Genomic DNA, 114,706 nt, shown 5'->3' on the forward strand with positions numbered 1-114,706 from the left:
TCTGGCAATCATCGAGAACGCGATGAACCTGAAGAACATCGACACGTTCTACCAGTATGTGATTCGCGGTTCGATCCTGTTGCTGGCGGTGATAATCGACCGGATGAAACAGCGCTGACTCAGTCATAATACCGCTGGTTTTCGTCACTCCCTATAGGCCCGATATGCAGGAAAACGCCCACCCTCCCGTCAAAGATGCTGCCCCCACCGGCACGCAGACCTTGCTTCGTGGTCTCGGCGTGGTGCAGGCCGTGGCAGCCGGCGCGCGGGATCTCAAGGAAATTGCCCGGCGCATCGGTACCACCCGCAGCACCACCCACCGCCTGGCCAGTTGCCTGGTGGACGAACGCTACCTGCGCGTGGTGCCGCAGGTCGGCTACCTGTTGGGGCCGAAGCTGATCGAGCTGGGCTTCCAGGCACGCGAAGAGCTGCCGCTGGTGACGCTGGCGATACCGTATCTGGACGAGCTGTCCGCGCTGACCGGTGACACCATCCACCTGGCGGTCCGCGAATACGACGACGTGCTGTATCTGCACAAGAACCCCGGCCGCAATGGTCCGGAAATGCGTTCGCGGGTCGGCCATCGCATGCCGCTGGCGCGTACCGGTATCGGTAAGGCCTTGCTGCTGGATGACTCGCAAGAGGAATGGCAGCGCTTGTATCAAGTGAGCCTGCCGGAGGGCGGGAAAAACCTGCAATGGCCGCAGCACCCGGAACAATCCTGGGCGCAATTCGAGCAGCGCATGCGCGACTACGTGACGGGCGGTTATGCATTCGACCTGGAGGACAACGAACCGTCGATCCGCTGTGTCGCGGCCCCGGTACGCGATGCCAGCCGGCGCATTGTCGCCGGCATCAGCATCGCCAGTACCGTGCCCTATATGCCGCTGGAAAAAATGGCCGAGCTGATACCTGTGATCAAACAGGTCGCGGCAAGGCTGTCAGCGGAATTGGGCGCGAAGGCCTGATCAGGCCTTCAGGGTCGCCATGTCGATCACGAAGCGGTACTTCACATCGCCAGCGATCATGCGGGCGTAGGCTGCGTTGATCTGGCGGATGTCGAGCATTTCGATGTCGCAGGTAATCCCGTGCTCGGCGCAGAAATCCAGGACCTCCTGGGTTTCGGCAATGCCGCCGATCAACGAGCCGGCCAGCACCTTGCGGCCCAGTACCAGCTTGGCCGCGTGGACGGGCGGGTCCACCGGTTCAATCAAGCCCACCAGAATATGCACGCCGTCAAAGCGCAGAGTATCGAGGTAGGGATTGAGGTCGTGTTGTACCGGAATGGTATCCAGCAGGAAGTCGAAATGTCCGGCGGCGGCCTTCATTTGTTCGGCATCGGTGGATACGATCACGTGATCGGCGCCCTGGCGACGACCTTCTTCAGCCTTGCTGGCGGAGCGGGTGAACAGCGTCACTTGCGCGCCCATGGCCTTGGCGAACTTGATGCCCATATGGCCCAGGCCGCCCATACCGAGAACCCCGACCTTGTCGCCGGCCTTGACGCCGTAGTGCTTGAGCGGCGAGTAGGTAGTGATACCGGCACAGAGAATCGGCGCCGCGCTGGCCGGGTCGAGCTTGGCCGGGATCTTCACCACAAAGTGCTCGCTGACCACGATGCTGTCGGAGTAACCGCCCATGGTGTTGCTACCGTCGACCCGGTCCGGGGTGGCGTAGGTCATGGTCGGGCCTTCGAGGCAATATTGCTCAAGGTCGGATTTGCAGGCTTCACAGTGACGGCATGAATCAACCATGCAACCGACACCCACCAGATCGCCGACTTTATGCGCACTGACGCTGGCGCCGACGGCAGTCACCTTGCCGACAATCTCGTGACCCGGCATCAGCGGGTACACCGCGATGCCCCATTCGTTACGGGCCTGATGGATATCAGAGTGACAGACGCCACAGTATAGAATCTCAATCGCCACATCATCGGCGCGCGGGCTGCGACGCTCGAAGGACATAGGGGCGAGGGGAGTGGTGGCCGACTGGGCGGCATAACCGATGGCGGTGTACATGCAGAAACCTCGCAAAAGGAATGACTAGGGAGGCGGCGAATTCTCCGCGTCAGGCCAGGCCACGGCCATGGCGATTGCTCCGAGTCTTATGCCTATTCGTCCGGGACTGCCCCTTGTTCAGCGTTATCGGGCCCCAGACCTGCGATGATGTTCTCATCCCTTTTTTACGAAGTTTTTTGCCATGTTGTTGACCCGTCATCTCGACGCTAACGCTGCGCTGGTTGCACTGATCGAAGCGCTGACACCCCGCGATGGTTTCTCCCCCACGAACCTGCCCGGCGTGCAGGTATTGCGGGCCAGCTGCGATGTGGCGCGCGGACCGCAGATCTACGAGCCGAGCCTGATGATTGTCGCCCAAGGCAGCAAAGTCGCGTACCTGGGCCCGCGAACCCTGGAATATGGCGCCGGGCACTACCTGATCCAGGCGATGCCCGTGCCCTTTGAATGCGAGACTTTTGCCTTGCCCAACGCGCCGTTGTTGGGGGTGACGGTGGGGATTGATCGAGTGATGCTGGGGGAGTTGGTAATGGCCATGGGCATCAGGCCGGGACCTGCGCCGGCCGCGCAGACGTTGGAGTCGATGAGTTCGGTGGTACTGGATGATGCGATGCGCGGCTGTGTCGAGCGATTGCTGCAGTGCCTGCACGATCCGCTGGAGAGCCGGATCTTGGGCCCGGCCCGGGTACGCGAGTTACTGTTCACCGCTTTGCGCGGACCCCAGGCGGATGTGTTGCGGGCGCTGGTCGAGCAGCAGGGGCAGTTCTCGCGGATCGCCACGTCCTTGAATCACCTGCACGCCCATTACGCCGAGCCACTCAATATCGGGACCCTGGCGGGGTACGCCAACATGAGCGCGTCCACCTTTCACGAGCATTTCAAGCGTTGCACGCTGTTGTCGCCGGTGCAGTACCTCAAGCGTCTGCGGCTGCTCAAGGCCCAGCAGTTGCTGCTGGTGGACGGCATGGGCGTGGCCCAGGCTGCGCACAACGTGGGTTACCAGAGTACCTCGCAGTTCAGTCGCGAATACAAACGCTACTTTCTGCGTAACCCGGGAGAGGAGCGAGCGGCCTAGTTATCCCAGGCAAAACACACATCCAGTTGTGGGAGCGGGCTTGCTCGCGAATGCGGTGGGTCAGATAAAACATTCATCAACTGACAGACCGTATTCGCGAGCAAGCCCGCTCCCACATTTGATCTGTGTCGGCCACAAAAAAGGCCCTGATTCGGGCCTTTTTAAGCAGATTTACATATTCGGGTAAGTCGGCCCACCCGTACCCTCGGGTGTCACCCAGGTGATGTTCTGCGAAGGGTCCTTGATGTCACAGGTCTTGCAGTGCACGCAGTTCTGGGCGTTGATCTGGAAGCGTTTCTCGCCGTCTTCCTTCGTGATCACTTCATACACGCCAGCCGGGCAGTAGCGCTGCGCCGGTTCATCGTAGAGCGGCAGGTTGGTGCCGATCGGGATGCTTGGGTCCTTGAGCTTCAAGTGGCACGGTTGTTCTTCTTCATGGTTGGTACCGGAGATGAACACCGAGCTCAGCTTGTCGAAGCTCAGCTTGCCGTCGGGTTTCGGGTAGTCGATTTTCTCGCTGTCCTTGGCCAGCTTGAGGCAGGCGTAGTCCGGCTTGGTGTCGTGCAGGGTAAACGGCATTTTGCCGCCGAGAATGTTCTGGTCGAACCAATTGAAACCGGCACCGACGATCGGACCGAACTTGTGCATCGCCGGGCCGAAGTTACGGGTGGCGAACAGTTCTTCGTAGAGCCAGCTGGCTTTGAAACTGTCGACGTAGGCGGTCAGTTCATCACCCCCTTCAGACTCGGCGAACAGACGATCAGCCACGGCCTCGGCGGCGAGCATGCCGGACTTCATCGCAGTGTGGCTGCCTTTGATCTTGGCGAAGTTCAGGGTGCCGAGGTCGCAACCGATCAGCGCGCCGCCCTTGAAGACCATCTTCGGCAGCGAGTTCAGGCCGCCTTTGCAAATGGCGCGCGCGCCGTAGCTGATGCGCTTGCCACCTTCCAGGTATTGCTTGAGCACCGGGTGATGCTTGAGGCGCTGGAACTCATCGAACGGTGACAGGAAGGTATTGCTGTAGGACAGATCGACGATCAGGCCGACGACCACTTGATTGTTTTCCAGGTGATAAAGGAACGAGCCCCCGGTGTTCTCGCTGCGCATGATGTCCAGCGGCCAGCCGGCGGTGTGGACCACCAGGCCTGGCTGATGTTTGGCTGGATCGATTTCCCAGATTTCCTTGAGGCCGATGCCGTAGTGCTGGGCATCAGCGTCGCTGTCCAGGTTGAAACGCTGGATCAGTTGCTTGCCGATGTGGCCACGGCATCCTTCGGCGAACAACGTGTACTTGCCACGCAGTTCCATGCCTGGGGTGTAGAGGCCTTCTTTAGGCTGGCCTTCACGGTCGACGCCGAGATCGCCGGTGATGATCCCGCGGACCACGCCATTTTCGTCAAACAAGGCTTCCTGGGCGGCGAAGCCCGGGTAGATCTCCACGCCCAGGTTCTCGGCCTGCTGGGCCAGCCAGCGGCACAAGTTGCCCAGGGAGATGATGTAGTTGCCTTCGTTGTGCATTGTCTTGGGCACAAAGAAGTCCGGGACCTTGGTGGACGCTTCTGCGCTGCGCAGCACATAAATGTCATCGCGCACCACCGGGGTGTTGAGCGGAGCGCCGAGCGCTTTCCAGTCCGGGAACAACTCGTTCAGGGCCCGTGGTTCAAACACGGCGCCGGAGAGGATGTGAGCGCCGACTTCGGAGCCTTTTTCGACCACGCAGACGCTGATTTCCTTACCGGCTTCGGCGGCCTTCTGCTTCAGGCGGCAGGCGGCAGACAGTCCCGCCGGGCCAGCGCCGACGATGACCACGTCGAATTCCATGTATTCGCGTTCCACAGGCTATCTCCTACTCAAGGCTCTACAGTTTTTTTTCTAATGGGTGGAGGTTCGGTGTTTCACCCATCATTGCCCGCATGAATTTCATGCAATAGCGCGGGATGGGACACCTTTCTCTCTAGGTGGCGCATTATATCTACACCACTCTCAGCGTCCAATACAAACGTTTGTTTGAATTGCTCGCAAGCTAGGTAAATCAAAGCAGCGCGGCTTATGACTGGCCATTTTGGCGTATTGACCGGAATAGGCGTTCCGGTCAATATACGGTCGGTTTTGCGCTTCCCGTAGGCGGACAGCCGGTTTCAAGGCCACCTCCAAAGGCAAGGCAACGGCCAGCAGAGTGATGCGTACGTCATTGCGGCACGCAGTTTACACGCAGCGAGAATGAATGACTTGTCGGTCACCCCTGACGAACGGTCTTTATTATTGAGTACGTGCAACGTTAGCTGTCATGACTGCCTGCGTTTTTAGAGGTGCCCTTGTGCGCCGTTGAGCATCTACCGCCAGGTTTATCCGGGCGGCTTCCTTTTCACCGGAGAGTAACGAGGAATCCATGAAGGTTCTTGTAGCTGTCAAACGCGTTGTCGATTACAACGTGAAAGTTCGCGTCAAGGCGGACAATTCCGGCGTCGACCTCGCTAACGTCAAGATGTCGATGAACCCGTTCTGCGAAATCGCCGTGGAAGAAGCCGTACGCCTGAAAGAGAAAGGCGTTGCGACTGAAATCGTCGTCGTTTCCATCGGTCCGACCACTGCCCAGGAACAGTTGCGTACCGCCCTGGCGCTGGGTGCCGATCGCGCCGTTCTGGTCGAATCCGCTGAAGAGCTGACCTCGCTGGCGGTTGCCAAGCTATTGAAAGCCGTTGTCGACAAGGAACAGCCTCAGCTGGTGATCCTCGGCAAGCAGGCCATCGATAGCGACAACAATCAGACGGGCCAGATGTTGGCCGCACTGACCGGTTACGGTCAGGGCACCTTCGCTTCCAAAGTGGAAGTCAGCGGCGACAGTGTTGCCGTGACCCGCGAAATCGACGGCGGTGCGCAGACGGTTGCCTTGAAGCTGCCGGCCATCGTCACCACCGACCTGCGTTTGAACGAGCCGCGCTACGCGTCCCTGCCAAACATCATGAAAGCCAAGAAGAAGCCTCTCGAAGTGCTGACTCCGGACGCTTTGGGCGTTTCCACCGCCTCCACCAACAAGACCGTCAAAGTCGAAGCGCCGGCAGCACGCAGCGCGGGTATCAAGGTCAAGTCGGTGGCTGAACTGGTCGAGAAACTGAAAAACGAAGCGAAGGTGATCTGATCATGACTATCCTCGTAATCGCCGAACACGATAACAAGGTGCTGGCCCCGGCCACCCTGAATACCGTGGCTGCTGCCGCCAAAATCGGTGGCGACATCCACGTGCTGGTTGCAGGCCAGGGCGCGGGCGCCGTGGCTGAAGCCGCTGCAAAAGTCGCTGGCGTGAGCAAAGTACTGCTGGCCGACAACGCCGCTTACGCTCACCAGTTGCCGGAAAATGTCGCGCCACTGGTTGCAGAACTTGGCGCTGGCTACAGCCACATCCTGGCTGCCGCGACCTCCAACGGCAAAAACATCCTGCCGCGCGTTGCTGCGCAGTTGGACGTTGATCAGATCTCCGAGATCGTTTCGGTCGAAAGCGCCGACACCTTCAAGCGTCCGATCTATGCCGGTAACGCTATCGCTACCGTCCAGTCCAACGCCTCGGTCAAAGTCATCACCGTGCGTGCCACCGGTTTCGACCCGGTTGCGACTGAAGGGGGTTCGGCTGCCGTTGAAGCGGTCGCGGCTGCCCACGACGCGGGTACTTCCAGCTTCGTTGGCGAAGAGCTGGCCAAGTCCGATCGCCCTGAGCTGACCGCGGCGAAGATCGTCGTTTCCGGCGGCCGTGGGATGCAGAACGGTGACAACTTCAAACACCTGTACGCCCTGGCCGACAAGCTGGGCGCCGCGGTCGGTGCTTCCCGCGCTGCCGTCGACGCAGGTTTCGTACCCAACGACATGCAGGTCGGCCAGACCGGCAAGATCGTTGCTCCACAGCTGTACATTGCCGTCGGTATCTCCGGTGCGATCCAGCATTTGGCTGGCATGAAAGACTCCAAAGTGATCGTTGCGATCAACAAGGATGAAGAAGCGCCGATCTTCCAGGTCGCCGATTACGGCCTGGTGGCGGACTTGTTCGAAGCCGTACCTGAGCTGGAGAAGCTGGTCTAATCCAGCCGCTTCACTTATAAAGAGCCCGGTCCTTGACCGGGCTTTTTTTGTGCGCCCTTTTTTGATTGGAGAACCCTGCCATGCAACTGCGCGCCTGGACTGTACTGCTTGGCCTGACGCTGCTACCGACCTTGTCCGTGGCCGCCGGCAAATGTGAGCGCCTGATCGTGACCGGCAGCCCGGACGCGCCGCCCTATTTGTGGCGCGATCCCCAGGATCCTACCCATTTGATTGGCGCCAATGCCGATGTGCTGCAGCAAGTGGCCAAGGAACTGGGGCTGAAAATCGATCTGCTGTACGGTGGCAAGCGCTCACTGGCCCTGGACGAAGTGCGCAGCGGGCGCATGGACCTGCTGGCGGATGCGCCGCTGAGTCTCAACGAGCTGGAAACCCTGGACTATGTCTATCCGGCGCTGATGCACGCGGATTATCGAGTGTGGACCCGCATGGATTCGCCGCTGGTCTACAACGGAGCCGCTGACTTGCATGGCTACAAGGGCGCTGTATCGGAAAAGGCGCGCCTGGGACGGAATTTTGAAGCATTCGCCGGGGAGCATTTGACCCTGCAGCGCATGCCCACCCTGACCCCGGCCTTTCAAAAGTTATTGTTGGGTGAAGTGGACTACGTACTTGCCGAGCATTATTCCGGCATCGCCCTGGCCCAGACCCTGGGCATGAGCAACGATCTGATGGCGCGCGAACTGCCTATCGACCGACCGGGCCTGCACCTCGCCATTTCCCATGACTCGGCCTGCAATGATCCGTGGTTGCGCGGACAGCTCGCAAAAAAGATGACAGAATTGTCTGCGTCCGGCCTGACGGAAACTGCGCTGCAACGCAACCTGGAGCGCTGGAAACTGCAATTGCAGCAACCCGTCAGTGCCCCAACAAAGTAGGGATTTTTAGTGATTATTCGACCTCTTTTCGCGGCCCTCGCCGTTGTGACGCTGGCGGGCTGTGCCGCAGATCCTGCGCCGAATGAACAAATGCGCCTGACCCGACAGGCGCTGGAGCAAGCCACGGCGGTCGGCGCCGTCGCTGATGACGTACCGGAGCTGAAACTGGCCGAGGGTAAATTCGCCCGGGCCAAGGCCGATATGGCTGATGAGTCTTACAAGGATGCCCGCATGCAGGCTGAGCAAGCCGAGCTGGATGCCCGTCTGGCCGAGGCGCGGGTACTGACGCAGAAGAGCCAGGAACAGCTGAACGTACTCGACACCCGCATCACCCGTTTGCGCAAACAGTTGGGAGACGCCCAATGAGCCCGCTGACTCGAGGGTTGAGCGGTGCGGTATTGCTGGCCAGCGCGGCGCTGGGCGGTTGCGCCAGTCATTCCGATAGCGCTATTGCGCTGCAGCAGGCGGGCAATGACTTCCAGAACGTCAAGAAAGACTCCAATGTGTTGCGTATCGCTCCCAAGGATGTCATTCGGGCCGGTGAATCCCTGGCCCGCGCCGACCGTCTTTCCAGCTATTGGGGCAGCGGTGCGGACGTGGTGCACTACGCCTACCTGAGCCAGCGCTACAGCGCGATCGCTCGGGAACATACCAATCTGGCACTCAACGAGGAGCGCGGCGCCAAGCTCGAACTGGAGCGCCAGCGCCTGCAATTGGCCTTGCGTGAAGCCAAGCTGCTGAGCGTGCAGCAACAGGGCAAGTGGCTCGAAGAACAGATTGCCAGCCTGACCACCCAGACGGATCGTGGCCTGGTGATGACCTTGGGTGACGTGTTGTTCGATACCGGCGAGGCCGAATTGAAAAACTCCGCCAACCGCACGGTCTTGAAGATTGTCCAGTTTCTGCAACTGAACCCCAAGCGCGTGGTGCGCATCGAGGGTTACACCGACAGTACCGGCGGCGAGCAGGAAAACCTCAAACTGTCCCGGGACCGTGCCCAGGCGGTAGCGGATATGCTGGTGGACCTGGGGATTAATGAGCAACGCATCCAGGTGGAAGGCTACGGCGATCAATATCCGGTGGAAGTGAACGCCTCGGAACGAGGGCGCGCGCAGAATCGCCGGGTCGAAATCGTGTTTTCCGACGACAAAGGCCGCCTGGGCGCTACCCGCGAATAAAAGCTGATCGCCTGTGCAGACGCACGTGCCCGCGGCTACAGGACACCTTGCAGCCTATAACCCGATCCATGATCGGGTTTTTAATGCCTGCAATACAGTTCTCAACCCCCACAGTTTTTTCTATCACTGTCGCTCATCCTCGACTATTGTGACGACTGTCCCCGTACACTTCTCAACTGTGCCGGTGTGTTTCACACAAAAATAAAATACCCGTGAAATCGAGTGCTGCGTCATGACCAATCTTTTGCTGTACCAACGGATCGCCCAGCAACTGGCTGAGGATATCCGACGTGGTGTCTACCAACCGGGTGAGCGCGTGCCGTCGGTGCGCAAGATGAGCTCCCAGCTTAATGTCAGCCACGCGACGGTATTGCAGGCCTACGCCAACCTTGAGGACCAAGGGTTGATTCGCGCACGGCCCCAGTCCGGGTACTACGTCCACCAGACCCCGGCCCTGACCGCACCGACGCCGGATATCGCGCGGGTCGAACGTCCGGGCCTGGTAACCCGCAGCAGTATTATCCAACAGGTATTGGTGGAGTCTCGCCGCGAAGGCGTGTTCCCGCTGGGCGCTGCCGTGCCGAGTGTCGACTACCTGCCCGTCAGGGCGCTGCACCAGCAATTGGCCAAGGTCACGCGCTTCCAGAGTCCCCGGGCTTTCAGCTATATGTTCAGCCCCGGTTTTGAGCCGTTGCGTCGCCAAGTGGCGATCCGCATGCGGGATGCCGGCGTGGTGGTCGACCCTTCCGAAGTGGTCATCACCCACGGGTGTGTCGATGCATTGCAGATGTCGCTGCGGGTGCTGACCCGCCCGGGTGACCTGATCGCGGCTGAGTCACCGACCTATTATGGTTTGTTGCAACTGGCCGATTTACTGGGACTCAAGGTTATCGAGATTCCCAGCGACCCGGTCACGGGCATGAGCCTGGAGGCGCTGCAACTGGCGGCCAACCAATGGTCGATCAAGGCGTTGGTACTGACCACGCGCCTGAGCAATCCCCTGGGCGGCACCATGCCCGAAGAACGGCAGAAACAGCTGCTGCGCCTGGCTTCGGATTTCGATATCCAGATCGTTGAAGACGATATCTACGGCGAACTGATGTTTGAGCTGGGCCGGACCAAGGCGCTGAAAGCCTATGACCGGCTGGACCGCGTGATCTATTGCTCGAGCTTTTCCAAAACCCTGTCGCCGGGCGTTCGTATCGGCTGGATGATTGCCGGCAAGTACCAGCAGGAAATCCAGCGACTGCAAATGTTCAGTACGCATTCGGCGTGCAGCGTCACCCAGATGGGCGTGGCGGCGTATCTGGAGAATGGCGGTTACGACCGGCACCTGCGTTACATCCGGCAGGAATACCGCAAGAACCTCAGCGCCTTTCAACTGGCCGTGCAGCAGTATTTTCCTGAAGGTACCCAGATGAGCCGTCCGACCGGCGGGTTTATCCTGTGGGTCAGTCTGCCGGGGCGGGTCAATGCCCAGGAACTGCATGTGCGTGCTTTGCAGCAAGGTATCAGCATCGCACCGGGACTGATTTTCAGTAATACGGAACAGTTCAACCACTGTGTTCGCCTCAATTGCGGTACACCGTGGAATCGCGAGGCCGAGCGGGCGTTGATGACCCTGGGAATGCTGGCGAGCCAGTTATGTCAGGAGGCAGCGGGCGGTTTTTGAGCCTTCAACAAGCGGCGAAAGTGATACCAAGGCACTCACCGCGCTTGTCATGCAGGGCTCAACAAGCGAGCATATGGCCTTCTGCCGTTAATGTCGTTGGCGATATGACCTCTACTCTTTCTGCCGCGCTGTTGATCTGTCTGGTAAGCCTGTGCAATGTCACCCCGGCGTCGGGGGCACCTGCGGCGCAGCTTTTACTGGCGGCGAATGCCGAGCAAAAGTCAGCACCCGCGAAGAAAACGGTTCAGTCGAAAAAGAAAGCGCCGGTCAAAAAGAAAGCTGCAGTAAAAAAGCGACCACCCATCGCCAGCAAATCCAAGTCGGCCCGTGAAGTGGCCCGGACCAAGCTTGCACCCGTACAGTTGGACCTCAGCCTGCCTCAAGAAATGGTCAGGCATTTGCAGCCCCTCGGCACGATGCCGCCACCTAAGAACACGCCGTTGTTGCCACCGATGTTCAGTGAGAAACCGCTGGATAACAGCGCCTTCGAGATCAATGGACGTCTGCTCAGCAATGAAATGCAGTTGCAAATGCGCAACGACGAGCGCCGGGATGTCGAGGGCGCGGCGCTGGATTTTGAATTCCGGAACTAATTTTCCTGTTCAAGTGACGCGAGCCGTCGGCCATCTGTCGCAGACTGGTCGGTCACTTTTGTTTTATGCGAAAAACCCCTGTTGGACCAATTTTAAACAGATGTTTAAGGGCGTACTCTAGCCTGGCCATCAATACTTTGTCGTCGAGGACCTGCTGGTCATGAAATGCCGTGAAGGCTGTGGCGCATGCTGCATTGCCCCCTCCATCAGCTCGCCGTTGCCGGGTATGCCCAATGGCAAACCAGCGGGCGAACGCTGCCTGCATCTGTCTGTCGAACAGCTGTGCCAACTGTTTGGCCGGCCGGAGCGGCCTGCGGTGTGTGGAGCTTTCGCGGCGGATCTCGAGGTCTGTGGCCACAGCCAGGAAGAAGCGATCAGATTGATCGGCTGGTGGGAGCAGATGACGGCGGCTTAGAGGGCTTTAAGCTCAGAACTTCAACAATAAAGGAAGACAACAATGGGTTCGCTGAAACGAATGGCTGTGTTGTGCGGTTTTACTGTTTTGTTTACGGCCGCGGCGCAGGCTGAAGAGTGGCAAGTTGCCAAGGATGAAGACGGTATCAAGGTTTCGTTGAGTGAAGTAGCGGGTTCCAAATACAAGGCTTATCGCGGCGTGACGTTGATCAAGGCGCCATTGGCCAAGATCCAGGCCTTGCAGGAAGACGTCTCGGGTGCTTGCGCCTGGATCCATGAATGCAAAGCTCAGACACTGGTCGATCATAAGGGCGGCGAGAGTTGGACCTACACCCAATTCAATGCACCGTTCCCGGTAACCGATCGTGACTCCTACATACATGTCACGACCACCAAGGGCGCCGATGGCAGCCTGACCCGTCAGTTGGAAGGGGTGCCCAGCTATAAGCCGCAAGAAAAAGGTTATGTGCGTGTGGCCCAGGTCGAAGGCTTCTGGAAACTGGTGCCTAAAGGCGCCGACCAGACCGAAGTGATCTATCAGGTTCACACCGAACCAGGCGGCAGCGTGCCATCCTGGTTGGCCAACAAGTTCGTGGTCGAGGCGCCTTTCAATACGTTGAAAGCCCTTAAGGAACGCGCCGAAAAGTAAGCCCGGCCGGTCCGGTGCCTCCAACCCTGAGTGGAACGATTTCCCATCCCTCAGGGTCAAGATATCGGTAAGCCCATCCATGGGTTTTATCGAGGAGGCACTGAATGCAAAAGTGGCAAGTTACCTTCGTTGATGATCACGGCGATCAGTCCGTGGAGCAGTTCACCTGCGAACAACAGCCCAGCCTCGAAGAAGCTGCGCAGATGATTCGGGCCAAATTGCTGCCGATCGCCGCCCAGTTGGACCTCAATGACCTTGAAGGCCGTACCGACGAGCCCACGGTCAAGAACCTGAAAAATCAAAACAGCATTCAAATTCTCGACATCACGCCTGTCTCCTGAACATTCCCTGTACGTCTTCAACACGCCTCTGGTGGAGGTGATAGCTTCGCGCTACTCTGCAAGAGAGATCAGCGAATGAATCGCTAAGGTCTGGTCTTGTCAGCTACATGCTTGTTTTCCTGCGGCGATCTCATTGCCGTTATTCCGCGCCGTTCACGTGCGGGTCCTGGGAAGCACGGAAAGTCTATCCATCGGTTTTAGGAGGACGTTTCATGAGCACAGCCTATCAAGAAGACATCAGCACCAACGTGTTGCGCCGCATGAAAGAGGGCGGCTTTGATTTCTCACGTTTCCACCCCATCGAGTTCTACGCTATTTTTCCGGATGAGGAACGGGCGCGCAGGGCGGCGGGTCGATTTCGTGGGGAATCACTCAATGCCCAGGTCAGCGCGCGGGATGATGGCGCCTGGTACCTGGAGTTGAGCAAAGTGATGTTCGCGACCTACGACGGCATAGGAGACTTTGAGCAAGACTTTGAGGCGGTGGTCGAGCCTTTGGGCGGGATCCTTGAGGGATGGGGCGTGAAGCAGGAGGTGCGTGGCTTGCCCATGTAATCGTGCAGTGAAAAACACAGCGTATCGGCTGACCTTCGGGTTGGCCGTTTTTGTTTCTGGCATCCGAAAATGCGCAATACCGATAACTCCAGGTGAAAAATCCCGCATAAAAAAAGGCCACCCGAACAGGGTGGCCCAAAGGGAAGGAGGGAGGTAGTCAGTACAACGCTACTAAGCTACCGACAGATCAATCAGTTTGGCTGTAGGACGAATCCTATTCAGCGGATAGGAAGAATTATCCGCGATTGCTGGAGGGCAGTGAAATCAACTCTGGCTATACCGGTGATAGACACAGTCTGCGACTGTTTGAAGCTTGGGCGGCGGCGTTGAAACGTTTGTTGCACCAGAGCGGTGCGTCGGCATTACTGGCTAACGCTAACTGATTGATATCTGGTCATATATCCCGCTGGCACGGGCCTTGCGATGGCCGTCAGGCACAGACCCTTGTGACAAGGAGTACGTATGACCCGCGCTTATTACGATGAAATGTACGACGAGGCGGGTGAGGTTCGCCCCCATTATCGCGAGTTTGCCCGTTGGTTGGCCCAAACCCCTGCCGAACTGCTGGCTCAGCGCCGGCGCGAAGCCGATTTGCTGTTCCGCCGCGCCGGTATCACCTTCACCCTGTGCGGTGACGAGCAGGACACGGAGCCGGTGATTTTGGTGCAGCAGCAATAGTGAGAAGCGCCCCGCACACGCGCAAGTGCAGCATCTACCAAATTCTCGGACCCGGAATCCACGCGCGCAGGCTTTCAGGGTTGTTTGCGGCCCGCCATATGCTTCAAGTATCCCAGCAGCAACTCCAGATCGGCATCTGGCAACACACTGGCCGCAAAGGCTGGCATCTTGGCCTGCGGCCAATGCCTCAGGCTTTGCGGATCGCGAATATACCGCTTGAGGAAATCGCCGCCGAAATATTCGGTTGGACTGTAGGGAATGTTCAGGTCCGGCCCCATCTGAGCATCACCCGCGCCGTTCAGCCGATGGCAGGCCAGGCAGTTCTTCTGAAACAGCGCAAACCCCAGGTTGACCGGGTCATCGGCTGCCAGCGTCGGGTCCGGCAATAACGCTGGGAACCGCTCGGCAACGGTCTGCAACTGCTTGATTGTCGACAACTGGAACGGCCATTGCTCGGGGCTGATATGACCCGCTTGCGGATCGGTCCAGACCAGGTAGAAGGGGCCCGCGCTGTGCTGGCCATTCCCCAGCAGCGGCCACGGGTGGGCCGGATCTTCTACCGCGAGCCAGGCACGGGCGCCGTTTTTCTGCAGCAGCGGCGCGGCTGCCAGCTCGGCGGCAAAGCCATCGAGCGCGACCGCCTGCAGGTGATTTTGCGCAGTGATGCCCGGCAATAGTTCCGCCAGAGGAACCGCGCGATACTTCATCGCACGTTTGTAGGACACATCATCAGCGATGCGCACGGTTTGCGCGCTCGGGTGTTTCAGCAACTCGGCTGTTTGCCAGGTTTTCCGGGTGTGGTCCAGCTCGATGGTCAACTGCGCGGCACCGGCTGGCAGGGCCAGAATCAACGTCACGAGCGCTATGATCGATTTCAAGGGTAAGCCCATGTCAAAGGGGGAGGCGGCTTAACCATACCGGAAAGCCATGCACAAACGGCACGCAAAAAGACAGCGCCTGCGACGGGAGTGCTCTAGGCCATATCCCGGCAGGTGCTGCCAAAGGCTGCAAGGCTGATGCGGCAGGCGCACCGGCACAGAATGGATGAGTTACCCGATGATCTTGGTCAGATTGGGCAAAATCAGAATCAGGGTGGTGGCGAAGAGAATGAGCCCCGCCTGGCGTACTTTCGATTGTTTGAACATGGCTGACTGCCTTTTGTTGTTATTCCTGAGCGTCAAATGCGCCGGTGCGTCTCCATCAAGTAGCCACGTTAGAGTGAATACATGGCACTTTTCTTACAGCTGCTCCAGCAAGACCCGGCAGCAGCCTCTTACGGCTCTTACAAACTCAACCTTAGAGTCCTTGTGCTTCGTGGCTTAGATCCCTTTCATATCAACCAAGATTGAAATCTTCTTAAAACGGAATGAGGCACATAGCCATCTCGGCGGCAGCCCCTTGGCTAGACAGCTAAAACGTTTAATCAGCGGTTTCCGATAGGGACCTACCGTTCGTCTGAGCGTGGTCGTCAAGGGCAATGAGCGCTTCGGTCATTGAATCTGGCCTTCGGGCGCTTAAGGTAAGAGCACGGTCGGCTCTCCTCTCGAGGGCTCCATTGCACAGTGGTTCGAGGACGTCATGACCCAAGCTTTGATCTTTGATGCGGTACGCACGCCCAGGGGCAAAGGCAAGGCCGATGGTGCCTTGCATAGCGTCAAGCCGGTGAATCTGGTGGCTGGCTTGCTGAACGCGCTGCAACAGCGCAGTGGCCTGGACACCCGGCAGGTGGATGACATTGTGCTTGGCTGCGTCACGCCAGTCGGGGACCAGGGCGCCGATATCGCCAAGACAGCTGCGTTGGTGGCCGATTGGGACGTCAGCGTCGCCGGTGTGCAAATCAACCGCTTCTGCGCCTCGGGCCTGGAGGCGGTCAATCTCGGGGCAATGAAAGTGCGCTCCGGTTTTGAAGAACTGGTGGTGGTCGGCGGCGTCGAGTCCATGTCTCGTGTCCCCATGGGCAGCGACGGCGGCGCCTGGGTGCTGGACCCGCAAACCAATATGCACAGTCACTTCACGCCCCAAGGTATCGGCGCCGACTTGATCGCCACCCTCGAAGGTTTCACGCGTGAGGATGTTGATGCCTTTGCCCTGCACTCACAGCAGAAAGCGGCGAGGGCAAGATCGGACGGTTCCTTCAATAAATCGCTGATCCCAGTGCAGGATCAGAACGCTATCGTGCTGCTGGCTCAAGACGAGTTCATTCGTGGCGATTCCACCCTCGAAGGCCTGGGCAAGCTCAAGCCCAGCTTCGAAATGATCGGCCAGATGGGCTTTGATGCGACGGCGCTACGCGTCTACAGCCATGTCGAGCGCATCCACCATGTCCATACACCGGGCAACAGTTCCGGGATTGTCGATGGTGCGGCACTCATGTTGATTGGCTCCGAGGCCAAGGGCCGGGAGCTGGGCCTGCAGCCACGGGCGCGGATCGTCGCCACGGCGGTGACCAGCACCGATCCGACCATCATGCTCACCGGTCCGGCACCCGCCACCCGCAAAGCCCTGGCCAAGGCGGGTTTGCGGGTCGAGGACATCGATTTGTTCGAAGTCAACGAAGCCTTTGCCTCGGTGGTGCTCAAGTTCATCAAGGACATGGGCATCGACGCTGCCAGGGTCAACGTCAACGGTGGCTCGATTGCGCTGGGCCATCCCCTGGGAGCAACGGGGTGCGCGATCCTTGGCACCCTGCTCGACGAACTGGAGGCACGCCGTCAGCGTTACGGCCTGGCCACCTTGTGCGTGGGCGGTGGCATGGGCATCGCTACGATTATCGAACGTCTCTGAGCCTAAGGAATTTGTCATGAGCGACGCCATTCGTTACGAAAAAGGCCAGGACCAGATTGTGGTGCTGACCCTCGACATGCCCGGCCAGAGCGCCAACACCATGAACGCGGTGTACCGCGCCGCGATGGCGGCCACCATCGCCCGCCTGGAGGCGGAAAACGACTCGATTGCCGGGGTTATCATCACGTCGGCGAAAAAGACTTTCTTCGCCGGTGGCGACCTGAATGAACTGATCAGCGTCGACAAACCTCACGCCAAGGCCTTCCACGACATGGTTCTGGGCCTGAAGGCGCAGTTGCGCAGCCTGGAAACTCTTGGCAAACCCGTGGTGGCGGCCATCAATGGCGCGGCCCTGGGCGGGGGCTGGGAAATATGCCTGGCGTGCCAGCACCGGGTGGCACTGGACCACGCATCCGTCCAGATCGGCTTGCCGGAAGTCACTCTCGGCCTGTTGCCGGGCGGCGGCGGAGTGGTGCGGATGGTGCGTCTGCTGGGCCTGGAGAAGGCCTTGCCCTATTTGCTCGAAGGTAAGAAAGTCTCGGCGCAAAAGGCCTTGCAAGCGGGCTTGGTCGACGAATTGGCGGGGGATCGCGATGAACTGCTGGCCAAGTCCCGGGCCTGGATCCTGGCCAATCCAACGGCCCAGCAACCGTGGGATGTCAAAGGCTATCAGATCCCTGGCGGCACGCCGTCGAGCCCTAAAGTGGCACAGATGCTCGCCATCGCACCGTCAATCCTGCGGGCGAAAACCCACGGCTGTTTTCCGGCCCCGGAGAAAATCCTGTGTGCCGCGGTGGAAGGCGCACAGGTGGATTTCGACACCGCGCACCTGATCGAAACCCGCTACTTCACCGAACTGACCACCGGCCAGGTCGCGAAGAACATGATCGGCACCTTCTGGTTTCAGCTCAATGAAATCAACGCAGGGGGTTCACGTCCCCAAGGTTTTGCGCCGTATGTGACCCGCAAGGTGGGCATTCTCGGCGCCGGGATGATGGGCGCGGGGATTGCCTACGCCAGTGCGGCGGCGGGCATTGATGTGGTGCTCAAGGACATCACGTTGGCGGCGGCTGAGAAGGGCAAGGTGCATTCGGCGGGATTATTGGAGAAGAAGGTCGGTCGTGGGCAATTGACTGCCGAGCAGCGGGACAGCATCCTGGCGCGGATTCATCCGACAGACGCCGACGCTGAGCTGGCCGGTTGCGATTTGATTATCGAGGCAGTGTTCGAAGACCGTGAACTCAAGGCTCGGGTCTCGGCGGCCGCGCAAGGCGCGGTGGGCGCTGACGCGGTGATCGCCTCCAATACCTCGACCTTGCCCATCAGCGGCCTGGCCACTGCCGTGCCTGACCCGGGCAAATTCATCGGCCTGCATTTCTTCAGTCCGGTGGACAAAATGCCGCTGGTGGAAATCATCAAGGGCGCCCGCACCAGTGACGAAACCCTGGCTCGGGGTTTTGATTTCGTACTGCAAATCAAGAAAACCCCGATTGTGGTGAATGACAGTCGAGGTTTTTTTACCTCACGAGTGTTCGGTACGTTCACCCATGAAGGCATCGCGATGCTGGGCGAAGGCGTAGCGGCTCCGATGATCGAGACCGAAGCGCGCAAGGCGGGCATGCCTGTAGGCCCACTGGCGGTTTCCGACGAAGTGTCGCTCAGCTTGATGAGTCATATCCGTCAACAGACTGCCAAGGATCTGCAGGCGGAGGGTAAGCCATCGCCCGAGCATCCGGCGTTTGCGGTGATCGAGTTGTTGCTCAATGAATATAAGCGCCCGGGCAAGGCCGCGGGTGGCGGTTTCTACGAGTACCCAGTCGGCGCGCAGAAATACTTGTGGCCGCAGCTCAAAAATCGATTTGAAAAACCCGATCAACGCATTTCGCCACAGGATGTGCGCGACCGTCTGTTGTTTATTCAGGCCATTGAAACCGTGCGCTGCGTGGAAGAGGGTGTATTGATGTCCACCGCCGACGCCAACGTCGGGTCGATTTTCGGTATCGGTTTCGCGGCGTGGAGCGGCGGGGCCCTGCAATTTATCAATCAATACGGCCTGAACGACTTTGTTGCCCGGGCGCGCTATCTGGCCGAGCAGTACGGTGAGCGCTTCACCCCACCGGCCTTGTTGTTGGAGAAAGCTGCGCAGAACGCGACCTTCTGACGTTATTGGACATGTGCGGGGCTTGCCTTGTAGGGGTATTTCAAGGCAGGCTCTGGGGTGTTCATTATTCCCATCGCCGTGTCAGGTATTTTTTATGTCGCTACGCGTCTGCATTCTGGAAACCGATATCCTGCGTCCCGGCCTGATCGATCAGTATCAGGGTTACGGGCAGATGTTCAAGCAGCTGTTCTCCAAGCAGCCGATTGCGGCCGAGTTCGTCGTCTACAACGTGGTGCAGGGTGAATATCCGTCAGACGACGAAGTGTTCGACGCGTATCTGGTGACGGGCAGCAAGGCCGATTCCTTCGGCGCCGATCCGTGGATCCAGACCCTCAAGACCTTCCTGCTGCAGCGCTACGAGCGCGGCGATAAATTGCTTGGCATCTGTTTCGGACACCAGTTGTTGGCACTGCTGCTGGGCGGCAAGGCCGAGCGCGCAAGCAAGGGCTGGGGCATCGGCATCCATGACTACAAACTCAATGCCAAGGCGCCGTGGATGAGCCCCGTCGTGGAAGAGCTGACGTTGTTGATCAGCCACCAGGACCAGGTCACCCGCTTGCCGGAAAATGCCACGGTGATTGCTTCCAGCGATTTTTGTCCGTTCGCTGCGTACCACATCGAAGATCAGGTGCTGTGCTTCCAGGGCCATCCAGAGTTTATCCACGATTATTCCCGTGAGCTGCTGGAGATTCTTCAGACAAACCTGGGCGAAAAGGTTTACACCAACGGTGTCGCCAGCCTGGAGCGTGAACACCACGGCGCTACCGTGGCGGAGTGGATGATGCGTTTTGTGGCGAACAAGCCTGGGCAGGCCTGATCCGCCCCGACGGGGGTGGACTTATAGCCACCCCGAACGCTTGAAGCTGACCCACAGTCCCGTACACCCCGTGGCAATAAACCCCAGCACCGCAAAATAACCGTAATGCCATTGCAGTTCAGGCATGTTCTGGAAGTTCATCCCGTAGATCCCGGCCACCGCCGTGGGAAACGCCAGGATTGCCGCCCAGGCCGCAAACTTGCGCTGCACTACGCTCTGGCGCGAGGCTTCCAGCAACACACCAATCTCTATGGTCTGGCTGGCGATGTCGCGCAGGGTGGAGAGGTCTTCCATCTGCCGCGTGACATGGATCTCCACATCGCGAAAGTACGGGCGCATCTTCTTATCGATAAACGGAAACTTCAGTTTCTGCAACTCTTCGCTGATCTCTACCATCGGTGCCACATGACGCCGCAACCGCAGCACGTCGCGTCGCAGGCTGTGAAGGTGGTGGACGTCACGTTCATTCAGGGAATTGCACAGCACATTGCGCTCCAGTGCGTCGATCTCGGCATGAATCGCCTCGCTCACCGGCTGATAGTTCTCGGTGACGAAATCCAGCAGCGCATAGAGCACGAAGTCTTCGCCGTGCTCCAGCAGCAGTGGCCGCGCCTCACAACGCTGGCGGACATAGCCGTAGGAAGCCGAGTGACCGTTGCGCGCCGTGATGACGTAGCCATTGCCGGCGAAGATATGGGTCTCGATAAACTCCAGCTTGCCTTCGTCTCGAACCGGCGAATAGGTCACGATAAACAACGCGTCACCAAACGTTTCGAGCTTCGGTCTGCTGTGTTTTTCCAGAGCATCTTCGATGGCCAGTTCATGCAGGTTGAACTGGCGTTGCAGGTCGGCCAGTTCCTCGGCATCCGGCTCTTCAAGGCCGATCCACACAAAATGGCCGGGTTTGGCCGCCCAGGCGGCGCCTTCCTCGAGGGTGATATCAGTGATTTTTTTTCCGGCGCTGTAGACGGCTGCCGCAACAACTCTACCCATAATGCTGATCGCTTCTTTTTTGAATGACGGATGACCGTGGCAGGTGGCTTAGCCTGCTCTGGATTATCAGAGTCAGCAATGTCTACGAGGGTTCACCGACAATAAAAAGCCCGCGCTGTGCGCGGGCTCCGATCAGCGGGTTTGCAGTTGCCGATCCATATCCTCAATGCACACGATCATCTGCTCGCGGCAGGTTTCCATCAGCCGAGGCATGTCATCCAGCGTCAATCCGGCCGTAGGAATCGCCGGCAGTGAACGAATCAGAATGTCGCCGCTGTTCCAGCGGTTGAGCTTCATCTGCTTCACGTAAGTGCTGACGCATACCGGCACAATCGGTACCCCGGCGGCGATCGCCATCTGGAACGCACCCTTCTTGAAGGGCAACAAGGTCTTGCCCAAATTGCGCGTCCCCTCCGGGAACACCCAGATTGACGTGTCTTCGTGTTGCAAGGTGTGAGTGGTGGTCAGCATCGAGCGCCGCGCTTTCTGCGCATTACCGCGGTCGATCAGTACATTACCCGCCAACCAGAACAACTGCCCGAACAACGGCACCCATCTCAGACTCTTCTTGCCGATACAGACCGTGCGGTAGGGCACCACGGTGCCAAACACAAACAAATCATAATTGGACTGGTGATTGGCAATGATTACGCAACTGCTGGGTTTGTCCCGCAACGAGTCCACCTGTGGCTTCACCCGCAAGCGCAGTATCCACATGGCTGGCAGGGCGTAGAGCCGTGCGCAGAGACGGCTATTGTCCGGGTTGAACGGTCGGCAGATTCCCAGCAGCACGCCGAGTCCGCCCGCCACTAGAAAATGCAGACTCATCAATAACATGCGTAAACAGTAGAGCATCGACACAGTCCATCGGGACAAAAGGTGGCGCAGTGTACGGATGTGCACTATTTTCGGCAATTACCCCGGTAGAAGTAGGAGATGGCCGGTGTTTAAGCGCATGTTTCCACATAGGTCGATAAGTGCGATCTAGCGGGGCTGTAAGAGGTTCGGCAGGGAGGGTAGGAAAAAGCTCGACATCAGCGTCCACAGTGGCCGATTGCTCCTGTGGCGAGGGACAGGCCCTGACGCCGTTCTGTTAAGGCTTTTGTAGGAGCGAGCTTGCTCGCGAAAAACCTCAACGATAACGCGTGTTTCCTGAATACACGCGACGCCTATGAGTTCTTCGCGAGCAAGCTCGCGCCTACAATAATCGCTATTTGCTTAACTGAACGGCGTTAGGGCCTGTCCCTCGCCACAGGAGGTGGTTCAGCCGGCTAAATCAGCCCAAGTGTTCCTGATCCAGGATGATCGCGTTATCCAGCAGTTCCAGCAGTGCTTTACGCACCTTCAATTTAGTGTGCTTGTGGGCGTTCATATTGATCTTCTTCAACTGCCGCGCCGCTTCCAGAGCAGCTGCCTGCAGCTCCTGCGGTGCCACCACCTTGTCGAGGAAACCTGCATTCACGGCGTCTTGCGGGTTAAACATCTCGGCATTGATCACTGAACGATGAAACGCCGACTTACGCAGGCGATCCCGCGCCAGCTCGATCCCGGCGTGGTGCATGGTCATGCCAATCATCACCTCATTCAGGCCAATGCTGAACGGTCCGTCGACACCGATGCGGTAATCCGCCGACAACAACAGGAAAGCGCCTTTCGCCACTGCGTGGCCAGGGCACGCAACGATCACCGGAAACGGGTGCGACAATAAGCGTCGCGCCAGGGTGGAGCCGGACGTCACCAGGCTGACCGCTTCTTTTGGGCCGGCCGTCATCACCTTCAAATCATAGCCACCCGACAAAATCCCTGGCTGGCCGGTAATGATCACCACCGCGCGATCTTTCTCGGCCTGATCCAGCGCCTCATTAAACGCACTGACCACCGCAGGGGAAATGGCATTGACCTTGCCGTTGTTCAAGGTCAGGGTCGCAATACCGTCTTCGAGGTGGTAGGCAATCAACTCACTCATGACGCGATTCCTTGTAATAAGTGTAATAGAGGTGCAGGCAACAGACGTTACCCAGCCTGCCCGGCCTGGTAAAGCGCCATGACTGACTGCCCAGTCAGGATTTTGCCCTTGCATCCTGCCCGGAACAGGCCATGGCGGGGCAAATCAGCCGCAATAGACGCCTAGCTCCGGGCCTTGAGAATGGCAGAATCGCCGTCCTTCCTGGCGCGCCACAAGCGTTGCGCCCGTGATAGCGGTCTAAGCGCATGAAAATTCTGAAAAAAACCTTTGCCATCAGAAAAGCTTTCGACTACATTAGCGCGCCTCGACAGACTGAATCAGTTTGACGAGATACGGTGAAGTGTCCGAGTGGCTTAAGGAGCACGCCTGGAAAGTGTGTATACAGGAAACTGTATCGAGAGTTCGAATCTCTCCTTCACCGCCACATTCTACAAACACAAACCCCTGGTTTTCCTAGAGAAAGCCGGGGGTTTGTGGTTTTTGGTGTTTAAAAAAAGGGCCATATGGGACAGGTGCTCTATTTCGGTGCGTAAAAATAGAGCCTGGCGAATGAGCGTGAAAGGCCATTTTCAGCTGGCCGCCGATGACTTGGCCTGTGTGTGGCTAACTTCGGCCAAAAACAGCCGCTCAAAAGTGTCTAGGAAAGCCGGGGCGATTCACATTGCGGCCAGCGGAACTCAAATTTCTCGCGGGTTGCGGTATCGGACGGGGTGTCGCAGACGTACTGGATCACCGACGGGTCGGTGTGCAACGCGAGGAAAAAAACGCCCAGTCGCCGGCTTCCAGTGGCCGCAGGTAAAGCCGCTGGGTGTATAGCTCCATTATTTGACGCTCCTTGCTGATCCTGGCTCAAGCGATTAAACAAATCGGGTATCTTTAGCCGCCTCAGCCGCCAGTCTGCGTCAGACTCAGCGCATGATCGATTGTTGAGGGAAGAATGGAATGACACTCAGGGTGATGGTGGTCGGTGGCTACGGCAATTTTGGCAGCATCGTTTGTCGGCATCTGGTGGTGGCGCCGGGCATTGAACTGGTGATCTCGGGCCGCGACTCACACAAGTTGCAGGGCAAAGTGGATGAGCTGAAAAGCCAGTCGGGCACCGTCTGCGAAGGCTGGTGCGGCGATGCTATGGGCGCCGGGTTCGCGTCCGTTTTGCGGTCGATGAACATCAAGTTGGTGATCCACACCGGCGGCCCGTTCCAAGGGCAATCCTATGCCGTCGCCCAGAGTTGCATCGACGCGGGCGTGAACTACTGCGACCTGTCCGACTGCCGCACCTTCGTCAACGGCGTGAGGATGCTGGATGCACAAGCCCGGCAGGCAGGCGTGGCGGTCCTCAGTGGTTGCAGCTCCGTGCCGACGCTGTCGTCCGCCATCATCGATCAGTACCGTTACCGCTTCACCCGCATCGACTCGATCGAGCACGGCATTTCCTCCTCGGCCAAGATGCCGGGCCTGTCCACTGTCGAAGGCGTGCTGGCTTACGCGGGCAAACCGATCAAGCAGCTCAGGCATGGCCAGGTGCATGAAGTGCTGGGCTGGCAGGACCTGACGCTGCGCAAAATGCCTGAGCTTGGCACGCGGGTGTTGGCGAATGTGGACGTGCCCGACATGGACATCTTTGCCAGCCGTTATGGTGCCCACACCCTGAGCTTCAAGGCTGGCGCGGGGCTCAAGCTTGGCGGTGTCGCCAACTACCTGCTGGCCCAGGCGCTGCGGTGGGGCGTCGTGCGTGACCATGTCGCCTGGGCGGCGCGACTGCATCGGCTGGGCACCTGGTTCGAGCGCTTTGGCGATGGCAAAAGCGCGATGTACATCGACGTGCAAGGCCTCGGTACAGCAGGGCAACCGCTGTCCCTGGCGGTGCAACTGACGGCCCTGAATGACAAAGGCCCGGAAATCCCCAGCTGCGCCGCCGTTGCTCTGGCCCTCAAAATCGCCCAAGGCTACGTACCCGAACCCGGTGCGCGGCCATGCGTTGGCGAAATCACCGTCGACGAATACATGGCCGCTATCAACGACCCGACAAACCTCAGCCTGGCCGTGCATTTCTCTGACGGGCAGGGCTGACCCATGCTCTATCTGGGCCTGAAGTACATCCACATCATCGCGGCGATTTTCCTGTTCGGCTTCGGCATGGGCTCGTATCTGTATCTGATCGCCGCGAGCCGTACGGCCAACCCGCAGGTGATCGCCCATGTGGCGCGGATGGTGGTGCAGTTTGATACCTGGATTACTACGCCGGCGGGCTTCATTCAGATCATCACCGGCTTTCTGCTGATCAAGCTTGCCGGGCTTCCGTTGACCACCGAATGGGTGCTGACTTCGCTGATCATCTTCCTGTGCGTGGGGGCGCTTTGGCTGCCGGTGCTGGTGCTGCAGAAGCGTTTGCAGCAGATGGCGCTCAGTGCGGTTGAGACGGGCAGGGCGCTCGATGATGGTTACCGCAGCGTCTACAGGAAATGGTTCTGGATGGGCGTTTTCGGGTTTTCGGGGATGTTTGTGATCGTGCTGATCATGGTGACGAAGATGACGCCATGGCAGTTGAATGAGCTGTTTCTGTGTTGCTGATACAAGGATTGCCAATGAGTGAAACAGACATCCAATCCATCTCGCCAGATGATCACTACCGGGTTGAGGTGACGCCCTGGGAAGCGCGGAATACGCAGTGGGTGTATTCACTGCGCATTGTGGATACGTGGCAGGGGAGCTGTGTTTTTCAGTTTGAGGATGCTCGTTGGTCGGCGGATCAATCGGTCTGGCTGAACCCGACCACTGTGGAGCTCAAACTGCGCAAATTTCCGGGAGATACGACGGGGCTGGGTGTGCGCGTTGTGGTTGATTGTGCGAGGCTTGTGGCGCGTTTGGGCGATGGCCGCGAGGTTGAGTTATCCGCGCTGGAAGCTGCGCTTGATGCGATCGAGCTGAAATAAATGCCCGCTCAGGGCTTGGTATTCCAAGCCACCGCACACAACGCCAACCCCGCCACATTTAGCGACACAGGATTAAACGCTTCCCTGAGCATCGCCGGGCTGAACACTGCCACATCCACCAGCAGCGCCGCCAGCGCAGTCGCAGCCACTGCAATCGGCCAGGCACTGCGTGGCGAAAGCAGTATCCATACCGCCAGGACAATCTCCCCAACCCCCGCCAGCGTGGCGAACACCTGCACTTGCTCGATCCCATGCGCCTGGATCATCGCCCGCTCACCCTGGCTTAGCCACAGCAGCTTCGGCACCAGCCCATGGTAGGTGAACATGAACGCCAGGCCGCCTCGGGCGATCCAGTTGATGCGCACCAAGGTATTCATGGTTGTTCCTTCAAAAAGCGCTGTTCATGTTCCGGGTCCGGCAACAGGCAGGTGTCGTACTTCCCGAAGAGCCGATAGCGATTGCGCGCGATGCGGTCGTAAGCCCAATCCCGAAGAAAGCGCGGGATGCCGCGCAGGAGCAGCAATGGGCGCCAGCGGGCAGGCAGTTGCGCAATGATTTCGAATACCGCTGCCGAACGCTCCCAATAGTACCGGTCGCGGATCACTGCGAGGGTGTCGAACTGATCCAGCGGCAGCCCCGCCCACGCCAGCAGCGCCTGGCCCTCGGGCGACTGAACGGTGGCTAATCGCAAGCGCCGTTGGTGGTCGTGGCGGATCAGGAACCTTGCCCCACCGTTGCACAGCTTGCACACACCGTCGAACAACACCACGGTTTCGCCGGGCTTGAGGAGTGGCGCGGGGGTAGGGCGGGTTTCGCAGGTGGGCATGTGTGTGGGTCCAGTCGGGCCGGTTTAGCCTGGATCATACCCGCCTTCGCATCCATCGCACCTCCTGAGCTATCGTGCAATCGCCGCCAGGTCATCGTCGTTCATGGACGGTGGCTGAGTGGCGAGGCGCTCAAGGAGAGACTCCTACCATGCGTCAGACACAAAACTTAAAGTCGAAAGGTTGCAGCCCAAGTTTGCTGCAGGGGCAGTCTCAGGGCGATTAACCACAAACCCCTGGTTTTCCTAAGGAAAGCCGGGGGTTTGTGGTTTTTGGTGTCTGAAAAAAAGCCATAGGGACCAAGGCGCTTTTTTTGTCCCACTACCGTTGGGCAGTTTGCCAGCACGCTGTCCGGATCTCGTCTAGCCTTCGCTCAGAATGAGGTAGAGCAATGAAACAGTAGCGCGTCAGCACTTTCAACAGGGAGATGAAAGATATGTCATGGACTTTTTATCTGACAATTACCAATGGTACGGACCGCACGCTCGAAGTGGCCAGTGAGTCGATCGAGTGGGGCACTTGGTATCGCGACTCCGAGGACAACAACGGCCCGTGTAGCATCCCACCCAATGTCACCCTTCAAGCGCTCGGCATCCGCGCAGCACGAGGTACGTGGACCGGTTATGAATGTCACGCGCAATGGAAAGATCAGGTGCCGCCGGGCGAAAAGGGCTACGGTGCGATCACCCTGATGGTTGACGTACCTTTCTCTGCCTCCAATGCCTCGAGCCTGACCACCGGCGGGGCCCTGTCAACCTACGGCTGGCAAGACCTGCCTTCGGGTGGGCATGACTTCAACCGTTCGATCACCATCCGCGCCGGACGTGACAAGAAACTGATGCTGGTGGAGGACGCCACGGATCCGGTCGAGGCAGAGTATCGCGAATACCTGCTGGAGCTTGCAGCGAAAAACCCCGATGTGCGCGATTGGGATCAGGTCAAGAATGACCTGCAGGCAGTCGACGACTTCAACCCGTTGCAGTACATCCCCGAAGGCCCGACCCTGACCCGTCGCCTGCTGGCTCGGTCCGAGCCATTGGTGATCGCGCCTGACCGGTGGGATGGCATTGGCGACGTGGACTATCCGACGCCCTATGCCCAAGACCTGTTCCTCGACGAGTACTTCGCCGTGGCGATCTACAGCGTCGGCACCGACCCGCGAAGCTTCATCAACATCCCGGCGGGCTCTTCGCGCAAGACCAGCGAGAGGATCACGGTGACCTCCGCCATCAAGAACGTGCTGACCCTCAACTGGTCGCTCAAGACATCACTGTCGGAGAAGGCTGTTGACCCGCTGTCGGGCTCGGAAGTCGCGTCCACCCTGGACATGGAGTTCGGTGTGACCGACGTGCTGGAGGTGAGCCGGGAGTCGGTCACCGAATCGATCGTCGAGCAGGAGTTCAAGGCCCCGGAAGACAGCGATGTGCTGATCGTACCGTGGGTGTTCAGCACTGCGGTGATCATTTACCGGCGCACGAAAAAGGGCAAGGTCAGCCTGGTGGCCGTGTCCGAATGGGCGCAAATGCAGTTCTTCAAAAGTTATCGGGTGCATACCCAACTCGAACGTTCTTGAACAGGAGTATCACCATGAAAACATTCAAAATCATCTTGCTGACTATTATCTGCGCCTGGCAAGGCATGGCTTTTGCCGATACGCAGAAGTCCAACACCGAAACCTTGTTGGCCAACGACAAACCGCCGCTGATACAGGCAGCATCGGAGCAGACGCAGGACAACACCGAGGCGGACCGCAATCAATGCTGGTCGGCCAAGAACTGCGCTGGAAAGATCCTGAACAACAAGGATGCACACAACTGCAAGTTGTCCGGTGGCAAGTCATGGCGCAGCAAGACCACGGGTCAGTGCACCAACCTGTAAAGCTGTCGGGAGTAAAGAGGGTAGGGGAATGAGGGGCAGGCCACGGTTTTCATAAGCAGCTTGTGCCCCGCGGCATGTACACGTGGTCTGCCCCCAACACTCCAGCGCGAGTGCGGCGTACCTTTTTCGAGCCCCTCCGATAGCGCTTGCCAGTGGGCAGGCGCTGGCTAATACAGTGATGAGACATTCGGGCGGTCGCTGGGACAGCGTGCCTGAGCAACCCATGCGCGTCGCGCTTGCTGGCGTTGATGCGCAGTTTACCGAGCTTTTCCCGGCGGGGTGGGAAGCGTTCGAGCGGAGCATGAGCTGCAGCTCCATGTTGACGGCGAACGGACGTATGAAACCTTCACGCGCCCGGACGGAGGGCGCGTGATTGCTGAGTGTGTGCGTGTTCGATAGTGGGGATGGGGCTGCGTTTACGCTTGCGGGGCGATGCCAGGCGATGTAACGACAAGAACCGCCAGCCAACAAACATCGGCTTGCTCACGTGTGTTCCTGCTCGTTCATCAGCGCGATAGCATCCGCGCCGGCGGCGATGCGCATGGGCGAAGCCGGATCAGTTGCCGCATGCCATACCGCTTCGGCGACGTCCAACGTTTCAGTCACTACGGTTGATTGCGACCATTCGCTAAAGACCTGCTGCGCCAGATCGCCGTAGGCGGCTGGAAGGCTATCTTGCATGCGGGGCTGCGCATTTTTTCCGAAGTCGGTCCCGGGAGCACGGCCCGGCAGCACCAACCTGACTCGCACATTGAACGGCATAAGTTCCAGGGCCAGCGACTCGGTAAAGGCATTCACCGCCGCCTTGCTAGCGGTATATACGCTTAGCAGAGGGAGTGACTTTATCGTTACGCTGGAGGTGACATTGACCACAACCCCGGTCTTACGCTGCCGGAATTGCGGCACCACAGCCTGGGTCATGGCCAAGGTGCCCAATGTGTTGGTGTCAAATATGTCACGGATCACTTGCATCGTGCTGCCTTCAAGGGCACCCAGCAAACCGATACCGGCGTTGTTGACCAGCACATCGATCGGTCCTGCGGCCTCTACCGCCCGCTGGATACTGTTCGGGTCGGTCACATCCAGGGCCAGTACACGCAGGTTTTCGGACGTAGCCAAAATGCGGTCGTCGGGGCTGCGCATCGTCGCGATCACCTTCCAGTTTCGTTCAAGAAAATACTCGGCGATGGCCAGACCGAAGCCTGAAGAGCAGCCAGTAATCAGTACTGTTTTCATAGTCAGTTCTCATTGAAGAAGACGTTGGACAGGCTCGTAAAACAGACGGGTCTTCCTTGACCGGCAGTGCTCCGTGCATTCCACCTCAGACCGACAATGCGAGCTGAGCAGCGACGTCTCGATAAGTGTGCAGCCCACGCCCCAGGATTGTGGTCAGGCGCTCTACGTCGCCGGTCTCGGGAATCATCCCGTCGCTGACATAGCGCTCGGCCATAAGGCGCATTTCATAGGCCATCCATTTCGGCATGAAGTTGGCCACGTTCTGTTCGAAACCACTGGGATCATCGCCGCCATAGACGACCGGGCGGCGCAGCACATCAGTCCAGATGGCGGCAACATCTGGACCCGTCAGCGTATCGGGCCCCACCAGGTTGAGGGTTTCGATCGGCAGTTTGCCCGTGGCCTGGTCCCGGCGGATCAGCTCGATAGCGGCGACTTCGGCAATGTCGCGGGCGTCGACCATGGCGATACCCTTGCTGCCAATCGGCATCGGGTAGACCCCATGGTTAAAGATGACGTCCTTGACCATGACTTCGTTGTCGATGAAATAAGCCGGACGCAGGATCGTGGCGCTGAAGCCCATCTGCTCGATCATCCGTTCGGCGCCGGACTTGACCGCGAAGTGCGGCACGTTGACGAAGCGATCGGCGTGGAGTACCGAGAGATAGACGACCCGCTCGACGCCGGCCTCACGAGCGATATTGAGCGCAAGCAGCGCTTGGGTGAATTCGTCCGGTGCCACGGCATTTAGCAGAAAGAACGTGGAAGCGCCGGTGAATGCGCGTCGCAGCGAGTCGATGTCGAGCATCTCGCCTTGCACAACATCAACCTGCGCTGGAAAGTCAGCGTTCGAGGGATCGCGGACGAGGACGCGCACGTCAGCGCCACGCTTGAGAAGTTGTTCAACGACTTGGCTGCCGACTCTGCCGGTTGCGCCTGTTACGAGGATGGTCATGAGGGTGCTCCGTAGGGATTTGAATGACAGGGCCAATATCGTCGTTTCTTGAGTGGTTCGATAGCCCAATAAATTGGACAGGTTGTTCCATGTGTGGGACGGTTGGCGAATGATCATAATCCTGTCGAAATGAAGTGAGTGCCTAGAAGGTTCGTGCACGCGCCGTCGTAATTATTTCGCCACCACTTAGGGGAACCTCATGGATTTGCTCGCCCTTGCCGATTTCAATCTCGTTGCTCGACACGGAGGATTCGGCCGTGCCGCGCGTGCCACCGGCCGGCCGAAAGCGACACTGTCGCGTCGGGTGGCGGACTTGGAACGCAGTCTTGAACTGCGTCTGTTCGAGCGTGGGATGCGAACGTTGAAGCTCACCGAGGAAGGACGGGCGCTGTTCGAACGGACGGGCGCACTGCTTACCGAACTTGACGAGACAGTGGCCGCCATCGCTACGGGAGGGGAACGGCCGCGCGGCACACTGCGCATCAGTGCACCGCTCTTTTTCGCCCAGGCGGCGATGGGCAAACTTGCAGCCGGCTTCCTGCTTAAATATCCGCAGGTAAGGCTTGAGGTCACCACGGAAGACCGCATCGTCGACATGATTGAAGAAGGTTATGACCTGATCATTCGCGTCAATCCGGCCCCCAACGAAAGCCTGGTCGGACGTATCCTCCTGCGTGATCGGCTGGTGATCGTCGCGAGTCCAGCGTTGGGTCGCCCCATCGACAATGTTGCTGTTCCGGTAGTGGTGCGAGGGGCCGGCGATCGAGGCCCAGTGTGGAGTATCACCTCGCCAACCGGCAGAAAAGACCTGACGGTGGATCCGGTCCTGAGCCTGTCTTCGCTGCTTATGGTCCGCGATGCCGTCCGAGTCGGGGTCGGTGCTGGGCGCCTTCCCGTTTCATTGGTAGCGGGTGATCTGCGCGACGGGACGTTGGTGCATTGGGGCGATGTCGACGGGCCGGAAGTCGCGCTCTGGACGCTCTATCCATCGAGGCGCCTGTTGAGCGCCCGTGTGTCTGTATTTCTCGACTACTTGAAAGAAGCGTTTCCCACCGGTACGTCCGAGGAACTGACAGCTTTTATCTCGCCATAGACGCTCACTCGCCCAGCGCACTCGAGGAGTGGTGTGCGAGGGGCATCGAAAAAACGGCGGGTGTCAGTGCTTCTCTCCAGGTTCACTGATGAAACCTCTTGCCCAACGCATCCAGGCGCACCGCTATCGGCGGCAACCGCTCGCTGCTGCGCGCCAGCATTTCCACATCCTCCGCCGTGCTCTGTGCAATGCTCTGCACCGATTGCAACCGCCCGACAATCTCCAGGTTCGCCGCGCTCTGCTCCCGGGTCGTCGTCACAATCCGCCCATTCAACTGGTCGATCTGCGAGATGTCGTTGCCCACGGCCTTGAGCATTTCGACTGCCAGTTGACTGTCTTCCACACAGCGCTCCACGCCCTGGCGGCTGTCGTGCATGGCTTCAACGGCTTCGCGGCTGCCTTGTTGCAGGCCTTCGATGATGGTTTTGATTTCCTGGGTGGAGGCGGCGGTGCGTTGGGCCAGGCTGCGGACTTCGTCGGCGACCACCGCGAAGCCGCGGCCTTGTTCGCCGGCGCGGGCGGCTTCGATGGCGGCGTTGAGGGCCAGCAGGTTGGTCTGGTTGGCAATGCTGCTGATCACTTCCAGCACGGAGCCGATCTGTTCGGCTTGCACTGCCAGGCCTTGGACGGTCTGGTTGGTGCCTTTGAGCCGTGAGGCCAGCTGGGTGATTTCGTGCTGGGCACGGCCGACGCTTTCCTGGCCGCGCAGGATTTGCTGGGTAGCTTGGCCGGCATGTTCGACGGCGTGTTCGACGTGCACGGTGATGTGCCCCATGGCATCTTCCATGCGCTGCATGGAGTCGGTCATCTGGGTAATTTCGGCCAGTTGGTGGCGGGCGCCTTTTTCCAGGGTGCCGCTGGCGCTGGCCAGTTCCTGACCCAGTTGGCCGAGGCCGTGAGAGTCGCGCGCGACGCCCTGGATCAGGCCGGTGATCTGCTGCAGAAAGTGATCGAAACGCTGCGCAAGGGACACATGCAGCGGGCTCTGATTACCCTTGGCGGTCTCGACCGTGAGTTGCGTGGTAACGGCGAGCATTTTCTCGAGTATTTCCTGGCTTTCAACCGCCTCGCTCTGGGCATGTACCGCAAGGTAGAGCAGGGCGATGGTCTCCATCACCACGTAGAAGGCGTGCACGAATATCATGCCCCAACCGCCGTGATGCTGCATCACGAATACCGGAAAACCTTGATGTTGCAGTGCGTGAAACACCACGTGGTGCACCGCGATCGTCAGCGCCGCCACCAGGATCGGTAGCCAGTCGCGATAAAACGTCAGTACCGCCAGCAGCGCAAAAATGCCGAAGTGCGCTTCGATCACGCCCTGCGCCTGGTTGATATGCAAGGCTGCCATGATCATCAGGCCAACGCCCAGGGCGCAGCGCATCGGACGGGTGCCGCCGATGGCGCGGTACAACAGGGTTAGCACTACGCTGGTGCTGCCGCCGACGAGCGCGGACTGAATAAAGGTGTCGTGCCAGAAAGCCAGGCCGAAGGAGAACAGGAACATCAGCCAGACCAGCGCCAGCATGATGCGGTCGGCCTTGCGGTAGTGCTCGAAAAAACGCGTACGGGTGACCATTCACACTTACTCCATGTGGTCGAGCTGGACTCTAGCGAAGGGGGCAGGGTGGAGCGAATCGGTTGTTCTTGGTTTTTATTGGATTCAGTGACGCAAAGCGGTTATCGGCATCCCCGGAAGAGACTTTAGAGACAGCTATTGGAGTGGGTAGACGATTTCCAGTAGCCCGCTTATCTGATCAGAAATAATCGGCTACTGTTGCCGCTCCCAGGATCACCAACGCGGCCTGTACGACGATCTTCCGGATCGGCACATGGGCCTGAACAAGGAAGATACAGACATTGAAAACCACTCTGCGCGCACTGCTGTTGATCTGCCTGAGCGCGAACGCGTTCGCTGAAACCAGCCCCGTTGGCTTCCAGGCTTCATCATTGAGCGATCTGCACAATGAACGTCCTCTGGAGATGGTCGTCTGGTACCCGGCTGCAACCACTGCCGCGGCGCAGGTGATTGCCGATAATCCAGTGTTTGTCAGTGCCTCGGCCGTGAGCCACGCACCACCGGCTGCCGGCGAGCATCCACTGGTGGTGCTGTCCCACGGTTTTGGGGGGAACTGGAGTAATCAGACGTGGCTGGCCAGCGCGTTGGCTCGCAATGGTTATATTGTCGCGGCGGTGAACCATCCCGGCACGACAAGCCGCGATCGTCGTCCTGAAGCCGCCGCACAGTTGTGGCAACGGCCCGCGGATCTGCGCCGGGCCATTGACGCGGTCATGGCTCAGCCGAAGCAATTTGGCATGGTCGCGAAGCACCGGGTTGCCGTGGTCGGGCATTCACTGGGTGGCTGGACTGCCCTGGAAATCGCCGGCGCACGTTTCGATCCCGAACGTTTTGCCCAGGATTGCAGCGCTCACCCGCAATTGAGCAGTTGCACGGTTTACCAGCAAATCAATCCCGCGGGCACATCGGCATCGAAGGCCCGGTTGGCTGCGGATTTAAGCGATAAACGCGTCACCGCCATTGTTTCATTGGATTTGGGGCTGTCTCGCGGGTTTACCGATGAAAGTCTTGCGGCAATACCCGTACCGATATTGGTGATTGCTGCAGGTGCGCCATCCGTAGAGCTGCCTGCTGAGTTGGAGTCTGGCAATTTGACCAAACGCTTGCCCCGGGCATCGACGCGCTACGTCGAGATCGGCGATGCCAGCCACTTCAGCTTTATGTCGGTGTGCAAACCTGGCGGGCAGGCGCTGATCGAAGACAGCTCGCCGGGCGACGGCATGATTTGCCGGGATGGCGACGCCGCTCGTCCACGTGAGTTGATCCAGCAGCAGGTCGTGTCGTTGATTGATGAGTTTCTGCGCGCTCAGGAGATATCGATCTGATACCGAAACCCCTCACCCGCGGCGCGGGAGATTCGGTATTCCAGGGGGCTTCGGTCATACCCGGACGCGGTGCGTTCAATGGTCACGACCGGGGAACCTTCGGCAATCGACAGCATGTGCGCGATGGCGGGGTCGGCTTCGCCAACCGTGAGGGTCTCGCTCGCCGAGGCGATGCATTGGCCGCACTGCGTTTCATATAAGGGGTAGAGCAGGGCGCCGAAATGCTCGGAGTCGAGGTCCAGCAGTGCGCTGAAGCGTGTGGCCGAAAGCCAGATTTCTTCATAAAACAGCGTGCGCCCCTCGACCATCCGCAGGCGCTCCATACGCAACACCTGCTCACCGTCCTCCAGCCTTAAGGCGCCAGCCACCGTTGGCGACGGGGTGTGCAGCGTCTTGCTGAGGATGCGGCTGGTGGGTATTTCACGCCCGCCGCTGGTATTGACCTGTCGAAAAAAACGCGCCAACGAGGCATCGAAATTGGGCCGGCGAACAAAGGTGCCGCGGCCCTGACTGCGCAACAACAAGCCTTCATTCACCAGGGTATCCACCGCCTTGCGCACCGTGCCGATTGCCACGCCGTATAACTTGGTCAGCTCGGCTTCCGTGGGAATGGGCGCGCCGGGGGACCATTCGCCGGCGGCAATCTTGGCAAGCATTTCTTCCCGTAGGCGCTGATAGAGCGGCAGTCGCTCGTCGTATCCAAGTGTCGCGGTATTCATTACAGAGGCAATCCGTTCAGGCAGGCGGGATCACTTTATCACCAACAACGGGTTTGACAGATATCCATCGCTGGATATATGGTCATAAATTCATATATATGACTAAATGTCTGTACAAAAAAGTGGCAACACGTCGTCGCAACGTCTTTCGGGACGGGTTGCGAATGCAACACGTTGTCAGCCACCACAACAATCGACCCAGGTTATCTGTTCATGACCCGTATTGACTCGCTCAGCCCCCGCGGCGTGGATACGCACGCGCACATCTTCCGCCAGGACCTGCCGATGGTTGCCAGCCGTCGCTACAGCCCGCATTACGATGCCTTGGTGGAGCACTACCTGGATCATCTTGATCGCAACGGCCTGTCGCACGGCGTGCTGATCCAGCCGAGTTTTCTCGGGACCGACAATCATTTCATGCTGGATGCGTTACGCCGTTATCCCCAGCGCCTGCGTGCCGTGGCAGTTGTCGATGTCGATGTCAGCGAGGCGCAGTTGGACGAATTGGCCGAGGCCGGTGTGGTGGGGATCCGCCTGAACCTTATCGGTAAGACGCTGATGGATTACAGCAGTCCGGCCTGGCTCGCGTTGTTCAAGCGCCTGGCGGTGCGAGGCTGGCAGGTCGAGATTCAGCGCGGTATCGATGACGTAGCGCTGATTGTGCCGGCCATCAAGGCGTGTGGCGTCAGCGTGGTGATCGATCACTTCGGCCTGCCGAGTGGCGGCATTGATAGCGAAAAACCCACCCATAAGGCCTTTCTGCAATTGCTCGCAGACGAGCGCGTCTGGCTCAAACTGTCCGCGGCCTACCGCAGCCAGTGCGATCTTGCCCAGGCAGCCGGGGTGCTGGCACAGATCCGTGAAGCGAGCGGCGGCATCCAGCGGCTGCTTTGGGGCAGCGATTGGCCTAACACCCAATTTGAACAGCAGACGGACTATGTCCGGCAAGTCGCTTTCATCAAGGAACTGCTGCCGGATGCGGCTGAGCGCGACCAAGTACTGATGGATAACCCGGCGAAGCTGTTCGGCTTCGACGTTTCCCGCTAAACAATCAATAACAACAATAGGACTTCCATCATGATGAGCCTGCTCGTCGTCACGGCAATCGTTGTCGCCGTCGCCCTGGGTTACAAGACCAAAATCAACATTGGTCTGTTCGCCATCGCTTTTTCCTACCTGATCGGTTGTTTCGGCATGGGCCTCAGCCCCTCCGAGGTCATTGGCATGTGGCCGCTGAAGATCTTTTTTATCATCTTCTCGGTCTGCCTGTTTTACAGCTTCGCCACGGTCAACGGCACGCTCGAGAAACTGGCCGAGCATTTGATCTATCGCTGCCGCACCATGCCACAGCTGTTGCCATTCGCCGTGTTTTTCACCGCGACAGCCATTTCGGCGATGGGGGCGGGTTACTACACGGTACTGGCCTTTATGGCGCCTATCACGTTGCTCCTCTGTGAGCGCACCGGCATGAGCTTGATCGTGGGTGGGATGGCGGCGAACTATGGCGCGTTGAGCGGGGCCAACTTTGTTTCCAGCCAGAGCGGCATTATTTTCCGTGGATTAATGGTCAACGCTGGCGTTAGCGAAAACGACGCTTTTCTCTACGCTGCAGGGATCTTCGTCAGTACGCTGGTGATTCCGTTGCTGGTGATTGGCGCCCTGGTCTTCCTGACCGGACATGGCAAGGCGATGAAAGCCTCTGCCTATGTGGTGAGCGAACCTGAGCCGCTGAACCGTGAGCAGAGAATGACCCTGTGGCTGACATTGGCGATGATGGTCATCGTACTGGCGGCGCCGGTCACTCAACTTATCTTTCCGGGCAACGCGACGGTGAGTTTCATCAATTCGAAGATGGACATCGGCCTGGTCGCCAGCCTGTTTTCGGTGATCGCATTGCTGCTTAAACTCGGTGACGAGCGCAAGGCCATGGCGTCGGTGCCGTGGGGCACGCTGATCATGATCTGCGGCGTGGGCATGCTTATTTCGGTGGCGATCAAGGCGGGCACCATTGGCTTGCTGGCGTCGTGGATGGGCAATAGCATCCCGACGATCATGGTGCCAATCGTCTTCGGTGTGGTGGCGGCGTTCATGTCACTGTTCTCCAGCACGCTGGGGGTGGTGACGCCGGCGCTGTTCCCGATGGTGCTGCCGATCGCTTCGGCGCTGGGGCTTGAACCGATGGTCCTGTTCATCGCCATCGTGGTGGGCGCCCAGGCCACTTCGATTTCGCCGTTCTCCTCAGGTGGCAGTCTGATTCTCGGCTCCTGCCCCACGGAGCAGAGCCGCAGTTCGCTCTTTGCGCAGTTATTGTTTCGTGCCGCGCCCGTGGGGTTTGTTGCGGCGCTGATCTTTAACCTGTTCCTGACGTTCGTCTACTGATCGCCTGCAACGGCCCGCTCATTGCAGCGGGCCGTTGCTCGCTAGGGTTTCTTCCACTGCCGGAGAATCCACCCGTAAACCGCCAGGTTGATCAGTAATACCAGGATGCCGAGGCCCCACTGGATGTGCGGCGTCAGCCCGGCAGGGTAAATCAGCGCAAGCACGTAGTGTTCGATAAAGCCGCCGCCATAACCCTCCTGCCCGGCGACGTGGCGCAGCAGGTTTTCCCAGCGAGTCAGTGGGCAAGGCAGGTGGAAGAACTCGACTGCGATGCCCCAGGCCGCAGCGGGCAGGTGTAGCCAGACGCCCGACCGCCACCGCAGGGCGAGCAGGCCGCCGAACAGCACGAACAGGATGAAGCACAGGTGAAACAGCACCAGGCTGTCGGCAGCAATGCGAAAAAGCATGTCGGGGTCGCTTGGGCGGATGGGTAGCCAGTCTAAGGCAGAATGGGTTGCTTGCAGGCAAGCCGGGCCGTTATTGTGCTGAATCCTTTTAGTCCTTCGCCACGGATCTTTTGTGATGAGCGCATCGCGTACTGCTGTCGGCCCGATCAAGGCCGTGATTTTTGATATGGACGGGTTGTTGCTGGACACTGAAGGCATCTACACCGAGGTCACGCAAATCATCGCCGAACGCTACGGTCGTACCTACGACTGGAGCATCAAGCAGCACATCATTGGTCGCGGCGCCCAGGACTTGGCTGACTATGTGGTGAAGGCCCTGGACTTGCCGATCACGCCGGCCGAGTTCCTGGAGATTCGCGAGCCGCTGATGAGCGAGCGCTTTCCCAAGGCTCTTGGCATGCCGGGTGCCGAGGCGTTGGTGCGGCATTTGAAGGCGCACGCTATTCCGATTGCGGTGGGCACCAGTTCTTCACGTAATTCCTTTGGCCACAAGACCACGTTGCACCGCGAATGGTTCGGCCTGTTCGACACCATCGTCACGGCCGATGATCCGGAAGTCGGCGCTGCCAAGCCAGCGCCGGACATTTTCCTCACCGCCGCACGGCGCCTGGGTGTCGCCCCTGAGGATTGCCTGGTGTTCGAGGATTCGCCCTTTGGCGTGACCGCCGCCAAGGCCGCGCACATGACCGCCATTGCCGTACCCGATGAAGCCATGGCTGACAGCAAGTACCAGCACGCCGACCAGATCATCCGCCAGCTCGCGGACTTCGACCTGGCCGCCTATGGCTTGCCGCCGATACGCTGATCTGCCGGGTTGCCGGAGTACGGGCGGTTAACTGCTGCTGCTGAACTTGTCGTCCACATCTGTTCTAAGCTGTTATAGGCCGATGGGGCTTGCGACTTGAGAGACGAATCATGACCCAGTCACGCGCTTTATTAGTGTTTACCAGTCTGGCGTTGATCGCAGGTTCCCCGGCGCTGCTGGCCGATCCCGGTAACGGCAATGGCAATGGCAAGGACAAAGGCAGTGTCCACGGCAACAAAGGTGGTCAGGGCAAGCAAGGGCAGGTCGGCGGTAAACAGGGCGGTGGGGCACATTACCGCGGGCCGCAGATTGATGTCGGCGGGATCCGCGTGATTCTTGGTGATAACCGTGACTATTGGCGTGGGGGTTCGTCCCTGCCGCCGGGCATCCAGAAGAACCTGGCCCGTGGCAAACCCCTGCCGCCTGGCATCGCCAAGAAGCTCGACGGGCGCTTGCTCGGGCGCTTGCCTCATTACGACGGTTATGAGTGGCAGCAGGTGGGGACCGACCTGGTCCTGGTGACTCTTGCCACCGGGATCATTTATGAAGTGCTCAATGATGTCTTGAACTGAACATCCTCGATGCGACGCTGGATACTTTCCGCGTCGCGCGTTCAGCGTCCGAACTTGCCCGGCCAGCCAATCACTGTCTTTGGCCGGGGTGTCGCATAGGTTCTCACTTTCGAGGTCGACAGCCCCAGTCGCACCAATGATTCGGCAAGGGTCACCGCCGCCGTCACGCCATCCACCACGGGCACGCCGGTGCGTTGGCGAATCTCTTCGTCAAGCCCGGCCATGCCGCCACATCCCAGGCAAATCACCTCGGCCTTGTCTTCGCGCACGGCGAGTTCCGCCTGGCGCACGATGGCTTCCACGGCACGCCTGGGATCTTCCTCCAGTTCCAATACCGCCAGGCCGCTGGCTCGCACCGAGGCGCAACGCGCATACAGCCCGGACAGCTTGAGTCGATCCTCGATCAGCGGCACGGTGCGGTCCAGGGTAGTGACCACCGAATAAGCGTGGCCGAGAAACATCGCGGTGCTGGCGGCGGCATCAGTGATGTCCACCACCGGAACGTTCAACAACTCCTGCAGGCCTTCGCGACCGTGTTCGCCATAACCGGCCTGGATTACCGCGTCGAACGGTTGCTCGTAAGCCATGACCCGGTCCATCACCGCAATGGCCGCCAGGTAACTTTCGAAATTGCCTTCCACCGATTCGGCGCCGAAGAACGGGGTCAGCCCGACGATTTCGGTGCCTGCTGCAGCGACACTGCGGGCCTGCTGGGCAATGGCTTGGGTGATGGATTCAGTGGTATTGACGTTGACGACAAGGATGCGCATGAGGAGTCCCTAATACAGTCGGAATTAATGGCTGACGTTATCAACCGCGATACTCTCGCCGCTGACGTCGGCGTAGTGCGGCTGGCGCTTGGCAATAATCAGGTACAGCAGCCCCGCGATGCCGGCTCCAAACAGCCAGGAAAAGGGCGAGACACTGGAAAACCCAGGGAGCAAAGCCAGGAGAATGGCGATCACCGCGGCCGGCACAAACGCCGCTACCGCCCGCAAGTTGACCCCGCGGCTGTAGTAATAAACGCCGTTGACATCTTCGCTATACAACTGCGGCACATCCACCTGACTCTTACGGATCAACCAGTAGTCGACCATGATCACGCCATACAGTGGGCCCAGCAGCGCGCCCAGGCCGGAGAGGAAATACACGATCACCAACGGACTGTTGTAGAGGTTCCAGGGCAGGATCAGCACCGCGACAAATGCGCTGATCAACCCTGCGCGGCGGAAGTTCAGGTACTTGGGCGCCAGGTTGCTCAGCACAAAGGCCGGGGCGACGAAATTGGCCATGATGTTCACGGCCACGGTGACGATCAGAAAGGCCAGGCAGCCCAGCACCAGGAAGAACGTATTGGGGATGGCCGCGATGATTTCGGTGGGGCTCTCGATCACCTGGCCATTGAGCTGGAACTGTCCGCCGCACAGCAATACGGTAATGATGGCGAACACCAGGATATTCACCGGCAGGCCCCAGAAGTTACCGACCTGGATGGTTTTGCGGCACGGTGAAGAGCGGGCGAAGTCGCAAAAGTTGAGGATCAGCGTGCCGTAGATGGCCAGCCATAGCGCGCCACCGGCAAAGATATTGCGCCACATCTCGCCACCGCTCAGCGGTTCACGGATCGACCAGGCGATGTTGCCGCTGGCCTGGAAGTACATCCAGCCGGCCAGCGCCGCGACCGTCAACAGAATCACCGGGCCGGCGAAGCCTTCATAACGCCGCACCATCTCCATGCCGTACGCCAGAATCACCAGTTGCACAAACCAGATCATTACAAAACACGCCCAGCCCAGCGTTGACAGGCCGAGGATCGAGTTGTGGTCATAGTCGGCAAATCCCGGATGAATCGCCGTCAATAAGACGCGGAATACGACCGACGCCAGGTAGGTCTGAATTCCGAACCAGGCAATGGCGATCACTGCTCGAATCAGCGCCGGAATCTGCGCGCCATGAATACCGAAACTTATCCGGCTGATCACCGGAAACGGTACTCCGGTTTTCTGCCCCATATACCCAGACAAGTTCATGAAGAAATACACCAGTGCCGCGCCGATCCCCAGGGACAGCAGGATTTGCCAGCCGCCCAGTCCCATGGCGTACAACCCGATGGCGAAGGAGTAGTTGGCGATGTTGTGTACGTCGTTGGTCCACAAGGCAAAGATGCTGTAACGCCCCCAGCGGCGGCCTTCTACTTTGGTGGGCGCCAGGTCCTTGTTGTGCAGGCGTGGACTGAGCACCAACGGACCGGGACTGGCGTCCGCGAACGCGGAGGAGGGCGGATCCAGTGCGATATTGTTCGAGAGGCTTGTACGCATTCCGGCAGGCTCCTGGCATCTGCGGCGAATGCGCGGGTCAGGCGCGGTCAGCGTGCAGATGCAAAGTGTATGTAGGTTTTTTGTAAAATTGTATACAAAGACTTGAACTCCTTAAGCCACATGTGTGCCATGTTTTTGTCTATCAAAAGCACGGATAATTTCGTTTTTGCAGGTTAAGCTAATAACTCACTGAATTTAAATAGTTATAAGTTGACCATTTGAACAGGTATTTATTTTTCTGTAAGAAGTTGGCTGGTGTTGTTGTGGGAAGTTAGGACTGAGAGGGTGTAACTTTTCGGTGCATGGTTTTTATAAGTGCACACAAAAATGGCACTGTTAGTGACATTTATGTGTACACGTTTTTCCTCGGAGCAAAAAAAATGGGAGCAATCTGCTCCCACGTTTTATGCCGACTCGAATCTCAAGCTTTGCTGATGATGTTCCCCGCATGCAGCCCACACTCTTTCTGGGTTGCTTCTTCCCACCACCAGCGACCTTCACGCTCATGCTGGTTGGGCAAGACCGGACGGGTGCACGGCTCGCAGCCGATGCTGATAAATCCACGTTCATGCAGGCTGTTGTACGGCAACTCCAGCATGCGGATGTAGCCCCAGATTTCTTCGCTGGTCATTTGCGACAGCGGGTTGAACTTGTACAAGGTGCGTTCCGGTGTCGAGAATGCCGTATCGATTTCCAGTACCGCTACCTGGCTGCGTGTACCGGGGCTCTGGTCGCGACGTTGGCCGGTGGCCCAGGCGCTGACGCCGGACAGTTTGCGCCGCAACGGTTCGATCTTGCGCACGCCACAGCATTCGCCGTGGCCGTCCTTGTAGAAACTGAACAGGCCTTTTTCCTTGACGAAGGGTTCCAGTTTGCTTTGGTCCGGTGAGATCAACTCGATATCGATCTTGTAGAAATCGCGCACTTGCTCAATGAACCGATAGGTTTCCGGGTGCAGGCGACCGGTGTCGAGGCTGAACACCTTGACGTTTTTGTTCAGCTTCCAGGCCATGTCCACCAACACCACGTCCTCGGCACCGCTGAATGAGATCCATAGATCATCGCCGAACTGACTGAACGCCAGTTTGAGAATGTCCTGGGCGGACTTGTTGGCATAGCTCGTGGCGAGTTCGACGACGTCAAAGGCTTGGTTCATCAGGACGGTTTCCTACAGGTCAGTGGCGCTGAGCGCTCTATAGGAGGGCGATGGTAACAAAATCCGCTCTGCGTTGCGGCGGGCAGCGTGAATCGCTAGAGTTCGGCAGTCCTTTGGCTCGCTCAACTTGAATAATACGAATAGGAGTGTCTTGTGGAAATTGCCTGTCTCGACCTGGAAGGAGTGCTGGTTCCGGAAATCTGGATCGCCTTTGCCGAAAAAACCGGGATTGAATCCCTGCGGGCCACCACCCGGGACATTCCCGACTACGACGTGCTGATGCAACAACGTCTGCGGATTCTCGACGAGCACGGCCTCAAGCTCGCGGATATCCAGGAAGTGATTGCCACCCTGGCGCCGCTGGACGGCGCTGTCGAGTTCGTCAACTGGCTGCGCGAGCGTTTCCAGGTGGTGATTCTGTCGGACACTTTCTATGAGTTCTCCCAGCCATTGATGCGTCAGCTGGGTTTCCCGACCTTACTGTGTCATCGCTTGATTACCGACGAGAGCGACCGGGTGGTGAGCTATCAGTTGCGCCAGAAAGACCCCAAGCGCCAGTCCGTGTTGGCCTTCAAGAGCCTGTACTACCGCGTGATTGCCGCCGGCGATTCTTACAACGACACCAGCATGCTGGGTGAAGCGGACCGAGGGATTTTGTTCCATGCGCCGGAAAACGTGATTCGCGAGTTTCCACAATTCCCGGCGGTGCATACCTTTGAGGCGTTGAAGCAGGAATTCATCAAGGCGTCGAACCGGTCGTTGAGTCTGTAATCACCGGTCTGGTCCAGGCCGGCTCCCTTGCGGGCTGGCCGTCACACAGTTGTGTTAAACGTCCGCAAGCAATCGTTCGTAAGGAATGCGCAAACCTTCATGCAACCGCTTGATCATTGGCAGACTCAGCTTGCGCTTGTGGTTCAGCACCTCTGAAACCCGCCCGCTGGTACCGATAAACGGCTCCAGATCCCGAGCAGTCAAACCCAGCTGTTCCATGCGAAACCTGATCGCCTCAACCGGATCGGAAGGTGGCATCGGGAAGTGCTGTTCTTCGTACTTCTCAATCAAGAGGGCGAGGATTTCCAGCTCATCGCCCTCTATAGAACCAATTTGTGCGCCCCAGAGCTGCTCCACGCGCGCAAGCGCAGCGGCCAGATCCTCAGGGGTACGAATGGGTTTAATGTCCATCACACGGTCTCCGCGTTGATCTGATCGTACTGGGCGTGAGTTCCCACGAATCGGATGAAGCCCAATTGTCTTGGGTAATCGATTGCCATGATCACCCGATATTTATTACCGCCCACGTTGAACACCACTCTCCCGCCTTTAAGGATGCTGGCCGTTCGTAGCTCGGTCTTGAGATCCTGTGGCGTGAGATAACAAGTTTTCTCCATGTGGCGATACCATTCAATCAACGGGATTTCAGCGTTGGCATAGGCCGGGTGACTTTCCCAGAACGCCCGTAAGGTAGCCCGTGCGATTATGCGCATCGTGACAACCTCCCAATTTGGGAGATGCTAGGCCGCGCCGTCAAACAATGCAAACTCGGAAACATCTTGTATGCGGTTGGTACAGAGCCCGGCGCGAATGGCACGGGTAATAAAACGGGCGGGACAGCAAGCGGTCGCTCCATGTGATCCCTCACAAACAGCTGGATGGAATAGTGGAGCTGGACGCTATCCGCCAGTTCGTACAGGGTCCACCCACGTTCTGAGTCAGGGTTTTTCAGCGATGCGAATACGCTGTTGACGCCTGGCCCTACAGACCTTCCAAAGTCTGTAGCAACACCCGCACCTTGGTCAGCGACTCCTGGTACTCCGCCTGCCATTCAGAATCAGCGACGATCCCGCCGCCGCCCCAGCAACTGATCTGTCCGTCCTTGACCAGCAAGCTGCGAATGGCGATGGAGCTGTCCATTTCGCCGCGTACGTCGAGGTACAGCAACGAGCCGCAATATAAGCCGCGCCGGGTCGGTTCCAGTTCATCGATGATCTGCATGGCGCGAATTTTCGGGGCGCCGGTGATCGAACCGCCGGGGAAGCTGCCGGCGATCAGGTCGAGCGCGTCTTTGTCGTCCGCCAGTTCACCCGTGACACTACTGACCAAATGGTGCACGTTTGGATAGCTTTCGAGGCTGAACAATTCCGGCACCTTGACCGAGCCGGTGCGGCACGTGCGGCCGAGATCGTTGCGCAGCAGGTCGACAATCATCAGGTTCTCCGCGCGATCCTTGGGGCTGGCCAGGAGTTCGGCCGCGTTGGCGGCGTCGTCATCGGCGGTCTGTCCGCGCGGGCGGGTGCCTTTGATCGGTCGGGTTTCCACTTGGCGCTGGCTGATTTTGACAAAACGCTCTGGCGACAGGCTCAACACCGCGCCATCGTCCGGCAGGCTCTGGAAGCCGGAAAAGGGTGTCGGGCAGGCCGCACGCAGGGCGCAATAAGCCGCCCATGGATCGCCACTGCATGCAGCGCGAAAGCGTTGGGCGAAATTGACTTGATAACAGTCACCCGCCTGGATGTAGTCCTGGATACGCGCGATAGCCTGCTCATAGGCGTCGACGCTCAGGTCCGGGTTCATGCGGCTGTGCAGTGTGAAGTTGGCGGGCAGGCTTGGCGTCGGCTGGCTGAACAGCGCCATCAGTCGTTGCTGTTCGCTTTGCGCCAGTTTCGGATGAAACACCAGTTGGCTGGTACGGGCGTGGTGATCGCTGATCAACGCCCAGGCGTACAGGCCGAAACGCGCGTCGGGCAGGCGCAGGTCGTCCATCGCCTGCTGCGGCAGTTGTTCCAGGTGCCGGCCGAAGTCGTAGCTCAGGTAACCGATCAAGCCACCGGCAAATGGCAGTTCATAAGGTGCCGGCAGCACGGCCTCCCCGAGCCGGGTAAGATTTTCCCGCAACCGTTGCAGAAAATCGCTGCCGCTTTCATCCGGCCACACCGCCAGTGTTGCCTCCGGCCAGGCGCTGAGCACGTCATAGCGACCACGCTCCGCAGCGGGTCGGCCGCTGTCCAGCAGCACCGCGCCGGGCGCATGGCGAATGGCCGTGAAGTATTCGGCCGGGTCTGCCCGGTAGGGCAGCGGGTGAACGGAACAGGTCGACATGCGGGGCGGTTCGGCCATCGAAGAGGGGGATTAGAGCAGATACAAGCTACACGCTACAAGCGCAGGCACATTGGCCTTTCTTGCCGCTTGCAGCTTGTCGCTTCAACCCTCCACAGGAGGAATATGCCCAAACATCTCTTGGGCAAATTTAACGCGCTCGTCTGCCGTCTCGGTCACGCCGGCCGCCTTCAACGCTTCCAGCCGCGCTTCCACCGCGTGGGTACGCAAGGTCAGGCCACAGTCGTTGGCGATCTGGATATTCAGCCCCGGCCGGGCATTCAGTTCCAGGATCAGCGGGCCTTTCTCCTGGTCCAGCACCATGTCCACGCCGATATAACCCAGGCCGCACAGTTCATAGCAACTGGCGGCGAGCTTCATGAAGCCGTCCCAGTTGGGCAACTGCACGCCATCGACCGCGTTGGTGGTGTCCGGGTGCTTGGTGATGATGTTGTTCAGCCAGGTGCCCCGCAGGGTCAGGCCGGTGGCCAGGTCCACACCGACACCGATCGCGCCTTGGTGCAGGTTGGCCTTGCCGCCCGACTGCCGGGTAGGCAGACGCAACATAGCCATCACCGGGTAGCCCATCAGCACGATGATGCGGATGTCCGGCACGCCTTCGTAGCTGATGCTTTTGAAGATCTGGTCGGGCACCACGCGGTATTCGATCAGCGCCCGGTCACGGTGGCCGCCCAGGGAGTACAAACCGGTGAGGATGCTGGAAATCTGATGTTCGATTTCTTCGTGGCTGATGATCTTGCCGGACACCGTGCGATAGCGTCCTTCGAAACGGTCGGCAATCACCAGGATGCCGTCACCACCGGCGCCCTGGGCCGGCTTGATCACGAAGTCGCTGCGCCCGCCGATGATCTCGTCGAGCTTGTCGATTTCCTTCTCGGTGGAAATGACCCCGTACATTTCCGGCACATGGATGCCGGCGGCGATGGCCCGTTCCTTGGTAATGATCTTGTCATCGACAATCGGATACAGGCTGCGCTTGTTGTACTTGAGCACGTAGTCGGCGTTACGCCGATTGATGCCCATGATTCCCCGCGCCTGCAGGGCTTTCCAGGTTTTCCAGAACCCGAACATTACGAATCAGCCTTGAGGAAGGCTTTGAAACGCACCAGCTCGGTCAGGCGATAGCCGCGATAGCGACCCATGGCCAGCATGAAGCCCACCAGAATCAACAGGATCGCCGGGAAGGTGAACACGAAGTAGATCAGCTCAGGCACGCTCATGATCAGGTGCGCCAGGGTGGCCGCGAACAGCGTACCGATCGCCACTTTCATGGCATGACCGCCGCCACGTTCTTCCCAGGTAATGGACAGGCGTTCGATGGTCATGGTCAGAATCACCATCGGGAACAGCGCCACCGACAAGCCGCGTTCCAGTCCCAGTTTATGGCTGAACAGGCTGATGGCTGCGATCAGCACCACGACAAAGGTCAGTACCACCGAAAGTCTTGGCAGCATCTGCAATTTCAAATGCTCAAGGTAAGACCTGAGGGATAAACCGAGCGCGGTAATCACCGTGAACAACACGATGCCGAAGCCCAACTGCGTTTCGCGGAACGCCAGGGCGATCAATACCGGAGTAAAGGTACCCAAGGTCTGCAGGCCGATCAGGTTGCGCAGGATCAGGATCACCAGCACGCCAATCGGGATCATCACCATGATCATGAAGGTCTGCTGGGTTTGCAGCGGCAGGCCGTAGAGCGAGTATTCGAGGAAGTTGGCGTCAGTGTTTTCGTCCGTCAGCTTGGCCAGGCGAATGGCGTTCATTTCGCTGTTGTTCAGGCTGAACGTCACCGTGGCCTTTTTGCCGCCGTCGACCGAGATCAGGTTTTCATCGCCGGTCCACCACAGCAGGCGATCGGAGGGCAGGCCCTGTTGGCCGGTCTCCGGGTTGAAGTACAGCCATTCGTTGCCATTAAAACTGCGCAGCCACAGTTCCGGGGTTTGCGGCAGGTCGGCGGCCAGGCGCAGGGTGTGGACCTTTTCCACCGGGACGTGGGCGATGGACAGCAGCAGCTCGATGATCCTGGCCTTGTTCGGTGTCGACGGGTCGCCCGCCAGCAGCAGCTTTACATTGTCGTCATTGAGGTTGTTGGTGCGCTTGATGGCTTCGCTGATAAAGGTTTCGACGTCCGCCGAGTGCTGGCGAATTGGCGCGAGCAAGGCTTCGGCAGCCACTTTTTCCGGGCCTTCCACGGCAATGCTGTCGCGAAAGGTCGGGCCCTTGACCTTGGTTTTATCCCCGACATAGCGCTTGGTCAGTACCAGGCGGTAGTAGAGCGTCTGTTTACCCTGGGCGCGCCGGGCGGACCAGGTGACCTTGCGGTTGCCGTCGATACGGTTGACGCTCACGCCATAGTTGTTGGAAATGAAACTCTCGTTGAGGCTGACGAAGTCGGTGCTCAAGGGCGGCACGAACATCTGGATTTTCACCGGGTCCTTGGCGTTGGCGACGAATTCGACCTTGGCGTCGATGTTCCACAGGTCGTCAGTGGCGTCTTCCGTCACCGGGATCCCCAGGACGAAAATCTGATAGGCCGTGATCGAAATACCCAGTACCACCAGGATGGCGATCAGAATCTTCAGGTGTATCGTAAGAGAGCGCATTGGAATTACTCGGCGGTATGAGCGTCGGTGGCACAGGCAGGTTTGCCCGCTGCGTATTTAAGGCTGGGGTCGACCAGCGCATCAAAGCGTTTCAAGGCTTCGGAGCCGATCAGCAGCGGGTATTGGAAGGCGCTGCGGTCAGTCAGGTTCACTTCGATGCTGCGTAAAGCGGTGCCCATGCAGATGTTCAGGGCGATAACCGGACGGGCGGTGTAGTTTTTGTCCTCATCAGGGTCGTAATCCCCGGCGCGGCGCTTGATCTTGCTGACGCGTGCCAGGGGACGTTCGATGGGGTGTGAGTGAGCGGTGTCGATGGCCAGGTAGAAGCGGACCCAGGATTCACCGTTGCGCTTGAAGCGCTTGATGTCTCGGGCACTCAGGGACGCCGTCTTGGCGCCGGTATCGAGTTTGGCGGCGACTTCCAGGTCAATGCCCGCCAGTTTGGCGTATTCATTGAGGCCATACACGGTCTTCTCGGCGGCGACGCCAAGGCCCGGTACACAGAGTAGGCATAGCATTAGGGGGAAGGGCTTGAGTCTCATAAATCCTGAGGCGGTGCAGTGCGATGTTTAGGTCAAGGCGACTGGCATTACTGCGCAAGCTCCCTCGTGCGCCTTTTCATCAATGGATGTCAGGCAAATGCGACGGGCATTCTAGCATGAAGGTTTTCTGGCGCCAGCGCTGGCAGCCGGCCATAACGTTTAGGCATATAACAGCCGTTATTAGACGATTGTCGACAATGTGTATTTATTCTTTGACTATTTTGAGTTGATTGGCTAGTTTTTGCGGCACTGGTTTTAAAGGGTGTCGACAATATGCTCGGTCAGCTGGAAAATTCGGTGGTGGGGTCGGACGATTCCCAAACCATGTCCGAGAACGTCTTCCGCCGTATCCAGGCCGCCATCGTCAAGGGCGAGATCGCGCCTGGTAGCAAAATCTCCGAGCCGGAGCTGGCGCGCACCTACGGTATCAGCCGGGGGCCGCTGCGTGAGGCGATCCACCGCCTGGAAGGCCAGCGCCTGCTGGTGCGCGTGCCCCATGTGGGCGCACGGGTGGTGTCCCTGAGCGAGGCGGAACTGGTGGAACTCTACGAGATCCGCGAATCCCTCGAAGGCATGGCGTGCCGTCTGGCGGCCGAGCGCATGACTTGCGAAGAAATCGAAGCGTTGCGCCAAGTGCTGCACACCCACGAGCGTGATGCGGCGTTCCAGGCCGGGGTCGGTTACTACCAGCAGGAGGGCGACTTCGATTTCCATTACCGGATCATTCAAGGTGCGCGCAATCGCACCCTGACTCAAATGTTGTGCGGCGAGCTGTATCAGTTGGTGCGCATGTACCGCATCCAGTTCTCCGCCACCCCCAATCGTCCACGCCAGGCCTTTGCCGAGCATCACCGCATTCTTGACGCGATTGCCGAGCGCGACGGTGAACTGGCCGAGTTGTTGATGCGCCGTCATATCGGCGCCTCCAAACGCAATATCGCCCGCCATTTCCAGGACGGCGCCCCCCAGACAGCCACTCCACGAGGTGAGTCATGAGTTCCCCTAACAACAGTACTCCAGGCCAGCGTTTTCGCGATGCCGTCGCCAGTGAACAACCTCTGCAAGTGGTGGGCGCGATCAACGCCAATCATGCATTGCTGGCCAAGCGAGCCGGCTTCAAGGCGATCTATCTGTCCGGTGGCGGTGTGGCTGCCGGCTCCCTCGGTGTGCCCGACCTGGGCATCACCGGCCTCGACGATGTACTGACCGACGTGCGCCGTATCACCGACGTTTGCGATTTGCCGCTGCTGGTGGACGTGGACACCGGTTTCGGTTCCTCGGCCTTCAACGTGGCGCGTACGGTCAAGTCGATGATCAAGTTCGGCGCCGCCGCGCTCCATATCGAAGACCAGGTGGGTGCCAAGCGCTGTGGTCATCGTCCCAATAAAGAGATCGTGTCCCAGCAGGAGATGGTCGACCGCATCAAGGCCGCGGTGGACGCACGCACCGACGACAGTTTTGTGATCATGGCGCGCACCGACGCGCTGGCCGTCGAAGGTCTGGAGTCTGCACTGGAGCGCGCCGCGGCCTGCATCGAAGCCGGTGCCGACATGGTGTTCCCGGAAGCCATCACCGAATTGGACATGTACAAATTGTTCGCCGCCCGCGTGAAGGCGCCGATCCTTGCCAACATCACTGAATTCGGTGCAACCCCGCTGTACACCGTCGAACAGTTGAAATCTGCCGATGTTTCACTGGTGTTGTACCCGCTGTCGGCTTTTCGCGCGATGAACAAGGCAGCGGAAAACGTCTACACCGCGATTCGTCGCGACGGTACGCAGCAGAACGTGATCGACACCATGCAAACCCGCATGGAGCTTTACGATCGCATCGACTACCACACCTTCGAGCAGAAACTCGACGCGCTGTTTGCCGCCAAGAAGTAAAGGCATTGCGAACACCTTTACCTGTAGGAGCGGGCTTGCCCGCGAAGACCGTCAACGATAACGCGCTCGACCTGAATGCACAGGGCGCCCTGAAGTTTTTCGCGAGCAAGGGCTAGGCGCGCGCGCCTCGCTCCTGCACCCGGTTGTGTGTTGTGAGCACGCCTCCCTGATAAATACAACATTGGAGAACTGACATGGCTGAAGCAAAAGTATTGAGTGGCGCCGGCCTGCGTGGCCAGGTTGCCGGGCAGACCGCACTGTCCACCGTGGGCCAGGCGGGCGCCGGGCTGACTTACCGTGGCTACGATGTGCGTGAACTGGCCGCCGATGCGCAATTTGAAGAGGTCGCCTACCTGCTGTTGTACGGCGAACTGCCGAACCAGGCCGAACTGGCCGCCTATACCGCCAAACTGGCGACGCTGCGGGACTTGCCACAAGCCTTGAAAGAGGTGCTTGAGCGCATTCCCGCCGATGCTCATCCGATGGACGTGATGCGTACCGGTTGTTCGTTCCTGGGCAATATCGAGCCGGAGCAAGACTTCAGCGCCCAGCGTGACATCACCGACCGCCTGCTGGCCGCCTTTCCGGCGATCATGTGCTACTGGTATCGCTTCAGCCACGACGGCCAGCGCATCGACTGCGTCACCGCCGAGTCGTCCATCGGCGGTCACTTCCTGCACCTGTTGCATGGCAAGAAACCGAGCGAGTTGCACGTCAAGGTCATGAACGTCTCGCTGATTCTCTACGCCGAGCACGAATTCAATGCTTCGACCTTCACCGCGCGTGTCTGTGCCTCGACCCTGTCGGACCTGTACTCCTGCGTCACCGCCGCCATTGGTTCGCTGCGCGGTCCGCTGCACGGCGGGGCCAACGAGGCGGCGATGGAAATGATCGAGCGTTTCGCCTCGGCGCAGGAAGCAGTCGAAGGCACCCTCGGCATGCTGGCGCGCAAGGACAAGATCATGGGCTTCGGCCACGCGATTTATAAGGACAACGATCCGCGCAATGAAGTGATCAAGGGTTGGTCGAAAAAACTCGCGGATGAAGTGGGCGACACCGTGTTGTTCCCGGTTTCCGAAGCCATCGACAAGACCATGTGGGAACAGAAGAAACTCTTCCCCAACGCCGACTTCTACCATGCCTCGGCGTATCACTTCATGGGTATCCCGACCAAGCTGTTCACGCCGATTTTCGTCTGCTCGCGCCTGACTGGCTGGGCGGCCCACGTTTTCGAGCAGCGCGCCAATAACCGCATCATCCGTCCAAGCGCCGAGTACATCGGCGTTGATCAGCGCAAGTTCGTGCCAATCGAACGTCGCTGAATGAGGAGACCGGCGATCCTCTGATTGGAAACCCGAGCAAAAATGTGGGAGCGGGCTTGCTCGCGATAGCGGTGTAACAGTCCCCCTATGCGTTGAATGAGACACCGCAATCGCGAGCAAGCCCGCTCCCACATTTGGATTGGATACCCAGCGCAGGAGCTGCGTCGGTTCTGCCTTTTGTAACCACCGTGACCGAGTCCAGACGATGAACACTGAATACCGCAAACCGCTACCCGGCAGTCGGCTGGATTACTACGACGCCCGCGCGGCTGTCGATGCAATCACGCCCGGTGCCTACGCTACCTTGCCGTACACCTCTCGCGTATTGGCGGAAAACCTCGTGCGACGCTGCGACCCGGCGACGCTCAAGGCTTCTCTGAGCCAATTGATCGAGCGCAAACGTGACCTCGATTTTCCTTGGTTTCCGGCGCGCGTGGTGTGCCATGACATTCTCGGCCAGACCGCGCTGGTGGACCTCGCCGGCCTGCGCGATGCCATCGCCCTGCAGGGCGGCGATCCGGCCCAGGTCAATCCGGTGGTGCCGACGCAACTGATCGTCGACCATTCCCTGGCCGTCGAGGCCGGTGGTGCCGACCCGGACGCCTTCGAAAAAAACCGCGCCATCGAAGACCGCCGCAACGAAGACCGTTTTCACTTTATCGAGTGGACCAAAAAGGCCTTCAAGAACGTTGATGTGATCCCGCCGGGCAACGGCATCATGCACCAGATCAACCTGGAGAAAATGTCTCCGGTGATCCAGGTGCGTGACGGCGTGGCCTTTCCCGATACCTGCGTCGGCACCGACAGTCACACCCCGCATGTCGATGCGCTGGGTGTGATCGCGATCGGCGTCGGTGGCCTGGAAGCCGAGAGCGTAATGCTTGGTCGCGCCTCGTGGATGCGTCTGCCGGAGAGCGTCGGTGTCGAGTTGACCGGTAAGTTGCAACCGGGCATCACCGCCACCGATATGGTGCTGGCGCTGACCGAGTTCCTGCGTCAACAGAAAGTCGTCGGCGCCTGGCTGGAGTTCTTCGGGGAAGGTGCCTCGGCATTGACCTTGGGCGACCGCGCGACCATTTCCAACATGGCGCCGGAATATGGCGCCACGGCGGCGATGTTCTACATTGACCCGCAAACCATCGCCTACCTAAAGCTTACCGGGCGCGAAGACGAGCAAGTCGCGCTGGTCGAGCAATACGCCCGGCATACCGGCCTGTGGGCCGATGATCTCAAAGGCGCGCAATACGAGCGCGGCCTGAGCTTCGATCTGTCGAGCGTGGTGCGCAACATGGCGGGCCCGAGCAACCCTCACGCCCGCGTCGCCACCAGCGACCTGGCGGCCAGGGGCATTTCCGGGCAGTGGCACGAAGTCCCGGGGCAAATGCCCGATGGCGCAGTCATCATCGCCGCCATCACCAGTTGCACCAACACCAGCAACCCGCGCAACGTGATCGCCGCTGGCCTGCTGGCGCGCAATGCCAACAAGCTGGGCCTGGTTCGTAAGCCATGGGTCAAATCGTCCCTGGCGCCAGGCTCGAAAACCGTGGCGATGTACCTGGAGGAGGCCGGTCTGGACCATGAGCTGGAAAAGCTCGGTTTTGGCGTGGTGGCGTTTGCCTGCACCACCTGCAACGGCATGTCCGGCGCGCTGGATCCGGTGATCCAGCAAGAGATCATCGACCGTGACTTGTACGCCACCGCCGTACTCTCCGGGAACCGCAATTTCGATGGGCGCATTCACCCGTATGCCAAGCAGGCATTCCTCGCTTCGCCACCGCTGGTGGTGGCTTATGCGATTGCCGGCACTATCCGCTTCGATATCGAGAAGGATGTGTTGGGCCTGGATGCCGATGGCAACGAGATCCGCTTGAAAGACATCTGGCCGGACGACGAGGAAATCGACGCCGTGGTCAAGGCGGCGGTCAAGCCGGAACAGTTTCGCCAGGTCTACATCCCGATGTTCGCGATCCACGAAGACACCGGTCCGAAAGTCGCGCCGCTGTACGACTGGCGCCCGCAGAGCACCTATATCCGGCGTCCGCCGTACTGGGAAGGCGCCTTGGCCGGCGCGCGTCCGCTCAAGGGCATGCGCCCGCTGGCGGTACTGCCGGACAACATCACCACTGACCACTTGTCACCGTCCAACGCGATCATGCTCGACAGTGCCGCCGGTGAGTACCTGGCGAAAATGGGCTTGCCGGAAGTTGACTTCAACTCGTATGCGACCCATCGCGGCGACCATTTGACGGCGCAGCGCGCGACCTTTGCCAACCCCAAGCTGTTCAACGAAATGGTGCTCGAGAACGGTAAGGTCAAACAGGGTTCGCTGGCGCGGATCGAGCCGGAAGGCCAGGTCACGCGGATGTGGGAGGCCATCGAAACCTATATGCAGCGCAAGCAGCCGCTGATCATCATCGCCGGCGCCGATTACGGTCAGGGCTCGTCTCGCGACTGGGCCGCCAAGGGCGTGCGCCTGGCGGGTGTGGAAGCGATTGCCGCCGAAGGCTTCGAGCGCATTCACCGCACCAACCTGGTGGGCATGGGCGTGTTGCCCCTGGAGTTCCTGCCGGGTACCGACCGCAAGACGTTGCAGATCGACGGCAGTGAAACCTATGACGTCATTGGCGAGCGGACCCCGCGAGCAACGCTGACGTTGGTGATCCATCGCAAGCACGGCGAACGTGTCGAGGTGCCGGTGACCTGCCGCCTCGACACCGCCGAAGAAGTCTCGATCTATGAGGCGGGCGGCGTGTTGCAGCGCTTTGCCCAGGACTTCCTGGAGTCGACGGCGACCGCCTGACATAACCGGGGCAGGGGATTTCAGTTCCCCTGCGCCTGACGAGGACAACCATGGCACACGTACCGCAAATCAAGATTCCCGCCACGTACATGCGTGGCGGCACCAGCAAAGGGGTGTTTTTCAGCCTCAAGGATCTGCCTGAGTCGGCCCAGGTTCCAGGCGCCGCGCGCGATGCCTTGTTGCTGCGCGTGATTGGCAGCCCGGACCCCTACGATAAACAAATCGATGGCATGGGCGGCGCGACCTCCAGCACCAGCAAAACCGTGATCCTGGCCAAAAGCACCCGCGCCGATCACGACGTGGATTACTTGTTCGGCCAGGTCTCCATCGATAAGCCCTTTGTCGACTGGAGCGGCAACTGCGGCAACCTGTCGGCGGCGGTTGGCTCCTTTGCCGTCAGCAGCGGCCTGGTGGATACCGCCCGTATTCCCCACAACGGCGTGGCCGTGGTGCGGGTCTGGCAGGCAAACATTGGCAAGACCATCATCGCCCACGTGCCGATCACGGACGGCGCGGTTCAGGAAACCGGCGACTTCGAGCTGGACGGGGTGACGTTTCCGGCGGCCGAGGTGCAGCTTGAATTCATGGACCCGGCAGCGGAAGAAGAGGGTGGCGGTGGCTCGATGTTCCCCACTGGCAACCTGATCGACGACCTGGAAGTGCCCGGTGTTGGCACCTTCAAGGCGACGTTGATCAACGCCGGCATTCCGACGATTTTCCTCAACGCTGAAGCGCTCGGTTACACCGGCACCGAGCTGCAAGGCGCGATCAACAGCGATCCGCAAGCCTTGGCGATGTTTGAAACCATCCGCGCCCACGGCGCGTTGCGCATGGGTTTGATCGAGCATCTGGATCAAGCCGCCCAGCGCCAGCACACGCCGAAACTCGCATTTGTGGCGCAGCCGGCGGATTACGTGGCGTCCAGCGGCAAGGCAATCAAGGCCGCAGATATTGACCTGCTGGTGCGGGCACTGTCGATGGGCAAGTTGCACCACGCGATGATGGGGACGGCGGCGGTGGCGATTGGTACCGCGGCGGCGATTTCCGGGACGCTGGTGAACCTCGCGGCGGGCGCTGTGGAGCGCAATGCGGTGCGCTTCGGGCATCCCTCGGGCACCTTGCGCGTGGGGGCCGAAGCGAGCCAGGTCAACGGTGAATGGGTCGTCAAAAAAGCCATTATGAGCCGCAGTGCGCGGGTGCTGATGGAAGGGTTTGTGCGCGTGCCGGGAGATGCTTTTTAACTCGAGGCGGCGATTCAAAGACTAAAACACCACCCAGCAGACATCCAAGATCTGCTCCCGAAAATACCGTGACCCCGAGGGCAACCATCCACCCACTCCGGAGTACCGCCATGACCAGCAACGTCGACCAGAATAACCGTCCCGACTATGACCAGGTCCTGCAGGACATCGCCGACTACGTGCTGACGTTCAGTACCGAATCCCGCGATGCCCTCGACACCGCCCGTAACTGTCTGATGGACACGCTCGGCTGTGGCCTGCTGGCATTGCGCTTCCCCGAATGCACCAAGCACCTGGGGCCTATCGTCGAAGGTACGGTGGTGCCATTCGGTGCTCGGGTTCCCGGGACCTCGTTTCGGCTGGACCCGGTCAAGGCCGCGTGGGATATCGGTTGCATCGTGCGTTGGCTCGACTACAACGACACCTGGCTTGCCGCCGAATGGGGACATCCGTCCGATAACCTTGGCGGCATCCTGGCGGTCGCGGATCATCTGTCGCAAAAACGCGTGGCCAATGGTGATGCTCCACTGACCGTACGCAACGTACTCGACGCAATGATCATGGCCCATGAGATTCAGGGGGTGATCGCCCTGGAAAACGCCTTCAACCGTGTCGGCCTCGACCATGTGTTGCTGGTGAAAGTCGCCAGCACCGCGGTCACGGCGAAGCTGATGGGCGCCAACCGCGAGCAATTGTTGGCGGCCCTGTCCCAGGCGTTCGTCGACGGCCAGGCATTACGCACTTATCGTCATGCGCCGAACGCCGGGTCGCGCAAGTCCTGGGCCGCGGGAGACGCGTCGAGCCGGGGTGTGCGCCTGGCGGACATTGCCATGCGCGGCGAGATGGGAATTCCCGGTGTGTTGAGCGCAGCGCAGTGGGGCTTCTATGACGTGCTGTTCAGTCATACCAACAAGGATCTGGCCCTCAAGCCCGAGGATCAGCGGGCGTTCAGTGTGTCCCAGCCCTACGGCACATATGTGATGGAAAACGTGCTGTTCAAGATCAGTTTCCCGGCCGAGTTTCATGCACAGACCGCGTGCGAGGCCGCGGTGGCCTTGCATCCGAGGGTTAAACATCGTCTGCATGAGATTCAACGAATCGTCATCACCACCCAAGAATCGGCTATTCGCATCATCTCCAAGGTCGGCCAATTGGCCAACGCCGCCGACCGCGATCACTGCCTGCAGTACATGACCGCCGTGCCCCTGGCGTTTGGAAATCTGGTGGCGGAGCACTACGAGGATGAATTCCACGCCGCTCATCCGATCATCGATGAGTTGCGCGGCAAGATGGAAATCGTCGAAGACCCGCGCTATAGCCGGGAATACCTGGAAGCCGACAAGCGCTCGATTGCCAACGCTGTGCAGGTGTTTTTCAAGGATGGCACCTGCACCGAGCAGGTGGCGGTGGAGTACCCGATTGGTCATCGTCGGCGTCGGGCAGAAGGCATTCCATTACTGGAAGACAAGTTCAGGTCCAACCTCGCCACGCGCTTCACCGCCCAGCGCAGCGCCGAGATTCTTGCGTTGTGCAAAGATCAGGCACGGCTGGAGGCGACGCCGGTGAACCGCTTTGTCGACCTGTTCGTGATTTGACCCCGCGTATGCCCGAATGTGGCGAGGGGGCTTGTCCCCCGTTGGGCTGCGCAGCAGCCCCAGTATGCCGAATGCGGTGTACCAGATACTCCGTAGCGGCTTGTTTTGGGGCTGCTGCGCAGCCCAACGGGGGACAAGCCCCCTCGCCACAGGATGGTGTTTGTGGCACGTGCTGCTGCCCGAAGCGCTGCCAGGGATTGTCGGCGCGATTGGCGTCGGCGGCCTGGGGGATATTGCCTACCGCTATGGTTACCAGCGTTTTGACAGCCAGGTCATGCTGAGCGTGATTGTGTTGCTGGTGGCGGCGATTCAGTTGGGCGGGGATCGATTGGCGCGGGTACTGAACAACCGCTGAAAGGCCGGAGTCACTCTTGTGGCGAGCGGGCTTGCCCCGCGTTGGGCTGCGCAGCAGCCCTCAAACCTGTCATCCCGGTTTGACTGAATCAACCGGGAAACCTTTTTGGGGCCGCTGCGCAGCCCAACGGGGACAAGCCCCCTCGCCACAGGATGGTGTTTGTGGCACGTGCTGCTGCCCGAAGCGCTGCCAGGGATTGTCGGCGCGATTGGCGTCGGCGGCCTGGGGGATATTGCCTACCGCTATGGTTACCAGCGTTTTGACAGCCAGGTCATGCTGAGCGTGATTGTGTTGCTGGTGGCGGCGATTCAGTTGGGCGGGGATCGATTGGCGCGGGTACTGAACAACCGCTGAAAGGCCGGAGTCACTCTTGTGGCGAGCGGGCTTGCCCCGCGTTGGGCTGCGCAGCAGCCCTCAAACCTGTCATCCCGGTTTGACTGGATCAACCGGGAAACCTTTTTGGGGCCGCTGCGCAGCCCAACGGGGACAAGCCCCCTCAACACAGGGGGGAGTTTTGGGCGCGGTGTGTGCACTCAACTCGACTCAGGCTGAGCACTCACTCGAACCGCAGGATCACCCTGCGGTTGTGTTTGCTCTTCTTCTCGATTTTCTCACAGAACACCCGACCGATTTCCTCGGTGTTGATCACATGGGTACCGCCACACGGCTGGATGTCGATACCGGCAATTTCAATCACGCGGACCGCGCCCTGGATCACCGGCGGCGCCACGGCCTGGGTGCGGGTGATCTGCAGCAAGGTGGAGTACTCCGAAGCCGGCATCGATAAGGACCTGACTTCATGGGCTTGTTCAATCAATGCATTGAGATCGCGGGTGATGCTGTCCTTGTCGAGGGTCATTTCCGGCAGGTCGAAATCCAGTCGGCCCTTGTCGGCACTGATGCTGCAACCGGTGACGGGAGCGTCGATGATCGAGCACAGCAAGTGCAGGCAGGTGTGCATTTTCATGTGCTGGTAACGCCGTCCCCAGTCCAGGCTGGCGTCCACCTGCACGCCCGCACTCAGTTGCGTGGGACAGTGTTCCACCTGATGCCAGATGATCGAGCGCAGCACGGGATCGCGAACGGTTCCGGTCACATTGATCCGTGTGTCGTCGGGCAGGGTAAGGTATCCGGTGTCGCCCGGTTGACCGCCGCCGGTGGGGTAGAACAGTGTGTGTTCCAGGGCAATCCCCTGTTCGCTGACGGCAATCACCCGGGCGCTGAAGGCGTTCTGGTAGGGCGCGCTGTCGAACAGCGCCAGGGTTTCCATGGTGTGCACGGACATGTTCAACCTCCGACTATCAATGGACTGGCTTGCAGCAGGTGGCGCACCATTGCACTCAAGCCAGGAGGAGAGAGCAGGGTGATTTCAAACTCGGGGCCGCAGACCTTCAGGTTCAGCGGCAGGCGCGGCAGGTGGTCGCCCGACTCGACGCGGTGCAGGCGAAATTGCAAGTGGTGGCGCTCCTTCACCGTCGGCTCGAGCATCAGCCCCGGCAAAGGGTGGAAGTCAGCATCCAGTACCGTGACCCGGTGGCTGGTGTTGATCTCACCGACCACGTGCAGCCGCTCATCCATGGCGAAGGCGCCGAGGTAGTTGCTGTGGTCCGATTCATCGTTTTTTTGCAGCTGGATCTGGTTGACCACCTTGACCTTGGTGCCCGCCGGTACGTCCTGGGTGATCACGCAGGATGGACTGATAAACACGTTGTCGCCGATCAGTACATAACCGAGCACTCTGGCCCCGGCGCCGACTTCGACATTGTTGCCCAGGCGTGGATGGCGCTTGCCGTCGGGGTTATTGGCGATTCCCCGGGCGCCCAGGGTTACGCCGCACAGGATGTAGCAGTCATTGCCGATCTCGCAGGTTTCGCCGATCACCGTGCCGTAGCCGTGATCCAGCACAAAGCGCCGACCGATTCGCGCCGCGGGGTGGATTTCGGCGCCTGACAGAAGCTTGCCCTGATTGCTCAGTGTCAGTGCGATGCTGGTAAAAACTCCGTTGGTCGGGTCGCAGAGGTTCCACACCCGATGTGCCAGCCGGTAGTACAGCACCGCCTTGAACGAGGCGTAGGACTCGAGGATCAACCCGCCGCGCCCACGGGATGCCGGGTCGCGGTAGGCATAGGCGATCAAATCCTCCGCGATGTCCTGCGCCGCTTCCTGAATCAGCGGGGCCAGGTGTACCTGCAACGGTTGTATCTGCGCCGGCGTGAGGGTCTTGATGAGGTGCGTCAGCAACTCCTCGTGCAGATGTTGCATGTCGATGAAGCCTCCCATGGAAGGCACTCCCGCAAGTGGCATTATTCGAAACAGGGCAGATAGCTGTCGGCGCTGTCATAAACCATCGTCAGTACCACCGTGTCGGTGGGCAGTTCCGGTGCGAGCCTGGCGATGGCCACCATATTGGCGGCCGACGACAATCCCAGGCTCACGGCATCGGTGCGCATGATGCGTTTCATCATTTCCAGGCACTCCAGCCGGGAAACCTTGAGCATGCCGTCGAGTACCCCCAGGTTGAGAATGCTCGGGATCAGTCCGATGGACAGGCCCTGAATGTGATGCGGGGCGTGGCGATCGTTCAGCAGGTCGCATTCCTCGGGTTCCACCCCCATCACGCGCATCTGCGGCCAGGCTGCCTTGAGGGTTTCACCGATGCCGGTGATATGGCCGCCGGTGCCGATGCCGCTGACGAAGTAATCCACCTGTCGTTCGCCAAACGCGCGGATGATTTCCGGGGCGGTGGTATCGCGGTGGGTCTGTGGGTTGGCGGGGTTGCGCTGCTGGTTGAGCATGACGTAGCTGGGGTTTTCCAGTTGCAGTTCCATGCACTTTTCGCCGTGGGAATTGTTTCCCAGGCGACTGTCTGACAGCACCACTTTGGCGCCGTAGAGGCGCAACAGTTTTTGTTTCTCGGGGCTGTAGTTGTCCGGGATCACCAGTACCACCTTGTAGCCCAGCACATTGCCGGCCATCACCAGGCCGATGCCGGTGTTGCCACCGCTGGGCTCGATGATGGTTTGTCCTGAGTCGCGAATCAGGATGCCCCGGCGCTCGGCGTCGAGGATCATCCCCAGGGCGATGCGCGCCTTATGGCTGCCTCCCGGATTGAGCGATTCAAGCTTGGCGAAGACTTCAATGCCGAGGTCTTCGGAAAACTGTTCCAGGCGCACGATGGGCGTCTGGCCAATAGCGTCGAGTATCGAGTTATGTAACATCAAGCACACCTCTGGCCGGTGATCAGTACAAAGGCATGTCGGGTTCGACGTCGCGTACCCAGTGTTTCATGCCACCTTCCAGGACTTTGGTGTTGGCAAAGCCGGCCGCGAGCAAGGTGCTGGCGGCCTGCTCGGCACGGATGCCGGCGTAGCAGATCAGGTAATGGGTGTTGTCACGGCTGAGGGTGTCGAGTTGTTCGTCGAGTTCGGCCAGGGGAATGTGAACCACGCCTGGCAGCTTGCAAACCTCCAGTTCGCTGGCGTCGCGTACGTCCAGCAGAATGTCGGCGCTGCGTCGTTGCTCCAGTAGTTGCTTGAGCATGCGGGGTTTGATGTAGCGCTCCTCGGCCAGGGGCGGCACGGCGCGTACGGTATCGGCACACACGGCTGCCACGGGCTGGTGTTCATCACGCAATTCGGAGCAGCACGGACAATCGGCGCGACGCTTGAAGCGGATTTCGCTGAACTTCATGGCCAGCGCGTCGAAGCGCATCAGCCGCCCGGACAACGGCTCACCGAGACCAATCAGGAGTTTGATCGCCTCGGTGGCCTGAATCATTCCGACCACGCCCGGCAATACGCCGATCACTCCGCCCGCGCTGCAATTGGGTGCCAGTTCCGCCGGCGGCGCCTGGGGAAACAGGCAGCGATAGCACGGCCCACCCTTGTAGTTGAGCACGCTGATCTGGCCGTCAAAGCGGTAGATGGCGCCATACACCAAGGGTTTGCCGAGCTGCACGCAGGCATCGTTGACCAGGTAGCGGGTTTCAAAGTTGTCTGTGCCATCGATCACCAGGTCGTAGGCGCCCACCAGTTCCAAGGCATTGTCGACGTTCAGCGCGGTGTCGTGCGCATTGATCTGGATATGGCTGTTCAGGTCTTGCAGGCGCTGTTTCGCGGACTCGACCTTGGGCAGGCCCAGCGTGCTGTTACCGTGCACGATCTGGCGTTGCAGGTTGCTGCTTTCCACCACATCGAAATCCACCAGCCCCAAGGTGCCGATGCCGGCAGCCGCCAGATACAGGCTGATGGGCGATCCCAGCCCGCCAGTGCCGATGATCAGCACCTTGGCTTTTTTCAGATTCAGTTGCCCTTCGCGGCCGACGCCGGGCAGGGTGATATGCCGCACATACCGCTGCACCTCTTCGTTACTCAGGGCGTCGATATCCATGCCGCCGGAAGTGGCGAGCAGCACTTCGATTCTGGCTTTTTCCGGCAGTTGTTCATCGGGGCTGATCAGCTCTTCCCCGGCGGTGAACAGGAAATGCTCCTTGAGCTGGTCGTTCTTTTCGTGGAACAGGTGCGCGCGCAATTGCGGGTGGTGATGGCAGAGGTTTTCAATGACTTCGCGCAATGTCGATCCGGCGCCCTCGAGGGTCGATTCTGGCAACTTGGCCACGCGGACCAGAATGTCGGGGAAAGAGACAGCGTTCATGTACAACTCCGTTTGCAGGTCGTTGAAAGGGGTGAGGGCGAAGTGCTTGCCATCCCAGGCAAACAGTTTTGACCCAAGGGCCTTGCCCTGGCGGACGTCCACCACCAGGTAGCTGACGGGGTAGATCGGTTCACCCATGTACAGGGCCTTGTCCTGATCCTCGTCACTGAAATAGGCGCCGACATCCGGGTGCGAGTGGTAGATCACCGTCACCGGGTTATCGCTGCGAAATGCCTTGTTCATCATCAGCGTATCGGCCACCGAAAAGGTGTAGCCATTGGCCGCGCTGCGGGAATACATCTGCGGGTTCTTGCGGTGCAGCTCATTCTGGATGTTGCTGCCCAGGTACACGCTGCCGTCGGCGAAGACAAAGCCGCAGCATTCTTCGGGATAGCTGCGGCTGGCGTGGGCGTAAATCTGTTCCAGGGCGTTTGGGCGGAGCACGTCCATGTTTCTCTCGCGTCAGTGAATAAAAAGGGTCAATGGTTCTTGGCCAAGAGTTTTTCTATCGGCAATTTGGTGATGGCGAAACCGGCCAGCAGGATCGCCGAGTACAGCATCAGGTCCCTGGACAATTCGAGGCCTTCATACCAGGCGCCGATGATCACGGCGAACACCGGGAAGATGATGAAGACGAAGGACAGGATGATCGGGCTCAAACGCTTGAGCAGCATGAAGTACACGATAAAGCCGCCGACCGAGGCCACCAGTCCCAGGTAGAACAGCGCGCTCCAGGAGCGCAACGTAATGGCCTCGAAGGTCGGGGATTCAAACCACAGGCCGGCCACGAACAGCATGAGTCCGGCAATCCCGATGGGCAGGGTGTTGTAGGTGATGACGCTGATGGCGCTGCCTTTCTGCTTGGTGATGACATAGCACAAGGCATGCATGATCGCGGCGGTCAGAATAGCCAGCACGCCGAAGAACTCGGCATGGTCCAGGTGCAGCCCCTGGCTCCTGATGATCATGTACAGGCTGCCGAAGCCGATCCCGATCCCGACCACTTGGGAAAAGTAGATGCGCTCACGCAGGAACAGCGCGGAGAAAATCAGGATGAACACCGGCATGCAGCTGAACAGCAGGGCTGTGAGGCCGGAGGAGACGTGCATCTCGCCGTAGTTGAGCAAGTAATAAGGAACGCTGAAGTAGGAAAGCGTCACGAACACAAAAAACCAGCGACTTTCCCGTGGGAACAGGATCGGCTCGCGGCGCAACAGCGCAAAGCACAGAAATAACGGAAACGCGATCAGGAAGCGCAAGCCCGCCGAGGTCAGCGGCGGCACGCTTTCCACTGCGATTTTGATCCCCAGCCAGGTAGTGCCCCAGCTCAAGCACACGATGAGGAACATCACGCTGGTAATCAGCCCTGCCAGCCACTGCTTACGTGTTTTTGTTTTTTCGGCATTTTGAAGAACGGCGGACATTGGCATCGTTTATTGCTTCCCTGAGCCGGAATTGAACTCTATATTGAACGTGTCATTAGAGGTTTTACCCGGTAATTGAACCCGTTAAAGCACACTATTAGGGCGAATGATGGCTGTCAAAACAAATATTGACATGGTGTCAATTATGCGAGAAGGGCTCTCCAATGGGCAGGGCGTGAAGTACAAGCGCCTGTCGGATGTCATGGAACGCGGCATTCTGGAAGGGTTGATCGAGCCGGGGCGAAAACTGCCGCCTCATCGGGTACTTTCCGACAATCTCGGGGTGACCATCGGCACCATCAGTCGGGCCTATGGCGAACTGGAGCGCCTCGGACTGGTCGTGGCGCGGGTTGGTGACGGAACGTTCGTGCGCAAGCGTGGGATGGAACGCCAGCGTGATGAAGGTTTTCGCAACGTCAGCGATGAGCCGCGCCAGTACTTCGATATGAGCCGCAATATGCATATCCCGGGACAGGAAACGACGTTCCTGGCCCAGAGCTTCCAGACCTTGGCCAATAACGCCAAATTCCTCCAGGACATCAGCGCCTACACCCCGGACGCCGGGTTGCCGCGTTATCGTGAAGCGGGGGCGCAATGGCTGGTGCAGCGCGACTTTCACCCGATTCCCGAACAGGTCATCTGCGTCAATGGCGGCCAGCACGGTTTGCTCTGCGCGATGATGGCCTTATTGCGTGCGGGCGATACCGTGGTCACGGAACAACTGACCTACCCCGGATTGATCACCGCCGCACGGATGCTCGGCATACGCTTGATCGGCCTGGAGATGGATGACGAGGGGCTGCTGCCGGGAGCGTTGGAGGAGGTTTGTCGCAATCATCGGGTGTCGGCTCTTTATTGCACGCCGACCATCCAGAATCCGACGACGGCGGTATTGTCCGTTGCCCGTCGCGAGGCATTGGTCCGAGTCTGTCGTGAGCACAATTTGCTGATCCTCGAAGATGAGGCCCATGGCGTGTTGGTGGAGGATCGCCCGCCGCCCCTGAGTCATTTCGCCCCGGAACGCACCATCCTGATCAGCAGCCTGAGCAAGGCGGTGTCGGCGGGATTGCGCGTGGGTTATGTGCACGCGCCTCCGGCGCTGGTCAGCCGTATTTCCGCCGCATTGCGTTCCACCTGCTGGATGGCGACGCCGGTCACGCTGGAATTGGCCACGCAGTGGATTGAAAACGGTACGGCGCAATACCTGTTGCACCAACAGATCAACGAGATCAGCCGCCGCAAAACCCTGGTCGAAGGCCTCTTGAGTGGCCTTGAGTACCGCACGCACCTCAACAGCCCGCATTTCTGGATTGAAGTACCGGAGCCGTGGCGGGCCTCGGAAATCGAAGCGGAACTCAAGCAGCACAATTACCTGATCGCCACCGCAGAGGCATTTGCCGTGGGGCAAACGGCGGTGCCACAGTTCATTCGGGCAAGTATCTGCAATACCTCGGGGGATGATCAGCTGTTGCGAGAAGGATTTGACGCTTTGGCCACCGCCCTGGGGCAGGGCGGCGGGAGGTTTCACTTGTAGCGTTGTAGCGGCAAGCGGCAAGCGGCAAGCTCAAGGCGAGAGCCGAGTCGCTCGAGCTTGTCGCTAATAGCTTGAGGCTTGTAGCCGCCTCACTTAAATCGCCGTTCGACGCCTTTTTCCACCAGAATCTTTGCCGAAATTTCTTCCACCGAAAAATGTGTGGAATTGATGTGTGGGATATTTTCCCGGCGGAACAGATTTTCCACTTCGCGTACTTCGAATTCGCACTGGGCATAGCTCGAGTAGCGGCTGTTGGGCTTGCGCTCGTTACGGATGGCGGTGAGACGGTCCGGGTCGATGGTCAAGCCGAACAGCTTGTGCTGGTGTGATCGCAGCACCGCCGGCAGTTGCAGGCGCTCCATGTCATCCTCGGTCAGCGGGTAGTTGGCTGCGCGAATACCGAACTGCATGGCCATATAAAGGCACGTCGGCGTCTTGCCGCAACGGGACACACCCACCAGGATCAGGTCGGCCTTGTCGTAGTAGTGGGTGCGGGCACCATCGTCGTTGTCTAGGGCGAAGTTCACCGCCTCGATCCGCTCCATGTAATTGGAGTTGTGGCCAATGGAATGGGACTTGCCCACAGAGTATGAGGAATGCTCGCTCAACTCTTGCTCCAGGGGGGCGAGGAAGGTCGAGAAGATGTCGATCATGAAACCATTGGAAGTCGCGAGGATCTCACGAATGTCCTGATTGACAATGGTGTCGAAAATGATCGGGCGAAAACCGTCTTTTTCGGCGGCCAGATTGATTTGTTGTACCATGAGCCGCGCTTTATCCACGCTATCGATATACGGTCGCGTGAATTTGGCGAAGGTAATGTTTTCGAACTGCGCCAACAGGCTTTGACCCAGGGTTTCGGCTGTGATGCCGGTGCCATCGGAGATAAAGAAAGCAGATCGTTTCATTTGAGCCTTGGGCCTTAAGCTGATGACGAATCTTGGATATGATAGGTGCGATTTTGCCGTCCCGCAGTGGGCCGCATTCTCACTTATTTTCCAGGTCCAGGCCACAAACGCCGGTAATTGCTCCTACTGAGCACCCGGCGCCCTGAGCTTTTCCAACACAGTTAGTGGAGAGATCACCTTGGTAGAGTACGTAGTTTCCCTCGATAAGCTCGGCGTCCATGATGTAGAGCATGTGGGGGGCAAGAACGCATCCCTCGGCGAGATGATCAGTAACCTTGCGGGCGCCGGTGTCTCGGTACCCGGTGGCTTCGCCACTACGGCCCAGGCTTACCGTGATTTCCTCGAACTGAGCGGTCTCAACGCTCAAATCCATGCAGCTCTGGACGCCTTGGACGTGGATGACGTCAATGCCTTGGCCAAGACCGGTGCCCAGATTCGTCAATGGATCATGGAAGCCGAGTTCCCCGAGAAGCTCAACGCGGAAATCCGCACGGCCTTCGCCAGCCTTTCGGCGGGTAATCCGGACATGGCCGTCGCCGTTCGTTCCTCGGCCACCGCTGAAGACCTGCCCGATGCCTCCTTCGCCGGCCAGCAAGAAACCTTCCTGAACATTCGCGGCGTGGAAAACGTCATCCGCGCGGCCAAGGAAGTGTTCGCCTCGCTGTTCAACGACCGTGCCATTTCCTACCGCGTGCACCAGGGTTTCGACCACAAGTTGGTGGCCCTCTCTGCCGGCGTGCAGCGCATGGTACGTTCGGAAACCGGTACGGCCGGCGTGATGTTCACCCTGGACACGGAATCGGGCTTTCGCGACGTGGTGTTTATCACCGGCGCTTACGGCCTGGGGGAAACCGTGGTGCAGGGCGCGGTCAACCCGGATGAATTCTACGTCCACAAGGGCACTCTGGAAGCAGGTCGCCCGGCCATTCTGCGCCGCAACCTGGGCAGCAAGGCCATCAAGATGATCTACGGTGATGAGGCCAAGGCCGGTCGCTCGGTGAAAACCGTGGATGTCGACAAGGCCGAGCGCGCGCGTTTCTGCCTGAGCGACGCTGAAGTCAGCGAATTGGCCAAGCAAGCGATGATCATCGAGAAGCACTACAAGTGCCCGATGGACATCGAATGGGCCAAGGATGGCGACGACGGCAAGCTGTACATCGTCCAGGCCCGCCCGGAAACCGTGAAGAGCCGTACCTCGGCCAATGTCATGGAACGCTATCTGTTGAAGGAAACCGGCACCGTGCTGGTGGAAGGCCGTGCCATCGGCCAGCGCATCGGCGCCGGCAAGGTGCGGATCATCAAGGACGTCTCCGAGATGGACAAGGTCCAGCCAGGTGACGTATTGGTTTCCGACATGACCGACCCGGACTGGGAGCCCGTGATGAAGCGCGCCAGCGCCATCGTCACCAACCGTGGCGGGCGTACCTGTCACGCCGCAATCATCGCGCGTGAACTGGGAATTCCAGCCGTGGTGGGCTGCGGTAACGCCACTCAGCTGTTGAAGGATGGGCAGGGCGTGACCGTTTCCTGTGCCGAAGGCGATACCGGTTTCATCTTCGAAGGTGAACTGGGTTTCGACATCAAGCAAAACTCCATCGACGCGATGCCGGATCTGCCGTTCAAGATCATGATGAACGTCGGCAACCCGGACCGTGCCTTTGATTTCGCGCAGCTGCCGAATGCCGGCGTGGGCCTGGCCCGCCTGGAGTTCATCATCAACCGGATGATTGGCGTGCACCCCAAGGCGCTGTTGAACTACGACGGCCTGCCGTTGGAGATCAAGGACAGTGTCGACAAGCGCATCGCCGGTTACAACGATCCGGTAGGTTTCTACGTCGAGAAGCTGGTGGAAGGCATCAGCACCCTGGCGGCGGCCTTCTGGCCGAAGAAAGTCATCGTGCGCCTGTCGGACTTCAAGTCCAACGAATACGCGAACCTGATCGGCGGCAAGCTCTACGAGCCGGAAGAAGAAAACCCGATGCTGGGTTTCCGTGGCGCGTCGCGCTACATCAGCGAAGCCTTCCGTGACTGCTTTGAACTCGAATGCCGCGCCCTCAAGCGCGTGCGCAACGAAATGGGCCTGACCAACGTCGAGATCATGGTGCCGTTCGTGCGAACCTTGGGCGAAGCGAGCCAGGTCGTCGATTTGCTGGCTGAGAATGGCCTGTCCCGTGGTGAAAACGGTCTTCGCGTGATCATGATGTGCGAACTGCCTTCCAATGCGATTCTGGCCGAAGAGTTCCTGGAATTCTTCGACGGCTTCTCCATTGGCTCCAACGACCTGACTCAGTTGACCCTGGGCCTGGACCGTGACTCGGGGATCATTGCCCATCTGTTCGATGAACGTAATCCGGCGGTCAAGAAGCTGCTGGCCAACGCCATCCAGGCGTGCAACAAGGCCGGCAAGTACATCGGTATCTGTGGCCAAGGCCCTTCCGATCACCCGGACCTGGCCAAATGGCTGATGGAACAGGGCATCGAAAGCGTTTCGCTGAACCCGGATTCGGTGCTGGAAACCTGGTTCTTCCTGGCCGAAGGCCAAGTCTCGGCGTAATCGCCAACAGCCGGTCAGCTGCCATGGCTGACCGGCATTTCTCATTCTGTGCAGGGCGGAACTCCTTCTGGACGCCGCCCTTTTTTGTGCAAGAGCATTATGCAAAGCAGCAGCAGTTTGTTTCCCGTCGCCTTGATCAGCGCTGAGCGTCGTGGCGACCTGAGTGAAGATGTTTATCGCCTCAAGCCCGGCAACAGTCCCGATGGCACTGTGGAATTGGCGGTGACGCGCCTGGGCCTGGCCGAGGTCGCGGATAGTCGAGGCGTGCCAGTGATCCTGTTACACGGCAGCTTCTCCAATCGACGCTTCTGGTATTCGCCCAAGGGTATTGGCCTGGGGGCTTATCTGGCGCGGCAGGGATTTGATGTGTGGATCCCGGAAATGCGTGGTCACGGGCTTTCCCGGCGTAACCGGGATTACCCCAAGAACCGTGTCGCCGACTATGCTCGCTACGATTTGCCTGCCATCGCTGCATTTGTGCGTGAGCAGAGTGGGCAGGTTCCGCACTGGATTGGCCATTCCCTGGGCGCTACGACCCTCGCGGCGGCATTGGGCGGGCAGTACCTGGGCGCGCCCGCGGTGGCTTCGGTGGCCTTGTTCGGTTGCCAGGTCAGTCGTACCTACTGGCCGTTGAAGATTCCGCCAGTCGAGTGGGGTGGCCGTTTTATTTTGAAGCGCTTTGCTCAACTTTCCGGGGCCCGGCTAAAACGTGGCCCGGAAGACGAACCCATCGGACTGGCCCTGGAGAGCCTGCGCTGGCATGGCTTGTTCGGGCGTTTTGGGGACGGCGAGCGCGATTGGTGGAAAGGTTTGGCCGAGGTCGATGTGCCGTTGTTGGCGGTGAGTGCCGCCGGCGATCGTCAGGACCCGGACTGGGCTTGTCGCAAACTGCTTGAACAAGTGGGTTCCGAGCACCGTCAATACCTGTGCCTGGGGCGACGACAAGGGTTTACCGGGGATTTCGGACATGTCGAGATGCTGGTGAGCAAGGCCGCCCAGCTCGAAGTGTGGCCGTTGGTAGAGCGCTGGCTGAAAGATCCGCTGACACCTGTGACGGGCGCACAGCCTGAAGTCCTCGCGGTCGGCTGACAGGCGCCTGACAAGGGCGTTTCGCTTGATGAGGGTTACGGCTAAGATATGACGTATCAGGCGGTTTTGGTCATATTCAGTCGCGCAATGGCTATTGCGTTGCTCGGGCGCGGATCTGATCATTGCCGGCCGCGATGGCGCATGTTTAAAGAATGCCCAGTGTGATGCGTTTCCCTGATGTAGCCGTGGATGTTCGACACCTTCTTTCACTGACAGGAGTTTTCCGATGAACCATTACGTGACCCCCGACCTGTGTGATGCCTACCCGGAACTGGTACAGGTGCTCGAGCCCATGTTCAGCAACTTTGGCGGACGAGACTCCTTCGGTGGCGAAATCGTTACCGTCAAGTGCTTTGAAGACAACTCCCGGGTCAAGGAACAGGCCGAACTCGATGGCACCGGCAAAGTGCTGGTGGTTGACGGTGGCGGTTCCCTGCGTCACGCCTTGCTGGGTGACATGATCGCCGAGAAAGCCGCGAAAAACGGCTGGGAAGGGATGGTGATCTACGGTTGCATCCGTGACGTGGATGTCCTCGCCCAGACCGACCTGGGGGTGCAGGCCCTGGCCAGTCATCCGTTGAAGAGCGTGCGACGTGGGGTTGGCGAGGTGGACGTAGTGGTGACGTTTGCCGGTGTGACGTTTCGTCCGGGTGAGTATGTGTATGCCGACAATAACGGTGTGATCGTCTCGCCCAGTCCTTTGAAAATGCCTGAATAACAGCAGTAGACCGACAGGGGTGAGGATGTTCGAGGAAGAAAACGCGCAATGGGGGCTGGTGCATGCCCTGGTGCTTGACGGAAGCGGTGGTGCGCGTGCGATTGCCCGAACTGAGCTTGACCAGTTGCAATTGCAGCCTCAGGAAAGTCTGTGGCTGCACTGGGACCGCAGTCATCCGCAGACACAAACCTGGCTACGCAAGTCCAGCGGCCTGAGCGAATTCGCCTGTGACCTGTTGTTGGAAGAGAACACCCGTCCACGACTGTTGCCGTTGCCGGACGCTGAATTGCTGGTGTTTTTGCGTGGGATCAACCTCAACCCTGGCGCTGAGCCGGAAGACATGGTGTCGGTACGCATCTTCGCGGCGGCCTCCCGGGTGATTTCCCTGCGTTTACGGCCATTGCGCGCTACTGATGAGTTGCTGGCGCAATTGGAGGAGGGTAAGGGGCCGAAAACCGCCTCGGAACTCATCCTTTATATGGCGCAGTACCTGACCAACAAAGTGCAGGATCTGGTCAGTGATCTGTCTGAAAACGTCGACGTCGAAGAAGAAAAGCTGGATGCCGACGAACGGTACACACCGGAGCACGGGAATGTTTTGCAGATCCGTCGGCGAGCCGCTGCGCTCAAGCGTTTCCTGGCGCCGCAACGGGATATCTTTGCTCAACTGACACGTATCAAATTGCCCTGGTTTGTCGATGACGATGCTGACTATTGGAACGAGTTGAACAACAGCCTGACCCGCTACCTGGAGGAGCTGGAATTGACTCGGGAGCGCGTGGGGCTTGTACTTGAGGCTGAAGATCGGCGCTTGAGCGTGCGTATGAATCGCACCATGTACCGCTTCGGAATCATCACCGGGATCTTCTTGCCGATGAGTTTTCTGACGGGACTGTTGGGGATCAATGTGGGTGGCATTCCGTTCTCTTCCAGCCCCTACGGTTTTGCAATTGCGTGCTTGTTGGTGGTCCTGATTGCTCTGGGACAGTGGTGGTTGTTCAGGCGCTTACGCTGGGTCTGAGCTGAATGTGACCTGAACGGGTGGAGAGGTCATGTGACCCGGCGAATTTTGCCCTCGTCTTTGAATCACTTGCGAGAGGTCTATATGCACGATCCGTTTGAACAGTCTTTGCGTGACATGCTTAACACTTCGCCGTCCAACCGCGACGACGATGCGTGCCTGGGTCGCGTATTGAAAACGGCCAACCGTCAGGTGGGGGCGGGTGATCTGTTCGGTTTGCTGGGCCGTTGGCTGCCTGCGCTGATGATCGCCGTGAACAATGGCTCTGCCCACGTTTCACCGGTTTCTCGTCGTAAACCTATTGCTCGTACTACTGATAAGGCTGATTGAATATGGAACTTGATCTCTGGACGCAGAGTCTGGTTACTGCAATGACCGCGCTATGGACCAAGGTGGCGAATTTCATTCCCAACCTGTTCGGAGCGCTGGTGCTGGTGCTGTTGGGTTTTGTCGTGGCCAAGTTGCTCGACACCTTGCTGTCCAAGCTGCTGGCCAAGTTGGGCCTCGATCGCGTCATGGGGGGGACCGGCCTCACCAAATTGCTGGGGCGTGTCGGCCTTAAAGTGCCGATTTCGACACTGATCGGAAAGATCGTTTATTGGTTCGTGCTGCTGATTTTCCTGGTTTCTGCGGCGCAGTCCCTTGGACTTGAAAGAGTTTCAGCTACGCTCGACATGTTGGCGCTGTACTTACCGAAGGTTTTCGGTGGCGCGCTGGTGTTGCTGGTGGGGGTTTTGCTGGCGCAATTGGCCAACGGGCTGGTGCGCGGTGCCGCCGAAGGCGTCGGCCTGGACTACGCCAGTGGCCTAGGACGGATTGCCCAGGGACTGGTGATCATCATCAGTATTTCGGTTGCGATCAGTCAGCTGGAGGTCAAGACTGACCTGCTCAACCATGTGATTGTGATTGTTTTGATTACCGTTGGTCTGGCCGTTGCGCTGGCCATGGGGTTGGGAAGCCGGGAAATTGCCGGTCAGATTCTTGCGGGAATCTATGTGCGTGAGCTGTATCAGGTCGGGCAATACGTGCGTGTAGGCGAGGTCGAAGGGCAGATCGAAGAGATCGGCACAGTAAAAACTACAGTGCTGACCGATGATGGCGATCTAGTGTCGTTGTCTAATCGAATTCTGCTGGAGCAGCAGGTGAGTAGCCGCTAAACCGGTAAACCCTGCTAATGTACGCCGCCGCGATCCTGGGTATCCGGGATGTGGCGGACATTGACCTGACTGTCGGCACGACTTGTTTTGAATAAAGCCCAAACGCTGTCCACGCGCTATGACCCCCGTGAGCTCTCTGATGAGGAGTTGGTCGCGCGCGCGCACACGGAGCTGTTTCACGTAACACGCGCGTACGAAGAATTGATGCGCAGGTATCAACGCACTCTGTTCAACGTTTGTTCAAGGTATTTAGGGAACGATCGTGATGCGGATGATGTCTGTCAGGAGGTGATGCTCAAGGTGTTGTACGGTTTGAAGAACTTTGAGGGGAAATCGAAGTTCAAGACCTGGCTGTACAGCATCACGTACAACGAGTGCATCACGCAGTATCGGAAGGAACGGCGAAAGCGTCGCTTGATGGACGCTTTGAGTCTCGACCCCCTTGAGGAGGCGTCTGAAGAAAAGGCGCCGGCACCCGAGGAAAAGGGCGGACTTGATCGCTGGCTGGTGCATGTGAACCCGATTGACCGGGAAATTCTGGTGCTACGTTTTGTCGCAGAGCTGGAATTTCAGGAAATCGCTGACATTATGCATATGGGTTTGAGTGCGACAAAAATGCGTTACAAACGCGCTCTTGATAAATTACGTGAGAAATTTGCGGGCGATACTGAAACTTAGTGCACTGCAAATATCTCTTACGTGTAGGCAAGTTCTGTTAGACTTGTCGCCGAGTTGTCCCCCGGTATGTGGGACTGCTTTACAATCACCAGATGGGGATTTAACGGATGAAACTGAAAAACACCTTGGGCTTGGCCATTGGTTCTCTTATTGCCGCTACTTCTTTCGGCGTTCTGGCACAAGGCCAAGGCGCAGTTGAAGGCGAGCTGTTCTACAAGAAGCAGTACAACGATAGCGTCAAGCACATCGAAGACGGCTTCAATCCTGGCGCTCGCATCGGTTACTTCCTGACCGACGACCTGTCCTTGAACTTGTCCTACGACAAGACCAACCACACCCGTTCGAACGACGGTACTGGCAACCAAAAGATCAAGGGTGACACTGGCAGCCTGCTGGCTACCTACCACTTCGGTCAGGCTGGTGTTGACTCCCTGCGTCCATACGTAGAAGGTGGTTTCGGTCACCAGAGCCGCACCAACGTAAAAGCTGATGGTCACAGCGGTCGCGATCAGTCGACTCTGGCTATCATCGGTACCGGTGTGAAGTACTACTTCACCAACAACCTGTTCGCTCGTGCAGGCGTTGAAGCTGACCACAACCTGGACAACGGCAAGTGGGATTACTCCGCACTGGTCGGCCTGGGCGTGAACTTCGGCGGTAACGCTGGCGCAGTAGCTCCAGCTCCTACCCCGGCACCAGCTCCAGAGCCAGTTCCAGAGCCAGAAGCTCCGGTTGCTCAGGTTGTTCGTGTTGAGCTGGACGTGAAGTTCGACTTCGACAAAGCTGTTGTTAAACAAGACAGCTACGGCGACGTGAAAAACCTGGCCGACTTCATGGCTCAGTACCCAGCTACCAACGTAGAAGTTGCTGGTCACACTGACTCCGTAGGTCCAGACGCCTACAACCAGAAGCTGTCCCAGCGTCGTGCTGACGCTGTTAAGCAAGTTCTGGTTCAAGACGGCGTTGACGCTGGCCGTATCACCTCCGTAGGTTACGGCGAATCCCGCCCAGTTGCTGACAACGCAACTGAAGCTGGTCGTGCTGTTAACCGTCGCGTAGAAGCTGCGGTTGAAGCTACCGCTCAGTAATGACTGAGTTGTAGAAAAAAGCCCGGCTTAGGCCGGGCTTTTTTTCGCCTGGGATTTGCCTCAGGCGCTGGCTTGCAACACCGCTTCAACCGCGGTTGCCGCCACCGCGCCGATCACCAGGATCGCCGGGCTCTTCAAGGCAAATGCCTGGGCATCTGCTTGCATGCGGGCCAGGGAGCTGCGGCATTCACGCTGCATCGGTAGCGAAGCGTTCTCGATCATCGCCACCGGCATATCGGCAGCCATGCCGCCCTCGAGCAACTGCGCGGCAATTTCCTCGAGTTTCGCCACGCCCATATACACCACCAACGTTGTGCCGCCTTCGGCCAATGCCCGCCAATTGAGGCTGCTGTCGTCCTGCGTATGCGCCGTGACCAGCGTCACACCACGACTGACACCGCGCAATGTCAGGGGGATATCGCACTGCGTCGCGCCTGCCAGGCCGGCGGTGATGCCATTGACCAGTTCCACCGCCACACCGCGCTCCCTGAGCCAGATAGCTTCTTCACCACCCCGCCCGAAAATGCACGGATCACCGCCTTTGAGGCGTACTACGCACTTGCCTTGGCGCGCATACCGCAGCATCAGGCGGTGAATAAACGCCTGTGGCGTAGAGCGGCATCCACCGCGCTTGCCGACAGTGATCACTCGGGTACCTGGACAATGTTCAAGCACCGCCGGGTTGACCAGGTCATCAATCAGCACCACATCAGCTTCATGCAGGGCCCGCACCGCCTTGAGGGTCAGCAACTCCGGATCACCGGGGCCTGCACCTACCAGCCAGACTTTTGCGCTCATGTTTTTTCCCCTCATACACTGATTGCGATTGGCTGCGGAGTGCTGGCCAATAAACGTTTGATTTCCGGAACGCAGGAGCCGCATTGCGTGCCGCACCCCAGCTCCTGCTTGAGCCCATTGAGGTCCAGGCCCCGGGCAATCCCGGCGCACACCGCGTTTTCACTGACGTTCTTGCAGTTGCACAACGTTTTATTGCGAGTCGCACCGCCACCCGGTGGTGCGCTCAAGGGGGCCAACAGCCAGCGACGCAGTTGATCGTCAGCCTTGCCTTCCAGCCAGAGGCTTTGCAGCCAGTGGCGGGCCAGGGTTTCGCCGGCCAGGCGCAGGGCGGTAATCCGGCCTTTTTCGATTTTTACCCGCTTGCCGATGGAGCGGCGTGGGTCGTCATAAGCCATGACCGGACCCTCATTGAGACCCAACAATTGGTCGATGCTTTTGAGCAACTGCAGGTCCGGCGCTTCGGTATGCGCGGCGCGCACCACCAGCGCCGGACGCTCGCGCCCGGCCAGGCTCAGGCTGACATAGGCAAAGCCTTCGCACAGTGGACGCAAGGCCTCGAAGTGCTGCTGCACATCGCCTTCGATCAACGCGAACAACTGCCAGGGCAGTTGCACCGCTTCCAGGCGTACGCCGCTGTGCTTGAGTTCAGGTTGTTTCGACAAGGGGTCGAACGCTGGCTGGGTGAGGGTGTTGACCCCGCCCTTGAGGAAGCGATCGCCCCAGTGCATTGGCAGAAAGGCGTGGCCGGGACGCACACTGTCGTCGCTGCTGACCGCCACAATCAGGTTGCCGCGACGGCTTTTGAGGTTGACCAGATCACCGTCCTTGAAACGATGCCGGCGCAGTTCATCGGGGTGCAGGCCGAGCAAGGCCTCGCTGACATGGCCGAACAACTGCGCGGCGGTGCCGGTGCGGCTCATGCCATGCCACTGGTCCCGCAGACGGCCGGTAATCAGGGTCAGTGGAAAACGGGCATCACGTTGTTCCTTGGCGGGGCGGTATGGATCGGCAATAAAGTGTGCACGACCGCTGTCGGTAGGGAAGAGCCCGTCGCTGTACAGCCGCGCCGTACCGCTTTGCGCATCGACTGGGAATGGCCATTGTTGTGGCCCAATCTGGTCGAGTACGGCGTGGCTGATGCCCGACAAATCCAGGTCGCGACCGCGAGTCAGTTGCTTGAATTCATCAAAAATCTGCGCCGGTTGCTCAAAGGCAAACAGGTTCGGCAGGCCTGGCCGCAAACGCCGCTCCAGGCGCTGGGCGAAGTCCACGGTAATTGCCCAATCCGGTCGCGCCTCACCCGGTGGAGCAATGGCCTGGCGGACGTGGGAAATACGCCGCTCGGAGTTGGTCACCGTGCCTTCTTTCTCACCCCAACTGGCGGCGGGCAACAACAGGTCGGCAAAGGTCGCGGTTTCCGTGGTGCGAAAGGCTTCTTGCAGGACCACGAACGGGCAGGCTTGCAGGGCTTGGCGCACTGCGTTCTGGTCTGGCAGGGATTGGGCAGGATTGGTGCAGGCGATCCACAGTGCCTTGATCTTGCCAGCCTGCATCTGTTCAAACAGTTCGATGGCGGTCAGCCCGGTATTGGCCGGTAAGTGTTCGACGCCCCAATACGCGGCGACTTCTGAACGGTGTGTCGGGTTGGCTGCTTCGCGATGGCCTGGCAACAGGTTCGACAGGCTCCCGGTTTCGCGCCCGCCCATGGCATTCGGCTGGCCGGTGAGCGAGAAAGGTCCGCAGCCCGGCCGGCCAATGGTCCCGGTGGCCAGGTGCAAATTGATCAGCGCGCTGTTCTTCGCACTGCCAGCGGTGGATTGATTGAGCCCCATGCACCAAAGAGACAGGAAGCTTGCAGAGGTGCCGACCCATTGGGCGCATTGGCGCAACTGCTCGACGCTGATCCCGCACAACTGTGTGACCATTTGCGGCGTGTAGTCATGGACCAATCGTTTCAACTCGTCCAGGCCGTCGGTATGCGCCTGGATAAAGTCGCGGTCGATCCAGTCTTCCCACAGCAACAGGTGCAAAATCCCATGGAACAGCGCGACATCGGTCCCAGGGAGAATCGCCAGGTGCATGTCCGCCAGATCGCAGGTATCGGTGCGACGCGGATCGATCACCACGACTTTCATGTCCGGCCGACGGACCTTGGCTTCTTCCAGGCGTCGGAACAACACCGGATGCGCGTAAGCCATGTTACTGCCGACGATCAGCACACAATCGCTGGACTCCAGGTCCTCGTAGCTGCATGGCGGCGCGTCGGCGCCCAGGCTGCGCTTGTAGCCGACCACCGCCGAAGACATGCACAACCTGGAATTGCTGTCGATATTGTTGGTGCCCACCAGCGCCCTGGCGAGTTTGTTGAAGCTGTAGTAGTCCTCGGTCAGCAGTTGCCCTGAGATGTAAAAGGCCACACTGTCGGGGCCGTGTTCGGCGATGGTCTCGGCGAATACATTCGCGGCGTGCTCCAGGGCGGTGTCCCAATCGGTGCGGCTGCGGGCCAGGGCTTTGCCCAGCCGCAGTTCCGGGTACAACGCGCGTGCGCTCAGGTCGCCGGTCAGGTGCAGGCTGGCGCCCTTGCTGCACAGCTTGCCGAAGTTGGCCGGGTGCGCCGGGTCGCCACTGACGCCGAGGATCCGCGTGTCGTCATGCTCGATCAGCACGCCGCAACCGACCCCGCAGTAGCAGCAGGTCGACGCGGTGGTCTGGCGGTTCATCAACCGGCGTCCCGCAGGGCCAGCATCACCCGGCCGTTTTCGACCCGGGCCGGATGATGGTGGGCGCAGCCGACATCCGGTGCCTGGGCTTCGCCAGACGCCAAATCGATTTGCCAGTTATGCAGCGGACACGCCACCCGCTTGCCATAGATCAACCCTTGGGACAGCGGGCCGCCTTTGTGGGGGCAGCGGTCATCAAGGGCGAAGACTTCATCGTCACTGGTGCGAAAAATCGCGATGTCACCCTTTGGTCCACTGACAATTCGCGAGCCGAGGCTGTTGATTTCTTCGAGGGCGCAGATATCCAGCCAGTTCATGCCGGCACCTCCAGTTGTTTAACAGGGATGACGTCGAATTCCTTTTTCAGCAGCGGCTGCTCGAGGCGTTCTTTCCACGGATCCTGTTCGAACGACAGGGAAAACTGCAGGCGTTCGTTGAGTGCCTGGCGTCGCGCCGGGTCTTCCAGCACGGCCTTCTTGATGTGGTCCATGCCCACCCGTTGCATGTAGTGCACGGTGCGTTCGAGGTAGAAGGCTTCTTCGCGATACAACTGCAGGAATGCGCCGTTGTATTCGCGCACTTCCTCGGCGGTCTTGAGCTTGACGAAGAACTCCGCGACTTCGGTCTTGATCCCGCCGTTGCCGCCGATGTACATCTCCCAGCCGGAGTCGACACCGATAATGCCTACGTCCTTGATCCCGGCTTCCGAGCAGTTGCGCGGGCATCCGGACACCGCGAGCTTGACCTTGTGCGGCGACCACATGTTGAACAGGTCATGCTCCAGCTCGATCCCCAATTGTGTCGAGTTCTGCGTGCCGAAGCGGCAGAACTCGCTGCCTACGCAAGTCTTCACTGTGCGGATGGATTTGCCATACGCATGGCCGGATGGCATGTCGAGGTCTTTCCAGACGCCCGGCAGGTCCTGTTTCTTAATGCCCAGCAAGTCGATGCGCTGTCCGCCAGTGACCTTGACCATCGGCACGTTGTACTTGTCTGCCACGTCGGCGATACGGCGTAGCTCCGAAGGATTGGTCACGCCGCCCCACATCCGCGGGACAACGGAGTAGGTGCCGTCTTTCTGAATGTTGGCGTGGGCCCGCTCGTTGATCAGGCGCGATTGCGGATCATCCTTGGCTTCGCCCGGCCAGGTGGAAATCAGGTAGTAGTTCAACGCCGGACGGCACGTAGCGCACCCGTTGGGTGTGCGCCAGTTCAGGTAGCTCATGGTGCCGGCGATCGTCAGCAGGTGCTGTTCGCGGATCGCCTGGCGGATTTGTCCGTGGTTGAGATCGCTGCAACCGCAGATGGCTTTTTCGCTCTTTGGCTTGACGTCGGCTGCGCCGCCCACGGTGTTGATCAGGATCTGTTCCACCAGTCCGACACATGAACCACAGGAACTGGCGGCCTTGGTGTGCTTTTTCACCTCGTCGACGCTGAACAGTCCTTGCTCTTGAATCGCTTTGACGATGGTGCCCTTGCAGACACCGTTGCAACCACAGACTTCCGCGTTGTCGGCCATGCTCATGGCTTTGTCCTGGCCTTGGTGGCCGACGTCGCCCAAGGCGTTTTCGCCGAACATCAGGTGATCACGGATCTCGCCAATGCCATGGTTCTCACGAATCTGCCGGAAATACCAACCTCCGTCGGCGGTATCACCGTACAGGCAAGCGCCGACCAGGATGTCGTCCTTGATCACCAGCTTCTTGTAGACACCGCCAATCGGGTCGGACAGGGTGATGGTTTCGGTGCCTTCACCGCCCATGAAGTCGCCGGCGGAAAACAGGTCAATGCCGGTGACTTTCAGCTTGGTGGAGGTCACCGAGCCTTTGTAGGTGGCGAACCCCAGCTGGGCCAGATGGTTGGCGCAGACCTTGGCTTGTTCGAACAGTGGTGCGACCAAACCGTAAGCGATGCCGCGATGGCTGGCGCATTCGCCAATGGCATAGATGCGCGGGTCGTAGGTTTGCAGGGTGTCGTTGACCAGAATCCCGCGGTTGCACGGGATGCCGGATTTTTCCGCCAGTTCGGTGTTGGGGCGAATGCCGGCGGCCATCACCACCAGGTCCGCGGGAATCACGTCGCCATTTTTGAATTGCACCGAGCCCACGCGGCCATTGCCGGCATCATGCAGGGCTTGGGTCTGTTCGCACATGCGGAACACCAGGCCACGGCTTTCCAGCTCGGTCTGCAACAGTTGGCCGCTGGTCTTGTCCAGCTGCCGCTCCAGCAACCATTCGCCCAGGTGCACCACGGTCACGTGCATGCCGCGCAGCATCAGGCCGTTCGCCGCTTCCAGGCCGAGCAGGCCGCCGCCGATGACCACGGCGTGTGTGTGAGTCTTGGCGGTGTCGATCATGGCCTGGGTGTCGGCAATGTCGCGGTAACCGATAACACCCTCCAGGGTGTTGCCGGGGATCGGCAAAATAAACGGGGTCGAGCCGGTGGCGATCAGCAGGCGATCGTACTCGGCCTCGGTGCCGTCTTCGGCAATGACTATGCGTTTGACCCGGTCGATCTGCACCACCTTGCGGTTGAGCAACAACTTGATGTTGTTCTGCAGGTACCAGTCAAGATCGTTGAGCACGATTTCTTCGAAGGTCTGTTCGCCAGCCAGCACCGGTGACAGCAGGATGCGGTTGTAATTGGTGTGAGGCTCGGCGCCGAAGACAGTGATGTCATACAGCTCGTTGCTCAATTTGAGCAGTTCTTCAAGGGTACGGACCCCGGCCATGCCGTTGCCGATCATCACCAGTTTGAGTTTTTTCATGTCGTTCTCCGCAATGGCTCGACAAATCACGCGCAAACAAAAAAGGCATCCCCGCTAGATAGCTAGCGAGGACGCCTTTGTCCTGGTCCCGTTCTCTCGGGAAAGCCCCACCTTCGTCGTTGAAGGGTGGGCTGTATGTGGGTGTTGGAGAAAGCTAATGCAGTGGTTGTGCCAAGTCGCAGGGTGTCCGCTTTTATTGGGTGTGCAGCGGATCTGGAATGCGCTTTTGCCTCTTAGTGGTGCAATAGCCCGTACAGCAGCACCAGATTGATCAGTAACGACAGCATGGCCAGCGTCTGCCAGACCTTGAGCGGCTCACGCTCCAGCAGCGGCCTGGGGCGAATGCTCAGCTCACGGCGATCGGCCTGCTCCAGCACCAGTAGCCATTGCTCGGCAGTTTCATAACGTTGCGCCGGTTGTACTGCGACGGCGTGTTCCAGGCTTTGTTGCAGCCAGTCGGGCAGGTCGGGCCGGTAGCGACTGGCGCTGACCGGCGTGGTGAACTTGGGGCGTTGAAACGCTTCGACTTCTCCGTAGGGATAATGCCCGGTCAGCAGGTAATACAAGGTCACGCCTGCGCTGTATAAATCCTGCTGCGGGCTCGGACGTTCGCCATTAAAGGCTTCGGGGGCGATGAAACTCGGGGTGCCGGGCAACACGTGGGCACGGTCTTCGGACAGGCCCGGGCAGTAGGCCAGGCCGAAATCCAGTATCCGCAACTCCCCGTCGTCCCCCAGCAGCAGGTTTTCCGGTTTGATGTCGCGGTGCAGGATTTGCCGCCGATGCAACTGCCCGATTGCCCGCAACAGGCGTTCTGCGAGGGACTGCCATTGCGCCAGCGGCAAGGGGCCATGGCGCTTGAACAGTTCGGCGAGGGTCAGCCCTGAGTATTCGCGCATCACGTAGTACAAATGCTGACGCCCGTTGGCCGGGTGGACTTCAGGAAACGCGCGTCCGGCGACCCGGCGCAAAAACCACTCTTCTGAGAGCAAGGCTTGCGCCGCGAACAGATCATCATCCAGGCTGGTCGGCAGGGTTTTAAGCAGCCACGGCTGTTGCTGGGCATCACGCACCCGGTAGAGCAGGGATTGGCGGCTTTGCCCCAGCGTTGACTCCACCTGCCAGCCCTCGAACTGTTGGCCGGCTTTCAACGTCGGTGGCAATGGCCACTGCTGCAGTTGCACCAGCGCATCGCCGAGGGTGGCGGCGCCGAGTTGGTCAATGCGCACCAGCAACGCGCTGGCATTGTCCTGGCTGCCTGCCAGATGTGCGGCGCTGATCAGGGTATTCACCGCCAGCTCCAGGTCTGTCTGTTCCCGCAGGATCGCGCTGATACTGTGATCGCCCAAGGTGGACCACACACCGTCGCTGAGCAGCAGGAAACACTCGCCCTTGCGCAGCTCGCCGTCGAGAAAGTCCACCACCAGATGCTGGTCCAGGCCCAGGGCGCGCTTGAGCACATGCTGCATGCCCGGTTGCTCCCACACATGTTCTTCGCTGATACGCAGCAACTCGCCGTCGAACCAGCGATAGACCCGGCAGTCGCCGACATGCGCAAGGGTAAAGCGCTGCCCGCGAAACACCAGGGCGCTGAGGGTGGTCAACAGCGGCTGGCCACCACCGTTGGCCTGCAGCCAGCGATTTTGTGCCAGCAATAGGCGATCCAGGGACTGGGCCACGCCCCAGGTTTGCGGCGTGGCGTAATAGTCGAGGGCCAGCGCCTGCAAGGTCGAGCGAGCTGCGAGGCCACCGTCCGCGCACTGGCTGACCCCATCCGCGATGGCACATAGATAGCCTTTACTGGCAGCCAGTTCCGGGGCCGGGGTCACCAGGCGCAAGGCATCCTGGTTTTCCTGCCGGGGCCCGATGGCGCTGGCTTGGGCAAAGCTCAGTTGCAGGCTCATCAGACCCGCGCTGCGGTGACTGCCGCCGAACCCCAGGTGGTTCTCCAGCGACGCTTGACGCCATACAAGCCGAACCAGGCCAGCACGCCCAGGCTGGCAAACAGCCAGAGTGCCAGTTGATAGCTGCCGGTGCTTTGCTTGATAGCACCCATGCCCGCCGCGAGGGCGAAACCACCGATGCCGCCGGCCATGCCGATCAGGCCGGTCATCACGCCAATTTCGCGTCGAAAGCGCTGGGGCACCAACTGGAATACCGCGCCGTTACCTGCACCCAAACCGAGCATGGTGCAGACGAAAAGGGCCAGGGCTGCGTAAGAACTTGGCAAGTTGAACCCCACCGCGGCGATGCAGACCGCTGCCACGGCGTACATGCCCAGCAGGGTGCGAATCCCGCCGAAGCGGTCAGCCAGGGCGCCGCCCAACGGACGCATCAGACTGCCGCCAAATACGCAGGCCGCGGTGTAGTAGCCGGCGGTGATCGGGCTCAAGCCGTACTGGTCGTTGAAGTAGCCGGGCAGGGCGCTGGCCAGGCCGATAAAACCGCCGAAGGTCACGCTGTAGAAGAACATGAACCACCAGCTGTCGCGGTCACCCAAGGCCTTGAAGTAGTCGGCCATGGATTTGGCTTTTGGTCGCTCGGGGGCGTTGCGTGCCAGCCAGGCGAACACGATCAGCGTCAGGATCAGCGGGATCAGGGCAAAGCCGAATACGTTGCTCCAGCCAAAGGCGGCCGCCAGCACCGGTGCGAGCATGGCGGCGAACACCGTGCCGGAGTTGCCGGCGCCGGCGATACCCATGGCCTTGCCTTGGTGTTCGGCCGGGTACCATTGCGACGCCAGAGGCAAGGCGACAGCGAAGGACGCGCCGGCCATGCCGAGGAACAGCCCCAGCAACAGGGCTTGTTCATAGGTGTGGATCCCCATTTTCCAGGCTACGAACAGTGCCCCGATGACGATCACCTGACCGATCAGGCCGGCGGTCTTGGGCGACAACCGGTCTGCCAGCATGCCCATCAGAAACCGCAGGATGGCACCGGCGAGGATTGGCGTTGCCACCATCAGCCCGCGTTGCTGGGTGGTCAGTTGCAAGTCGGTGGCGATCAGCACCGCCATGGGGCCCAGCAGGTACCAGACCATGAAGCTCAGGTCGAAATACAGGAACGCGGCAAACAAGGTCGGGGTGTGGCCGGATTTCCAGAAGCTTGATTTCATCACGCACCTCAGCGGTAAGGGGTCTTGTAGGAAGGCCTTGTGATGGAGCGGCTGCTAAAGGCCACCCCACCGGCCCCTGGCTATGGGGCCAAAACGAAAAAACGCCGCCACCGGGTTCGCGCTGGCAAACCGGGTGTGCGACGTCTTTGTCGGGGTGGGGCAACCGCCGTTGGCTACCTGTGATGTTTGGTTAGCAAGTCCTGCGCCAACAATGCCGACGCGGTCGGGGCAAGGTGTTTATTGTCTTCGAGAGGGCATATCCAACCCGACCCTTCTTTGGATCACCCCAGCAACTCACTCATCGCAATAATCTGCTCCGCCACCTGAACCAGTTTCTGCTGGCGGCTCATGGCTTGGCGGCGCATCAGGGTGTAAGCCTGTTCCTCATTACAGTCCTTCATTTTCATCAGCAGACCCTTGGCCAGCTCGATGCGCTTGCGCTCCGCCAGTTGCTGATCACGGGCCAGCAGTTGCGCGCGCAGGGCCTGATCGCTTTCAAAGCGGGCCATTGCCACGTCGAGGATCGGTTGCAGGCGCTGGGCCTGGATACCCTCGACGATATAAGCGCTGACCCCGGACTTGATCGCCTGACGCATGACCCCCGGGTCATGCTCGTCGGTAAACATCACAATGGGCCGGGGCTGGTCGCGACTGACCAGCACCACTTGCTCCATCACATCCCGGCCCGGTGACTCGGTATCGATCAGAATCACATCCGGGCGCACCGTTTCGACTCGCGCGGGCAGGTCGATGGTCAGGCCGGATTCATCGATGACCTCAAAACCGGCTTCGATCAGCGCCGTCTTGAGGCGTCCGACCTTGCGTGGGGTGTCGTTGATCAACAGGATTCGCAACATAGGTCCTCCTCCGGTCAGCGCAAGGCATGTCGGACGACATCGTCGGCCATGGCGTGCAGACGGAAGCTGCGGGCATAGCCGGCGGGGTCCGAGCCATCCCAGACCTTGCCGTCGATCAACTGATTGCTGCGCATTTCCTGATCATGGGCGGCTATTCCCACTGCGCCAGCCGCTTGGCGATAAATGTCCAGCCGTTGTACCTGGCGCGCGACGGCGAAGTAATCCGGGTCCTCACGCAGCAGGCCCCAGCGTCGGAACTGGGTCATGAACCACATGCCGTCGGACAGGTAGGGCACGTTGACCTGGCCATTCCCATGGAAGCGCAACGCATGGGCATCTTGCCAGTGGTTACCCAGGCCATCGTGATAATCCCCCAGCAAGCGCGGCGCTATGCACTCCAGCGGTGCATCCAGGTATTCCCGGGCACTCAGCAGTTGCGCGGTGGAGCGGCGGTTCTCAGTGCTGTCCTCGATAAATCGACTGGCTTGCAGAATGGCCATTACCAATACGCGCGCGGTGTTGGGGTACTGCTCGACAAATGCCTGGGTACAGCCCAGGACCTTTTCCGGGTGATCCGGCCAGATGGTTTGTGTGGTGGCCAGTGTAAACCCCAGGTTTTGCTGAACCGCGCTGGCTGACCAGGGTTCGCCGACGCAAAAACCGTCGATCCGCCCGGCTTGCAGATGCGCGACCATCTGCGATGGAGGTACGACCACGCTGTCGACATCCTGCAACGGATGGATGCCCTGGCTGGCGAGCCAGTAGTACAACCACATGGCGTGGGTACCCGTGGGAAAAGTCTGAGCGAAGGTCAGTTTTGTTCGGCTTTGGTGCACCAGATGTTCCAGTGCTTCAGGACTGGTCACCCCTTGCATTTGCAGGTCGCGAGACAGGTTGATGCTTTGGCCGTTCTGGTTCAGGCCCATCAGGACCGCCATCGCCGTGGGCGGGACACCGCCGATACCCAGGTGTACCGCGTAGATCAGGCCGTACAGGCTTTGGGCGGCGTCTAGTTCGCCGCTGACCAGTTTGTCCCGCAGGCCGGCCCAGGATGACTGGCGTTTGAGGTTCAGCGTGAGCCCGTAAGGTTGGGCAAACCCCTGTGTGGCGGCGACCACCAGCGAAGCACAGTCGCTCAGGGCCATGAAGCCCAGGTCGAGACTGCTCTTTTCCGGCGCATCGCTGCCGTTGACCCAGGCCAAGGCGTTGTGGGCCTGGCTGCTGCCGACCTGATCATTCATCAACACCTACCTTCGTTCTGAAAAAAAACGCCGTGGCGCCACGCGGCTTGCAAGCACGCACAGTTAACGACGCCTTGGTCTTTGAGCCCGCTCAGGCGTTGACACGGGTTGCGATAGGCAAGGCAAAGCAAGGCACATGCCACGGTGTGCGGGCAGCGCTACTTCGTCAGCTTTTCATCAAGATTGCACGGCGGCGGCCTTTCACTATGGGCGCATTCTCAACGCCGTGCCGCTCAGGAAAAACAGAGTGCCCCTTGATCAATCTGCCGCGAAACCCTGCGCTACAGACGTGCCGCGGCTGCCTCGACGTCTGGATCCTCGACATTGGCTGCTCTGCTGCCTGCTGATGCTGGGGAGCTCGGCTTGCCTGGCCGAGGCTTACCAGGCGCAGGATGAAAACCTGCGGGCATTCTTTACGGCGCTGTCGGCTCCCCTGGGGCAGCCCATCGTGGTCAGCCAGAAAGCCGCTCGCAAGCGTATTACCGGACAGTTCGACTTCCTGGTGCCTCAGGCTGTGCTTGACGCGGTCGCCCTGGCGCAACGGTTGATCTGGTACAGCGACGGCCAAGCGCTTTATCTCTACGACGCCAGTGAGGCGAAAAGCTCGGTGGTCTCACTGCGGCACATTTCGGTCGACAGGTTGCGTGATGCCATGAGGCGTTCCGGGCTCAGCGAGACGCGCCACCCGCTGCGCGAAGGCACGGGGCGAATATTTTATGTTTCCGGGCCGCCCAATTACGTCGACCACGTGCTGCGCCTGGCCCAGCTCGTGGACCGCAAGCGTCCCGAGCTGCGCATGGGATCGCAGAAAATCGGTGTCGTCCAGGTGCTTAACACCCATGTCGCGGATCGTCAGTACGCCATGGCGGGCGAAAAAATCATCGTGCCAGGCATGGCCACAATGCTTGAAAAGTTTATCGCCTCCGAACGCAAGAGCGCCACGCCGGCCAGTCAGCGCCAGTCGGGGTTGCTCGCAGGCGGGCGTATTTCGGTGATGGCGTACCCGGATACCAACAGTTTGTTGATTAAGGGTAATCCCGCACAAGTGCGCTTTATTGAGCATCTTGTGGCGGAATTGGATGTACCCAAGCGGTCGGTCGAGATTTCGCTCTGGCGAGTAGACGTGGACCGGCACGCGTTCGAGAAAATGGGCGTGGTCCCTGTCGGCAGGCACAAAAAAGGCGCGCCGCAACGGGTGAGTCGTGTGCTGACACCGCTTGAAGACCGCGCCCTGATGGCTCGACTCAGGACGTTGGAGCGTCGTCGACAAGCTGCTGTGGTGACATTGCCGGTGATCCTGACCCAGGAAAATGTCCCGGCGCTGTTTCATGACGAGCAGTCCCTTTACCTGGCCTCACACAATGAGGGCCGCCAGGCATGGCTGCCGGTTGGCTATGGAACGCAAGTCAGTGTTCTGCCGCGTTTTGCCGAGGCGAACGAGATCGAGATGCAGCTCACCATTGAGGACGGTCGCCAAATAAGCCCGGCGGGCAATGCTGAACGACCCTCGGCGGCGGTAGGGCGTGTGAGCATCAATGCGGTGGTCCGGGTCGCTCAAGGCAAGCGTTTATTGCTGGGCAGTTTTCGGCGTGATGCCGAAGGGGCCAAACCCAGACCTGTGCGGGAACGCCACGACGCGCCAAGGAGCCACGACGTGCGCCTTTTCATTGTTCAGGCCAGGGCTGTGAACGATGACCTGAAACAGCGGCACGTCCCTGGCCCGCGTTCGACCATGACGCCTGCTCAACACGCACAAGCCCGACAGGCGTTCATGAACTCCTCGGCGCAATGAACTCAACGGTTTTCCTGCCCAAGGCCCAAGGAGGCTCCACATGCACGCCCGCACTCTTGATGAACTGGTAAAGGCCGCGTTGTTGCATAGCGGCTGTAACGCACAACAGATCGGCAGCTTTGATAGCCACAGCACCATTGAGATGCAGATGCGTAACTCGCCGAACATCAATATCGGCAAGATTGACGACGATGTGTGGGTGTGGAGTTCCGTGGCGGAGACCGGGCCGTCCTTGTATCGGCATTCGTCCTATGTGCTGCTGCAGTTCATCTTCAAGACGTGTGCGTTTGCCCGTAGCGGCCAAATACAGTTGGCGGATATCGACGGGCGCCTTGAGCTTCGTTTGATGGCAGGACCACAGGCGTTGTCCAGTGCCGAGAACTTTTCCGCTGCCCTGAATGATTTTGTGGGGCGTATCGAGGCGTTACGCAACCTCATTCAGCCATGAACTGACGATTTTGAAACGTCCTACGTGGTATGTCCGAGAAACCAACAATTTTTGGGTTTTTGCCTAACGAGAGATCGACCTCTGGTTTCTATAGTCGCGTCATCTCGGATAGGACGTTTTGGCAATGAGGAACCGTGGATGTCTTTAGGTGAGTGGGTCAGCGGAGGAGAAGACTTGAGGTCGGTCTCTTTCATGTTCGATCGCTGGACGTTGCAAGGGGATGGCAGGCTGACCACCGATGGCGTGGATATCCAGCTGCCTCCCAAGGAATGGCATGTGCTGCGTTTGCTGCTTGCCTGCCCAGATGTACTGGTCACCAAGGACCGTTTGTTGGCGTTGGCCTGGCCCAACGGCGAGGTGGCCGATGAATCCCTGACCCGCTGTATTTGCTCACTGCGCAAATACCTGAAGGGCGCCAGTGGCATGATTACCACGGTGTATGGCCAAGGTTATCGGTTCAACGGTCCGGTGAGGGTGCTCGACAGGAATGGGGCGCTTGAGGGCGCCGCCAATTGCCCGGGCTGCGGCCTGATTATCCGAGGGGGTGGCCAGCAGTGAAGAGGGTTTGTGCGCCGGCACTGTTATTGATTGCGCTGGTTGGATCGAACGAGGCCCGGGGCTTTTGCTGGGTCGAGGCCGCCAGCCGGCATGATATTGAACCCGAGCTACTGCAGGCCATCGCTGCGGTAGAGTCTGGTTATCGACCCCAAGCCATGAATTACAGTAACCACAATGGCTCCCGTGACATCGGCCTGATGCAAATCAACAGCATTCATTTGCCGCGCCTGCTCAAACAGGGGATTACCGAGCAACGGTTGCTGGCCGAACCCTGTTTGTCGGTGGACGTGGGAGCTTCCATCCTTGCCGGGTTCATCAAGCAGTTCGGCTACAACTGGACCGCGGTGGGGGCTTACAACGCGGGGCCCGGGGCGGGGGCCCGACGCGAGGCGTTGCGGCTGCGGTATGCGCAGAGGATCTGGGAGCGTTACGAGGCGCTGATCGCCCAGCGCAAAGGATGATTGCCGGCGGTTGCGCCATGCCTCGCACACACCCTTCACCCCGGCTATAATCGGCGCCACCTTTCGCCGCCATCCGAGTCAAGCCCACCCATGTATACCCTGGCCCGCCAGCTGTTATTCAAACTTTCCCCGGAAACCTCCCACGACCTGTCTCTGGACTTGATCGGCGCGGGTGGCCGCCTGGGGCTCAATGGGCTGGTGTGCAAGGCGCCGGCGCAGTTGCCGGTTTCGGTCATGGGGCTGGACTTCCCCAATCCGGTCGGCCTGGCGGCTGGCCTGGACAAGAACGGTGCGGCCATCGACGGCTTTGCGCAGTTGGGGTTCGGTTTTGTCGAGATCGGCACCGTGACGCCTCGTCCGCAGCCGGGCAATCCCAAGCCACGTATCTTCCGTCTGCCGGAGGCCGAGGCGATCATCAATCGCATGGGCTTCAACAATCTGGGGGTTGATCACTTGCTGTCGCGGGTCCAGGCGGCGAAGTACACAGGCATCCTGGGGATCAATATCGGCAAAAACTTCGATACCCCGGTGGAACGAGCGGTGGACGACTACCTGATCTGCCTGGACAAGGTCTACGCTCACGCCAGTTATGTGACGGTCAACGTCAGTTCGCCGAATACACCTGGCCTGCGCAGCCTGCAGTTCGGTGATTCGCTCAAGCAGTTGCTCGAAGCCTTGCGCCAACGCCAGGAAGACCTGGCCGTACGGCATGGCAAGCGGGTGCCGCTGGCGATCAAGATTGCACCGGACATGAGCGACGAAGAAACCGTACTGGTGGCCCAGGCGCTGGTGGATTCGGGGATGGACGCGGTGATTGCGACCAACACCACCTTGAGCCGGGTCGGCGTTGAAGGTCTGGCCTACGGCGATGAAGCCGGTGGACTCTCCGGCGCGCCGGTTCGCGATAAAAGCACTCACATCGTCCAGGTGCTGGCGGCGGAGTTGGCTGGGCGCCTGCCGATTATTGCCGTGGGCGGAATTACGGAAGGCAGGCACGCGGCAGAGAAGATCGCCGCCGGGGCCAGCCTGGTGCAGTTGTATTCCGGGTTTATCTACAAGGGGCCGGCGCTGATTCGCCAGTCAGTGGATGCAATCGCGGCGTTGCCGAAAAACTGAAGGCATTAAAAAGGGCTCCTTGAAGGAGCCCCTGGGCCGAAGCCCGCCGCCCGGATGGGGCGTGCGTGGTTAAGTCGTTACATGTTCAAGTTGGTTGTCGGAATTAAGTGCCCTGATTAGCCGACGGCGTGAAGTTCGTTGAGTCTGTGGATCCCCGCAGTGCCGGTCATACCGTCCCAGTTGTCGCCGCGTCCTTCGCGCCAGCCGTTAATCCAGGCTTGGCGCACCGACGGTAGAGTAAATGGGCAAAGCTCACGGGATTTGCCATGAACGCCATACTGATATCCGCGTAAAAATGCTCTTTCCAACGGATCACGCTTAAGTCTTCTCATAGGGTGTTTCCCTCACTTGTTGACTGTCTTGATATCCTTCGACCTCATCCGAGGTCAGGCAGAGTTTTTCTGCCGTTGGTGCGGCCCGCTGCCGGCGTGGCGGGCCAATGTGTCAGCGTCGTTGCGGCGCTGACCTGTGTTGAGTTCTAACCAATAGGTCACATGGATTCAATGATCGTTTTGTCATAAGCACGTAACGATAACGATGCTATAGCCATAAGCTGGGATGGCTTTTCGCCCCATTTTTCCGGCAAAGCCAGCTATGATGTGCCCTGTAAAGAAGATGGGCTTAATTCTTTAGTGAGAATGCCCGCTCGTTGCAGTCGGTTATTATTCGACGAAGGGTCAGAATATTACCTGTTGTTGCATCCAATCTTTTATCTGCCCCGGAAATCAAGGCTCAAACGCCCGGCAGCCGGGGTGGAACGGCACACATTCGTGCCACGCGAGTGCTCTTCAAGAAAAGCGCTTGATTGAAAACCGAACGGGCGATGCGTCGCCCGTTCACTTATTGCTGAAAAGCCTGGAATTCCCATGTCGGACCGTTACGAACTCTTCCTCACTTGCCCCAAAGGCCTCGAAGGCCTGCTGATCGAGGAAGCCGTCGGGCTTGGCCTTGAAGACGCGCGCGAGCACACTTCGGCCGTGCGCGGCATGGCCGACATGGAAACCGCCTACCGGTTGTGTCTCTGGTCGCGCCTGGCCAACCGCGTGCTGCTGGTGCTCAAGCGCTTCCCGATGAAGGACGCCGAAGACCTGTACCACGGCGTACTCGACGTCGAGTGGCCAGACCACATGCTGCCGGACGGAACCCTGGCGGTGGAATTCAGCGGCCACGGTTCGGGTATCGATAACACCCACTTCGGCGCGCTGAAGGTCAAGGATGCAATTGTCGACAAGCTGCGCACGCCGAACGGCGAACGCCCCTCCATTGACAAGATCAACCCCGACCTGCGCATTCACCTGCGCCTGGACCGTGGCGAAGCCATCCTTTCTCTCGATTTGTCCGGACACAGCCTGCACCAGCGCGGTTATCGCCTGCAGCAAGGCGCGGCACCCTTGAAGGAAAACCTGGCGGCAGCCATTCTGATTCGTGCCGGCTGGCCGCGTATCGCCGCTGAAGGCGGCGCGCTGACCGACCCGATGTGTGGCGTCGGCACCTTCCTGGTAGAAGGTGCAATGATCGCCGCCGACATGGCGCCCAACCTGAACCGTGAGCAGTGGGGTTTTACCGCCTGGCTTGGCCACGTTCCGGCACTCTGGAAAAAACTCCACGCCGAAGCCAGCGAACGCGCGGCCATCGGCATGAACAAGGCACCGTTGTGGATTCGCGGCTACGAAGCCGATCCGCGCCTGATCCAGCCGGGCCGCAACAACATCGAACGCGCCGGCTTGAGTCACTGGATCAAGGTCTATCAGGGTGAAGTCGGTACGTTTGAGCCGCGCCCGGACCAGCACCAGAAAGGCCTGGTGATCTGCAACCCACCTTACGGCGAGCGTCTGGGTGATGAAGCCAGTTTGTTGTACCTCTACCAGAATCTCGGCGAGCGCCTGCGCCAGGCCTGTCTGGGCTGGGAAGCCGCGGTGTTCACCGGTGCGCCGGATCTGGGCAAGCGCATGGGCATCCGCAGTCACAAGCAGTATTCGTTCTGGAACGGTGCGCTGCCGTGCAAGTTGTTGCTGATCAAGGTCAACCCGGATCAGTTCGTCACCGGCGAACGCCGCACCCCCGAGCAACGCCAGGCCGAGCGCGAACAGGCGGCCTACGATCAGGCGCCGAGCGAGCCGCAAGAGCGTCAGTACAACAAGAACGGCAATCCGATCAAGCCGGCACCGGCGCCTGTGGTCGAGCAGGCGCGTTTGAGCGAAGGTGGGCAGATGTTTGCCAACCGTTTGCAGAAGAACCTCAAGCTGCTGGGCAAGTGGGCCAAGCGTGAAGGCGTCGATTGCTACCGTGTGTACGATGCCGATATGCCGGAATACTCCATGGCGATCGACCTGTACCACGACTGGGTTCACGTTCAGGAATACGCCGCCCCTAAGTCCATCGACCCGGAAAAAGCCTCGGCGCGCATGTTTGATGCCTTGGCGGCGATTCCCCTGGCGCTGAATGTCGACAAGAGCCGCGTGGTGGTCAAGCGTCGCGAGCGTCAGAGCGGCACCAAACAGTACGAGCGCCAGAGCGCCCAGGGCAAGTTCACGGAGGTCAGCGAAGGCGGTGTCAAACTGCTGGTCAACCTGACCGACTACCTGGACACCGGCCTGTTCCTTGACCATCGGCCCATTCGCCTGCGTATCCAGAAAGAGGCGGCGGGCAAGCGCTTCCTCAACCTGTTTTGCTACACCGCCACCGCCAGCGTACACGCCGCCAAGGGCGGAGCCCGCAGCACCACCAGTGTCGACCTGTCGAAAACCTACCTGGATTGGGCGCGCCGCAACCTGTCCCTCAATGGTTTCTCCGACAAGAACCGTCTGGAGCAAGGGGATGTCATGGCGTGGCTGGAGGCCTGTCGCGATGAGTTCGACCTGATCTTCATCGACCCTCCGACATTCTCCAATTCCAAGCGCATGGAAGGCGTCTTTGACGTACAGCGGGACCACGTGCAATTGCTCGACCTGGCCATGGCGCGCCTGGCCCCTGGCGGCGTGCTGTATTTCTCCAACAACTTCCGCAAATTCCAGTTGGAGGACAACCTGGGCGAGCGTTATGTCGTTGAAGATATCAGTGACAAAACCATCGATCCGGACTTTGCGCGTAACGCGAAAATCCACCGCGCCTGGAAAGTCACCGCACGTTGATCGGCCTGGGTCGCGCGCCTGGATTAATCCGGGCGCGTGGCTTTATTTACGCTGGTCAAAACTGGGCCCTGTGGCTATAACTTAATACCTAGCCAAAGTGGCGCCCTGGCACGCTGGCGTTTTGAGTCTTGCCTATGCCGTTGCATGCAGTCCGCCCGAAAATCCTCGGTTTCATCAGCGAGCAAGCGTCGGCCTGGCTGGTTGCGTTAGTGGTTGTCCTGGTCGGCGGGGCGCTGACCCTGGTGGTGGCGTGGGCGACGGCGGATCTCAATCGGCAGCAAGTGCGCCAGCGCTTTCAGTTGCTGGTCAATGAACGCTACAGCCGTCTTGAAGAGCGCTTTGAAGATCAGGAGCAACGCCTGGGTAGCCTGCGGCGCTTCTTTGTCAATTCCGAGAATGTCTCGCACGCAGATTTCAACGGTTTTGCCCAGCCGTTGCTATTGCGTACGCGCGCCTATTCCTGGGCCCCGCGCGTGCTCCGTGATCAACGCCAGGGGTTCGAACAACAGGTGTCACGGGAACTTGGCGAAGCGTTTTCCATTCGTGAATTGAGCGATGACGGCAGCCTGGTTTCAGCGGCCTTGCGCGATGAATATCTACCGGTGTTATACAGCCAGACCCAAAGTGCCCTGGGGGCACCGTTGGGTTTTGATCTGCTGGCTCAGCCTTTACGCCGCTCTACGGTCGAGCGGGCGCGTCGCTCGGGCAACATCGCGGTATCCCTGCCCATGCAATTGGTTGGCTTGGAGCCAGCTTATACCCCCGGTGTGCTGCTGGTGGCGGCGGTCAGTCGACCAGCGACCACCCACATGCCCGTCAACGAACCCTACGGTTATGTGATGGCCGTGATCAGTATGCGTCAACTGGTAGCGGACGGCCTGCCCAACGCTGCCAGGGATAACCTGGTCATGCAGATCGTCGACACGTCCGACACGCAGCAGCGTGTGCTGTACGAATCGAACAACACCGTGGCAGACAGTGATGGCCAGGAGGTGACCCGTCGGTTGACCCTGGGGGATCACGTCTACGCTTTGCGCTTGCGCCCCAGCCAAGTGTTCGAGCAGAGCAATCACTCCTCGGTGACCAGCATCCTGATCATGGGCGGTCTGCTCAGTCTGTTGCTCAGTGCCTTGCTCTACGTACTGGTCAGCCAGCGTCAGCGGGCGATCAAGCTGGTGCAGCAACGCACCGGCGAATTGCGCGTGCGCGAACACCAGTTACGCAGCGCCCATAGCCAGTTGCGCAGTGTGCTCAACGCTGCGACCCAGGTGGCGATCATTGCGACGGACCTGCGCGGCGTGATCAACACGTTCAATGCCGGGGCCGAGCAGATGCTGGGATATGAAGCCGATCAGGTCCTGGGAATAATGACCCTCGAAAATCTGCACCAACCCTCTGAGCTGGCAGTGCGTGCGGCGCAGTTGAGTCAGATGCTGGGCAAGCGCATCACACCCGCTCAGGCGATGCTGGTGGAGGGCACGGACAGCTTGCACGAGGCTCGGGAATGGACGCTGGTACGCAAGGATGGCAGCCAATTGATGGTGAACATGCTGGTGACGGCGCTGCTGGATGACCATGGATTGTGGATCGGGCACCTGGCGATTTGCCTGGATGTCACTGAGCAGAAGCGGGTGCATGAAGCCTTGGCGGCACGCGACCGCTTGCTGAGAAAACTCAGCGCCCATGTGCCGGGTGGAATCTTCCAATTTACGCTGGAACCCAATGACAACTGGCGGTTCATCTACGCCAGTGATGGCATTCGCGATATTTACGAAATAGAACCGGGGCTTTTACAGCAGAATGCCAAGCTGGTCTTTGAGCGTATACATCCCCAGGACGCCGAACGTATTCGCAGCTCCATTCGCTTGTCTGCACTGCAATTGAGTCATTGGCGAGAGGAGTATCGTGTCCAGCTGCCGCGCCGGGGCCTGCGCTGGATCCGTGGCGAGGCCACGCCGGAGGAACTGCCCGGTGGCGGTACGTTGTGGCATGGCTATGTGTCTGATATTTCCGACCTCAAGCGGGTGGAAGAAGAGCTGCGGGCGCTGTCCATCACTGACTCGTTGACAGGGATCCATAATCGACGATATTTCCAGGATCGCCTGAAGGCTGAAATGAGCCGGGTCAGGCGCACCTCGGGGTCACTGGCGGTCATCATGCTGGATATTGACCACTTCAAGCGCATCAATGACCAGCACGGGCATGCCGTGGGAGACGGGGTGTTGCAGGAGTTATGCCGACGTATCGGCTCGCGCGTGCGCCGCAGTGACGTTTTCTGTCGCCTGGGAGGCGAGGAATTCATGGTGCTGTGTCCCAACACCGACGTTGACCAGGCTTATGGCTTGGCCAGGGAGTTGTGGCAGTCGCTGCGCGGCTCGCCCATGGCCGGAATCGGTATTGTCACGGCCAGCTTCGGCGTGGCCGGTTGGCGGGGCGATGAAGGGGTGGACAGCTTGTTGTTGCGCGCGGACTCGGCCGTATATGCCGCCAAACAGGCGGGCCGAGACCGGGTGGAAGCAGAGCGTTTGCAGGTGTGAGACCCTGATGGGCTGGCCCCTGGCATCCGGCCAGGAACCAGCCTTGGCTTGGCGAAGTTCAAGGCCGGTTCGTGCACGACTTACAGCACAGACGCGGTTGTCACCTTCGGCTGGCGATACAGGTCCAACAGCACTTGGTCCAGCACCGACGAGGCCCCCCAAGGCTTCGGATCATTGAGGATTGCCACCACCGCCCAGGTATTGCCGTTATTGTCGCGGCTGTAGCCGGCAATCGCCCGCACGGTGTTCAAGGTGCCGGTCTTGATGTGCGCTTCACCGCGCAAAGCCGTGGTTTTAAGGCGTCTGCGCATGGTGCCGTCGCTGCCCGCAATCGGCATCGAGCTGACAAACTCTGCCGCATACGGGCTTTTCCACGCAGCTTGCAGCATTCTCGCCATCTCGCGTGCGCTGACACGCTCGGCACGGGACAGGCCGGAACCATTCTCCATCACGAGGTGCGGTGCGGTGATGCCTTTTTTGGCCAGCCATTGGCGGATTACCCGCTGGGCCGCCTTGCCATCGTCGCCGTCGGCATCCGTGCGGTATTGCGCGCCAAGGCTCAGGAACAACTGCTGGGCCATGGTGTTGTTACTGTATTTGTTGATGTCGCGAATGATCTCTGCCAGGTCCGGGGAGAAGGCTCTGGCCAGGACCTTGGCATTTTTTGGCACGGGCGCCAGCACGTCACGCCCCTGGATGCTGCCGCCCAGTTCTTTCCAGATCGCCCGGACAGCGCCGGCGGCATAGGTGGCGTGATCGAGCAGCGACAGATAGGTCTGCGAGCTGCAGCCGTCACCCAATTGACCGCTGACGGTTACGGTCACACTGCCATCGGCGGCGGTGACCGGGTTGTAGCGTACGTCGCCAGTGCATTGTTTGGTGTTGGTCGGCTTGACCTGATTGTCGATACGGATACTGGCAATGGGCGGTTCCACCGAGACCAGTACGCGGCCAGAATCATTGCGGGTCACGAAACGCAAGGCCTTGAGGTTGACCAGCAAGGCATCCGGCTTGACCAGGAACGGCTTGTTGGCGTCATTGCCGTCGTCATTGAATGCCGGCAATTGCGGCTGGATGAAGAAACCGCGATCCAGCACCAGGTCGCCGGTGACTTGTTGCACGCCATTGGCCCGCAGGTCACGCATCAACAACCAGAGTTTTTCCATGTTCAGCTTGGGATCGCCGCCGCCCTTCAGGTACAGGTTGCCGCGCAAAACTCCGCCACTGAGGGTTCCGTCAGTGTAGAACTCGGTTTTCCACTGGTGGTTGGGGCCGAGCATTTCCAGGGCCGCGTAGGTGGTGACCAGTTTCATGGTGGAGGCCGGGTTCACCGAGACGTCGGCATTGAACACGGTCGGCGTGCCGGGCCCGGTGAGCGGGATCATGACCAGGGACAAGGCGTCGTTTTGCAGCTTGGCCTTTTTCAGGGACTCCTGCACCTTGGGTGGCAGGCTGGTATTGATGGGGGCGGCGGTGACGGAAAAAGCCAGGGGGAGAAGAAAACTGGCGAGTAACAATGGGCGCAAGGATTTGATCATAAAGAATAAGACCCTACTGCTGAGAAGGGTGAAAAAGGCGAGGGCTACGCAAGAAAATCCCTCATTGGTCATGAAAGTGTCGGCATTATGCCCCAAGGTGCAACCCTTTGTGGTTGAACGATAGCCGCTAATCGCGGTTTTTTTTTACTGGCGCTGCGCCGCCCGTCCCACGGAGTCGGGCAATCGCCACCTAAAACTGGTAGAGTGCCGGCCGTTATTACTTAAGAGGATTGTTCCATGGCGACTAACCGTTCCCAGCGTCTGCGCAAAAAACTGTGCGTTGATGAATTTCAAGAGCTGGGTTTCGAACTGAACCTGGACTTCGTAGAAGGTTTGGACGACAAGGCTATCGACGCTTTCCTCGACGCATTCCTCAAAGAAGCGATGGAGGCCAATGGCCTTGGCTATGTTGGCGGCGACGACTACGGTCTGGTTTGCCTGCAGAAGCGCGGTTCGGTCAGCGAAGAACAGCGTGTGGCTGTTGAAAGCTGGCTCAAGGGCCGTAGCGAGCTGAAAAGCGTTGAAGCCAGCCCGTTGCTGGACGTCTGGTACCCGGATAAGCCGATCAATCCGGTCGCCTGATGCGCTGAAACAGCGACCCGCCCGGGTCGCTGTTTCGTTTCAGGGTAGACACAATCAAGCCTTGCGCACGTTCAGAATCACCAGCGTCACCACCCCCGCGACAATTCCCCAGAACGCCGAGCCGATCGAAAACAGTGTCAGCCCCGACGCCGTGACCATAAAGGTGATCAGCGCCGCTTCCCGCTCCTTGGGCTCATTCATGGCAATGCTCAGGCCATTGATGATCGAGCCAAACAACGCCAACGCCGCAATCGACAGCACCAGTTCCTTGGGCAGTGCTGCAAACAGCGCCGCCAATGTCGCACCGAATACGCCGGCAATCCCGTAGAAAACCCCGCACCAGACCGCGGCGGTATAGCGCTTGTTGCGGTCTTCATGGGCGTGGGGCCCGGTGCAGATGGCTGCGCTGATGGCTGCCAGGTTGATACCGTGGGAGCCGAAAGGGGCCAATACCAGTGAGGCCAGGCCGGTGGCGGTGATCAGGGGCGAGGCCGGGACGTTGTAACCGTCGGCCCGCAGTACGGCGACGCCCGGCATGTTCTGCGAAGTCATTGCCACCACGAACAGCGGAATACCGATGCTGATGGTCGCGGCCAGGGAGAAGTGCGGCGTGGTCCAGACGGGTGCCGCGACTTCCAGGTGGAAGCCGCTGAAGTCCAGCAGCCCCATCAGGCCGGACAACGCCGTGCCGACCAGCAGCGCAGCCAATACGGCATAGCGCGGCGACACGCGCTTGACGATCAGGTAGGTGAAGAACATCCCCAGCACCAACGCCGTGCGATGTTGCGCCGCGACGAAGATTTCGCTGCCGATCTTGAAGAGGATTCCCGCCAGCAAGGCCGCCGCCAGGGACGCCGGGATGCGCCTGACCAGTTTTTCAAAGCTGCCGGTCAGCCCACAGATCGTCACCAGCACGGCGCAGGTAATGTAGGCACCGATGGCTTCGCCGTAACTGACGCCGCCCAGGCTGGTGATCAGTAGCGCGGCGCCGGGAGTCGACCAGGCAATCGTGATCGGCGTGCGATAGCGCAACGACAAGCCGATGCTGCAGACCGCCATGCCGATGGAAAGCGCCCAGATCCACGAGGAAATTTGCCCGCTGGACAGGCCGGCAGCCTGGCCGGCCTGGAACATAAGCACCAGGGAGCTGGTGTAGCCAGTCATCATGGCAATAAAACCGGCGACGATGGCCGCGGGCGAAGTGTCGGCCAATGGGCGCAGCGGCGCTTGGGTCGCGTCGGACATGCGATGGGGTTCCTTTTTTTACCTGGGAAATTACAGATTCAAGCCTAAACTCAAACGTAACTGTTCATTGCAATACAGCCGACCGCGTAAACAGCCGTACAGTGTGTTGGCGCAGCGGGTTGTGTACAATATGCGCTGTTTTTACGCGATACTTGTCAGCGACCTACCTGTACCGTATTACAGTCCACGTCAATTCGCCGCCGTTCTCCCGACCCGAGTGCCCATGAACGAACAGTTGCAGCCCCTCAAGAAACAGCCGCGAGCCGGTAAGGCCGGCCGCAGTGGAACCCAGGACGATATCGTCTATGCGCATATTTTCGAGGCGATCCTTGAACAACGCCTGGCGCCCGGTACCAAATTGAGTGAAGAAGCACTGGGCGAGATCTTTGGCGTCAGCCGCACCATCATTCGCCGTGCGTTGTCGCGGTTGGCCCATGAAGGCGTGGTATTGCTGCGGCCTAACCGCGGCGCCGTGGTCGCCAGTCCGAGTGTCGAAGAGGCGCGCCAGGTATTCATGGCACGGCGTCTGGTGGAGCGGGCGATTACCGAGTTGGCCGTGCAGCATGCGACGGCGGATGAACTGCTCGAGTTGCGGCAGATGGTCAACGACGAGCGCGACAGCTTCTCGCGCGGTGATCGTGGGGCAGGTATCCGGCTTTCCGGCGAGTTCCACCTGAAGCTGGCCGAGGCGGCGAAGAACGCGCCGCTGATCAGCTTCCAGCGCAGCCTTGTGTCCCAGACCTCGTTGATCATCGCCCAATATGAAAGTGGCAACCGCTCGCATTGCTCCTATGACGAGCACACCCAGTTGATCGATGCCATCGAAGCCCGGGACGCGACCCTCGCGGTGAATCTGATGATGCACCACATGGACCACATCGACAGCAAACTCAACCTCGACGAAGAAAGCGCCTCGGACGACCTGCACGCGGTGTTCTCGCATTTGCTGCAGACCAAAAAGCCAGGGCGCTCCTCGATCAAGTTGTAACCCGAGCAAAAAATGTGGGAGCGGGCTTGCTCGCGATTGCGCTGGGTCAGTCACCTTATGCGTGTCTGATACACCGCAATCGCGAGCAAGCCCGCTCCCACATTTGTTTGTGTCGTGTTTGAAATCAGCGTTGGTGCACCAACTGTCCCGCCGCATACGTCTGCAGCACCGCCCGATCATCCCCCAGGGTCATCAACACAAACAACGTCTCGGCGATGTTATTCGCCTGTTTCAGGCGATAGCTGAGCAGCGGTGTCGCGTTGTAGTCCAGTACCAGGAAGTCCGCATCGGTGCCCGGTTGCAGGGTGCCGACCCGGTCTTCCAGGCGCAGTGCCCGCGCACCGCCGAGGGTGGCCAGGTACAGCGACTTGAACGGGCTCAACCGCGCGCCCTGCAGTTGCATCACTTTGTACGCTTCGTTCAGCGTCTGTAGCAGCGAGAAGCTGGTCCCGCCCCCGACGTCAGTGCCGAGGCCGACGTTAAGCTTGTGCTTTTCCGCCATCGGCAAGTTGAACAAGCCGCTGCCGAGGAAGAAGTTCGAGGTCGGGCAGAACGCAACCGCCGAGCCGGCTTGCGCCAAGCGCGCGCATTCGTCGTCACACAGGTGGACGCCGTGGGCGAATACCGAGCGTTCGCCCAGCAGCTTGTAATGGTCGTACACGTCCAGATAACCGCTGCGTTCCGGGAACAGCTCCTTGACCCAAGCCACTTCCTGCAGGTTCTCACTGATGTGAGTCTGCATGTACAGGTCCGGGTATTCGCCCAGCAGTTGCCCGGCGAGGGTCAATTGTTCAGGGGTGCTGGTAGGCGCGAAACGCGGCGTCACCGCATAGTGCAAACGGCCCTTGCCGTGCCAGCGCTCGATCAGCATCTTGCTTTCCTGATAGCCGGATTCGGCGGTATCGGTCAGATAGTCCGGCGCGTTGCGGTCCATCATGACCTTGCCGGCGATCATTCGCAGGTCGAGTTTTTCCGCCGCTTCGAAGAATGCATTCACCGATTGCGGATGCACGCTGCCGAACACCAGCGCGGTGGTGGTGCCATTGCGCAGCAATTCCTTGATGAAGATATCCGCGACTTCTTCGGCGTGAGCCTTGTCAGCGAACTGGCTTTCGCAAGGAAAGGTGTAGGTGTTGAGCCAATCCAGCAACTGTTCACCGTACGCGCCGACCATGCCGGTCTGCGGCAGGTGAATATGGGTGTCGATCAGGCCGGGGGTAATCAGCGCATCCTGGTAATGGGTGATCTCGATGTCGGCGGCCAGCGTCGGCAGTAATTCGCTGGCGTGGCCCAGGGCGCTGATCTGGCCGTTATCGATCACCAGCAGGCCGTCTTCGAAATACTCATAGGAGGCTTCGATGCCCACTTCGGCGGGGTCGGCGATGCTGTGCAAAATGGCGGCACGGTAGGCTTTGCGAGTCAAAGGCATGGTCGTCTCGATTCCTGGCGTCTTAGTTGGCGGCATGGCTGCGGCGCGAGGCCGGCAGCAACTTGGCAATAGGTTCGGCGCTTGCAGTCTGCTGACCGAAATTGGCGTTATAGAGGGCGATGATTTCGCCGGCGATGGAGATGGCAATTTCCACGGGTAATTTGCCTTTGACCTCAGTCAACCCCATCGGGCAACGCATGCGTTGTAACTGCGCGGCATCGAAGCCACGCTCACGCAGGCGGTGTTCAAACTTGACCCGCTTGGTCTTCGAGCCGATCAGGCCGAAATAGGCAAAGTCGTTGCGCTTGAGCAGGGCGGCGGTCAACTCCAGGTCGAGCTGGTGATTATGGGTCATGACGATGCAGTAGCTGCCCGCAGGCAGAGCATCGATTTCATCCACCGGCTCGTCGCTGACAATTTTACGCACGCCTTGGGGGACATGCGCCGGGAATTCCTGCTCCCGCGAATCGATCCAGCGCACCCGGCAGGGCAGGCTGGCCAACAGCGGCACCAGCGCGCGGCCCACATGCCCGGCGCCAAATACCGCGATTTGCGCCTGCACCTGACCCATGGGCTCGAACAGCAGCACGGTCACTCCACCGCAGCACTGGCCGAGGCTGGCGCCCAGGCTGAAGCGCTCCAGATGAGTGTTTTGCTGGCCGCGGGCGAGCATGTCGCGGGCGATCTGCATCGCCTTGTATTCCAGATGTCCGCCGCCGATGGTATCGAAGGTGTGTTGCGCGCTGATCACCATTTTCGAGCCGGCATTGCGCGGCGTGGAGCCGAGTTCTTCGATGATGGTCACCAGTACACAGGGTTCACCCTGGTGCTGCAGGTCGGCGAGGGCGCTGATCCAGTTGTTCATGTTCACCTCAACATTTCTGTTGTCTGTCGGCCGTCATCGCGGGCAAGCCCATTTCCACATTTTGATTTGTGAACACCGTCAAATGTGGGAGCTGGCTTGCCGCGATGGCAGCACCCCGGTCCTAAAGCGAAGCCATGTCGGTTTCAGCCTCAACGGCCTTCGCCGCCTGCAACTGGCGCATCTGCTCACAGCCCCACAACACTCGCTCGGGCGTCGCCGGTGCATCGATCTTCGGCTGGTGGCGATAGTCACCCAGGCTCGCCACGGCATCCTTGATCGCGCACCACGAAGCAATTCCGAGCATGAACGGCGGCTCACCCACGGCCTTGGAGTGAAACACCGTGTCTTCCGGGTTCTTGCGGTTCTCTACCAGCTTCACCCGCAGGTCCAGCGGCATATCGGCCACCGCCGGGATCTTGTAGCTGGCCGGACCGTTGGTCATCAGTTTGCCCTTGTTGTTCCACACCAACTCTTCCATGGTCAGCCAACCCATGCCCTGGATAAAGCCGCCCTCGACCTGGCCGATGTCGATGGCCGGGTTCAGCGAAGCGCCCACATCGTGGAGGATATCGGTGCGCAGCATCTTGTATTCGCCGGTCAGCGTATCGACGATCACTTCGCAACAGGCTGCGCCGAAAGCGAAGTAATAGAACGGCCGGCCCCGCGCCTGGCTGCGGTCGTAGAAGATTTTCGGGGTCTTGTAGAAGCCGGTGCTGGACAGCGACACTTGGGCAAAATACGCCTGTTGGATCAGCGCTTCGAACGTCAGGATCTGCTCGCGTATGCGTACATGGCCGTTGTGGAAGTCCACGTCGGCCTCGCTGACCTCGAACTTGCGGGCCGCAAACTCTACCAGGCGTTGCTTGATGGTCTCGGCAGCGTTCTGTGCTGCCTTGCCGTTCAGGTCGGCGCCGCTGGAGGCTGCGGTCGGCGAGGTATTGGGCACCTTGTCGGTATTGGTGGCGGTGATCTGCACCCGGTCGATCTCCACCTGGAACACTTCGGCCACCACTTGCGCGACCTTGGTGTTCAAGCCCTGGCCCATCTCGGTGCCGCCGTGGTTCAAGTGGATGCTGCCGTCGGTGTAGATATGGATCAAGGCGCCGGCCTGATTGAGGAAGCTGGCGGTAAAGGAAATGCCGAACTTCACCGGTGTCAGCGCCAGGCCTTTTTTCAGGATCGGGCTGTTGGCGTTATAGCGCCGGATCGCCTCGCGGCGCTCGGCATACTGGCTGCTGGCCTCGAGTTCGGCAGTCATCTCCTCGAGCATGTTGTGCTCGACGGTCTGGTAGTAGTGAGTGACGTTGCGTTCGGTCTTGCCGTAGTAGTTAACCTTGCGCACTGCCAGCGGATCGAGGGCGAGGTGGCGGGCGATGGCGTCCATCACCTCTTCGATCGCGACCATGCCTTGCGGGCCACCGAAACCGCGATAGGCGGTGTTGGATGCGGTGTTGGTCTTGCAGCGATGGCCGTTCACCGTGGCGTCGCCCAGGTAATACGAGTTGTCGGAGTGGAACATCGCGCGGTCGACAATCGACGCCGAAAGATCCGGCGAGCAGCCGCAGTTGCCGGCCAGTTCCAGTTGAATGCCGTGCAGGCGGCCGCTGTCGTCGAAGCCGACGTCGTATTCGATATAGAAAGGGTGACGCTTGCCGGTCATCAGCATGTCTTCGACCCGCGGCAGGCGCATCTTGGTCGGCTGGCCGGTGAGGTGCGCGACTACCGCACACAGGCACGCCGGGCTCGCCGCCTGGGTTTCCTTGCCGCCAAAACCACCGCCCATGCGGCGCATGTCGACCACAATCTTGTTCATCGACACGTCGAGCACTTCGGCCACCAGTTTTTGCACTTCGGTGGGGTTCTGCGTCGAGCAATACACGATCATGCCGCCGTCTTCGGTGGGCATCACCGAAGAAATCTGGGTTTCCAGATAGAAGTGTTCCTGGCCACCAATGTGCAGCGAGCCCTGGATGCGGTGCTGGGCGGTGGCCAGGGCACCGGCCGAATCGCCGCGCTGATGGGTGTGGCTGTCGAGTACGAAATGGCGTTTGCGCAAGGCTTCAACCACGTCCAGCACCGGTTCCAGGTCTTCGTATTCGATCACTGCCGCCATCGCGGCCTTGCGTGCGGTTTCCAGGTCGCGAGCGGCGACGGCCAGCACCGGCTGCCCGACAAATTGCACGTCGTCGATGGCCAGCAGTGGATCGCCCGGCAACAGCGGGCCAATGTCTTTCAGGCCTGGCACATCGTGATGAGTGATGACGATGCGCACCCCTTCAAAGGCGTAGCAGGGCGCGGTGTCGATGCTGAGGATTTTCGCGTGGGCGCGGTCTGACAGGCGCGCATACAGGTGCAACTGGTTGGGAAACTCCAGGCGGTCGTCGATGTACTGCGCCTCGCCCGACACATGCTTGGCCGCACTGTCATGCTTGACGCTGCGACCGACCCCGGAGGCCAGGTCCTTGGCAAACAGCGCGGCAAGTTCGGCGGGGGATTTTTCCACGGCGTGATGGTTAGACATAAGCGGTCACCCGAGTCTCGATGTGCGGCGTTTGCAGTTCGATGAAGTATTTGCGCAGCAGGTTTTGCGCGCTGAGCAGGCGGTATTCCTTGCTGGCGCGGAAGTCCGACAGCGGGGTGAAATCCTCGGCCAGCGCGACGCAGGCTTTTTCCACGGTGGCGGCGTTCCATACGGCGCCGATCAACGCGCTTTCGCAGTGCCTGGCGCGCTTGGGAATGGCCGCCATGCCACCGAAGGCGACACGCGCGTCTGCGATCACACCGTTGTCGATCCGCAGATTGAAGGCCGCGCAGACCGCGGAAATATCATCGTCCAGGCGCTTGGAAACCTTGTACGCGCGAAACAGTGGCACGCCTTTGGGCACGATGATCTTCTCGATGAATTCGCTGTCCTGGCGGGCCGTGACGCGATAGTCGATAAAGTAATCTTCCAGCGCCAGGGTGCGACGGGTGTCGCCCTTGCACAAGACGATCCGCGCGCCCAGCGCGATCAACAGCGGCGGTGAGTCGCCAATGGGCGAGGCGTTACCGATGTTGCCGCCGAGCGTGCCCTGGTTACGGATCTGCAGGGAGGCAAAGCGCTGCAGCAGTTCGCCGAAGTCCGGGTATTCCTGGTTCAATGCGGCGTAGCAGTCGGAGAGCGCGGTGGCGGCACCGATCTCCAGGCGGTCGTCAAAGCGCTCGATGCGCTTCATCTCTTCGATATTGCCGACGTAGATCATCACCGGCAGTACGCGGTGAAATTGCGTGACCTCCAGCGCCAGGTCGGTGCCGCCGGCCAGCAGGCGGGCTTGCGGATAGGCGTCGTAGAGATCGGCCAGGTCGGCGACGGTCAAGGGCACCAGGCAGCGTTTGTCGCCACTGTTCAACTCGCCGGTCTGCGTTGGGGCGATGGCTTTGAGGCGGGCGATGGTTTCGGCTTGGCGGCTGTCGAACTGGTCCTGGGGCTTGTTGCAACAGGCCTGTTCGGCGGCGGCAAGGATCGGGCGATACCCGGTGCAACGACACAGATTGCCGGCCAGCGCTTCGTGGGCCCTGGCACTGTCAGGCGCGTCGCTGTTTTTCTGCAGGGCAAACAGCGACATCACAAAACCGGGGGTGCAGAAGCCGCATTGCGAGCCGTGGCATTCGACCATGGCCTGTTGCACGCTGTGCAGTTGGCCCTGGTGCTTGAGATCTTCCACGCTGATCAGTTGTTTGCCGTGCAGGGACGAAACAAAGGTCAGGCAGGCGTTGAGACTGCGATAGCGAATCTGCTCTACGCCTTGCTCATCGGTGTGCAATTCGCCGACCACCACGGTGCAGGCGCCACAGTCACCGCTGGCGCAGCCTTCCTTGGTACCGGATTTTCCCAGATGCTCACGCAGGTAGTTGAGCACCGTCAGGTTCGGGTCCAGGTCATGCTCGCTACGGAGCTCCTGGTTGAGTAAAAACTGGATCACGGAAGGCCTCGCAGACTCATTATTGTTGTTAACCGCTTTGCGCCGAATCTAGTCATGTCTGACTTTTCGGTCAATGGTTTTCTGACCAGAAGGTCAAGAAAATGCGATTTCAACACCTTTGATTATGGTTCAGATCCTTGAAGACGCCGTGTTCACGGGCTTTGGGCCTTTAATCTCTGCTTGTTTCATGCCACATTCGGCGACCTTGGCCGTGCGCCATCAGCAGGCAATTGCGCTACACTGCCGCCCTTGTATCGATCGAAGATTTTGAAGGAAAAACATGACGTTCAAGGCGCCGGATAGTCTTGCCGAGCAAATCGCTCATCACCTCGCCGAACGTATCATTCGCGGCGATCTCAAGCCTGGGGAGCGGATCCAGGAGCAAAAGGTCACGCTGGCGCTGAATGTCAGCCGTGGTTCCGTGCGCGAAGCCTTGCTGATCCTCGAGCGCCGGCACTTGATCGCGATCCTGCCGCGCCGTGGCGCGCACGTCACCGAACTCACCGCCCATAAGGTGCAGAGCCTGTGTACGTTGATGAGCGAGCTGTACATCCTGTTGGGCAACGCGGTTGCCGAAGGCTGGCAGACGCAGGTCGACATGGCGCCGTTCGTGCAGATCCAGCAGCGCCTGGTGAGCAATTTCGAGCGTCAGGACATCCGCGCTTTCGTTGAAGAGTGCTTCAGCGTGATGCGTGCGGCCTATCCCTTTGCCAATAATCCGTACTTGCAGGAAACCGTCGAAAACCTGCAGCCGGCGATGAACCGTGCCTATTACCTGGCCCTGGATCAGCGCAAAGCGTCCATGAGTGAATACCTGGAGCTGTTCGAGCAATTGCTCGCCGCCGTACTTGCGCGTGATTTGCCGCAGATTCGCCTGGTGCTGTCAGCCTATTGCCAGCGCAGCGCTTCGTTGGTTATCGCTGCCTTGGCGGATGCCTAAGCGTGCGGCTCAAGTGCATCAAACTGGCGGGGTTCAAATCCTTCGTCGACCCGACCACGGTGAACTTCCCCAGTAACATGGCGGCAGTGGTGGGGCCCAATGGCTGCGGCAAGTCGAATATCATCGACGCCGTGCGCTGGGTGATGGGCGAGAGCTCCGCGAAAAACCTGCGTGGCGAGTCGATGACCGACGTCATCTTCAATGGCTCCACCAGCCGCAAGCCGGTGAGCCAGGCCAGCATCGAACTGGTGTTCGACAACTCCGACGGCACCCTGATCGGCGAGTACGCGGCCTATGCGGAAATTTCGATTCGCCGCAAAGTGACCCGCGACAGCCAGAACAGTTACTTCCTCAATGGCACCAAGTGCCGGCGCCGGGACATTACCGATATCTTTCTCGGCACCGGCTTGGGCCCGCGCAGCTACTCGATCATCGAGCAAGGCATGATCTCCAAGCTGATCGAGGCCAAGCCCGAGGACCTGCGCAATTTTATCGAAGAAGCGGCGGGCATCTCCAAATACAAGGAGCGCCGCCGCGAAACCGAGAACCGTATCCGCCGCACCCATGAAAACCTGGCGCGCCTGACCGACCTGCGTGAAGAGCTGGAGCGCCAGTTGGAGCGCCTGCACCGTCAGGCCCAGGCGGCCGAGAAGTATCAGGAATATAAAGCCGAGGAGCGCCAGCTCAAGGCGCAACTGTCGGCGCTGCGCTGGCAAGCCTTGAACGATCAGGTGGGGCAGCGCGAAGCGATCATCGGCACTCAGGAAATCAGCTTCGAAGCCTTGGTCGCCGAGCAGCGCAACGCCGACGCCAGCATCGAGCGGCTACGCGATGGGCATCACGATCTGTCCGAGCGCTTCAACCTGGTGCAGGGGCGTTTCTATTCGGTGGGTGGCGATATCGCCCGCGTGGAACAGAGCATCCAGCATGGCCAGCAACGGTTACGGCAGTTGCAGGACGACCTGAAGGAAGCCGAACGCGCGCAGCTGGAAACCGAATCGCACTTGGGGCACGACCGCACGTTGCTGCTGACCCTCGGCGAAGAGCTGGACATGCTCACCCCCGAGCAGGAAATCACCAGCGCCGCCGCCGAAGAAGCCGCCGCAGCGCTCGAGGAAGCCGAGACCACCATGCACGGCTGGCAGGAGCAGTGGGACGCTTTCAACCTGCGTTCCGCCGAACCCCGTCGCCAGGCCGAGGTGCAGCAATCGCGCATCCAGCAATTGGAAACCAGCATGGAGCGCCTGGCCGAGCGTCAGCGACGGTTGCAGGAAGAGCGCGTATTGCTCGCCGCCGACCCGGAAGATGCGGCGATCCTGGCGTTGAGCGAGCAGCTGGCCGAGAGCGAAATGACCCTCGAAGAGCTGGAAGCCAGCGAAGAACAACAAGTGGAACGCCTGGAGCAGTTGCGCCAGGAGCTGCAGCACGCGACTCAGGCCCAGCAGCAGGCGCAGGGTGACTTGCAGCGGCTTAACGGGCGCCTGGCGTCCCTTGAAGCCTTGCAGCAAGCGGCCCTGGATCCGGGCACCGGCACGGCGCAATGGCTACGCGATCAGCAGTTGGCCGAACGTCCGCGCCTGGCCGAGGGCTTGAAAGTCGAGGCCGGTTGGGAACTGGCGGTGGAAACCGTGCTCGGCGCCGACCTGCAAGCGGTGCTGGTGGATGATTTTGGCGGTTTCGACCTGGCCGGTTTTGCCCAAGGTGACTTGCGCTTGCTCAGCCCCGCCGCGGAGGGCGCGCGCGTGCCAGGCAGCTTGCTGGACAAGGTCGAGGCGGCGATTGATCTGGCGCCCTGGCTCGGCCAGGTCAAACCGGTGGAATCCCTGGAGCAGGCGTTGGCCGAGCGCGGGCAGCTCGGTGCCGGGGACAGCCTGATCAGCCGTGATGGCTATTGGGTCGGTCGGCACTTCCTGCGGGTACGCCGGGCCAGCGAGGCCGAGAGCGGCGTGCTGGCCCGGGGTCAGGAAATCGTCAACCTGAGCGCCGAGCGCGAAGAGCGCGAAGCCACGCTTGAGTCCCTCGAAACCCAATTGCAGACCCTGCGTGCTACTCAGCGCCAACAAGAGACCGGTCGTGAACACTTGCGCCGCCTGTTGCAGGATGAAGCCCGCCAGCAAGGCGAATTGAAAGCCCAGCTCTCGGCGAGCAAGGCCAAGGTCGAGCAGTTGACCCTGCGCCGTACCCGTCTCGACGAAGAAGTGGCGGAGATGGGCGAGCAGCGTGCCTTGGAGCATGAGCAAGTCGGTGAGGCACGCCTGCAACTGCAGGATGCCCTCGACAGCATGGCCCTCGACACCGAGCAGCGTGAGCTGTTGCTGGCCCAGCGAGACAGCCTGCGTGAGCGTCTGGATCGCGTGCGCCAGGAAGCGCGCCAGCACAAGGATCATGCTCACCAGTTGGCGGTGCGCCTGGGCTCCCTGCGCGCGCAGCACGACTCCACGCGCCAGGCCCTTGAGCGTCTGGAGATGCAATCCGAACGCCTGACGGAAAAGCGTGAGCAACTGAGCCTCAATCTGGAGGAGGGCGAAGCCCCGCTGGAAGAGTTACGGCTCAAGCTTGAAGAGTTGCTCGACAAGCGCATGAGCGTCGACGAAGAACTCAAGACGGCGCAGATCGCCCTGGAAGATGCCGACCGTGAACTGCGTGACGCGGAAAAGCGTCGGACCCAGGCCGAGCAGCAGTCGCAATTGATCCGCGGCCAACTCGAACAGCAGCGCATGGAATGGCAAGCGTTGACGGTGCGACGCAAATCCTTGCAGGACCAACTGCTGGAAGACGGCTACGACCTGCACGGCGTGCTCAATACCCTGACTGCCCAGGCCAACGAGAAAGAGGCCGAAGAAGAGCTTGAGCGGATTGCCGCGCGTATCCAGCGCCTGGGGGCGATCAACCTCGCGGCCATCGATGAATATCAGCAGCAGTCCGAGCGTAAACGTTATCTGGATGCGCAGGATGCCGATCTGGTGGAAGCCCTGGACACCCTGGAAAACGTGATTCGCAAGATCGACAAGGAAACCCGTAATCGTTTCAAAGATACCTTTGATCAGATTAATGGCGGTTTACAGGCGTTATTTCCAAAAGTTTTCGGTGGTGGCAGCGCTTACTTGGAACTGACGGGCGAAGATCTACTCGATACAGGGGTAACGATCATGGCGCGGCCTCCGGGCAAGAAGAACAGCACCATCCATTTGTTGTCCGGTGGCGAAAAGGCACTGACCGCATTGGCCCTGGTATTTGCCATCTTCAAGTTGAATCCGGCGCCGTTCTGCATGCTCGATGAGGTTGATGCGCCACTGGATGACGCTAACGTTGGACGCTATGCCCGACTGGTCAAGGAAATGTCCCAGACGGTGCAGTTCATCTACATCACTCATAACAAGATCGCCATGGAAATGGCTGATCAATTGATGGGGGTGACGATGCACGAGCCCGGGTGTTCGCGACTGGTGGCGGTGGATGTCGAGGAAGCGATGGCGATGGTGGACGCCTGACGGCGAGCGGCAAGCGGCAAGTGAGTTGGCTTGAAGCTTGAAGCTTGAGGCTTACAACTCACCTCTACAATTGCCCCCGTCGTACGAAATGTCTCTGGCTGCCGAAAGACGGCAAATCGACACAAACTGCGACAACTGTGTAAAGTTATCTTTGGTCGTGCTAGTTTAATGTCAATTTTTCGTATGCGTGGGCAAAACGCCATTCAGAACATAGAGTTGGCGCCACGTTTTAAAGCGGTTTGCACAGTGCTAAACCCCTTATTTTTCAGCATTTTTTATAGAGGCAAGGGATTACATGGAAATCGGTCTGCGCGAGTGGCTGATCGTCATCGGCATTATTGTGATTGCCGGTATTCTTTTTGATGGCTGGCGCCGCATGCGCGGCGGCAAGGGCAAGCTGAAGTTCCGCCTGGATCGAAACCTGTCCAATCTGCCTGACGACGACGGTGCCGAGTTGCTTGGACCGCCGCGTGTCCTGGATACCCATAAAGAGCCGCAACTGGACGAGCACGATCTGCCGTCGATGAGCGCGCCCTTGCGTGAAGCGCGCGAGCCCTCTTCCAAGCGCGGCAAGCGTAGCGCCAGCGAGCCCTCTCAGGGCGACCTGAATCTGGATCTGGAAGACGGCCCGAGCTTCAGCAGCCGTGACGACGATTTCCCGGACGAGGCGCCGTCCAAGGGTGCTGCACGCGAGACCACCAAGGATCAGCCGGCGGCTGAGGAAGTGCTGGTGATCAGCGTGATCTGCCGCGACGAGAGTGGTTTCAAGGGGCCGGCTTTGCTGCAGAACATTCTGGAAAGCGGCCTGCGTTTTGGTGAGATGGATATTTTTCACCGCCACGAAAGCATGGCTGGCAACGGTGAAGTCCTGTTCTCCATGGCCAACGCGGTGAAGCCTGGGACGTTTGACCTGGACGATATCGATCACTTCAGCACCCGCGCAGTGAGCTTCTTCCTCGGGTTGCCAGGACCGCGTCACCCGAAACAGGCGTTTGACGTGATGGTGGCAGCAGCGCGCAAGCTGTCCCAGGAACTGAACGGCGAGCTCAAGGATGACCAGCGCAGCGTGCTCACGGCCCAGACGATCGAACACTACCGTCAACGGATCGTAGAGTTCGAGCGTCGCGCCCTGACACAGAAACGCTGAGGTTCGATCTTAAGCGTTGTCGATAGAATACGTGCACTAACATATTGAGCAGCTTCGGCTGCTCTTTTGCTTTATGAGAGAACACCCATGACCGCCGCCCACACCCGCATTCTTGAATTGCGTGCTGAGCTGGATCAGCACAACTACCGGTACCATGTCCTGGACGAGCCGAGCATCCCGGACGCCGAATATGACCGGTTGTTTCACGAACTCAAGGCGCTGGAAGCCGAGCACCCGGATCTGGTCACCCGCGATTCACCGACTCAGCGTGTGGGCAGTGTGGCGCTGTCGGCGTTCACCCAGGTACGGCATGAAATCCCGATGCTCAGCCTGGGCAACGCCTTTGATGAAACCACCCTGCTGGAATTCGATCGCCGGGTCACCGAAGGGCTGGATCTGCCGGTGGGAGATCTGTTTGGCGGCGGCGCGGCGGTTGAATACAGCTGCGAACCCAAGCTCGATGGCCTGGCGGTCAGCCTGTTGTACCAGGACGGTGAACTCGTACGTGGTGCCACCCGCGGCGACGGCACCACCGGCGAAGACATCAGTGTCAACGTGCGCACGGTGCGTAATATCCCGCTCAAGCTACACGGCACCGGTTGGCCCGCGACGCTGGAAGTGCGCGGCGAAGTGTTTATGTCCAAGGCCGGTTTCGAACGGTTGAACGCCACGCAACTGGAAGTCGGCGGCAAGACCTTTGCCAATCCGCGCAATGCCGCCGCCGGCAGCTTGCGTCAGCTCGACTCGAAGATCACCGCCAGTCGCCCGCTGGAGTTCTGCTGCTATGGCGTGACCACCGATATCAGTGACACCCACATCGGCAACCTGCAGCAGCTCAAGAAGTGGGGCCTGCCGATCAGCCGTGAGCTGAAGCTGGCCAAGGGGGTTCAGGATTGCCTGGAATACTACCGCGATATTGGCGAGCGGCGTAACAGCCTGCCGTATGAAATCGACGGTGTGGTATTCAAGGTCAACAGCATCGCTTCCCAGCGTGAACTGGGCTTCCGAGCTCGCGAGCCGCGCTGGGCGATTGCACATAAATTCCCGGCCATGGAAGAGTTGACCGAGTTGCTGGACGTCGAGTTCCAGGTCGGACGTACCGGCGCCGTGACGCCGGTGGCGCGCCTGAAACCGGTCAAGGTAGCCGGTGTGATGGTGTCCAACGCGACCTTGCACAACATGGATGAAGTGGCGCGGCTGGGCTTGATGATCGGCGATACGGTGATCATCCGCCGTGCCGGCGACGTGATCCCGCAGGTGGTACAGGTGGTCATCGAGCGTCGCCCGGAAGGTGCCCGGCCTGTGCACATTCCCGAAAGCTGTCCGGTCTGTGGTGCCCACGTTGAGCGCACGCAACTGGTCAAGCGCAGCAAGGGCAAGGAAACCGTCAGCGAGGGCGCGGTGTACCGGTGCGTCGGGCGACTGGCCTGTGGTGCGCAGCTCAAGCAGGCAATTATCCATTTCGTGTCGCGACGGGCCATGGACATCGAGGGTCTGGGCGACAAGACCATTGAGCAACTGGTGGATGAAAAACTGATCGCCTCACCGGCGGATCTCTACAAGCTCAAGTACGAGCACATTATCGACCTGGAAGGCTTTGCCGATATTTCCAGCAAAAAGCTGATCACCGCTATCCAAAGCAGCAAGACACCGACCC

General features: G+C 59.6%; 99 protein-coding genes, 1 tRNA gene and 4 pseudogenes (1 of these 104 cut by a window edge). 61 read left to right on the forward strand and 43 right to left on the reverse strand.

Annotation, left to right across the window (positions count from 1 at the left end; all coding sequences use genetic code 11):
- Positions 1-118 (forward strand): annotated as a pseudogene (locus AC6CIA_RS21810) (L-arabinose ABC transporter permease AraH); the annotation flags it as partial.
- Positions 119-164: 46 nt separating this feature from the next.
- Positions 165-968: an IclR family transcriptional regulator gene (locus AC6CIA_RS21815; protein ID WP_339531593.1), complete on the forward strand. Its 804-nt coding sequence runs from the start codon at positions 165-167 to the stop codon at positions 966-968.
- Here AC6CIA_RS21815 and AC6CIA_RS21820 read toward each other — a convergent pair whose 3' ends face one another.
- A complete protein-coding gene (locus tag AC6CIA_RS21820) occupies positions 969-2,021 on the reverse strand; it encodes an NAD(P)-dependent alcohol dehydrogenase (RefSeq protein ID WP_498315032.1) in 1,053 nt (350 codons plus the stop codon).
- Positions 2,022-2,202: 181 nt separating this feature from the next.
- On the opposite strand from AC6CIA_RS21820, the gene AC6CIA_RS21825 reads away from it, so the two are divergent.
- Positions 2,203-3,093 (forward strand): AraC family transcriptional regulator, encoded by an 891-nt coding sequence (locus AC6CIA_RS21825; protein ID WP_498315034.1) that lies wholly within the window; start codon positions 2,203-2,205, stop codon positions 3,091-3,093.
- 171 nt (positions 3,094-3,264) lie between these two features.
- Here the strand turns inward: AC6CIA_RS21825 and AC6CIA_RS21830 are convergent, their stop codons facing one another.
- The gene (locus AC6CIA_RS21830; protein ID WP_498315036.1) at positions 3,265-4,929 is read right to left on the reverse strand and encodes an electron transfer flavoprotein-ubiquinone oxidoreductase; all 1,665 of its coding nucleotides are present in this window, start codon (positions 4,927-4,929) and stop codon (positions 3,265-3,267) included.
- Between the two features lie 553 nt (positions 4,930-5,482).
- Here AC6CIA_RS21830 and AC6CIA_RS21835 point away from each other — a divergent pair.
- The 12 genes and pseudogenes from AC6CIA_RS21835 to AC6CIA_RS21890 form a co-directional block, all read left to right on the forward strand.
- Complete coding sequence (locus tag AC6CIA_RS21835) at positions 5,483-6,232, forward strand: electron transfer flavoprotein subunit beta/FixA family protein (RefSeq protein WP_498315038.1); 750 nt, start codon at positions 5,483-5,485, stop codon at positions 6,230-6,232.
- Between the two features lie 2 nt (positions 6,233-6,234).
- Positions 6,235-7,164: an electron transfer flavoprotein subunit alpha/FixB family protein gene (locus AC6CIA_RS21840; protein WP_498315040.1), complete on the forward strand. Its 930-nt coding sequence runs from the start codon at positions 6,235-6,237 to the stop codon at positions 7,162-7,164.
- A gap of 80 nt (positions 7,165-7,244) precedes the next feature.
- A complete protein-coding gene (locus tag AC6CIA_RS21845; RefSeq protein WP_339531588.1) occupies positions 7,245-8,060 on the forward strand; it encodes a substrate-binding periplasmic protein in 816 nt (271 codons plus the stop codon).
- Between the two features lie 9 nt (positions 8,061-8,069).
- Positions 8,070-8,426: a DUF4398 domain-containing protein gene (locus AC6CIA_RS21850; protein ID WP_498315042.1), complete on the forward strand. Its 357-nt coding sequence runs from the start codon at positions 8,070-8,072 to the stop codon at positions 8,424-8,426.
- Positions 8,423-9,238, forward strand: coding sequence for an OmpA family protein (locus AC6CIA_RS21855; protein ID WP_498315044.1), 816 nt, complete (start codon positions 8,423-8,425; stop codon positions 9,236-9,238). Before AC6CIA_RS21850 ends, AC6CIA_RS21855 begins: the two co-directional genes overlap by 4 nt.
- A 232-nt stretch (positions 9,239-9,470) precedes the next feature.
- Positions 9,471-10,910: an aminotransferase-like domain-containing protein gene (locus AC6CIA_RS21860; RefSeq protein WP_498315046.1), complete on the forward strand. Its 1,440-nt coding sequence runs from the start codon at positions 9,471-9,473 to the stop codon at positions 10,908-10,910.
- Positions 10,911-11,014: 104 nt separating this feature from the next.
- Positions 11,015-11,503 (forward strand): translation initiation factor 2, encoded by a 489-nt coding sequence (locus AC6CIA_RS21865; protein WP_498315214.1) that lies wholly within the window; start codon positions 11,015-11,017, stop codon positions 11,501-11,503.
- 160 nt (positions 11,504-11,663) lie between these two features.
- Positions 11,664-11,918, forward strand: a complete 255-nt coding sequence (locus AC6CIA_RS21870; protein ID WP_498315048.1) for a YkgJ family cysteine cluster protein — start codon at positions 11,664-11,666, stop codon at positions 11,916-11,918.
- A 42-nt stretch (positions 11,919-11,960) separates the two neighbouring features.
- Positions 11,961-12,566: an START domain-containing protein gene (locus AC6CIA_RS21875; RefSeq protein WP_498315050.1), complete on the forward strand. Its 606-nt coding sequence runs from the start codon at positions 11,961-11,963 to the stop codon at positions 12,564-12,566.
- Positions 12,567-12,670: 104 nt separating this feature from the next.
- A complete protein-coding gene (locus tag AC6CIA_RS21880) occupies positions 12,671-12,907 on the forward strand; it encodes a hypothetical protein (RefSeq protein ID WP_498315052.1) in 237 nt (78 codons plus the stop codon).
- 212 nt (positions 12,908-13,119) lie between these two features.
- Positions 13,120-13,461: a ribonuclease E inhibitor RraB gene (locus tag AC6CIA_RS21885; RefSeq protein ID WP_339531580.1), complete on the forward strand. Its 342-nt coding sequence runs from the start codon at positions 13,120-13,122 to the stop codon at positions 13,459-13,461.
- 462 nt (positions 13,462-13,923) lie between these two features.
- Positions 13,924-14,121: pseudogene (locus AC6CIA_RS21890) on the forward strand (circularly permuted type 2 ATP-grasp protein); the annotation flags it as partial.
- A 92-nt stretch (positions 14,122-14,213) separates the two neighbouring features.
- Here AC6CIA_RS21890 and AC6CIA_RS21895 read toward each other — a convergent pair.
- Positions 14,214-15,017, reverse strand: coding sequence for a c-type cytochrome (locus tag AC6CIA_RS21895; protein ID WP_498315054.1), 804 nt, complete (start codon positions 15,015-15,017; stop codon positions 14,214-14,216).
- 700 nt (positions 15,018-15,717) lie between these two features.
- On the opposite strand from AC6CIA_RS21895, the gene AC6CIA_RS21900 reads away from it, so the two are divergent.
- From AC6CIA_RS21900 to AC6CIA_RS21910, 3 genes are all read left to right on the forward strand, one after another.
- The gene (locus tag AC6CIA_RS21900) at positions 15,718-16,923 is read left to right on the forward strand and encodes an acetyl-CoA C-acetyltransferase (protein WP_498315056.1); all 1,206 of its coding nucleotides are present in this window, start codon (positions 15,718-15,720) and stop codon (positions 16,921-16,923) included.
- Between the two features lie 16 nt (positions 16,924-16,939).
- On the forward strand, positions 16,940-19,084 hold the full coding sequence (locus AC6CIA_RS21905; RefSeq protein WP_498315058.1) for a 3-hydroxyacyl-CoA dehydrogenase NAD-binding domain-containing protein: 2,145 nt from the start codon (positions 16,940-16,942) through the stop codon (positions 19,082-19,084).
- Positions 19,085-19,178: 94 nt separating this feature from the next.
- Positions 19,179-19,901: an amidotransferase gene (locus AC6CIA_RS21910; RefSeq protein WP_498315060.1), complete on the forward strand. Its 723-nt coding sequence runs from the start codon at positions 19,179-19,181 to the stop codon at positions 19,899-19,901.
- Positions 19,902-19,922: 21 nt separating this feature from the next.
- Here the strand turns inward: AC6CIA_RS21910 and AC6CIA_RS21915 are convergent, their stop codons facing one another.
- The 3 genes from AC6CIA_RS21915 to AC6CIA_RS21925 all read right to left on the reverse strand — a co-directional run bounded on the left by AC6CIA_RS21915 (position 19,923) and on the right by AC6CIA_RS21925 (position 22,860).
- Positions 19,923-20,894 carry a magnesium and cobalt transport protein CorA gene (locus AC6CIA_RS21915; RefSeq protein WP_498315062.1) on the reverse strand — a complete coding sequence of 324 codons (972 nt, stop codon included), beginning with the start codon at positions 20,892-20,894 and terminating at the stop codon, positions 19,923-19,925.
- Positions 20,895-21,026: 132 nt separating this feature from the next.
- Positions 21,027-21,749, reverse strand: a complete 723-nt coding sequence (locus AC6CIA_RS21920; protein ID WP_498315064.1) for a 1-acylglycerol-3-phosphate O-acyltransferase — start codon at positions 21,747-21,749, stop codon at positions 21,027-21,029.
- Between the two features lie 421 nt (positions 21,750-22,170).
- A complete protein-coding gene (locus AC6CIA_RS21925; protein ID WP_339531573.1) occupies positions 22,171-22,860 on the reverse strand; it encodes a crotonase/enoyl-CoA hydratase family protein in 690 nt (229 codons plus the stop codon).
- A gap of 334 nt (positions 22,861-23,194) precedes the next feature.
- Between AC6CIA_RS21925 and AC6CIA_RS21930 the strand changes: the two genes are divergently transcribed.
- The 4 genes from AC6CIA_RS21930 (at position 23,195) to AC6CIA_RS21945 (ending at position 25,793) form a co-directional block, all read left to right on the forward strand.
- A tRNA-Ser gene (locus AC6CIA_RS21930) sits at positions 23,195-23,284 on the forward strand.
- A 518-nt stretch (positions 23,285-23,802) separates the two neighbouring features.
- Positions 23,803-24,930 carry a saccharopine dehydrogenase family protein gene (locus tag AC6CIA_RS21935; protein ID WP_498315066.1) on the forward strand — a complete coding sequence of 376 codons (1,128 nt, stop codon included), beginning with the start codon at positions 23,803-23,805 and terminating at the stop codon, positions 24,928-24,930.
- Between the two features lie 3 nt (positions 24,931-24,933).
- Complete coding sequence (locus tag AC6CIA_RS21940; protein ID WP_498315068.1) at positions 24,934-25,431, forward strand: DUF2269 family protein; 498 nt, start codon at positions 24,934-24,936, stop codon at positions 25,429-25,431.
- Between the two features lie 14 nt (positions 25,432-25,445).
- Positions 25,446-25,793 carry a hypothetical protein gene (locus tag AC6CIA_RS21945; protein WP_498315070.1) on the forward strand — a complete coding sequence of 116 codons (348 nt, stop codon included), beginning with the start codon at positions 25,446-25,448 and terminating at the stop codon, positions 25,791-25,793.
- Between the two features lie 8 nt (positions 25,794-25,801).
- Here the strand turns inward: AC6CIA_RS21945 and AC6CIA_RS21950 are convergent, their stop codons facing one another.
- Both AC6CIA_RS21950 and AC6CIA_RS21955 read right to left on the reverse strand, forming a co-directional pair.
- Positions 25,802-26,170: a DoxX-like family protein gene (locus tag AC6CIA_RS21950; protein WP_498315072.1), complete on the reverse strand. Its 369-nt coding sequence runs from the start codon at positions 26,168-26,170 to the stop codon at positions 25,802-25,804.
- Positions 26,167-26,619 (reverse strand): thiol-disulfide oxidoreductase DCC family protein, encoded by a 453-nt coding sequence (locus AC6CIA_RS21955; protein WP_498315074.1) that lies wholly within the window; start codon positions 26,617-26,619, stop codon positions 26,167-26,169. The genes AC6CIA_RS21950 and AC6CIA_RS21955 overlap by 4 nt, the downstream gene beginning before the upstream one ends.
- Before the next feature lie 434 nt (positions 26,620-27,053).
- Between AC6CIA_RS21955 and AC6CIA_RS21960 the strand changes: the two genes are divergently transcribed.
- Positions 27,054-28,190 (forward strand): hypothetical protein, encoded by a 1,137-nt coding sequence (locus AC6CIA_RS21960; RefSeq protein ID WP_498315076.1) that lies wholly within the window; start codon positions 27,054-27,056, stop codon positions 28,188-28,190.
- A 14-nt stretch (positions 28,191-28,204) separates the two neighbouring features.
- Entirely contained in the window at positions 28,205-28,495 is a 291-nt protein-coding gene (locus AC6CIA_RS21965; protein WP_498315078.1) for a hypothetical protein, read from the forward strand.
- A 483-nt stretch (positions 28,496-28,978) separates the two neighbouring features.
- On the opposite strand, the gene AC6CIA_RS21970 is transcribed toward AC6CIA_RS21965, so the two are convergent.
- Both AC6CIA_RS21970 and AC6CIA_RS21975 read right to left on the reverse strand, forming a co-directional pair.
- Positions 28,979-29,731, reverse strand: a complete 753-nt coding sequence (locus AC6CIA_RS21970; RefSeq protein ID WP_498315080.1) for an SDR family oxidoreductase — start codon at positions 29,729-29,731, stop codon at positions 28,979-28,981.
- An 85-nt stretch (positions 29,732-29,816) separates the two neighbouring features.
- Positions 29,817-30,686 (reverse strand): SDR family oxidoreductase, encoded by an 870-nt coding sequence (locus AC6CIA_RS21975; RefSeq protein ID WP_498315082.1) that lies wholly within the window; start codon positions 30,684-30,686, stop codon positions 29,817-29,819.
- Between the two features lie 199 nt (positions 30,687-30,885).
- Here AC6CIA_RS21975 and AC6CIA_RS21980 point away from each other — a divergent pair, with 199 nt between their 5' ends.
- Entirely contained in the window at positions 30,886-31,779 is an 894-nt protein-coding gene (locus AC6CIA_RS21980) for a LysR family transcriptional regulator (RefSeq protein ID WP_498315084.1), read from the forward strand.
- 82 nt (positions 31,780-31,861) lie between these two features.
- Here the strand turns inward: AC6CIA_RS21980 and AC6CIA_RS21985 are convergent, their stop codons facing one another.
- Positions 31,862-33,358, reverse strand: coding sequence for a methyl-accepting chemotaxis protein (locus AC6CIA_RS21985; protein WP_498315086.1), 1,497 nt, complete (start codon positions 33,356-33,358; stop codon positions 31,862-31,864).
- Between the two features lie 281 nt (positions 33,359-33,639).
- Here AC6CIA_RS21985 and AC6CIA_RS21990 point away from each other — a divergent pair, with 281 nt between their 5' ends.
- Positions 33,640-34,683, forward strand: a complete 1,044-nt coding sequence (locus AC6CIA_RS21990; protein ID WP_498315088.1) for an alpha/beta hydrolase family protein — start codon at positions 33,640-33,642, stop codon at positions 34,681-34,683.
- On the opposite strand, the gene AC6CIA_RS21995 is transcribed toward AC6CIA_RS21990, so the two are convergent.
- Positions 34,665-35,402 (reverse strand): GntR family transcriptional regulator, encoded by a 738-nt coding sequence (locus tag AC6CIA_RS21995; RefSeq protein WP_498315090.1) that lies wholly within the window; start codon positions 35,400-35,402, stop codon positions 34,665-34,667. The genes AC6CIA_RS21990 and AC6CIA_RS21995 overlap by 19 nt on opposite strands.
- Positions 35,403-35,615: 213 nt before the next feature.
- Between AC6CIA_RS21995 and AC6CIA_RS22000 the strand changes: the two genes are divergently transcribed.
- Positions 35,616-36,449, forward strand: a complete 834-nt coding sequence (locus AC6CIA_RS22000) for an amidohydrolase family protein (protein WP_498315092.1) — start codon at positions 35,616-35,618, stop codon at positions 36,447-36,449.
- Between the two features lie 30 nt (positions 36,450-36,479).
- A complete protein-coding gene (locus AC6CIA_RS22005; RefSeq protein ID WP_498315094.1) occupies positions 36,480-37,781 on the forward strand; it encodes an SLC13 family permease in 1,302 nt (433 codons plus the stop codon).
- Positions 37,782-37,822: 41 nt separating this feature from the next.
- Here the strand turns inward: AC6CIA_RS22005 and AC6CIA_RS22010 are convergent, their stop codons facing one another.
- Positions 37,823-38,188, reverse strand: a complete 366-nt coding sequence (locus AC6CIA_RS22010) for a DUF2784 domain-containing protein (protein ID WP_498315095.1) — start codon at positions 38,186-38,188, stop codon at positions 37,823-37,825.
- A 115-nt stretch (positions 38,189-38,303) separates the two neighbouring features.
- Between AC6CIA_RS22010 and AC6CIA_RS22015 the strand changes: the two genes are divergently transcribed.
- Positions 38,304-38,993 carry an HAD-IA family hydrolase gene (locus AC6CIA_RS22015; protein WP_339531512.1) on the forward strand — a complete coding sequence of 230 codons (690 nt, stop codon included), beginning with the start codon at positions 38,304-38,306 and terminating at the stop codon, positions 38,991-38,993.
- Positions 38,994-39,103: 110 nt separating this feature from the next.
- Positions 39,104-39,565, forward strand: coding sequence for an anti-virulence regulator CigR family protein (locus AC6CIA_RS22020; protein ID WP_498315097.1), 462 nt, complete (start codon positions 39,104-39,106; stop codon positions 39,563-39,565).
- A gap of 41 nt (positions 39,566-39,606) precedes the next feature.
- Here the strand turns inward: AC6CIA_RS22020 and AC6CIA_RS22025 are convergent, their stop codons facing one another.
- The 3 genes from AC6CIA_RS22025 to AC6CIA_RS22035 all read right to left on the reverse strand — a co-directional run bounded on the left by AC6CIA_RS22025 (position 39,607) and on the right by AC6CIA_RS22035 (position 43,039).
- Positions 39,607-40,335, reverse strand: coding sequence for an aspartate/glutamate racemase family protein (locus AC6CIA_RS22025; RefSeq protein WP_498315099.1), 729 nt, complete (start codon positions 40,333-40,335; stop codon positions 39,607-39,609).
- A gap of 24 nt (positions 40,336-40,359) precedes the next feature.
- Complete coding sequence (locus AC6CIA_RS22030) at positions 40,360-41,883, reverse strand: NCS1 family nucleobase:cation symporter-1 (RefSeq protein WP_339531506.1); 1,524 nt, start codon at positions 41,881-41,883, stop codon at positions 40,360-40,362.
- 421 nt (positions 41,884-42,304) lie between these two features.
- The gene (locus tag AC6CIA_RS22035; protein ID WP_339531504.1) at positions 42,305-43,039 is read right to left on the reverse strand and encodes a phosphoadenylyl-sulfate reductase; all 735 of its coding nucleotides are present in this window, start codon (positions 43,037-43,039) and stop codon (positions 42,305-42,307) included.
- Between the two features lie 153 nt (positions 43,040-43,192).
- Between AC6CIA_RS22035 and thrH the strand changes: the two genes are divergently transcribed.
- Positions 43,193-43,810, forward strand: coding sequence for a bifunctional phosphoserine phosphatase/homoserine phosphotransferase ThrH (gene thrH, locus AC6CIA_RS22040; protein WP_498315101.1), 618 nt, complete (start codon positions 43,193-43,195; stop codon positions 43,808-43,810).
- A gap of 54 nt (positions 43,811-43,864) precedes the next feature.
- On the opposite strand, the gene AC6CIA_RS22045 is transcribed toward thrH, so the two are convergent.
- The 6 genes from AC6CIA_RS22045 to rloA all read right to left on the reverse strand — a co-directional run bounded on the left by AC6CIA_RS22045 (position 43,865) and on the right by rloA (position 49,298).
- Positions 43,865-44,221, reverse strand: coding sequence for a helix-turn-helix domain-containing protein (locus AC6CIA_RS22045; RefSeq protein WP_339531598.1), 357 nt, complete (start codon positions 44,219-44,221; stop codon positions 43,865-43,867).
- A complete protein-coding gene (locus AC6CIA_RS22050) occupies positions 44,221-44,523 on the reverse strand; it encodes a type II toxin-antitoxin system HigB family toxin (protein WP_498315103.1) in 303 nt (100 codons plus the stop codon). The genes AC6CIA_RS22045 and AC6CIA_RS22050 overlap by 1 nt, the downstream gene beginning before the upstream one ends.
- 268 nt (positions 44,524-44,791) lie before the next feature.
- Positions 44,792-46,135 carry an aminodeoxychorismate synthase component I gene (pabB, locus tag AC6CIA_RS22055; protein WP_498315105.1) on the reverse strand — a complete coding sequence of 448 codons (1,344 nt, stop codon included), beginning with the start codon at positions 46,133-46,135 and terminating at the stop codon, positions 44,792-44,794.
- 102 nt (positions 46,136-46,237) lie between these two features.
- On the reverse strand, positions 46,238-47,224 hold the full coding sequence (locus AC6CIA_RS22060) for an alpha-L-glutamate ligase-like protein (protein ID WP_339531499.1): 987 nt from the start codon (positions 47,222-47,224) through the stop codon (positions 46,238-46,240).
- The gene (gene rloB, locus AC6CIA_RS22065) at positions 47,224-48,756 is read right to left on the reverse strand and encodes an osmotic stress tolerance membrane protein RloB (protein ID WP_339531497.1); all 1,533 of its coding nucleotides are present in this window, start codon (positions 48,754-48,756) and stop codon (positions 47,224-47,226) included. The genes AC6CIA_RS22060 and rloB overlap by 1 nt, the downstream gene beginning before the upstream one ends.
- 5 nt (positions 48,757-48,761) lie before the next feature.
- On the reverse strand, positions 48,762-49,298 hold the full coding sequence (rloA, locus tag AC6CIA_RS22070) for a retropepsin-like aspartic peptidase RloA (RefSeq protein WP_084378918.1): 537 nt from the start codon (positions 49,296-49,298) through the stop codon (positions 48,762-48,764).
- Between the two features lie 273 nt (positions 49,299-49,571).
- Here rloA and AC6CIA_RS22075 point away from each other — a divergent pair, with 273 nt between their 5' ends.
- The 8 genes and pseudogenes from AC6CIA_RS22075 to AC6CIA_RS22110 all read left to right on the forward strand — a co-directional run.
- Entirely contained in the window at positions 49,572-50,294 is a 723-nt protein-coding gene (locus AC6CIA_RS22075; protein ID WP_498315109.1) for a GntR family transcriptional regulator, read from the forward strand.
- On the forward strand, positions 50,291-51,184 hold the full coding sequence (prpB, locus tag AC6CIA_RS22080) for a methylisocitrate lyase (RefSeq protein WP_498315111.1): 894 nt from the start codon (positions 50,291-50,293) through the stop codon (positions 51,182-51,184). Before AC6CIA_RS22075 ends, prpB begins: the two co-directional genes overlap by 4 nt.
- A gap of 194 nt (positions 51,185-51,378) precedes the next feature.
- Positions 51,379-52,506, forward strand: coding sequence for a bifunctional 2-methylcitrate synthase/citrate synthase (gene prpC / locus AC6CIA_RS22085; RefSeq protein WP_498315113.1), 1,128 nt, complete (start codon positions 51,379-51,381; stop codon positions 52,504-52,506).
- 205 nt (positions 52,507-52,711) lie between these two features.
- Positions 52,712-55,306 carry a Fe/S-dependent 2-methylisocitrate dehydratase AcnD gene (acnD, locus tag AC6CIA_RS22090; RefSeq protein WP_498315115.1) on the forward strand — a complete coding sequence of 865 codons (2,595 nt, stop codon included), beginning with the start codon at positions 52,712-52,714 and terminating at the stop codon, positions 55,304-55,306.
- A gap of 50 nt (positions 55,307-55,356) precedes the next feature.
- Positions 55,357-56,547: a 2-methylaconitate cis-trans isomerase PrpF gene (prpF, locus tag AC6CIA_RS22095; RefSeq protein ID WP_498315117.1), complete on the forward strand. Its 1,191-nt coding sequence runs from the start codon at positions 55,357-55,359 to the stop codon at positions 56,545-56,547.
- Positions 56,548-56,657: 110 nt separating this feature from the next.
- Positions 56,658-58,142: a 2-methylcitrate dehydratase gene (gene prpD / locus AC6CIA_RS22100; protein WP_498315119.1), complete on the forward strand. Its 1,485-nt coding sequence runs from the start codon at positions 56,658-56,660 to the stop codon at positions 58,140-58,142.
- 166 nt (positions 58,143-58,308) lie between these two features.
- Positions 58,309-58,497 (forward strand): annotated as a pseudogene (locus AC6CIA_RS22105) (ABC transporter permease); the annotation flags it as partial.
- Between the two features lie 165 nt (positions 58,498-58,662).
- Positions 58,663-58,851, forward strand: a pseudogene (locus AC6CIA_RS22110) (ABC transporter permease); the annotation flags it as partial.
- 202 nt (positions 58,852-59,053) lie between these two features.
- On the opposite strand, the gene AC6CIA_RS22115 reads toward AC6CIA_RS22110, so the two are convergent.
- The 5 genes from AC6CIA_RS22115 to AC6CIA_RS22135 are packed head-to-tail and all read right to left on the reverse strand — an operon-like array spanning position 59,054 to position 64,523.
- Positions 59,054-59,782, reverse strand: coding sequence for an alanyl-tRNA editing protein (locus tag AC6CIA_RS22115; RefSeq protein ID WP_498315121.1), 729 nt, complete (start codon positions 59,780-59,782; stop codon positions 59,054-59,056).
- A gap of 2 nt (positions 59,783-59,784) precedes the next feature.
- The gene (locus tag AC6CIA_RS22120) at positions 59,785-60,777 is read right to left on the reverse strand and encodes a serine O-acetyltransferase (RefSeq protein WP_498315123.1); all 993 of its coding nucleotides are present in this window, start codon (positions 60,775-60,777) and stop codon (positions 59,785-59,787) included.
- Between the two features lie 23 nt (positions 60,778-60,800).
- Positions 60,801-61,715 (reverse strand): PLP-dependent cysteine synthase family protein, encoded by a 915-nt coding sequence (locus AC6CIA_RS22125; protein ID WP_498315125.1) that lies wholly within the window; start codon positions 61,713-61,715, stop codon positions 60,801-60,803.
- 22 nt (positions 61,716-61,737) lie between these two features.
- Complete coding sequence (moeB, locus tag AC6CIA_RS22130; protein WP_498315127.1) at positions 61,738-63,600, reverse strand: molybdopterin-synthase adenylyltransferase MoeB; 1,863 nt, start codon at positions 63,598-63,600, stop codon at positions 61,738-61,740.
- Between the two features lie 29 nt (positions 63,601-63,629).
- Positions 63,630-64,523 carry a DMT family transporter gene (locus AC6CIA_RS22135; protein WP_339531597.1) on the reverse strand — a complete coding sequence of 298 codons (894 nt, stop codon included), beginning with the start codon at positions 64,521-64,523 and terminating at the stop codon, positions 63,630-63,632.
- A 160-nt stretch (positions 64,524-64,683) separates the two neighbouring features.
- Between AC6CIA_RS22135 and AC6CIA_RS22140 the strand changes: the two genes are divergently transcribed.
- Positions 64,684-66,108: an aminotransferase-like domain-containing protein gene (locus AC6CIA_RS22140; RefSeq protein ID WP_498315129.1), complete on the forward strand. Its 1,425-nt coding sequence runs from the start codon at positions 64,684-64,686 to the stop codon at positions 66,106-66,108.
- A gap of 89 nt (positions 66,109-66,197) precedes the next feature.
- Here AC6CIA_RS22140 and ppsR read toward each other — a convergent pair whose 3' ends face one another.
- Positions 66,198-67,016, reverse strand: a complete 819-nt coding sequence (gene ppsR / locus AC6CIA_RS22145) for a posphoenolpyruvate synthetase regulatory kinase/phosphorylase PpsR (RefSeq protein WP_339531479.1) — start codon at positions 67,014-67,016, stop codon at positions 66,198-66,200.
- Positions 67,017-67,194: 178 nt separating this feature from the next.
- On the opposite strand from ppsR, the gene ppsA reads away from it, so the two are divergent.
- The 8 genes from ppsA to AC6CIA_RS22185 all read left to right on the forward strand — a co-directional run bounded on the left by ppsA (position 67,195) and on the right by AC6CIA_RS22185 (position 75,321).
- On the forward strand, positions 67,195-69,570 hold the full coding sequence (gene ppsA, locus AC6CIA_RS22150; RefSeq protein WP_498315131.1) for a phosphoenolpyruvate synthase: 2,376 nt from the start codon (positions 67,195-67,197) through the stop codon (positions 69,568-69,570).
- 99 nt (positions 69,571-69,669) lie between these two features.
- Entirely contained in the window at positions 69,670-70,659 is a 990-nt protein-coding gene (locus tag AC6CIA_RS22155; RefSeq protein WP_498315133.1) for an alpha/beta fold hydrolase, read from the forward strand.
- Positions 70,660-70,885: 226 nt separating this feature from the next.
- Positions 70,886-71,377: a ribonuclease E activity regulator RraA gene (gene rraA / locus AC6CIA_RS22160; RefSeq protein WP_498315135.1), complete on the forward strand. Its 492-nt coding sequence runs from the start codon at positions 70,886-70,888 to the stop codon at positions 71,375-71,377.
- Positions 71,378-71,402: 25 nt separating this feature from the next.
- Positions 71,403-72,398, forward strand: a complete 996-nt coding sequence (gene cmaX, locus AC6CIA_RS22165) for a divalent cation transporter CmaX (RefSeq protein WP_498315137.1) — start codon at positions 71,403-71,405, stop codon at positions 72,396-72,398.
- Positions 72,399-72,482: 84 nt separating this feature from the next.
- Positions 72,483-72,728 (forward strand): CrfX protein, encoded by a 246-nt coding sequence (locus tag AC6CIA_RS22170; RefSeq protein ID WP_084378901.1) that lies wholly within the window; start codon positions 72,483-72,485, stop codon positions 72,726-72,728.
- Positions 72,729-72,730: 2 nt separating this feature from the next.
- Positions 72,731-73,555: a mechanosensitive ion channel family protein gene (locus AC6CIA_RS22175; protein WP_084378900.1), complete on the forward strand. Its 825-nt coding sequence runs from the start codon at positions 72,731-72,733 to the stop codon at positions 73,553-73,555.
- 87 nt (positions 73,556-73,642) lie between these two features.
- Complete coding sequence (gene sigX / locus AC6CIA_RS22180) at positions 73,643-74,233, forward strand: RNA polymerase sigma factor SigX (protein WP_498315139.1); 591 nt, start codon at positions 73,643-73,645, stop codon at positions 74,231-74,233.
- A 107-nt stretch (positions 74,234-74,340) separates the two neighbouring features.
- Positions 74,341-75,321, forward strand: a complete 981-nt coding sequence (locus AC6CIA_RS22185) for an OmpA family protein (protein ID WP_498315140.1) — start codon at positions 74,341-74,343, stop codon at positions 75,319-75,321.
- A gap of 60 nt (positions 75,322-75,381) precedes the next feature.
- On the opposite strand, the gene cobA is transcribed toward AC6CIA_RS22185, so the two are convergent.
- From cobA to AC6CIA_RS22225, 8 genes are all read right to left on the reverse strand, one after another.
- Positions 75,382-76,119: a uroporphyrinogen-III C-methyltransferase gene (cobA, locus tag AC6CIA_RS22190; RefSeq protein WP_498315142.1), complete on the reverse strand. Its 738-nt coding sequence runs from the start codon at positions 76,117-76,119 to the stop codon at positions 75,382-75,384.
- Between the two features lie 11 nt (positions 76,120-76,130).
- Positions 76,131-78,839 carry a nitrate reductase gene (locus AC6CIA_RS22195; protein WP_498315144.1) on the reverse strand — a complete coding sequence of 903 codons (2,709 nt, stop codon included), beginning with the start codon at positions 78,837-78,839 and terminating at the stop codon, positions 76,131-76,133.
- Positions 78,839-79,156, reverse strand: coding sequence for a nitrite reductase small subunit NirD (gene nirD, locus AC6CIA_RS22200; RefSeq protein WP_339531464.1), 318 nt, complete (start codon positions 79,154-79,156; stop codon positions 78,839-78,841). Before nirD ends, AC6CIA_RS22195 begins: the two co-directional genes overlap by 1 nt.
- A complete protein-coding gene (gene nirB, locus AC6CIA_RS22205; RefSeq protein ID WP_498315146.1) occupies positions 79,153-81,606 on the reverse strand; it encodes a nitrite reductase large subunit NirB in 2,454 nt (817 codons plus the stop codon). The genes nirD and nirB overlap by 4 nt, the downstream gene beginning before the upstream one ends.
- Before the next feature lie 233 nt (positions 81,607-81,839).
- The gene (locus AC6CIA_RS22210) at positions 81,840-83,510 is read right to left on the reverse strand and encodes a bifunctional protein-serine/threonine kinase/phosphatase (RefSeq protein ID WP_498315147.1); all 1,671 of its coding nucleotides are present in this window, start codon (positions 83,508-83,510) and stop codon (positions 81,840-81,842) included.
- Positions 83,510-84,721, reverse strand: a complete 1,212-nt coding sequence (locus tag AC6CIA_RS22215) for a nitrate/nitrite transporter (RefSeq protein ID WP_498315149.1) — start codon at positions 84,719-84,721, stop codon at positions 83,510-83,512. The genes AC6CIA_RS22210 and AC6CIA_RS22215 overlap by 1 nt, the downstream gene beginning before the upstream one ends.
- A gap of 281 nt (positions 84,722-85,002) precedes the next feature.
- Entirely contained in the window at positions 85,003-85,578 is a 576-nt protein-coding gene (locus AC6CIA_RS22220; RefSeq protein ID WP_498315151.1) for an ANTAR domain-containing response regulator, read from the reverse strand.
- A 14-nt stretch (positions 85,579-85,592) separates the two neighbouring features.
- Positions 85,593-86,819: a CmpA/NrtA family ABC transporter substrate-binding protein gene (locus AC6CIA_RS22225; protein WP_498315153.1), complete on the reverse strand. Its 1,227-nt coding sequence runs from the start codon at positions 86,817-86,819 to the stop codon at positions 85,593-85,595.
- Positions 86,820-87,165: 346 nt separating this feature from the next.
- Here AC6CIA_RS22225 and sctC point away from each other — a divergent pair, with 346 nt between their 5' ends.
- From sctC to AC6CIA_RS22250, 5 genes are all read left to right on the forward strand, one after another.
- A complete protein-coding gene (gene sctC / locus AC6CIA_RS22230) occupies positions 87,166-88,611 on the forward strand; it encodes a type III secretion system outer membrane ring subunit SctC (RefSeq protein WP_498315216.1) in 1,446 nt (481 codons plus the stop codon).
- 40 nt (positions 88,612-88,651) lie between these two features.
- Positions 88,652-89,059, forward strand: coding sequence for an InvB/SpaK family type III secretion system chaperone (locus AC6CIA_RS22235; RefSeq protein WP_498315155.1), 408 nt, complete (start codon positions 88,652-88,654; stop codon positions 89,057-89,059).
- Positions 89,060-89,251: 192 nt separating this feature from the next.
- A complete protein-coding gene (locus AC6CIA_RS22240) occupies positions 89,252-89,617 on the forward strand; it encodes a winged helix-turn-helix domain-containing protein (protein ID WP_498315157.1) in 366 nt (121 codons plus the stop codon).
- Complete coding sequence (locus tag AC6CIA_RS22245; RefSeq protein WP_498315159.1) at positions 89,614-90,078, forward strand: transglycosylase SLT domain-containing protein; 465 nt, start codon at positions 89,614-89,616, stop codon at positions 90,076-90,078. Before AC6CIA_RS22240 ends, AC6CIA_RS22245 begins: the two co-directional genes overlap by 4 nt.
- 90 nt (positions 90,079-90,168) lie before the next feature.
- Complete coding sequence (locus AC6CIA_RS22250) at positions 90,169-91,194, forward strand: quinone-dependent dihydroorotate dehydrogenase (protein WP_498315160.1); 1,026 nt, start codon at positions 90,169-90,171, stop codon at positions 91,192-91,194.
- A 116-nt stretch (positions 91,195-91,310) separates the two neighbouring features.
- Here the strand turns inward: AC6CIA_RS22250 and rmf are convergent, their stop codons facing one another.
- On the reverse strand, positions 91,311-91,526 hold the full coding sequence (gene rmf / locus AC6CIA_RS22255; protein WP_002553055.1) for a ribosome modulation factor: 216 nt from the start codon (positions 91,524-91,526) through the stop codon (positions 91,311-91,313).
- Between the two features lie 534 nt (positions 91,527-92,060).
- Here rmf and rlmKL point away from each other — a divergent pair.
- Together rlmKL and AC6CIA_RS22265 are read left to right on the forward strand one after the other, a co-directional pair.
- Complete coding sequence (gene rlmKL / locus AC6CIA_RS22260) at positions 92,061-94,325, forward strand: bifunctional 23S rRNA (guanine(2069)-N(7))-methyltransferase RlmK/23S rRNA (guanine(2445)-N(2))-methyltransferase RlmL (RefSeq protein WP_498315162.1); 2,265 nt, start codon at positions 92,061-92,063, stop codon at positions 94,323-94,325.
- Between the two features lie 134 nt (positions 94,326-94,459).
- Complete coding sequence (locus AC6CIA_RS22265) at positions 94,460-96,862, forward strand: sensor domain-containing diguanylate cyclase (RefSeq protein WP_498315164.1); 2,403 nt, start codon at positions 94,460-94,462, stop codon at positions 96,860-96,862.
- Positions 96,863-96,942: 80 nt separating this feature from the next.
- On the opposite strand, the gene dacB is transcribed toward AC6CIA_RS22265, so the two are convergent.
- Positions 96,943-98,400, reverse strand: a complete 1,458-nt coding sequence (gene dacB / locus AC6CIA_RS22270; protein ID WP_339531445.1) for a D-alanyl-D-alanine carboxypeptidase/D-alanyl-D-alanine endopeptidase — start codon at positions 98,398-98,400, stop codon at positions 96,943-96,945.
- A gap of 237 nt (positions 98,401-98,637) precedes the next feature.
- Here dacB and AC6CIA_RS22275 point away from each other — a divergent pair, with 237 nt between their 5' ends.
- Entirely contained in the window at positions 98,638-98,982 is a 345-nt protein-coding gene (locus AC6CIA_RS22275) for a YggL family protein (protein ID WP_339531443.1), read from the forward strand.
- 54 nt (positions 98,983-99,036) lie between these two features.
- Here AC6CIA_RS22275 and AC6CIA_RS22280 read toward each other — a convergent pair whose 3' ends face one another.
- Positions 99,037-100,227 (reverse strand): benzoate/H(+) symporter BenE family transporter, encoded by a 1,191-nt coding sequence (locus tag AC6CIA_RS22280; RefSeq protein WP_498315167.1) that lies wholly within the window; start codon positions 100,225-100,227, stop codon positions 99,037-99,039.
- 223 nt (positions 100,228-100,450) lie between these two features.
- Between AC6CIA_RS22280 and AC6CIA_RS22285 the strand changes: the two genes are divergently transcribed.
- Entirely contained in the window at positions 100,451-101,215 is a 765-nt protein-coding gene (locus AC6CIA_RS22285) for a GntR family transcriptional regulator (protein WP_339531440.1), read from the forward strand.
- A gap of 124 nt (positions 101,216-101,339) precedes the next feature.
- Here the strand turns inward: AC6CIA_RS22285 and guaD are convergent, their stop codons facing one another.
- The 4 genes from guaD to xdhA form a co-directional block, all read right to left on the reverse strand.
- Positions 101,340-102,644 (reverse strand): guanine deaminase, encoded by a 1,305-nt coding sequence (gene guaD / locus AC6CIA_RS22290; RefSeq protein ID WP_498315169.1) that lies wholly within the window; start codon positions 102,642-102,644, stop codon positions 101,340-101,342.
- Positions 102,645-102,666: 22 nt separating this feature from the next.
- Positions 102,667-103,509: a xanthine dehydrogenase accessory protein XdhC gene (gene xdhC, locus AC6CIA_RS22295; protein ID WP_498315171.1), complete on the reverse strand. Its 843-nt coding sequence runs from the start codon at positions 103,507-103,509 to the stop codon at positions 102,667-102,669.
- A 121-nt stretch (positions 103,510-103,630) separates the two neighbouring features.
- Complete coding sequence (gene xdhB, locus AC6CIA_RS22300; protein ID WP_498315173.1) at positions 103,631-106,030, reverse strand: xanthine dehydrogenase molybdopterin binding subunit; 2,400 nt, start codon at positions 106,028-106,030, stop codon at positions 103,631-103,633.
- On the reverse strand, positions 106,023-107,471 hold the full coding sequence (gene xdhA, locus AC6CIA_RS22305) for a xanthine dehydrogenase small subunit (protein WP_498315175.1): 1,449 nt from the start codon (positions 107,469-107,471) through the stop codon (positions 106,023-106,025). Before xdhA ends, xdhB begins: the two co-directional genes overlap by 8 nt.
- A gap of 280 nt (positions 107,472-107,751) precedes the next feature.
- Here xdhA and AC6CIA_RS22310 point away from each other — a divergent pair, with 280 nt between their 5' ends.
- The 4 genes from AC6CIA_RS22310 to ligA form a co-directional block, all read left to right on the forward strand.
- Positions 107,752-108,411: a GntR family transcriptional regulator gene (locus AC6CIA_RS22310; RefSeq protein ID WP_498315177.1), complete on the forward strand. Its 660-nt coding sequence runs from the start codon at positions 107,752-107,754 to the stop codon at positions 108,409-108,411.
- A gap of 2 nt (positions 108,412-108,413) precedes the next feature.
- On the forward strand, positions 108,414-111,902 hold the full coding sequence (gene smc, locus AC6CIA_RS22315; RefSeq protein ID WP_498315179.1) for a chromosome segregation protein SMC: 3,489 nt from the start codon (positions 108,414-108,416) through the stop codon (positions 111,900-111,902).
- 295 nt (positions 111,903-112,197) lie between these two features.
- Positions 112,198-113,049 (forward strand): cell division protein ZipA, encoded by an 852-nt coding sequence (zipA, locus tag AC6CIA_RS22320; protein ID WP_339531432.1) that lies wholly within the window; start codon positions 112,198-112,200, stop codon positions 113,047-113,049.
- A gap of 87 nt (positions 113,050-113,136) precedes the next feature.
- Positions 113,137-114,706: the 5' portion of an NAD-dependent DNA ligase LigA gene (gene ligA / locus AC6CIA_RS22325; protein ID WP_498315182.1), read on the forward strand. It continues 788 nt past the right edge of the window; 1,570 of the gene's 2,358 nt are visible here — the first part of the coding sequence; the start codon lies at positions 113,137-113,139; its stop codon lies beyond the right edge, outside the window.

The sequence above is a fragment of the Pseudomonas sp. GQ91 genome, from assembly GCF_059758795.1.

What these genes read in the sequence shown, in the direction of transcription:
- AC6CIA_RS21980 (WP_498315084.1), top strand. Translation starts at nt 30,886, where the DNA reads ATGGATTTGCTCGCCCTTGCCGATTTCAATCTCGTTGCTCGACACGGA.
- AC6CIA_RS22060 (WP_339531499.1), bottom strand. Translation starts at nt 47,224, where the DNA reads ATGTTCGGGTTCTGGAAAACCTGGAAAGCCCTGCAGGCGCGGGGAATC.
- AC6CIA_RS21825 (WP_498315034.1), top strand. Translation starts at nt 2,203, where the DNA reads ATGTTGTTGACCCGTCATCTCGACGCTAACGCTGCGCTGGTTGCACTG.
- rloA (WP_084378918.1), bottom strand. Translation starts at nt 49,298, where the DNA reads ATGAGACTCAAGCCCTTCCCCCTAATGCTATGCCTACTCTGTGTACCG.
- cobA (WP_498315142.1), bottom strand. Translation starts at nt 76,119, where the DNA reads ATGAGCGCAAAAGTCTGGCTGGTAGGTGCAGGCCCCGGTGATCCGGAG.
- AC6CIA_RS22050 (WP_498315103.1), bottom strand. Translation starts at nt 44,523, where the DNA reads ATGCGCATAATCGCACGGGCTACCTTACGGGCGTTCTGGGAAAGTCAC.
- AC6CIA_RS21935 (WP_498315066.1), top strand. Translation starts at nt 23,803, where the DNA reads ATGACACTCAGGGTGATGGTGGTCGGTGGCTACGGCAATTTTGGCAGC.
- AC6CIA_RS22140 (WP_498315129.1), top strand. Translation starts at nt 64,684, where the DNA reads ATGGCTGTCAAAACAAATATTGACATGGTGTCAATTATGCGAGAAGGG.
- rlmKL (WP_498315162.1), top strand. Translation starts at nt 92,061, where the DNA reads ATGTCGGACCGTTACGAACTCTTCCTCACTTGCCCCAAAGGCCTCGAA.
- AC6CIA_RS21820 (WP_498315032.1), bottom strand. Translation starts at nt 2,021, where the DNA reads ATGTACACCGCCATCGGTTATGCCGCCCAGTCGGCCACCACTCCCCTC.
- AC6CIA_RS22005 (WP_498315094.1), top strand. Translation starts at nt 36,480, where the DNA reads ATGATGAGCCTGCTCGTCGTCACGGCAATCGTTGTCGCCGTCGCCCTG.
- guaD (WP_498315169.1), bottom strand. Translation starts at nt 102,644, where the DNA reads ATGCCTTTGACTCGCAAAGCCTACCGTGCCGCCATTTTGCACAGCATC.
- AC6CIA_RS22175 (WP_084378900.1), top strand. Translation starts at nt 72,731, where the DNA reads ATGGAACTTGATCTCTGGACGCAGAGTCTGGTTACTGCAATGACCGCG.
- cmaX (WP_498315137.1), top strand. Translation starts at nt 71,403, where the DNA reads ATGTTCGAGGAAGAAAACGCGCAATGGGGGCTGGTGCATGCCCTGGTG.
- AC6CIA_RS21970 (WP_498315080.1), bottom strand. Translation starts at nt 29,731, where the DNA reads ATGAAAACAGTACTGATTACTGGCTGCTCTTCAGGCTTCGGTCTGGCC.
- AC6CIA_RS21880 (WP_498315052.1), top strand. Translation starts at nt 12,671, where the DNA reads ATGCAAAAGTGGCAAGTTACCTTCGTTGATGATCACGGCGATCAGTCC.
- AC6CIA_RS22220 (WP_498315151.1), bottom strand. Translation starts at nt 85,578, where the DNA reads ATGTTGCGAATCCTGTTGATCAACGACACCCCACGCAAGGTCGGACGC.
- AC6CIA_RS22185 (WP_498315140.1), top strand. Translation starts at nt 74,341, where the DNA reads ATGAAACTGAAAAACACCTTGGGCTTGGCCATTGGTTCTCTTATTGCC.
- AC6CIA_RS21885 (WP_339531580.1), top strand. Translation starts at nt 13,120, where the DNA reads ATGAGCACAGCCTATCAAGAAGACATCAGCACCAACGTGTTGCGCCGC.
- AC6CIA_RS22015 (WP_339531512.1), top strand. Translation starts at nt 38,304, where the DNA reads ATGAGCGCATCGCGTACTGCTGTCGGCCCGATCAAGGCCGTGATTTTT.
- AC6CIA_RS22115 (WP_498315121.1), bottom strand. Translation starts at nt 59,782, where the DNA reads ATGTCCGTGCACACCATGGAAACCCTGGCGCTGTTCGACAGCGCGCCC.
- AC6CIA_RS21975 (WP_498315082.1), bottom strand. Translation starts at nt 30,686, where the DNA reads ATGACCATCCTCGTAACAGGCGCAACCGGCAGAGTCGGCAGCCAAGTC.
- AC6CIA_RS21915 (WP_498315062.1), bottom strand. Translation starts at nt 20,894, where the DNA reads ATGGGTAGAGTTGTTGCGGCAGCCGTCTACAGCGCCGGAAAAAAAATC.
- AC6CIA_RS22310 (WP_498315177.1), top strand. Translation starts at nt 107,752, where the DNA reads ATGACGTTCAAGGCGCCGGATAGTCTTGCCGAGCAAATCGCTCATCAC.
- AC6CIA_RS22170 (WP_084378901.1), top strand. Translation starts at nt 72,483, where the DNA reads ATGCACGATCCGTTTGAACAGTCTTTGCGTGACATGCTTAACACTTCG.
- AC6CIA_RS22240 (WP_498315157.1), top strand. Translation starts at nt 89,252, where the DNA reads ATGTTCGATCGCTGGACGTTGCAAGGGGATGGCAGGCTGACCACCGAT.
- AC6CIA_RS22045 (WP_339531598.1), bottom strand. Translation starts at nt 44,221, where the DNA reads ATGGACATTAAACCCATTCGTACCCCTGAGGATCTGGCCGCTGCGCTT.
- AC6CIA_RS21870 (WP_498315048.1), top strand. Translation starts at nt 11,664, where the DNA reads ATGAAATGCCGTGAAGGCTGTGGCGCATGCTGCATTGCCCCCTCCATC.
- AC6CIA_RS21960 (WP_498315076.1), top strand. Translation starts at nt 27,054, where the DNA reads ATGTCATGGACTTTTTATCTGACAATTACCAATGGTACGGACCGCACG.
- AC6CIA_RS22020 (WP_498315097.1), top strand. Translation starts at nt 39,104, where the DNA reads ATGACCCAGTCACGCGCTTTATTAGTGTTTACCAGTCTGGCGTTGATC.
- AC6CIA_RS22235 (WP_498315155.1), top strand. Translation starts at nt 88,652, where the DNA reads ATGCACGCCCGCACTCTTGATGAACTGGTAAAGGCCGCGTTGTTGCAT.
- prpF (WP_498315117.1), top strand. Translation starts at nt 55,357, where the DNA reads ATGGCACACGTACCGCAAATCAAGATTCCCGCCACGTACATGCGTGGC.
- AC6CIA_RS21945 (WP_498315070.1), top strand. Translation starts at nt 25,446, where the DNA reads ATGAGTGAAACAGACATCCAATCCATCTCGCCAGATGATCACTACCGG.
- AC6CIA_RS22195 (WP_498315144.1), bottom strand. Translation starts at nt 78,839, where the DNA reads ATGAACCGCCAGACCACCGCGTCGACCTGCTGCTACTGCGGGGTCGGT.
- AC6CIA_RS21845 (WP_339531588.1), top strand. Translation starts at nt 7,245, where the DNA reads ATGCAACTGCGCGCCTGGACTGTACTGCTTGGCCTGACGCTGCTACCG.
- AC6CIA_RS22120 (WP_498315123.1), bottom strand. Translation starts at nt 60,777, where the DNA reads ATGGGAGGCTTCATCGACATGCAACATCTGCACGAGGAGTTGCTGACG.
- AC6CIA_RS21940 (WP_498315068.1), top strand. Translation starts at nt 24,934, where the DNA reads ATGCTCTATCTGGGCCTGAAGTACATCCACATCATCGCGGCGATTTTC.
- AC6CIA_RS21910 (WP_498315060.1), top strand. Translation starts at nt 19,179, where the DNA reads ATGTCGCTACGCGTCTGCATTCTGGAAACCGATATCCTGCGTCCCGGC.
- AC6CIA_RS21815 (WP_339531593.1), top strand. Translation starts at nt 165, where the DNA reads ATGCAGGAAAACGCCCACCCTCCCGTCAAAGATGCTGCCCCCACCGGC.
- AC6CIA_RS21965 (WP_498315078.1), top strand. Translation starts at nt 28,205, where the DNA reads ATGAAAACATTCAAAATCATCTTGCTGACTATTATCTGCGCCTGGCAA.
- dacB (WP_339531445.1), bottom strand. Translation starts at nt 98,400, where the DNA reads ATGATCAAATCCTTGCGCCCATTGTTACTCGCCAGTTTTCTTCTCCCC.
- nirB (WP_498315146.1), bottom strand. Translation starts at nt 81,606, where the DNA reads ATGAAAAAACTCAAACTGGTGATGATCGGCAACGGCATGGCCGGGGTC.
- AC6CIA_RS21995 (WP_498315090.1), bottom strand. Translation starts at nt 35,402, where the DNA reads ATGAATACCGCGACACTTGGATACGACGAGCGACTGCCGCTCTATCAG.
- AC6CIA_RS22250 (WP_498315160.1), top strand. Translation starts at nt 90,169, where the DNA reads ATGTATACCCTGGCCCGCCAGCTGTTATTCAAACTTTCCCCGGAAACC.
- xdhB (WP_498315173.1), bottom strand. Translation starts at nt 106,030, where the DNA reads ATGTCTAACCATCACGCCGTGGAAAAATCCCCCGCCGAACTTGCCGCG.
- ppsR (WP_339531479.1), bottom strand. Translation starts at nt 67,016, where the DNA reads ATGAAACGATCTGCTTTCTTTATCTCCGATGGCACCGGCATCACAGCC.
- AC6CIA_RS21865 (WP_498315214.1), top strand. Translation starts at nt 11,015, where the DNA reads ATGACCTCTACTCTTTCTGCCGCGCTGTTGATCTGTCTGGTAAGCCTG.
- acnD (WP_498315115.1), top strand. Translation starts at nt 52,712, where the DNA reads ATGAACACTGAATACCGCAAACCGCTACCCGGCAGTCGGCTGGATTAC.
- AC6CIA_RS21900 (WP_498315056.1), top strand. Translation starts at nt 15,718, where the DNA reads ATGACCCAAGCTTTGATCTTTGATGCGGTACGCACGCCCAGGGGCAAA.
- pabB (WP_498315105.1), bottom strand. Translation starts at nt 46,135, where the DNA reads ATGTCGACCTGTTCCGTTCACCCGCTGCCCTACCGGGCAGACCCGGCC.
- sctC (WP_498315216.1), top strand. Translation starts at nt 87,166, where the DNA reads ATGCTGGGGAGCTCGGCTTGCCTGGCCGAGGCTTACCAGGCGCAGGAT.
- AC6CIA_RS22275 (WP_339531443.1), top strand. Translation starts at nt 98,638, where the DNA reads ATGGCGACTAACCGTTCCCAGCGTCTGCGCAAAAAACTGTGCGTTGAT.
- AC6CIA_RS22010 (WP_498315095.1), bottom strand. Translation starts at nt 38,188, where the DNA reads ATGCTTTTTCGCATTGCTGCCGACAGCCTGGTGCTGTTTCACCTGTGC.
- xdhC (WP_498315171.1), bottom strand. Translation starts at nt 103,509, where the DNA reads ATGAACAACTGGATCAGCGCCCTCGCCGACCTGCAGCACCAGGGTGAA.
- AC6CIA_RS22215 (WP_498315149.1), bottom strand. Translation starts at nt 84,721, where the DNA reads ATGAAATCAAGCTTCTGGAAATCCGGCCACACCCCGACCTTGTTTGCC.
- AC6CIA_RS22075 (WP_498315109.1), top strand. Translation starts at nt 49,572, where the DNA reads ATGCTCGGTCAGCTGGAAAATTCGGTGGTGGGGTCGGACGATTCCCAA.
- AC6CIA_RS21955 (WP_498315074.1), bottom strand. Translation starts at nt 26,619, where the DNA reads ATGCCCACCTGCGAAACCCGCCCTACCCCCGCGCCACTCCTCAAGCCC.
- zipA (WP_339531432.1), top strand. Translation starts at nt 112,198, where the DNA reads ATGGAAATCGGTCTGCGCGAGTGGCTGATCGTCATCGGCATTATTGTG.
- rloB (WP_339531497.1), bottom strand. Translation starts at nt 48,756, where the DNA reads ATGCGCTCTCTTACGATACACCTGAAGATTCTGATCGCCATCCTGGTG.
- AC6CIA_RS21925 (WP_339531573.1), bottom strand. Translation starts at nt 22,860, where the DNA reads ATGAGTGAGTTGATTGCCTACCACCTCGAAGACGGTATTGCGACCCTG.
- nirD (WP_339531464.1), bottom strand. Translation starts at nt 79,156, where the DNA reads ATGAACTGGCTGGATATCTGCGCCCTCGAAGAAATCAACAGCCTCGGC.
- AC6CIA_RS21985 (WP_498315086.1), bottom strand. Translation starts at nt 33,358, where the DNA reads ATGGTCACCCGTACGCGTTTTTTCGAGCACTACCGCAAGGCCGACCGC.
- AC6CIA_RS22225 (WP_498315153.1), bottom strand. Translation starts at nt 86,819, where the DNA reads ATGAATGATCAGGTCGGCAGCAGCCAGGCCCACAACGCCTTGGCCTGG.
- AC6CIA_RS22280 (WP_498315167.1), bottom strand. Translation starts at nt 100,227, where the DNA reads ATGTCCGACGCGACCCAAGCGCCGCTGCGCCCATTGGCCGACACTTCG.
- AC6CIA_RS21835 (WP_498315038.1), top strand. Translation starts at nt 5,483, where the DNA reads ATGAAGGTTCTTGTAGCTGTCAAACGCGTTGTCGATTACAACGTGAAA.
- AC6CIA_RS22125 (WP_498315125.1), bottom strand. Translation starts at nt 61,715, where the DNA reads ATGTTACATAACTCGATACTCGACGCTATTGGCCAGACGCCCATCGTG.
- AC6CIA_RS21840 (WP_498315040.1), top strand. Translation starts at nt 6,235, where the DNA reads ATGACTATCCTCGTAATCGCCGAACACGATAACAAGGTGCTGGCCCCG.
- prpD (WP_498315119.1), top strand. Translation starts at nt 56,658, where the DNA reads ATGACCAGCAACGTCGACCAGAATAACCGTCCCGACTATGACCAGGTC.
- moeB (WP_498315127.1), bottom strand. Translation starts at nt 63,600, where the DNA reads ATGGACGTGCTCCGCCCAAACGCCCTGGAACAGATTTACGCCCACGCC.
- AC6CIA_RS21950 (WP_498315072.1), bottom strand. Translation starts at nt 26,170, where the DNA reads ATGAATACCTTGGTGCGCATCAACTGGATCGCCCGAGGCGGCCTGGCG.
- AC6CIA_RS21860 (WP_498315046.1), top strand. Translation starts at nt 9,471, where the DNA reads ATGACCAATCTTTTGCTGTACCAACGGATCGCCCAGCAACTGGCTGAG.
- AC6CIA_RS21855 (WP_498315044.1), top strand. Translation starts at nt 8,423, where the DNA reads ATGAGCCCGCTGACTCGAGGGTTGAGCGGTGCGGTATTGCTGGCCAGC.
- prpC (WP_498315113.1), top strand. Translation starts at nt 51,379, where the DNA reads ATGGCTGAAGCAAAAGTATTGAGTGGCGCCGGCCTGCGTGGCCAGGTT.
- AC6CIA_RS21920 (WP_498315064.1), bottom strand. Translation starts at nt 21,749, where the DNA reads ATGCTCTACTGTTTACGCATGTTATTGATGAGTCTGCATTTTCTAGTG.
- AC6CIA_RS22035 (WP_339531504.1), bottom strand. Translation starts at nt 43,039, where the DNA reads ATGAACCAAGCCTTTGACGTCGTCGAACTCGCCACGAGCTATGCCAAC.
- AC6CIA_RS22030 (WP_339531506.1), bottom strand. Translation starts at nt 41,883, where the DNA reads ATGCGTACAAGCCTCTCGAACAATATCGCACTGGATCCGCCCTCCTCC.
- AC6CIA_RS22025 (WP_498315099.1), bottom strand. Translation starts at nt 40,335, where the DNA reads ATGCGCATCCTTGTCGTCAACGTCAATACCACTGAATCCATCACCCAA.
- AC6CIA_RS21875 (WP_498315050.1), top strand. Translation starts at nt 11,961, where the DNA reads ATGGGTTCGCTGAAACGAATGGCTGTGTTGTGCGGTTTTACTGTTTTG.
- AC6CIA_RS21905 (WP_498315058.1), top strand. Translation starts at nt 16,940, where the DNA reads ATGAGCGACGCCATTCGTTACGAAAAAGGCCAGGACCAGATTGTGGTG.
- rmf (WP_002553055.1), bottom strand. Translation starts at nt 91,526, where the DNA reads ATGAGAAGACTTAAGCGTGATCCGTTGGAAAGAGCATTTTTACGCGGA.
- prpB (WP_498315111.1), top strand. Translation starts at nt 50,291, where the DNA reads ATGAGTTCCCCTAACAACAGTACTCCAGGCCAGCGTTTTCGCGATGCC.
- AC6CIA_RS22000 (WP_498315092.1), top strand. Translation starts at nt 35,616, where the DNA reads ATGACCCGTATTGACTCGCTCAGCCCCCGCGGCGTGGATACGCACGCG.
- AC6CIA_RS22210 (WP_498315147.1), bottom strand. Translation starts at nt 83,510, where the DNA reads ATGAGCCTGCAACTGAGCTTTGCCCAAGCCAGCGCCATCGGGCCCCGG.
- AC6CIA_RS22285 (WP_339531440.1), top strand. Translation starts at nt 100,451, where the DNA reads ATGAACGAACAGTTGCAGCCCCTCAAGAAACAGCCGCGAGCCGGTAAG.
- rraA (WP_498315135.1), top strand. Translation starts at nt 70,886, where the DNA reads ATGAACCATTACGTGACCCCCGACCTGTGTGATGCCTACCCGGAACTG.
- AC6CIA_RS22155 (WP_498315133.1), top strand. Translation starts at nt 69,670, where the DNA reads ATGCAAAGCAGCAGCAGTTTGTTTCCCGTCGCCTTGATCAGCGCTGAG.
- AC6CIA_RS22265 (WP_498315164.1), top strand. Translation starts at nt 94,460, where the DNA reads ATGCCGTTGCATGCAGTCCGCCCGAAAATCCTCGGTTTCATCAGCGAG.